The sequence below is a fragment of the Pseudoalteromonas carrageenovora IAM 12662 genome (assembly GCF_900239935.1).
In the GTDB taxonomy this organism is placed as follows: domain Bacteria; phylum Pseudomonadota; class Gammaproteobacteria; order Enterobacterales; family Alteromonadaceae; genus Pseudoalteromonas; species Pseudoalteromonas carrageenovora.
Window position 1 is genome coordinate 469958 of record NZ_LT965928.1, and the last position, 115343, is coordinate 585300.

General features: G+C 38.5%; 108 protein-coding genes, 2 tRNA genes, 2 pseudogenes and 1 riboswitch (2 of these 113 running past the window's edge). Of the genes and pseudogenes, 85 read left to right on the forward strand and 27 right to left on the reverse strand.

The annotated features are described in order from the left end of the window. From ALFOR1_RS02170 to ALFOR1_RS02265, 20 genes are all read left to right on the forward strand, one after another. A protein-coding gene (locus ALFOR1_RS02170; RefSeq protein WP_104641904.1) for an SLBB domain-containing protein crosses the window boundary here: on the forward strand, window positions 1-631 show its final stretch. Its footprint begins 2045 nt before the window's first position; the window shows 631 of its 2676 coding nt (coding positions 2046-2676); the start codon falls outside the window, past its left edge; the stop codon is at window positions 629-631. A gap of 91 nt (window positions 632-722) precedes the next feature. Beyond that, complete coding sequence (locus ALFOR1_RS02175; protein WP_104641905.1) at window positions 723-1682, forward strand: Wzz/FepE/Etk N-terminal domain-containing protein; 960 nt, start codon at window positions 723-725, stop codon at window positions 1680-1682. 233 nt (window positions 1683-1915) lie between these two features. Further along, complete coding sequence (rfbB, locus tag ALFOR1_RS02180) at window positions 1916-2983, forward strand: dTDP-glucose 4,6-dehydratase (RefSeq protein WP_104641906.1); 1068 nt, start codon at window positions 1916-1918, stop codon at window positions 2981-2983. Window positions 2984-2997: 14 nt separating this feature from the next. Continuing rightward, the gene (gene rfbA / locus ALFOR1_RS02185) at window positions 2998-3873 is read left to right on the forward strand and encodes a glucose-1-phosphate thymidylyltransferase RfbA (protein ID WP_104641907.1); all 876 of its coding nucleotides are present in this window, start codon (window positions 2998-3000) and stop codon (window positions 3871-3873) included. Window positions 3874-3949: 76 nt separating this feature from the next. Next, a complete protein-coding gene (locus ALFOR1_RS02190) occupies window positions 3950-5041 on the forward strand; it encodes an ATP-grasp domain-containing protein (RefSeq protein WP_104641908.1) in 1092 nt (363 codons plus the stop codon). A 1-nt stretch (window position 5042) separates the two neighbouring features. Then, window positions 5043-5894: an NAD-dependent epimerase/dehydratase family protein gene (locus ALFOR1_RS02195; RefSeq protein WP_104641909.1), complete on the forward strand. Its 852-nt coding sequence runs from the start codon at window positions 5043-5045 to the stop codon at window positions 5892-5894. Then, window positions 5887-6579 carry a xenobiotic acyltransferase family protein gene (locus ALFOR1_RS20605; RefSeq protein WP_104641910.1) on the forward strand — a complete coding sequence of 231 codons (693 nt, stop codon included), beginning with the start codon at window positions 5887-5889 and terminating at the stop codon, window positions 6577-6579. Before ALFOR1_RS02195 ends, ALFOR1_RS20605 begins: the two co-directional genes overlap by 8 nt. Beyond that, window positions 6572-7702 carry a dTDP-4-amino-4,6-dideoxygalactose transaminase gene (gene rffA / locus ALFOR1_RS02205; protein ID WP_104641911.1) on the forward strand — a complete coding sequence of 377 codons (1131 nt, stop codon included), beginning with the start codon at window positions 6572-6574 and terminating at the stop codon, window positions 7700-7702. The genes ALFOR1_RS20605 and rffA overlap by 8 nt, the downstream gene beginning before the upstream one ends. Then, a complete protein-coding gene (locus ALFOR1_RS02210; protein WP_104641912.1) occupies window positions 7699-9114 on the forward strand; it encodes a lipopolysaccharide biosynthesis protein in 1416 nt (471 codons plus the stop codon). Before rffA ends, ALFOR1_RS02210 begins: the two co-directional genes overlap by 4 nt. Then, window positions 9115-10377: a glycosyltransferase family 4 protein gene (locus ALFOR1_RS02215; RefSeq protein WP_104641913.1), complete on the forward strand. Its 1263-nt coding sequence runs from the start codon at window positions 9115-9117 to the stop codon at window positions 10375-10377. Continuing rightward, the gene (locus tag ALFOR1_RS02220) at window positions 10370-11521 is read left to right on the forward strand and encodes a CapA family protein (protein ID WP_104641914.1); all 1152 of its coding nucleotides are present in this window, start codon (window positions 10370-10372) and stop codon (window positions 11519-11521) included. The genes ALFOR1_RS02215 and ALFOR1_RS02220 overlap by 8 nt, the downstream gene beginning before the upstream one ends. Further along, on the forward strand, window positions 11514-13016 hold the full coding sequence (locus ALFOR1_RS02225) for a hypothetical protein (protein WP_104641915.1): 1503 nt from the start codon (window positions 11514-11516) through the stop codon (window positions 13014-13016). Before ALFOR1_RS02220 ends, ALFOR1_RS02225 begins: the two co-directional genes overlap by 8 nt. Continuing rightward, window positions 13006-14106 carry a glycosyltransferase gene (locus ALFOR1_RS02230; protein ID WP_104641916.1) on the forward strand — a complete coding sequence of 367 codons (1101 nt, stop codon included), beginning with the start codon at window positions 13006-13008 and terminating at the stop codon, window positions 14104-14106. The genes ALFOR1_RS02225 and ALFOR1_RS02230 overlap by 11 nt, the downstream gene beginning before the upstream one ends. A gap of 13 nt (window positions 14107-14119) precedes the next feature. Continuing rightward, window positions 14120-15118: an EpsG family protein gene (locus tag ALFOR1_RS02235; protein WP_104641917.1), complete on the forward strand. Its 999-nt coding sequence runs from the start codon at window positions 14120-14122 to the stop codon at window positions 15116-15118. Further along, window positions 15118-16245 (forward strand): glycosyltransferase family 4 protein, encoded by a 1128-nt coding sequence (locus ALFOR1_RS02240; RefSeq protein ID WP_104641918.1) that lies wholly within the window; start codon window positions 15118-15120, stop codon window positions 16243-16245. Before ALFOR1_RS02235 ends, ALFOR1_RS02240 begins: the two co-directional genes overlap by 1 nt. A 94-nt stretch (window positions 16246-16339) precedes the next feature. After that, the gene (locus ALFOR1_RS02245) at window positions 16340-17479 is read left to right on the forward strand and encodes a glycosyltransferase family 4 protein (RefSeq protein ID WP_104641919.1); all 1140 of its coding nucleotides are present in this window, start codon (window positions 16340-16342) and stop codon (window positions 17477-17479) included. Beyond that, window positions 17476-18390: a UDP-glucose 4-epimerase family protein gene (locus ALFOR1_RS02250; protein WP_104641920.1), complete on the forward strand. Its 915-nt coding sequence runs from the start codon at window positions 17476-17478 to the stop codon at window positions 18388-18390. Before ALFOR1_RS02245 ends, ALFOR1_RS02250 begins: the two co-directional genes overlap by 4 nt. A 12-nt stretch (window positions 18391-18402) precedes the next feature. Beyond that, window positions 18403-18951 carry a sugar transferase gene (locus ALFOR1_RS02255; protein ID WP_104641921.1) on the forward strand — a complete coding sequence of 183 codons (549 nt, stop codon included), beginning with the start codon at window positions 18403-18405 and terminating at the stop codon, window positions 18949-18951. 163 nt (window positions 18952-19114) lie between these two features. Continuing rightward, the gene (locus ALFOR1_RS02260; RefSeq protein ID WP_104641922.1) at window positions 19115-21067 is read left to right on the forward strand and encodes a polysaccharide biosynthesis protein; all 1953 of its coding nucleotides are present in this window, start codon (window positions 19115-19117) and stop codon (window positions 21065-21067) included. A gap of 32 nt (window positions 21068-21099) precedes the next feature. Next, the gene (locus ALFOR1_RS02265; RefSeq protein WP_104641923.1) at window positions 21100-22104 is read left to right on the forward strand and encodes an NAD-dependent epimerase; all 1005 of its coding nucleotides are present in this window, start codon (window positions 21100-21102) and stop codon (window positions 22102-22104) included. Window positions 22105-22323: 219 nt separating this feature from the next. Here ALFOR1_RS02265 and ALFOR1_RS02270 read toward each other — a convergent pair whose 3' ends face one another. Beyond that, entirely contained in the window at window positions 22324-22776 is a 453-nt protein-coding gene (locus tag ALFOR1_RS02270; RefSeq protein WP_104641924.1) for an REP-associated tyrosine transposase, read from the reverse strand. Window positions 22777-23166: 390 nt separating this feature from the next. After that, window positions 23167-24540 carry an MBL fold metallo-hydrolase RNA specificity domain-containing protein gene (locus ALFOR1_RS02275; RefSeq protein ID WP_104641925.1) on the reverse strand — a complete coding sequence of 458 codons (1374 nt, stop codon included), beginning with the start codon at window positions 24538-24540 and terminating at the stop codon, window positions 23167-23169. A gap of 328 nt (window positions 24541-24868) precedes the next feature. Between ALFOR1_RS02275 and rfaH the strand changes: the two genes are divergently transcribed. The 25 genes and pseudogenes from rfaH (at window position 24869) to ALFOR1_RS02400 (ending at window position 55697) form a co-directional block, all read left to right on the forward strand. Continuing rightward, window positions 24869-25351, forward strand: coding sequence for a transcription/translation regulatory transformer protein RfaH (gene rfaH, locus ALFOR1_RS02280; protein WP_058547534.1), 483 nt, complete (start codon window positions 24869-24871; stop codon window positions 25349-25351). Between the two features lie 909 nt (window positions 25352-26260). Beyond that, window positions 26261-27376 (forward strand): polysaccharide export protein, encoded by a 1116-nt coding sequence (locus ALFOR1_RS02285; protein WP_104641926.1) that lies wholly within the window; start codon window positions 26261-26263, stop codon window positions 27374-27376. A gap of 11 nt (window positions 27377-27387) precedes the next feature. Then, on the forward strand, window positions 27388-27822 hold the full coding sequence (locus ALFOR1_RS02290; protein WP_104641927.1) for a low molecular weight protein-tyrosine-phosphatase: 435 nt from the start codon (window positions 27388-27390) through the stop codon (window positions 27820-27822). Window positions 27823-27837: 15 nt separating this feature from the next. Next, entirely contained in the window at window positions 27838-30087 is a 2250-nt protein-coding gene (locus tag ALFOR1_RS02295) for a polysaccharide biosynthesis tyrosine autokinase (RefSeq protein WP_104643603.1), read from the forward strand. 316 nt (window positions 30088-30403) lie between these two features. Further along, complete coding sequence (locus tag ALFOR1_RS02300) at window positions 30404-31390, forward strand: sugar transferase (protein WP_104643604.1); 987 nt, start codon at window positions 30404-30406, stop codon at window positions 31388-31390. 147 nt (window positions 31391-31537) lie between these two features. Further along, window positions 31538-32558 (forward strand): annotated as a pseudogene (gene pseB / locus ALFOR1_RS02305) (UDP-N-acetylglucosamine 4,6-dehydratase (inverting)). A 4-nt stretch (window positions 32559-32562) separates the two neighbouring features. Then, on the forward strand, window positions 32563-33723 hold the full coding sequence (gene pseC / locus ALFOR1_RS02310; RefSeq protein ID WP_104641928.1) for a UDP-4-amino-4,6-dideoxy-N-acetyl-beta-L-altrosamine transaminase: 1161 nt from the start codon (window positions 32563-32565) through the stop codon (window positions 33721-33723). Window positions 33724-33725: 2 nt separating this feature from the next. Beyond that, window positions 33726-34409: a pseudaminic acid cytidylyltransferase gene (pseF, locus tag ALFOR1_RS02315; protein WP_104641929.1), complete on the forward strand. Its 684-nt coding sequence runs from the start codon at window positions 33726-33728 to the stop codon at window positions 34407-34409. Further along, complete coding sequence (pseG, locus tag ALFOR1_RS02320; protein WP_104641930.1) at window positions 34406-35473, forward strand: UDP-2,4-diacetamido-2,4,6-trideoxy-beta-L-altropyranose hydrolase; 1068 nt, start codon at window positions 34406-34408, stop codon at window positions 35471-35473. Before pseF ends, pseG begins: the two co-directional genes overlap by 4 nt. Next, window positions 35467-36108 carry a formyltransferase family protein gene (locus ALFOR1_RS02325; protein ID WP_104641931.1) on the forward strand — a complete coding sequence of 214 codons (642 nt, stop codon included), beginning with the start codon at window positions 35467-35469 and terminating at the stop codon, window positions 36106-36108. The genes pseG and ALFOR1_RS02325 overlap by 7 nt, the downstream gene beginning before the upstream one ends. 1 nt (window position 36109) lies before the next feature. Continuing rightward, window positions 36110-37156 carry a pseudaminic acid synthase gene (gene pseI, locus ALFOR1_RS02330; RefSeq protein WP_104641932.1) on the forward strand — a complete coding sequence of 349 codons (1047 nt, stop codon included), beginning with the start codon at window positions 36110-36112 and terminating at the stop codon, window positions 37154-37156. Window positions 37157-38219: 1063 nt separating this feature from the next. Then, complete coding sequence (locus ALFOR1_RS02335; protein ID WP_104641933.1) at window positions 38220-39395, forward strand: oligosaccharide flippase family protein; 1176 nt, start codon at window positions 38220-38222, stop codon at window positions 39393-39395. A gap of 96 nt (window positions 39396-39491) precedes the next feature. Further along, complete coding sequence (locus ALFOR1_RS02340) at window positions 39492-40733, forward strand: glycosyltransferase family 4 protein (RefSeq protein WP_104641934.1); 1242 nt, start codon at window positions 39492-39494, stop codon at window positions 40731-40733. Beyond that, entirely contained in the window at window positions 40717-41742 is a 1026-nt protein-coding gene (locus tag ALFOR1_RS02345; RefSeq protein WP_104641935.1) for a hypothetical protein, read from the forward strand. The genes ALFOR1_RS02340 and ALFOR1_RS02345 overlap by 17 nt, the downstream gene beginning before the upstream one ends. Continuing rightward, window positions 41729-42766: an EpsG family protein gene (locus tag ALFOR1_RS20665; RefSeq protein WP_104641936.1), complete on the forward strand. Its 1038-nt coding sequence runs from the start codon at window positions 41729-41731 to the stop codon at window positions 42764-42766. Before ALFOR1_RS02345 ends, ALFOR1_RS20665 begins: the two co-directional genes overlap by 14 nt. Before the next feature lie 59 nt (window positions 42767-42825). Then, on the forward strand, window positions 42826-44118 hold the full coding sequence (locus ALFOR1_RS02355; protein ID WP_104641937.1) for a TolB-like translocation protein: 1293 nt from the start codon (window positions 42826-42828) through the stop codon (window positions 44116-44118). A gap of 113 nt (window positions 44119-44231) precedes the next feature. Then, on the forward strand, window positions 44232-45044 hold the full coding sequence (locus tag ALFOR1_RS02360) for a glycosyltransferase (RefSeq protein WP_104641938.1): 813 nt from the start codon (window positions 44232-44234) through the stop codon (window positions 45042-45044). 883 nt (window positions 45045-45927) lie between these two features. Next, the gene (cysD, locus tag ALFOR1_RS02365) at window positions 45928-46836 is read left to right on the forward strand and encodes a sulfate adenylyltransferase subunit CysD (protein ID WP_104643605.1); all 909 of its coding nucleotides are present in this window, start codon (window positions 45928-45930) and stop codon (window positions 46834-46836) included. Window positions 46837-46934: 98 nt separating this feature from the next. Next, window positions 46935-47282, forward strand: coding sequence for a four helix bundle protein (locus ALFOR1_RS02370; protein ID WP_104641939.1), 348 nt, complete (start codon window positions 46935-46937; stop codon window positions 47280-47282). Window positions 47283-47392: 110 nt separating this feature from the next. Then, window positions 47393-48805, forward strand: a complete 1413-nt coding sequence (gene cysN, locus ALFOR1_RS02375; protein WP_104641940.1) for a sulfate adenylyltransferase subunit CysN — start codon at window positions 47393-47395, stop codon at window positions 48803-48805. A gap of 64 nt (window positions 48806-48869) precedes the next feature. Then, complete coding sequence (locus tag ALFOR1_RS02380) at window positions 48870-50597, forward strand: SLC13 family permease (protein WP_104641941.1); 1728 nt, start codon at window positions 48870-48872, stop codon at window positions 50595-50597. Window positions 50598-51074: 477 nt separating this feature from the next. Beyond that, window positions 51075-51686 (forward strand): adenylyl-sulfate kinase, encoded by a 612-nt coding sequence (gene cysC / locus ALFOR1_RS02385; protein ID WP_104641942.1) that lies wholly within the window; start codon window positions 51075-51077, stop codon window positions 51684-51686. A 414-nt stretch (window positions 51687-52100) separates the two neighbouring features. Then, window positions 52101-53057, forward strand: coding sequence for a DHHA1 domain-containing protein (locus tag ALFOR1_RS02390; protein WP_104641943.1), 957 nt, complete (start codon window positions 52101-52103; stop codon window positions 53055-53057). 423 nt (window positions 53058-53480) lie between these two features. Next, window positions 53481-54401 (forward strand): UTP--glucose-1-phosphate uridylyltransferase GalU, encoded by a 921-nt coding sequence (galU, locus tag ALFOR1_RS02395; RefSeq protein WP_104641944.1) that lies wholly within the window; start codon window positions 53481-53483, stop codon window positions 54399-54401. A 129-nt stretch (window positions 54402-54530) separates the two neighbouring features. Beyond that, on the forward strand, window positions 54531-55697 hold the full coding sequence (locus ALFOR1_RS02400; protein WP_104641945.1) for a nucleotide sugar dehydrogenase: 1167 nt from the start codon (window positions 54531-54533) through the stop codon (window positions 55695-55697). 98 nt (window positions 55698-55795) lie between these two features. On the opposite strand, the gene ALFOR1_RS02405 is transcribed toward ALFOR1_RS02400, so the two are convergent. Then, window positions 55796-57238 carry a capsule assembly Wzi family protein gene (locus tag ALFOR1_RS02405; protein WP_104641946.1) on the reverse strand — a complete coding sequence of 481 codons (1443 nt, stop codon included), beginning with the start codon at window positions 57236-57238 and terminating at the stop codon, window positions 55796-55798. Window positions 57239-57710: 472 nt separating this feature from the next. Between ALFOR1_RS02405 and ALFOR1_RS02410 the strand changes: the two genes are divergently transcribed. Next, entirely contained in the window at window positions 57711-58184 is a 474-nt protein-coding gene (locus tag ALFOR1_RS02410) for a peroxiredoxin (RefSeq protein WP_058546917.1), read from the forward strand. Window positions 58185-58432: 248 nt separating this feature from the next. Beyond that, window positions 58433-58786 (forward strand): four helix bundle protein, encoded by a 354-nt coding sequence (locus ALFOR1_RS02415; protein WP_104641947.1) that lies wholly within the window; start codon window positions 58433-58435, stop codon window positions 58784-58786. 58 nt (window positions 58787-58844) lie between these two features. On the opposite strand, the gene ALFOR1_RS02420 is transcribed toward ALFOR1_RS02415, so the two are convergent. The 4 genes from ALFOR1_RS02420 to ALFOR1_RS02435 are packed head-to-tail and all read right to left on the reverse strand — an operon-like array spanning window position 58845 to window position 62434. Beyond that, window positions 58845-59345, reverse strand: coding sequence for a DUF3299 domain-containing protein (locus ALFOR1_RS02420; protein WP_104641948.1), 501 nt, complete (start codon window positions 59343-59345; stop codon window positions 58845-58847). Between the two features lie 15 nt (window positions 59346-59360). Then, window positions 59361-60659 (reverse strand): ABC transporter permease, encoded by a 1299-nt coding sequence (locus ALFOR1_RS02425; RefSeq protein WP_104641949.1) that lies wholly within the window; start codon window positions 60657-60659, stop codon window positions 59361-59363. Beyond that, a complete protein-coding gene (locus tag ALFOR1_RS02430) occupies window positions 60656-61354 on the reverse strand; it encodes an ABC transporter ATP-binding protein (protein ID WP_104641950.1) in 699 nt (232 codons plus the stop codon). The genes ALFOR1_RS02425 and ALFOR1_RS02430 overlap by 4 nt, the downstream gene beginning before the upstream one ends. A 9-nt stretch (window positions 61355-61363) precedes the next feature. Then, the gene (locus ALFOR1_RS02435) at window positions 61364-62434 is read right to left on the reverse strand and encodes a CDP-glycerol glycerophosphotransferase family protein (protein ID WP_104641951.1); all 1071 of its coding nucleotides are present in this window, start codon (window positions 62432-62434) and stop codon (window positions 61364-61366) included. A gap of 375 nt (window positions 62435-62809) precedes the next feature. On the opposite strand from ALFOR1_RS02435, the gene ALFOR1_RS02440 reads away from it, so the two are divergent. From ALFOR1_RS02440 to ALFOR1_RS02475, 8 genes are all read left to right on the forward strand, one after another. Beyond that, window positions 62810-63913: a phosphoribosylaminoimidazolesuccinocarboxamide synthase gene (locus ALFOR1_RS02440; RefSeq protein ID WP_104641952.1), complete on the forward strand. Its 1104-nt coding sequence runs from the start codon at window positions 62810-62812 to the stop codon at window positions 63911-63913. Window positions 63914-64035: 122 nt separating this feature from the next. Next, entirely contained in the window at window positions 64036-64698 is a 663-nt protein-coding gene (locus tag ALFOR1_RS02445) for a methylamine utilization protein (protein ID WP_104641953.1), read from the forward strand. After that, entirely contained in the window at window positions 64691-67006 is a 2316-nt protein-coding gene (locus tag ALFOR1_RS02450; RefSeq protein WP_104641954.1) for a bifunctional diguanylate cyclase/phosphodiesterase, read from the forward strand. Before ALFOR1_RS02445 ends, ALFOR1_RS02450 begins: the two co-directional genes overlap by 8 nt. Beyond that, window positions 66993-67826 (forward strand): DUF3034 family protein, encoded by an 834-nt coding sequence (locus ALFOR1_RS02455; protein WP_104641955.1) that lies wholly within the window; start codon window positions 66993-66995, stop codon window positions 67824-67826. Before ALFOR1_RS02450 ends, ALFOR1_RS02455 begins: the two co-directional genes overlap by 14 nt. Beyond that, window positions 67826-68245, forward strand: a complete 420-nt coding sequence (locus ALFOR1_RS02460; RefSeq protein ID WP_104641956.1) for a group I truncated hemoglobin — start codon at window positions 67826-67828, stop codon at window positions 68243-68245. Before ALFOR1_RS02455 ends, ALFOR1_RS02460 begins: the two co-directional genes overlap by 1 nt. Window positions 68246-68308: 63 nt before the next feature. Then, a complete protein-coding gene (locus ALFOR1_RS02465; RefSeq protein WP_104641957.1) occupies window positions 68309-69373 on the forward strand; it encodes a CDP-glycerol glycerophosphotransferase family protein in 1065 nt (354 codons plus the stop codon). Between the two features lie 76 nt (window positions 69374-69449). Further along, on the forward strand, window positions 69450-69875 hold the full coding sequence (locus ALFOR1_RS02470) for an adenylyltransferase/cytidyltransferase family protein (protein WP_104641958.1): 426 nt from the start codon (window positions 69450-69452) through the stop codon (window positions 69873-69875). Window position 69876: 1 nt separating this feature from the next. Beyond that, window positions 69877-70719, forward strand: a complete 843-nt coding sequence (locus ALFOR1_RS02475; protein ID WP_104643606.1) for a sulfurtransferase — start codon at window positions 69877-69879, stop codon at window positions 70717-70719. A gap of 49 nt (window positions 70720-70768) precedes the next feature. Here the strand turns inward: ALFOR1_RS02475 and ALFOR1_RS02480 are convergent, their stop codons facing one another. Then, a complete protein-coding gene (locus tag ALFOR1_RS02480) occupies window positions 70769-71128 on the reverse strand; it encodes a DUF5522 domain-containing protein (protein ID WP_104641959.1) in 360 nt (119 codons plus the stop codon). Between the two features lie 43 nt (window positions 71129-71171). On the opposite strand from ALFOR1_RS02480, the gene ALFOR1_RS02485 reads away from it, so the two are divergent. After that, window positions 71172-71498 (forward strand): hypothetical protein, encoded by a 327-nt coding sequence (locus ALFOR1_RS02485; RefSeq protein ID WP_058546930.1) that lies wholly within the window; start codon window positions 71172-71174, stop codon window positions 71496-71498. 176 nt (window positions 71499-71674) lie between these two features. Here ALFOR1_RS02485 and ALFOR1_RS02490 read toward each other — a convergent pair whose 3' ends face one another. Continuing rightward, the gene (locus ALFOR1_RS02490) at window positions 71675-72643 is read right to left on the reverse strand and encodes a class 1 fructose-bisphosphatase (protein ID WP_104641960.1); all 969 of its coding nucleotides are present in this window, start codon (window positions 72641-72643) and stop codon (window positions 71675-71677) included. Window positions 72644-72797: 154 nt separating this feature from the next. On the opposite strand from ALFOR1_RS02490, the gene ALFOR1_RS02495 reads away from it, so the two are divergent. Both ALFOR1_RS02495 and ALFOR1_RS02500 read left to right on the forward strand, forming a co-directional pair. Continuing rightward, entirely contained in the window at window positions 72798-75227 is a 2430-nt protein-coding gene (locus tag ALFOR1_RS02495) for a zinc-dependent metalloprotease (protein WP_104641961.1), read from the forward strand. A 196-nt stretch (window positions 75228-75423) separates the two neighbouring features. Next, entirely contained in the window at window positions 75424-76197 is a 774-nt protein-coding gene (locus tag ALFOR1_RS02500; protein WP_058546933.1) for a YggN family protein, read from the forward strand. Window positions 76198-76383: 186 nt separating this feature from the next. On the opposite strand, the gene rsuA is transcribed toward ALFOR1_RS02500, so the two are convergent. Continuing rightward, the gene (gene rsuA / locus ALFOR1_RS02505) at window positions 76384-77082 is read right to left on the reverse strand and encodes a 16S rRNA pseudouridine(516) synthase RsuA (RefSeq protein ID WP_104641962.1); all 699 of its coding nucleotides are present in this window, start codon (window positions 77080-77082) and stop codon (window positions 76384-76386) included. Window positions 77083-77141: 59 nt separating this feature from the next. Between rsuA and zapE the strand changes: the two genes are divergently transcribed. After that, window positions 77142-78251 carry a cell division protein ZapE gene (gene zapE / locus ALFOR1_RS02510; RefSeq protein ID WP_104641963.1) on the forward strand — a complete coding sequence of 370 codons (1110 nt, stop codon included), beginning with the start codon at window positions 77142-77144 and terminating at the stop codon, window positions 78249-78251. A gap of 216 nt (window positions 78252-78467) precedes the next feature. On the opposite strand, the gene ALFOR1_RS02515 is transcribed toward zapE, so the two are convergent. From ALFOR1_RS02515 to ALFOR1_RS02540, 6 genes are read right to left on the reverse strand one after another with little or no spacing between them, the layout of a single operon-like run. Continuing rightward, window positions 78468-79880 (reverse strand): tetratricopeptide repeat protein, encoded by a 1413-nt coding sequence (locus ALFOR1_RS02515; RefSeq protein ID WP_104643607.1) that lies wholly within the window; start codon window positions 79878-79880, stop codon window positions 78468-78470. A 20-nt stretch (window positions 79881-79900) separates the two neighbouring features. Continuing rightward, window positions 79901-80557: an energy transducer TonB gene (locus ALFOR1_RS02520; protein WP_104641964.1), complete on the reverse strand. Its 657-nt coding sequence runs from the start codon at window positions 80555-80557 to the stop codon at window positions 79901-79903. 1 nt (window position 80558) lies between these two features. Then, on the reverse strand, window positions 80559-80963 hold the full coding sequence (locus ALFOR1_RS02525) for an ExbD/TolR family protein (protein ID WP_104641965.1): 405 nt from the start codon (window positions 80961-80963) through the stop codon (window positions 80559-80561). 9 nt (window positions 80964-80972) lie between these two features. Beyond that, window positions 80973-81347: a MotA/TolQ/ExbB proton channel family protein gene (locus tag ALFOR1_RS02530; RefSeq protein ID WP_058546938.1), complete on the reverse strand. Its 375-nt coding sequence runs from the start codon at window positions 81345-81347 to the stop codon at window positions 80973-80975. Continuing rightward, entirely contained in the window at window positions 81340-82665 is a 1326-nt protein-coding gene (locus tag ALFOR1_RS02535; RefSeq protein ID WP_104641966.1) for a MotA/TolQ/ExbB proton channel family protein, read from the reverse strand. The genes ALFOR1_RS02530 and ALFOR1_RS02535 overlap by 8 nt, the downstream gene beginning before the upstream one ends. Continuing rightward, entirely contained in the window at window positions 82665-83438 is a 774-nt protein-coding gene (locus tag ALFOR1_RS02540; RefSeq protein ID WP_104641967.1) for a DUF3450 family protein, read from the reverse strand. The genes ALFOR1_RS02535 and ALFOR1_RS02540 overlap by 1 nt, the downstream gene beginning before the upstream one ends. A 333-nt stretch (window positions 83439-83771) precedes the next feature. Here ALFOR1_RS02540 and ALFOR1_RS02545 point away from each other — a divergent pair, with 333 nt between their 5' ends. Next, the gene (locus ALFOR1_RS02545) at window positions 83772-85952 is read left to right on the forward strand and encodes a TonB-dependent receptor (protein ID WP_104643608.1); all 2181 of its coding nucleotides are present in this window, start codon (window positions 83772-83774) and stop codon (window positions 85950-85952) included. An 89-nt stretch (window positions 85953-86041) separates the two neighbouring features. Next, window positions 86042-86722, forward strand: coding sequence for a Fe2+-dependent dioxygenase (locus ALFOR1_RS02550; protein WP_058546942.1), 681 nt, complete (start codon window positions 86042-86044; stop codon window positions 86720-86722). A 304-nt stretch (window positions 86723-87026) separates the two neighbouring features. Here ALFOR1_RS02550 and galE read toward each other — a convergent pair whose 3' ends face one another. Beyond that, the gene (galE, locus tag ALFOR1_RS02555; protein ID WP_058546943.1) at window positions 87027-88043 is read right to left on the reverse strand and encodes a UDP-glucose 4-epimerase GalE; all 1017 of its coding nucleotides are present in this window, start codon (window positions 88041-88043) and stop codon (window positions 87027-87029) included. 254 nt (window positions 88044-88297) lie between these two features. Between galE and ALFOR1_RS02560 the strand changes: the two genes are divergently transcribed. Next, entirely contained in the window at window positions 88298-88789 is a 492-nt protein-coding gene (locus ALFOR1_RS02560; RefSeq protein ID WP_104641968.1) for a DUF3016 domain-containing protein, read from the forward strand. 37 nt (window positions 88790-88826) lie between these two features. Here the strand turns inward: ALFOR1_RS02560 and ALFOR1_RS02565 are convergent, their stop codons facing one another. Continuing rightward, window positions 88827-89117 (reverse strand): prephenate dehydrogenase, encoded by a 291-nt coding sequence (locus ALFOR1_RS02565; RefSeq protein WP_089346609.1) that lies wholly within the window; start codon window positions 89115-89117, stop codon window positions 88827-88829. Between the two features lie 81 nt (window positions 89118-89198). On the opposite strand from ALFOR1_RS02565, the gene ALFOR1_RS02570 reads away from it, so the two are divergent. After that, on the forward strand, window positions 89199-89408 hold the full coding sequence (locus ALFOR1_RS02570; protein WP_055016948.1) for a hypothetical protein: 210 nt from the start codon (window positions 89199-89201) through the stop codon (window positions 89406-89408). A gap of 345 nt (window positions 89409-89753) precedes the next feature. On the opposite strand, the gene epmB is transcribed toward ALFOR1_RS02570, so the two are convergent. Beyond that, window positions 89754-90779 (reverse strand): EF-P beta-lysylation protein EpmB, encoded by a 1026-nt coding sequence (gene epmB / locus ALFOR1_RS02575; RefSeq protein ID WP_104641969.1) that lies wholly within the window; start codon window positions 90777-90779, stop codon window positions 89754-89756. A 41-nt stretch (window positions 90780-90820) separates the two neighbouring features. Here epmB and efp point away from each other — a divergent pair, with 41 nt between their 5' ends. Together efp and epmA are read left to right on the forward strand one after the other, a co-directional pair. Beyond that, window positions 90821-91387 carry an elongation factor P gene (gene efp / locus ALFOR1_RS02580; protein ID WP_058546947.1) on the forward strand — a complete coding sequence of 189 codons (567 nt, stop codon included), beginning with the start codon at window positions 90821-90823 and terminating at the stop codon, window positions 91385-91387. Window positions 91388-91443: 56 nt separating this feature from the next. Then, window positions 91444-92418 carry an elongation factor P--(R)-beta-lysine ligase gene (gene epmA / locus ALFOR1_RS02585; RefSeq protein WP_104641970.1) on the forward strand — a complete coding sequence of 325 codons (975 nt, stop codon included), beginning with the start codon at window positions 91444-91446 and terminating at the stop codon, window positions 92416-92418. Between the two features lie 145 nt (window positions 92419-92563). Here epmA and ALFOR1_RS02590 read toward each other — a convergent pair whose 3' ends face one another. Further along, window positions 92564-94663 carry a TonB-dependent receptor gene (locus ALFOR1_RS02590; RefSeq protein WP_104643609.1) on the reverse strand — a complete coding sequence of 700 codons (2100 nt, stop codon included), beginning with the start codon at window positions 94661-94663 and terminating at the stop codon, window positions 92564-92566. Window positions 94664-94765: 102 nt separating this feature from the next. Between ALFOR1_RS02590 and ALFOR1_RS02595 the strand changes: the two genes are divergently transcribed. The 8 genes from ALFOR1_RS02595 to ALFOR1_RS02630 all read left to right on the forward strand — a co-directional run bounded on the left by ALFOR1_RS02595 (window position 94766) and on the right by ALFOR1_RS02630 (window position 102380). Then, entirely contained in the window at window positions 94766-95164 is a 399-nt protein-coding gene (locus tag ALFOR1_RS02595; RefSeq protein WP_104641971.1) for an acyl-CoA thioesterase, read from the forward strand. A gap of 125 nt (window positions 95165-95289) precedes the next feature. Then, on the forward strand, window positions 95290-95688 hold the full coding sequence (locus tag ALFOR1_RS02600; RefSeq protein ID WP_303430894.1) for an META domain-containing protein: 399 nt from the start codon (window positions 95290-95292) through the stop codon (window positions 95686-95688). A 107-nt stretch (window positions 95689-95795) separates the two neighbouring features. Continuing rightward, window positions 95796-95902: riboswitch (TPP riboswitch) on the forward strand. 141 nt (window positions 95903-96043) lie between these two features. Continuing rightward, the gene (gene thiC, locus ALFOR1_RS02605) at window positions 96044-97996 is read left to right on the forward strand and encodes a phosphomethylpyrimidine synthase ThiC (RefSeq protein ID WP_104641972.1); all 1953 of its coding nucleotides are present in this window, start codon (window positions 96044-96046) and stop codon (window positions 97994-97996) included. An 89-nt stretch (window positions 97997-98085) separates the two neighbouring features. After that, a complete protein-coding gene (locus tag ALFOR1_RS02610) occupies window positions 98086-99087 on the forward strand; it encodes an FAD-dependent oxidoreductase (protein WP_104641973.1) in 1002 nt (333 codons plus the stop codon). Between the two features lie 7 nt (window positions 99088-99094). Further along, the gene (gene thiS / locus ALFOR1_RS02615) at window positions 99095-99289 is read left to right on the forward strand and encodes a sulfur carrier protein ThiS (RefSeq protein WP_104641974.1); all 195 of its coding nucleotides are present in this window, start codon (window positions 99095-99097) and stop codon (window positions 99287-99289) included. A gap of 5 nt (window positions 99290-99294) precedes the next feature. Continuing rightward, the gene (locus tag ALFOR1_RS02620; protein ID WP_104641975.1) at window positions 99295-100086 is read left to right on the forward strand and encodes a thiazole synthase; all 792 of its coding nucleotides are present in this window, start codon (window positions 99295-99297) and stop codon (window positions 100084-100086) included. A 13-nt stretch (window positions 100087-100099) separates the two neighbouring features. Then, window positions 100100-101638 carry a thiamine phosphate synthase gene (gene thiE, locus ALFOR1_RS02625; RefSeq protein ID WP_104641976.1) on the forward strand — a complete coding sequence of 513 codons (1539 nt, stop codon included), beginning with the start codon at window positions 100100-100102 and terminating at the stop codon, window positions 101636-101638. After that, window positions 101631-102380 (forward strand): HesA/MoeB/ThiF family protein, encoded by a 750-nt coding sequence (locus tag ALFOR1_RS02630; protein ID WP_104641977.1) that lies wholly within the window; start codon window positions 101631-101633, stop codon window positions 102378-102380. Before thiE ends, ALFOR1_RS02630 begins: the two co-directional genes overlap by 8 nt. A 270-nt stretch (window positions 102381-102650) precedes the next feature. Here the strand turns inward: ALFOR1_RS02630 and asd are convergent, their stop codons facing one another. Both asd and rsgA read right to left on the reverse strand, forming a co-directional pair. Continuing rightward, window positions 102651-103529, reverse strand: coding sequence for an archaetidylserine decarboxylase (gene asd / locus ALFOR1_RS02635; protein ID WP_173827034.1), 879 nt, complete (start codon window positions 103527-103529; stop codon window positions 102651-102653). Window positions 103530-103545: 16 nt separating this feature from the next. Next, a complete protein-coding gene (rsgA, locus tag ALFOR1_RS02640; protein ID WP_058546956.1) occupies window positions 103546-104604 on the reverse strand; it encodes a small ribosomal subunit biogenesis GTPase RsgA in 1059 nt (352 codons plus the stop codon). 288 nt (window positions 104605-104892) lie between these two features. Here rsgA and orn point away from each other — a divergent pair, with 288 nt between their 5' ends. The 3 genes from orn to ALFOR1_RS02655 all read left to right on the forward strand — a co-directional run bounded on the left by orn (window position 104893) and on the right by ALFOR1_RS02655 (window position 105737). Next, entirely contained in the window at window positions 104893-105438 is a 546-nt protein-coding gene (gene orn / locus ALFOR1_RS02645; protein WP_104641979.1) for an oligoribonuclease, read from the forward strand. 105 nt (window positions 105439-105543) lie between these two features. Further along, window positions 105544-105619 (forward strand) — tRNA-Gly (locus ALFOR1_RS02650). A gap of 42 nt (window positions 105620-105661) precedes the next feature. After that, window positions 105662-105737: transfer RNA gene (locus tag ALFOR1_RS02655), tRNA-Gly, on the forward strand. 221 nt (window positions 105738-105958) lie between these two features. Here the strand turns inward: ALFOR1_RS02655 and ALFOR1_RS02660 are convergent. The 3 genes from ALFOR1_RS02660 to ALFOR1_RS02670 all read right to left on the reverse strand — a co-directional run bounded on the left by ALFOR1_RS02660 (window position 105959) and on the right by ALFOR1_RS02670 (window position 107363). Beyond that, window positions 105959-106387, reverse strand: coding sequence for a secondary thiamine-phosphate synthase enzyme YjbQ (locus ALFOR1_RS02660; protein WP_104641980.1), 429 nt, complete (start codon window positions 106385-106387; stop codon window positions 105959-105961). After that, complete coding sequence (locus tag ALFOR1_RS02665; protein ID WP_058546959.1) at window positions 106384-106851, reverse strand: chemotaxis protein CheX; 468 nt, start codon at window positions 106849-106851, stop codon at window positions 106384-106386. The genes ALFOR1_RS02660 and ALFOR1_RS02665 overlap by 4 nt, the downstream gene beginning before the upstream one ends. Window positions 106852-106925: 74 nt before the next feature. After that, on the reverse strand, window positions 106926-107363 hold the full coding sequence (locus tag ALFOR1_RS02670; protein WP_104643612.1) for a transcriptional repressor: 438 nt from the start codon (window positions 107361-107363) through the stop codon (window positions 106926-106928). Window positions 107364-107458: 95 nt separating this feature from the next. Here ALFOR1_RS02670 and ALFOR1_RS02675 point away from each other — a divergent pair, with 95 nt between their 5' ends. The 8 genes from ALFOR1_RS02675 to ALFOR1_RS02710 all read left to right on the forward strand — a co-directional run bounded on the left by ALFOR1_RS02675 (window position 107459) and on the right by ALFOR1_RS02710 (window position 112983). After that, window positions 107459-108079, forward strand: a complete 621-nt coding sequence (locus tag ALFOR1_RS02675; RefSeq protein WP_058546960.1) for a MarC family protein — start codon at window positions 107459-107461, stop codon at window positions 108077-108079. 136 nt (window positions 108080-108215) lie between these two features. Further along, window positions 108216-109148: a tRNA dihydrouridine(20/20a) synthase DusA gene (gene dusA / locus ALFOR1_RS02680; protein ID WP_232007042.1), complete on the forward strand. Its 933-nt coding sequence runs from the start codon at window positions 108216-108218 to the stop codon at window positions 109146-109148. Window positions 109149-109389: 241 nt separating this feature from the next. Beyond that, window positions 109390-110070 (forward strand): PspA/IM30 family protein, encoded by a 681-nt coding sequence (locus ALFOR1_RS02685; protein ID WP_104641982.1) that lies wholly within the window; start codon window positions 109390-109392, stop codon window positions 110068-110070. Between the two features lie 10 nt (window positions 110071-110080). After that, window positions 110081-110287: a PspC domain-containing protein gene (locus tag ALFOR1_RS02690; protein WP_104641983.1), complete on the forward strand. Its 207-nt coding sequence runs from the start codon at window positions 110081-110083 to the stop codon at window positions 110285-110287. Between the two features lie 11 nt (window positions 110288-110298). After that, window positions 110299-110625, forward strand: coding sequence for a hypothetical protein (locus ALFOR1_RS02695; RefSeq protein WP_104641984.1), 327 nt, complete (start codon window positions 110299-110301; stop codon window positions 110623-110625). A gap of 79 nt (window positions 110626-110704) precedes the next feature. Beyond that, window positions 110705-111214, forward strand: coding sequence for a copper chaperone PCu(A)C (locus ALFOR1_RS02700; protein ID WP_058546964.1), 510 nt, complete (start codon window positions 110705-110707; stop codon window positions 111212-111214). 8 nt (window positions 111215-111222) lie between these two features. Then, a complete protein-coding gene (locus ALFOR1_RS02705; protein ID WP_058546965.1) occupies window positions 111223-112209 on the forward strand; it encodes a DUF2333 family protein in 987 nt (328 codons plus the stop codon). A 3-nt stretch (window positions 112210-112212) separates the two neighbouring features. Further along, the gene (locus tag ALFOR1_RS02710; RefSeq protein WP_058546966.1) at window positions 112213-112983 is read left to right on the forward strand and encodes a TIGR04219 family outer membrane beta-barrel protein; all 771 of its coding nucleotides are present in this window, start codon (window positions 112213-112215) and stop codon (window positions 112981-112983) included. A 12-nt stretch (window positions 112984-112995) separates the two neighbouring features. On the opposite strand, the pseudogene ALFOR1_RS02715 reads toward ALFOR1_RS02710, so the two are convergent. Further along, a pseudogene (locus ALFOR1_RS02715) lies at window positions 112996-113894 on the reverse strand (TIGR03899 family protein). Then, window positions 113863-114444: an SRPBCC family protein gene (locus ALFOR1_RS02720; RefSeq protein WP_104641986.1), complete on the reverse strand. Its 582-nt coding sequence runs from the start codon at window positions 114442-114444 to the stop codon at window positions 113863-113865. The pseudogene ALFOR1_RS02715 and the gene ALFOR1_RS02720 overlap by 32 nt, the downstream one beginning before the upstream one ends. A 108-nt stretch (window positions 114445-114552) precedes the next feature. On the opposite strand from ALFOR1_RS02720, the gene ALFOR1_RS02725 reads away from it, so the two are divergent. Next, window positions 114553-115343, forward strand: the 5' end (the start) of a protein-coding gene (locus ALFOR1_RS02725) for a bifunctional diguanylate cyclase/phosphodiesterase (RefSeq protein ID WP_104641987.1). 1411 nt of this gene lie beyond the right edge of the window; 791 of the gene's 2202 nt are visible here — the first part of the coding sequence; the start codon lies at window positions 114553-114555; its stop codon lies off the right edge, out of view.

A 115343-nucleotide genomic window follows, 5' to 3' on the forward strand; every position in this document is an offset into this window, starting at 1 on the left:
TGGCTTCTCTGAGTTTGCAGAGCAAAAAGCGGCAGTATTTACTCGCGCCTCTATAAAAGAGCAAGAACAAGAGCAACTAGCCCGATTATCAACCGAGTTACGTCGTGATATCGCATCAAAAAGTTTTCAAAATTCAGTAAGCAGTAATTCACTTTCATATGATGAAATGAATAAGCTGTTAAATGATTTAGCAAGTGTGGAAGCTGTAGGGCGCTTAGTTATCGACTTACCACTTATTGTCGAGAATAAGCAAAACTTAGTCCTTCAAGACGGTGATATTTTATATGTACCAAGCAAGCGTGATTCAATTAGCGTAATCGGTGAAGTTAATTATTCGACCTCCCATTTATATAAATCAGGGGTTACACTTGAAGATTATATTGACCTAAGTGGTGGCCTAAAAGATCGTGCAGATGAAGACAGTATTTATATAATTAAAGCTAATGGCTCAGTTAAAATTCCTGCTAAAGGAGGGTGGTTTGCCGCAAATGATCCTACAGAGTTAGAAGCTGGCGATACAATCGTAATCCCAATGGACGCGAGTCATATGGATAAGCTTACCCTGTGGAGTACCGCAACCCAAATAGTGTACCAATTAGGTGTCGCTGTCGCTGCAATTACCAATATTTAAAGTATAAACTTGCTCTATTGAGTAAATTAAGTATGCGAACAGTAATTATTGCTTTAATAATTAGATTAGAAAGTGGAACTAGATCAACTATATGAAAACAGATTTGAGAACACAAAGCTCTGAGCTAGAGCAAAACAGATATCCGCCTGTTGATGATGAAATAGATTTAGGTGAACTGCTATCTGTTATTTGGAGAGGAAAGTGGATAATAGCAGTGATCACTTTTCTGTTTGTTTTGTTCTCAGTCATTTTTGCCTTAAAGCAGCCAAATTTATACAGATCTGAAGTGTTATTAGCACCTGCGGAGGCAAAAAGTAATGGTGGTTTATCAGCTTTAGCTGGTCAGTTTGGTGGATTAGCAAGCCTAGCAGGAGTAAATATAGGCGGGCAAAGTACCAATAAAACACAATTAGCCCTTGAAGTTTTGAAATCCAGAAAATTCGTAGCGAGTTTTATTGAAAAACATAATATTTTACCAGATCTAATGGCTGTAGAGTCTTGGGATATAGATAAGGGGGTGCTCTATGATCCTGAGGTTTATGATAGTAGTTCAAAAAAATGGTTGAGGGATGTTGAAGCGCCACGTATAGCTAAACCATCGGACCAAGAAGCTTATAAAATTTTTAGTGATTTAATTTTATTAAAAACTAATAAAGAAACGGCAATGATAACTTTATCTATAGTTCACCAGTCCCCTTTGATTGCGAAGCAATGGGTCAACTGGTTAGTAAAAGATATTAATAAAGAAATGAGAGATAGAGACGTAGTGGAGGCTCAAAAAAGTGCTGACTTCCTTTCTAAGCAATTAGAAGATACTAAAATTGCTGATATACGAATCATTCTTTATAAATTAATTGAAGAGCAAGCAAAAACAATCATGTTTGCTAGTGTTCGAGATGAGTATGCCTTTAAAACGATAGATCCAGCACTTGTTCCAGAAGTAAGAGACAGTCCAAAGCGAACTCTAATTGTAATCTTAGGCTTTGCATTAGGGCTAGTTTTTAGTTGTATGATCGTTATCCTCAAGCACTATATTAGGATCAAAGATTAAAATACGTTTACTTCTACACATCAGATAATAAATGCAACTAATTAACTAACTACTTTGAGAGCTGAAGTAATACAGTTTTAATCGGATAAAATTTTTATATCAATTGAATTAAATTACTGTACTTCATTGCAAAGAGTAAAAGACTTTTGCATGTATGACGCGAATTAAGACTACTTAATTCACAAAGATTAGTATCAGCTCAGTAAAAGTGATAATTACTACATAGGATTAATGTGAAAATACTTATAACGGGGGGGGCAGGCTTTATAGGCTCAGCTGTAGTTCGCCATATCATAAAAAACACCAGTGATTCAGTGATTAACCTCGATAAATTAACTTATGCTGGGAATTTAGAGTCATTAAAGTCAGTAGATTGCAATGACAGGTATACATTCGAGCAGGTCGACATTTGTAACCGTGAAGAGCTAGATCGGGTTTTTAAATCGCATAAACCAGACGCAGTAATGCATTTGGCTGCTGAAAGCCATGTCGACCGTTCTATAACTGGGCCTGCCGAATTTATACAAACTAATATAGTAGGCACTTATAATCTATTAGAAGCGGCTCGTGAATACTGGAATACATTAAATGAGGGTGATAAAAAATCGTTTAGGTTTCACCATATCTCAACTGATGAGGTATATGGTGATCTTCCTCACCCAGATGAGCAAGAAGGTGAACTTCCATTATTTACTGAAGAAACATCTTACGCGCCAAGTAGTCCTTATTCTGCAAGTAAAGCGTCAAGTGATCATTTAGTTCGAGCATGGCTGCGCACGTATAGTTTTCCAACAATTGTTACTAATTGTTCAAATAATTATGGGCCTTACCACTTTCCTGAGAAGCTAATTCCTTTAGTGATACTTAATGCCCTAGAAGGAAAAGACTTACCTATTTATGGTAAAGGCGACCAAATACGTGACTGGCTATACGTAGAAGACCATGCGCGCGCTCTATATAAAGTAGTGACCGAAGGTATTGTTGGAGAAACCTATAATATAGGCGGTCATAATGAAAAGCAAAACTTAGAAGTAGTGCAAACTATTTGTGAAATTTTAGATACGTTAGTACCAAAAAAATCTAAGTACGCTGAGCAAATTATATACGTAACAGATCGCCCTGGGCATGACAGACGCTATGCGATTGATTCATCAAAAATGAGTAAAGAGCTTAACTGGATGCCAGTGGAAACATTCGAAACAGGTTTGCGTAAAACTATCGAGTGGTACTTATCGAATCAGCAATGGTGCAAAAATGTTCAAGACGGATCGTATCAGCGCGAACGTCTTGGCGAGTTATAAAAAGGAGCTATGTAATGAAAGGAATAATCTTAGCGGGTGGTTCAGGTACTCGTTTATACCCAATTACCATGGGCGTATCTAAACAGCTGCTTCCTATTTATGATAAACCAATGATTTATTACCCACTTTCGGTGTTAATGTTGGCTGGTATTAGAGAAATTTTAATCATTACAACACTCGAAGATTCAGATTCTTTCAAGCGCTTATTAGGTGATGGCTCACAATTTGGAATTGAGCTTAATTATACAGTTCAACCAGAACCTGAAGGTCTAGCGCAAGCCTTTATTTTAGGTGAACGTTTTATTGGTAATGATGATGTTTGCTTAGTGCTTGGTGATAATATTTTTTACGGTGAAGGTTTTACACCTAAACTTAAAAATGCCGTCGACAATGCAAAGAATGGTTTAGGCGCAACGGTGTTCGGTTATCAAGTGAAGGATCCCGAGCGCTTTGGAGTTGTAGAGTTTAATAAAAATAAAAAAGCTATCTCCATAGAAGAGAAACCGGAAGTACCCAAGTCTAATTTTGCTGTAACAGGTTTATATTTTTATGATAATTCTGTTGTTCAGTTAGCTAAAAAAGTAGAGCCTTCACACCGAGGTGAGCTAGAGATTACTTGCCTCAATGAAATGTATTTGAACCAAAATAAGCTAAATGTTGAACGCTTAGGGCGCGGCTTTGCTTGGTTAGACACTGGTACACATGAAAGCTTACTTGAAGCCGCACAATTCGTAGAAACAATTGAAAAACGCCAAGGCTATAAAATAGCCTGCTTAGAAGAAATCGCATTTAACAATAATTGGATAAATGAGTCTCAATTAGTATTTAGGGCAGATTTATTTAAAAAGAATAGTTATGGTACATACCTTAATAACTTATTAAAACTGTAATCTATTTAGAATATTTAATATGCTGAAGATTCATAAATGTGAGCCTTTAGTTTCAGGTGATATGAAGTAGGATTTTATGAAAAAGTTTTTGGTGCTAGGAATTGGTAATGCTCAGGTAGATCTATATCGAAAACTGCAAGGTAGCTTTGAAGTACATGGGCTTAGTAATACAAATATTGGTCGAGGTTACAAATATTGTGACCATTTTGAATGTATAGATATAACTGATTATAATCAAGTTCTTGAATATTCGAAACAAAACCAAATTGATTACATCTATAGTGTCGGGTCCGATGTCGCTATGCCTACAGTTGCTTATGTTTCAGAAAAGCTTAACCTTCCTCACTTTGTAAACTATGAAGTGGCAAAGGCATGTAATAATAAGGCTTTATTTAGAGATGTGCTCAGAGGTGTGTATGGAGCAGTTCCTTTTCAGGTTGAGAGTGACTTACCTGAATCTCTAGATGTTGATTTTCCAATGATAGTAAAACCTGTTGATAGCCAGGGCCAAAGAGGGGTATCCACAGCTCATAATAAACATGAACTTATTAAATCATTTTCATTTGCAAAAAAACATTCTCGTTGTGGAGATGTCATTTTGGAAAGAAAAGTAAATGGCGAAGAGATTTCGGTTAATGCATATGTAATTGATGGAGAGTTGATTTTCTTCCTACCCTCAGATCGCGAAAGTTGGAATGATTACGATGGGGGAATTATTCGAAAGCATATTTTACCTGTTACAATTAATGAACCAGCAATCAAAAATGTAGAAAGGCTTGTTCGAGAAACAATTCACGCAATTGGAATTACAAATGGACCTGTTTATTTTCAGATAAAAATGGAAAAAGATAATCCATTTTTAATTGAAGTAACCCCAAGATTTGATGGGTGCCATATGTGGAATCTGATTAAGTTTTCAACCGATATAGATTTGTTATCTATTTGTATAGACCATTTATTAAGTAAAAAGTTGAATAAGTTACCAATATATACTGTTAATCCTTCTGCTCTTGAGTTTATTTGTCAAGCTCCCGGGGAAATAGTTTCCAAATATAATGCTGACGCTTGTTCACTTTACCAAGAGCATTATTACTTAGTTGGTGAAGTAGTAAATGAGATGAATGGAATTATGGAAAAATGTGGATATAAGATTAATTTGGTAGATTAACATGAGAATAGCAATAACTGGAGCAACAGGATTAATCGGTAAAGCTTTTATTGAGAAGTATTCAAATAATTTTGAACTAGTAGCAATATCAAGAAAGCCGGAACAAGAAAATTGTATTTACTCTGATTTCTCTTTTAATTCCTTATGCCATATATTTGAAAATGTTGATGCATTAATCCATTTAGCGGGAGAAAGACTTCATAAATTAGAAAGTCTAGAAACAACCTCAGACTTAGATGAAATTGTACTTTTAGCTGCAAAAAACGCTGGGCTTCAAAACATAGTATTAGCTTCTTCCCGAGGGGTGTATGGTAAAAATAAAAGCCCATGGCATGAGTCTACCAACGTTTCTCCAACTAATTTTTACTCATTAAAAAAAGCTCAAACAGAGCTATTATGTAATTATTTAAATAACTCTCATGGATTAAAAATTAAATGTCTTAGAATTGCACAGGTACTTTCAGAGAATGAATATGAAGGTAGTATGATTAGAGTCTTTTTGGATAGCGCTGTGAAAGCTGAGAACTTGCACGTTACAGTCAGCGGTATAACTAGAGAATATATATATATTCTTGATTTAGTTGATGCCATTTATACAGCAGTTAAACATGACTCTGAGTACGGGATATATAATGTTGGCACAGGTGTTGGCGTTAATATTGAAGAGATTGCTACCATTATATCTAAAACCTTTGATAATGGTTGTAAGGTAATTGTTAATGATAATTTAACAGAGGTTTCTGAAAACTCTGTTATGGCAGTTAACTTATTTAGGCAAACTTTTGATTGGTCGCCTGCATTTACATTCGAAACAGCGATTAAAGACATAGAAGGAAAAATTTCAGGTGTTTGATTATAAAAATGATAACTCTGTAATTAGCAAAGACGCTAAGATTTATAAATATTCTAGAGTGAAAGAGTCAGCCGTTCATGATAAATCTAGTGTAGGTGATAACAGCAGAGTTGATTTTTCAACTCTTCACAAAAATGTTCGGATAGATAGAAATAACCATATTTTTCAAAGCTTAATATCTAGGTACACTTATACAGGCATGAACACAGTAATTATGCATGCGTCTATTGGTTCATTTACTTCCATATCTTGGAATGTATCTATTGGCGGTGCAAACCACGATTATAACCGTACTACCCAACACTCGTTCCTTTATAATGATATTGACAATATACGAGCTTCTAGTGAAAGTGCGCCATACGATAGGTTTGAGGCTCCTGTTTCAGTAGGTAATGATGTATGGATTGCTGCAGGTGCTGTTGTTACAAGAGGTGTAGTAATCGGGGACGGTGCTGTAGTAGGTGCGAATGCGGTTGTTACAAAAGACGTGCCGCCTTACTCTATTGTTGCTGGCTCTCCTGCTAAAATTATTAAATATCGTTTTTCTGCAGAGATAATAGAATTGCTACTAAAAATAAAGTGGTGGGAATGGCCAATTGAAAAAATAAAGGCAAATTACTCATTATTAGCTGAGCAACCTAGCGCTAAAGGATTAAAAGAAATTTTAAGGGTAAGTAATGATTGAATTTAATAAAACGCCTTACACCGGTAACGAAGAACAGTATGTTTTAGAAGCAATGAAAAATGGTAGACTCTCTGGGGATAGTCAATTTACTAAGCTGTGCCATAAATGGTTCAACGACCAATTAGGGTGTCAAAAGGCATTATTAACGCCTTCTTGCACTCATGCATTAGAAATGGCTGCAATACTTATAGATACAAAGCCGGGTGACGAAATAATAATGCCTAGCTATACTTTTGTTAGTACGGCAAATGCCTTTTTATTAAGAGGCGCAAAAATAGTCTTTGTAGATATTAGGCCCGATACTATGAATATAGATGAATCACTAATAGAGGCCGCTATTACAGATCAAACAAAAGCTATTGTACCAGTACATTATGCTGGCGTTGCTTGTGAAATGGATGAAATTCTATCTATTGCTAAAAAGTATAACCTATATGTTATAGAGGACGCAGCGCAAGGAGTTAACTCGAGTTATAAAGGAAAAGCACTTGGTACTATTGGTGACATCGGCGCTTTTAGTTTTCATGATACTAAGAATTATACCAGTGGCGGTGAAGGTGGTTTATTAATAGTAAATAACCTTGAATTCTCTGAGCGAGCTGAAATTATCAGAGAAAAGGGGACCAATAGAAGCAACTTTATGCGCGGAGTTGTAGATAAGTATACTTGGGTAGACATTGGTAGCAGCTTTCTCCCAAGCGACTTACAAGCAGCTTATTTATGGGGGCAATTAGAGAAATTTGATGACATAAATGCAGACCGTTTAAATACGTGGAATACATATTTCGAATCTTTTGCAGCTCTTCAAGAGTCAGGTAAGCTTGAGTTACCGAAAATACCTAAAGGTTGCGATCATAATGCCCATATGTTTTATGTAAAGCTCGTTGACGAGGCTACACGGGCAAAATTTATAGATCATTTAAAGTTATCAGACGTTTCTGCTGTATTTCATTATGTACCATTACATAGCTCACCTAATGGTATTCAAGCTAGTTACTTTCATGGTGAAGATAAATACACTACTCAAGAGAGTGGGAGGTTAGTACGTTTACCAATTTATTTTGGTATGAGTGAACAAGAGCAAAACAAAGTAATTAGGGCTGTGTTGGAGTTTTTTGTTTGAACCTACAAAAAGTAGTGCATTTTGCTATTGGGCCTATCGCCGCTGCTGCTCTAGGCTTAATTACATTACCTTTTGTTGCTTGGTTTTTTTCTGTTGAAGATGTCGGTAGATTAACAATGATGCAGGTTGTGTTGAGTTTATCTGTCTCTTTGTTTAGCTTAGCAATGCACCAAGCATATGTACGTGAATACCACGAAGAAGATGATAAAAATGCACTATTAAAGTTGAGCATGTTGCCTGGTCTAATTTTTTTAACGGTAACTACTTTAGTCATTGTATTACTGCCTTATTCCTTATCGGTACTGTTATTTGGAATAGAATCTGAACTTCTTACATTCTTTTTAATACTTGGTGTATATGCAAGTTTTGTTATTAATTTTCTCTCACATATATTACGCATGGAAGAGAGAGGCCTCGCGTTTTCAGCTACTAAGATAGCACCCAAAATATTTTTTATACTATTTATTGCTTTAATAATGCTTCTGGATTTAAATTCAGATTTTAACACCTTAATGCTGATGAATGCTCTTGCAGTTATATTTTCTTTGATTATTTTTTTGTGGATTACAAAAGAAACTTGTATAGCTGCTATAAGAAAAAAAATTGATATAGCCCTCATGAAGAAAATGCTTTTATTTAGCTTACCTTTAGTTGCAGGAGGACTCGCTTATTGGGGATTAACAACGATGGATCGTTTTTTTCTTCGTAGTATGTCTGGTTTTGAGGAGTTAGGTGTTTATGCACTCGCAGCTTCATTAGCAGGGGCTGTATCTGTTATATCGACTGTTTTTTCAAATTTATGGCACCCTACTTTGTATAAGTGGGTTCAGCAAGGAGTTAAGCCTGATAAAATACAAGGTGTCATCGAGAATATGATGCTAGCTGTAGCTGTAATTTGGTCTTTTGTTGGACTGTTTTCCTTCATTTTACCGCTATTATTACCTAAAGAATATGAGTCAATTGAATATTTAATAGTAGCGTGTGTGTCAATGCCATTGTTTTATATGCTTGCTCAAACAACTGGCGTTGGTATTGGTATAACTCGCAAGTCACTATATTCTATGCTTGCATCGATAGTTGCATTTATTGCAAATGCTATTCTTAATTACTTTCTAATACCTAAACATGGCGCAGCAGGTGCAGCATTAGCTACTGTTATTTCATTTTTCATTTTTTTCATTGTTAGAACAGAAGCAAGCTCTAAACTTTGGTATTCACTTCCACGAAAGAAGGTTTATCTAATATTATTTGTTTATACATTGGCTACTACGTGTGAACTATTAGTTAAAAACAAAGTTCCGTTTTTCTCTTTTATTTGGATAGGGACATTATTTTTTGTATATCTTTTATTTTACCAACGAATTTATGCGAATTTTCAACTTATTAAAAAATATATAAAAGGTAGAAGCTAAATGTTATTTATTTATGGCTCTTTGTCTGTTGGGGGAATTGAAACATTTTTTGTACGTATGGCAAAAGAAAGAGCAAGGTTAGGCCTATCAACTTCTATGTTATTACTGTCTAAGCCTGAAAGTGGGAATGACGAATTACTGGCTGAAGCTAAAAAGTATGCACGAGTAATGTTTGCTGAAGAAATTTTCTTATTTAAACCTTCAATAAGCTCTCGATTGTGCTTATTGGCACCTATTAATAAGGATAACTTAACACTGCTTTTTAAGTACGTAGATCAAATTCATACTTTTGATGGAATGCACGCGTTATTTGGATTGCGCCTTTCTAAAATAGTTAACAGGCGAATTCCGATTACTATCGGTTTTTATCACTACATTAAATATTTATGGGGGGGAGACAAGGTTGCTTTACATGAGAAAATTAACCGGCAATTTGTATTTGATTATTTACCATCAGAATCATTGCTTTTCTTTTCTAAAGGTAGTCGAGATCTTTATTCTAAACATCAAAAGAAAAATTTCGATAGATCAAATGTCTTTAGGCTAGGAGTGGTAGATCACAAAGAAGTTCCTATTTCTGGGAGTGTTAATACCCCATTTAAAGTAGTTGCAATTGGACGCTTAGTGGAGTTCAAGACTTATAATTTTTATATGATCGATGTCATGAAAAGCCTTATTGATAAAGGGTTTAATATTCAGTTCGATATTTATGGTGATGGACCGTTATTTAGTAAATTAAAACAAAGAATTGAAAATGAAGGATTAACCGAACATATAAAATTAAATGGGACACTGAATTATTCAAAATTTGATCAGGTAGTTTCTCAAAGTGACATGTTTATCGGAGATGGTACAGCTATAATTCAGGCAAGCGCATTAGGTGTTCCTTCAATAGTCGGAGTACAAAATGTAGTTGAACCTAAAACATACGGCTATTTTTGTAATGTTTTTGAATTTCAATATGGCAGGAAAGGGTTAGATATTCCTCTGATATCCGTTGAGGAACTTATATTGAAATATATCAGAATGGATGCAAGTGAGCGATTGGAAATAAAACAACAGCACTTAAATTGTATTGATCAATTTACGAATGAATCATGTCAAGCGTCTATGGATCGGTTAAAGAATATAGAGATGCCGCTCAAAAATTTTAGGTTTAATAGGTTGACTTATTTATTTTCCTCTATAACAGACAATTTAAATAAAAGATTTAATAAGAAGCACTCATTTAACATGCGACATGAGGAATTAAAAAATGAGTGAAATTAAAGTATTGTTTTGTGGTGACTTTGCTCCATGCCGTCGTTTTGAGCCTTTAGTTTTAAGTAAAAAAAAGCAGGTTCTGGGCGATGCTCTACCAATAATAGAAGATTCAGACCTATCATTTGTAAATTTAGAATGTCCATTAACAGGGTCAACCAAAGCTATTAACAAGTCAGGGCCAACTTTACGTGCTGATATTAAATGTGTAGAAGCTTTGGAACCCTTTAGCATTATTGGCTTGGCAAATAATCATATTTTAGATTATGGGGCGGCAGGCTTGGCGGATACCTTGACTAGTTGCCATGATTTAAACCTGACGACAGTTGGGGCTGGGCTTGATAAGGCGCATACAAAAGAGATTGCAATTAAAGAAGTTAAAGGAGTTAGGTTTGCCGTTATTGCTATTGCTGAACATGAGTTTAACCAATCAGAATGTAATAGCGCTGGGGCTGCCTCAATTGATTTAATTGAAAATTATCAGCAAATCCAGATCGCGAAGAGTCAAGCTGATATAGTTATTGTAACTTTGCATGGAGGCAACGAATTTTTTTGTTACCCGCGCCCCGGGTTACGGAGGGTTTGTCAGCATTTTGTTGATTTAGGTGTTGATGCTGTGATCTGTCATCATCCACATGTGCCGGGAGCATACGAATTTTATCGTGATAAACCGATAGTATATTCACTTGGAAACTTTATTTTTGATGAAAATAACCCTCCAGCTGATTGGAAGTTCGGATATATGGTTCAATTGGGTTTTGATGCTAATTCGAAGCAGCGAGTGAATTTTGAGCTTATACCTTATGAGCAATCGATTGAATTAAAGGGAATAAAAATTTTAAAGGGTAATGAAAGAGAATTACTTTTGAGCAGGCTTGAAGAATACCGAAAAAACCTCGAAAGTATTGAGCGGTGGCTAATTGAATGGGAAAGTTTTGTAGCTAAAAGGCGCCCTAGCGTTTTAGTAAAGCAGTTTTTGCCATTCAGCTTCCCAGGTGCCGGCTTCTTATTCAGAAATACTCCAATAAGTAAGTTTTTTGTTAATGAGCGAAATGGTTTAGCAAAGCTGAATTTAATACGTTGTGAGTCTCACTTAGAATTACTTACTAGCATTCTTAAATCTGAAGGGGCTTCGAGAGATGATTAATCAATATAAGATCAATAGCTCTAGTATCACTTTACAATCTGACTTGGCTGGGGAATACCCTATATACGTCTATTTATCACAAGATAATCGAGAGTTATTATATTCATATTCAATCACGGAATTACTTGATGATAGCAGGGTAGAAAAGCCACTAAAAGTATCAAATAAAGGAGTCTCTTTTTTACTGCAAAGCAGCGTTATTCCTCCACCGTTAACAGCTTACCAAAATGTGTTTATTATAGGTATAGGTGATACAGCTAGAATAGAAACCGTAGATGGTAAAGTAAAAATTAATTTTTCACATGGGTTTCCTTTTGCAGCAGAAAAAAGAGAGTCATTAGCTTCTTACAAAGAGCCAAATTATGATGAAATTTTAAAAATATTAGCTGACGAAACAATAAATAAGCTAGATAAAACTAAAAAGACTTTTTTGTTTCATAGTGCAGGAAAAGACAGTAATAGCGTTGCGTTAGCATTGGCAGAAGCAGGCTTTCAGGAAAATGTAACTCTAGTAACACATAGGTCTAAAGGTAACCTAGACGAAAGTGTTGTTAGTGAGCAGATAGCTGAAAAGTTGGGCTTTTCTCACCAAATATTACACGAAGTAGACACCTTGCAAGATGAGCATTTAGATTTTATTAATGACTACTTTGCTAAAGCGCCACTTCCGTGTGTGGATAACTTATGCTTAGCGTATCCTTTATATGCTAAGCAACTCCCAGAGCTATTCAACGCAAATATAATCTTTGGGGATGGCAACGACAGCCATATGATTAGCCCACCTTCTGCTAAAGATAGCTTAAAAACAAAAGTCAGTAATTTTACCTCACGGTTTTCTTTTTTTAGAAAGTTTATAGATTCAGAAAATAAATATAGTTCATTATTAAGAACACCAGCTGAATGGTTTGGACAATCTGGATTTTCATTAAAAGATAGTCGAAAGGTATTTCCAAATACAGTATCAACTTATTCGTACTGGAGAAAAGAGTCTAATTTGAGAAAGAGTTGGGATTTATTTTATTTTAAATCTGATATTTACTCCACGCGTGTAATTAGCGAAAAAATGATTCGTAAACTATTTAACTTCTCAGATTACCTAGGTGCTCAAATAGTACTTCCCTTTGCAACTAAAAGGGTTGCAGAATACTTTGGAAAGATGCCTGAACAGTATTTATTTGATCGTCAAACTTTTAAAAATAAGCTCATTTTAAGAGATTTACTAAAGGATAAATTAAATCTTGATTCTGATGAAATAGGAAAGATGGGCTGGTCTTATGATACTAAAGCAATCGTCAATAATAATTGGCATATTATTACAGCTGAGATAAGTCAATGTTCTTTGTGGGATCATAGTGAAGTAGACCGTATTATTCTCAGACTAAAAAATTCTATGGATAAAGATACAAAGTACTCCCAACTTTCATGCCGATTGATTTACCGACTCTACTTATTATCTATGTGGAAAAACAAATGCAGATATTTAAATGAAAGATAATAAAATAACACTTTTTGTTAGCTCTTTGGCCGGAGGCGGGGCAGAAGGAGTTTGTGTTAATGTAGCAAATGGACTAGCCAAAAACGGCTGGGATGTAGACTTAATTGTATTACATTTAAAAAATGCAGCTTATTTAGATCGTGTTAACGAAAACGTAAATTTAATATCGTTAAATGCAGGCAATGCAAGGTACGCTATTGTTCCGTTATTAAAATATATTCGCCAAAACAAAATAGAAAAAATCGTTGTATTTAAATATGAACTAGCGGTATTACTTATTCTATTAAAAAGTGTTTTAAGACTTAACATAAAAGTCATAGCACGGAATATTAATACTTTTTCTCAATCTAGTGGCCAAGGTAAAGGGATATGGCGTAGATATATTGCCAACCCATTAATCCAACATTACTTTTGTAAAGCTGATCATGTAATAAATCAATGTGAAGCAATGCAGGAAGATTTATTAACTGCGTTTCCTGAATTAAAAGGAAGAACCAGTGTAATCTTAAATCCTGTAGCAAAGCATGTTGAAGACTATGTGGAAAACCATAATAAAGAAAATAATAACAAGCAGAACTATATACTATGTGTAGGGCGTTTGGAGAAACAAAAGGCCTTTCATTTTGCATTAGAAGCGTTCGCTAAAATAAGTAATAACTCCCCAAACTTACGACTAAAAATTGTAGGGCAAGGTAGCCTTGAAAGTGAGCTTAAAAGCTTAGCGAAGCAGCTTAAAATAAGTCAAAGCGTAGACTTTGAAGGCTTCCAACCTCACATGCTCGATTATTATTTAAATGCTAAAGTTACTTTATTAACTTCTATTTACGAAGGCTTTCCTAACGTACTCGTAGAGTCCATAACCTTAGGCACTCCTGTTGTTTCGTTTGACTGTCCGAGTGGACCAAGTGAAATAATAAACCAAGGGAGCAATGGCTACCTTGTAGAATATCAAAATATTGACGACCTTATATTTTATTTAGACAAAAGCTTAAATACTCAGTTTGACTCTAAAGTTGTAATGGAAACAGCTAAAAAAAATAAAGTGTCAGAAGTTATTAAAAAATATTCAGAACTTTTAAAGAATATTTAACTGGGTTAATAGAATGACTTCAATTGAAAAGCAGCTAATAAAATACAGAAACACCAAGCTTATTTATAGTTTAGCGGTACTGGCCTTAGCATTTTTATATGCTTTGGTTCTATCGAATTACATCCCGATGGATGTAACTATAAAAGATCGTGTAAACTACATCGAATATGCAAGCAGTCCAGAAATAATATTTGTTAGGTATTGGTCTAGCGGTATAATTTCTAGCTTTTTTAACGAACCAGTTTGGTTGGGGTTAAATTTTATATTTAGCCGCTTCTTAACCCCTGAACAAGTTGTAGCAACAATAATATTTTTTTCAGCTTTTAGCTCTGCGTTCGTAGTACTTAAAATAAACCCAAGGTACGTTTTTTTTCTTGTTTTTATTTTGCTTTTCCCACAAGTGATAACTAAATATGTTGTCCACATCAGGCAGGGATTTGCTATTAGCTTATTTTTGTTGGGGTGGTTTTGCCAATCTCGTTCTTGGCGGTGGTTCTTCTTTGCTTTAACTCCTTTAATACATGCTAGCTTCTTTTTTATATTATTTTTATATGCATTTACTCACATTCTTAGAGATGTAAAGCTATCTAGTGACATAAGAACAATAGCGGTTATTTTATTTGGTTTGACGATAGGGGTAGGCCTTGGATTTTTAGCCGGTGCAGTAGGTGCAAGACAAGCAAACGTGTATGAGTTTAGTGCCAGCTCGGTCAGTGGTTTAGGTTTTGTTTTATGGTTATGTGTTTTTACTTTGTATTACTTGCAAGGACGAACATTCGCCAAAAAGAATGCTTTTGCAATGAGCATAATAGCCTTTTATCTATCCACTTACTTTTTGATTGAAGTTACAGGGCGAATTTTCGAAAGCTCTGTCGTAATAGTGTTACTAGCAAGTCTAGGCTTAACTTCGTGGAGAAGGCTTTGCTTTTTTGGATTAATAATATCGTTTACGTTAATTACGTGGATTCTTAGATTTAAAGAACCTTGGTTAGGTTGGGGTACAGGGTTGTAATGAAAAAAATTATTCATATTTCTACAGGTTTAGAAAATGGCGGCGCAGAAGGCGTTTTATATAGACTCTGTAAAGGTGATAAGCATAATACACATATTGTGGTTTCATTAATTGGTAGGGGTAAATATGCTGACCTCTTGGAGGCTGAGGGAGTTAACGTTTATTGCCTCAATATGCCTTCAGGAAGGGTTTCTATTAATGGCTTATTAACCTTGTATAAATTAATTAAGCAGCAAAATGCCGACGTAATACAAACATGGATGTATCATGCCGATTTGATTGGTGGAGTAGTGGCTAAGCTAGCCCGAGCAAAATCAATTTACTGGAATGTACGACACTCTACAATAGAAGTTGAACATTCTAAAAAAGCACTCGTGCTTGTTGCTAAAGCTTGTTCAATACTTTCAAAATGGATTCCAAAAAAAATTATTTATTGTGCTGAGCAAGCTAAAGTCACCCATGAGCTGTTAGGGTACGATACTTCAAAATCAATAGTCATTGGAAATGGCTACGATTTAGAGTTATTTACCGTTAATAATGCAGGAGCACATACCTTCCGTAACAGTATCGGTCTTGAGCAATCTGAATTGCTTATAGGTATGATCGGTCGATATAATCCGCAAAAAGATCATCATAATTTACTACAATCACTTAGCTTAGTAAAACAAGCTGGTTATTCGTTTAAATGCGTTTTAATTGGGCGAGAAATTGAACAAGGTAACCAGGTGTTAACTGGGCAAGTTGATAATTTAAATTTGACAGAAGAAATTATTTTATTAGGTCAAAGAACCGATATACCTCACATAATGAACGCACTCGATATAAATATTTTATCTTCATCTTTTGGGGAGGGGTTTCCAAATGTCTTAGCTGAGGCTATGGCCTGCGGGACACCATGTGTAACTACAAATGTGGGAGATGCAGGGTTAATTGTAAAATCGACAGGTTGGGTTGTTAGCCCCAAAAATCATAATGAACTAGCTGACGCTATTATTGGTGCTATTAAAGAAAAAGAGTTACATAAAGAAAATTGGTTAAATCGCTCAAAGGCATGTAGAAAAAGAGTTGAAGATAATTTTAGTATTAATTCAATGATTAATAACTATCACGCAGCTTGGTCAATATAGTTTAACTATTAATTATCTGCGTCTGTATTTATTAAAATCAAACAAATAGGAAGTATTAAAATTTTTTCAAATTATCAACTTAGGAATAGAGCTAATGCCTAAACTTTTATTTTTAGTTAATGTGGACTGGTTCTTTATTTCACATCGTTTACCAATAGCGCAAGAAGCTCTTAAGCAAGAGTATGATGTTACTATAGCCTGCCATTTTACAGAGCATAAGCAAGAGCTTATAAATATGGGTTTTAATGTTGCAGAACTACCATTTAGTAGAAGTGGTGGCAGCATAGGTAATGAGCTAAAAACACTTAAAGCTATTCGTAACTTAATTAAGCAAGAGCAGCCATCAGTTATTCATGCTGTAACAATAAAGCCTGTTTTATATGCAGGGTTAGTATTAAAAACAATTAAACAAAAAATACCGTTTGTAGCTGCTATATCAGGGTTAGGTTATGTTTTTACAGCAAATACTTTCAGAGCAAAGCTAACTAAGTTCGTAGCATCAATGGTATACAAAGTTGCGCTAGCTCATAAAAACAAAACGGTTATCTTTCAAAATAGATCAGATGAAAAAATACTAACAGATGTAGCTAAACTTAAAGCTAACGATAAAATACTTATTAAAGGTTCTGGTGTCGACTTATCTGTTTATAATCATATTCCTGAAATAAACAGTCCACATATTAAAGTTGCAATGGCATGTCGTTTACTACGTGAAAAAGGTGTTTATCAATATATTGAAGCTGCCAAAATAGTTAAAGCACAGCTACCAAATACACAGTTTTTGCTTATAGGAACACCCGACTTAGAAAACCCAAATACAATAAAACAAGCTGAAATTGACAAGTGGGTTAATGAAGGGGTAATCGATTACTTAGGGCACCGTAATGACATTCCTGCAATTTTCTCAGATGTAAACATTGTAAGCCTACCTTCTTTTTATGGTGAAGGCGTTCCAAAAGTACTTATTGAAGCAGCAGCATGCGGTAGAGCCATTGTGACAACTACAAATCCAGGTTGTAGTGATGCCATAATTAATAACGTAACAGGGCTAGCTGTTCCACCTATGGATGCGAAACCTTTAGCTGATGCTTTTATTAAATTAATAAATAACACAAATGAACGAATGGAAATGGGTATTAAAGCCCGAGCATTTGCCGAAAAAGAGTTTGATGTTAAAGCTGTCGTAGATACTCACATCAAAATATATAAAGCATCGATGGATAAAAAGTTATGATTGCTATAACAGGCTATAGTGGCTTTGTTGGAAAAGAGTTACTAAAAAAAATAGATGTTGAAGAGTGTTTGTTACTTGGTAGGCAACCGATTACTGGTAATTATAAACATCAACATTTTGATCTTAGTGATGCAAAACAAAGCTTAAATTTAAGCGAAGTTAAAGTACTTATACACTGCGCCGCACGAGTCCATATAATGGATGATAATTCTGCAAATCCAATAGATGAATTTAGAGCTGTAAATACAAAAGGGACTTTAAATTTAGCTACGCAAGCTGCCCAAGCTGGTGTTAAGCGATTTATATTTATAAGTACAATTAAGGTAAATGGCGAGAGTACAACCGGTCGTACTCCTTTTAATGAGCAAGAAAATGCCCCAGAAGATCCATACGGAGTTTCTAAAGCAGAAGCAGAGCAAAAACTGCTAGCTTTAGGGCAAAAAACAGGTATGGAAATAGTAATAATCAGGCCCCCGTTAGTATACGGCGAAGGCGTAAAGGCTAACTTTGCATCTTTAATGAGGTTAGTAAATAAGGGTTTTCCTCTGCCTTTTAGAGCAATAAATAAAAATAAGAGAAGCTTAGTATCTGTATATAACTTAGTTGATTTAATTAAGGTATGTGTTGAGCACCCAAATGCGGCTAATCAAGTGTTTTTAGCAAGTGATGATCATGACCTTTCTACTGCTGAAATGGTACAATTAATGGCTCAGGTACAGGGTAAGTCAAACTTGGCGCTCCCGGTACCGCCAGTTTTATTTTCAATAGCTGGCTCAATGCTAGGCAAAAAACAGGTAGTTGATCGTTTAACAGGATCACTACAAGTAGATATCACTCACACAAAAAATACACTTAATTGGACACCACCATATTCAGTTGAAGATGGCTTTAAGTTCTCAGCAAAAAATTAAATAGGTTAATTAATGATTCGTATACTCGACATTTTGTTTTCATTGGTAGGTTTAATATTTGCCATGCCATTTTTAATCATTTTATTCATCATAGGCTTATTTGATACAGGCTCACCACTTTTTATGCAAGAGCGCGTTGGCCGCAATAAAAAGCCATTTACCTTGGTAAAGTTCAGAACAATGACCGTAGATACAGCGTCGGTCGCTAGCCACCTGGCAAGCACTGCATCTATCACTCGCTTTGGTGGTTTTTTACGTAAAACTAAATTAGATGAACTACCGCAGCTTTGGAATGTACTTAAAGGCGAAATGAGTTTAGTTGGGCCTCGCCCAGGCTTATTTAATCAAGAAGAACTTACTCAGGCTCGTGAGGCTAAAAATATATACAATGTGCGCCCTGGTATTACTGGTTTAGCCCAAGTCAATGAGATTGATATGTCTACACCAACGTTACTTGCTGAAACGGATGAAAAAATGATAGCCACTCTTAACCTAAAGCACTACTTCACTTACATACTGCAAACAGTGACAGGAAGTGGCAGTGGGGATAGAGTTAAATAGCTTTACTTTCATACACAAATTTACAAAAAATAACCAAATACATAAAGACTATATAATATTTTGAATATAGTCTTTAACTATTAAGTGCAATAGTTGTTCATCTTGTAGTAAAATTGTAATCAATAGAATAGTAGTCTCACTGCTAGCTTCAGGGAAATGTATTGTGTTTTTAAAATATTTAGTTAATTTACCTCGCCCCCAAAAAAGAGTTGTATCACTTGTTGTAGATAGTATTTTTATTGTTGTAGCTTTTTGGCTCTCTTTTTTACTCAGGTTAGACAGCACCGCAGTTTTAAAAAATACACATACTTGGATATTATTAGCTACTGTTCTTCCGCTTAGCTTATTTAGCTTTGTAAAGCTTGGGCTTTACCGAGCTGTACTTCGTTACATGAACACACAAGCAATGTGGGCTATTATTGCTGGCGTTGTGCTCTCTACTGTATATTTAACCGTTTTGTCATTCTTTTTAAGTGCCCCTGTACCACGTACAGTGCCATTTATTTATGCCAGCTTTTGTATTTTATTTGTTGGCGGAGCAAGGCTTACCGTTCGCGCAGTTGTTGGGCAGATAACTATGCGCCGTAAAGAGGGCGTAATAATATATGGCGCAGGTTCTGCTGGGCGCCAGTTAGCAACTGCGCTTGCTAATGGCCCTGAGTATTCACCAGTCGCTTTTATAGACGACGACCCTAAAAAGCACTTATCGTTAATTCAAGGTGTTTGTGTGCATGCGCCTTCTCAAATTGCAGAAATAGCAAAGCAAAAATGTGCGAAAAAAATCTTACTCGCATTACCTAGTGTCTCAAGAAGCCGCCGAAAAGAAGTACTCAATGCAATAGAAAAGTTTAAATTACAAGTAATGACTATTCCGGGCATGGCCGATATTGTATCGGGTACTACCAACCTCGACGAAGTCAAAGATGTAGAAATTGATGACCTACTAGGGCGAGATTCAGTTCAGCCTCGTCAAGATCTTATGTCAGCAAATATAGCTAATAAAGTGGTAATGGTAACAGGTGCCGGTGGTTCTATAGGCTCAGAGTTATGTAGGCAAATAATTAAAAATAACCCAATTAAAATAGTACTTTTTGAGCTGTCTGAGTTTGCCTTGTATGCAATAGAAAAAGAGCTATCGGAATACTGCACTTCTAATAATTTAAATGTAGAAGTACTGCCTATTTTAGGCTCGATACAAAATAAAAAACTAGTTGAATCTACTTTCTCTACTTTTAGCGTTCAAACCGTTTATCATGCCGCGGCCTACAAGCATGTTCCACTGGTAGAACATAATGTAGTAGAAGGCGTACGTAATAATGTTTATGGTACTTATAACGTTGCCACCGCAGCAATAAACGCTAAGGTAGAAACTTTTGTACTAATTTCAACAGATAAAGCAGTTCGCCCTACAAATATAATGGGCACAACCAAACGCATGGCTGAACTAGTGCTACAAGGTTTGTCTGAAGTTCAAGATACAACGCGTTTTACAATGGTTCGCTTTGGTAATGTACTGGGATCGTCGGGTTCTGTTGTTCCATTATTTAGAAAGCAAATAAAAGCGGGTGGCCCAATTACTTTAACCCACCAAGACATTACTCGTTACTTTATGACAATACCGGAGGCAGCGCAGCTTGTTATTCAAGCTGGTGCAATGGGAGTTGGCAGCGATGTATTTGTACTTGATATGGGTGAACCCGTTAAAATTAAAGATTTAGCGACCAAAATGGTACATTTATCAGGCCTTGAGGTTAAACACGAAAAAAGACCAAATGGCGATATAGAAATAAAATGTACCGGTTTGCGCCCAGGTGAAAAGCTTTTTGAAGAGTTACTTATTGGCGACAATGTTATTGGAACCGACCACCCAAGAATTTTAAGTGCGCAAGAAATCAAAATGCCTTGGAATGAGCTTGAACCATTTTTAGGTAAACTTAAAGCCGCATGTGATGAGTCAAACCATCAAGAAATACGCAACTTGCTTTTAACTGCGCCAACAGCATTTTCACCAACCGATGGTATTTGCGACCTAAACTGGCAAGAAAAGCAAGAAAAGCAAGAAAAGCAAGGTAAGCAGACGAATGTAACTGTATTGCCTAAAGTAAATCGCTTTTGAGTAAAATTAAAGTTTAAAAGATTAGGAATTTCATGAAATATTTAGTAACAGGTGCTGCTGGGTTCATTGGTGCTGCAACATGTCAAAAGTTATTAGCAGCAGGGCATACTGTAGTCGGAATTGACAACTTAAATGACTATTACGACGTAAATTTAAAATTAGCGCGCTTAGACTTATTTAAAGATCACACCAGCTTTAAGTTTATAAAACTTGATATTAGCGAACGTGCGCTTATGAGTGAATTGTTTAAAACTGAGCAATTCGATAAGGTAATTCACTTAGCGGCACAGGCTGGCGTTCGTTACTCAATTGAGAATCCAGACGCGTACGCCGACTCAAACTTAGTTGGACACTTAAACGTGCTAGAAGGGTGCAGAAATAATAAAGTTAAGCACCTTGTTTACGCATCATCTAGTTCTGTATACGGGCTAAACGAAAAAACACCATTTGAAACAACAGACAGTGTTGATCATCCTGTGTCGTTTTATGCCGCCACCAAAAAAGCCAACGAATTAATGGCCCATAGCTATTCACATTTATATAGCTTACCGACTACAGGGTTACGCTTTTTTACAGTTTATGGCCCGTGGGGTCGCCCAGATATGGCTCCATACATATTTACTAAAAAAATCTTAAACAACGAAACTATCGACATTAATAATAATGGCGATATGTGGCGTGACTTTACCTACATAGACGATATTGTAGAGGGAGTAGTACACGCGGCTGATGTTATACCTAAAGCAAACCCAGATTGGAGAGTAGAAACAGGCTCACCAGCTTCAAGCTCTGCTCCGTATGCCGTTTATAATATAGGCCATGGCAGCCCTATTAATCTAATGAAATTCATTGAAGCTATTGAAAGCGAATTAGGTATTGAAGCTAAAAAGAACTTCCGTGAAATGCAAGCTGGCGACGTTTATAAAACCTTTGCAGATACCCAAGACTTGTTTGCGGCTACTGGCTACAAAGCAAAGGTAGGTGTTAAAGAAGGCGTAAGCGAATTAGCCAAATGGTATAAAACCTTCTACTCGTAAAATATCACCGCAAAAGCAAGCCTAAACCCTGCGCTAAATATAAGGTTTAACCTTGGCGTAGGCGTCTTGCTTGCTGGCTCACTAAAAGCGTAGCTTTTACGTATTTACCAAATTGCGCGAGCAAGCTTCACGCCTACAATAAAATCCTAAACCTACCTTTATTTCTAATGTTTACCACCCGTAGGCGTCTTGCTTGCTGGCGCATTAAAAGCAACGCTTTTACAAATACACACAATTCCAATACGGATATTTGCTTATGTTGTTTACTAATCCCGCGCGTAAAGGGTTTGCTACTATATACCTAGCTTGAGCTATCAAATCTTCATCATCTCTTATTTTGTGGTCATAATAATTTGATTGCCATATCTTTCCGTAAGTTCCGTTATATTTATTAAATCTATAAGTTGTAATGTTCTTAAACTTTCTAACTAGGTTTGATAGTTCTGGGCTTCGATTTAATTGCAAAAGCCAATGTATATGATCAGGCATAATTACGTAGCAAATAGTATTAAGTGAATTACTTTTAGAGAACAAAGCAAGCTCTCTGGCTATTAAACGTGCATTTAGATAATTGGCGAATAATGGCTTACGAAAATCACAACATAAAGTTACGGTGTAAAAGGTATTAATGGTTGGGCATCGCCCTTTTAAACGCTTATGTGTGTTAGCCATGTAATTTTATTCCTTTTTGTATCCTTTCGCGTGAGTAAACTTCACGCCTACAGCAAAACCTTAAACCCACCTTTAATGTTAAGGTTTAACTCCACGTAGGCGTCTTGCTTGCTGGCGCATTAAAAGCGTAGCTTTTACGTATTTACCCAATTGCGTGAGTAAACTTCACGCCTACAATAAAATCCTAGACCGCCTCTAATCTCAGGCCTTTCGTCCACGTAGGCGTCTTGCTTGCTGGCGCAATAAAAGCGTAGCTTTTACATATTTGCGAAATTGCGCGAGTAAACTTCACGCCTACAACAAAACCCTAAAACCACCTCTAATATTAAGGTTTAACTCACACGAAGGCGTCTTGCTTGCTGGCGCAATAAAAGCGTAGCTTTTACATATTTACCCCTTACCTATCTCTATTTTAACTTCACTACCTAATACCTCTTTATACTTTGTGGCCAATGCATTTTTTGCCTCGTCATCACCATGCACAATTTTTATATGGCTTGGCTTTTTGCGCATACCGGTTACAAATTTAATTAACCCTTTTTGATCGGCATGAGCACTGTAACCGCTAATAGTATGTATTTTGGCATGTATGTTTATGCGGGTATCATTTATAAAAACATAACCATTACGCGGGCCATATTTTTGTATATCGCGCCCTAAAGTGCCCCTACCTTGGTAGCCAACAAACAATACATCGGTAGTTGCATCACTTAAAAATCGCTCTAGGTAATTTACTATTCTGCCGCCGCTGCACATTCCGCTGGCTGCTAAAATAATGGCCGGCGTTTGTCGAGAGTCTAAATAATTAATAATAGCCATATGTTCTGCGTGTGAATCAACCGTTGTCAGGTTTTTAAAGTCCAGCGGATGTCGGCCTTTGGCTACTTTGCGCTTTGCCTCGCTATCCCACATATGTTTAAAATTTTTATATTGCTCGGTAAAAGTGGCAGCCATGGGGGAGTCGAGTATTATGTGCAAATCACGCCATTTTGAGTTTTTGGCCGATTTATAAATTAATTGCTCAAGTTCATACAGTAACTCTTGTGTACGGCCAATACTAAAAGCAGGCACTAATACTACGCCATTATCTGCAATAGCTCCTTCAATAACCTTTTTTAAAGTGTGTGTGCGTTCTTTACGCCCTTGATGGTTTTTATCACCATAGGTTGATTCAATAACTAAAGTATCGGCTTTATAGGGTGCTTTAGGCGAGGGAAGTAAAGGCGTATAAGGTGCACCTAAATCACCAGAAAAAACAACTCGATGTTTATTTTTACTCTTATTAGTAATATCTATTTCTACATAGGCAGAGCCCAAAATATGCCCTGCTCTTTGAAATTTAGCTTTAGCTGTATTGCTCCCCTTAACAGGCAAGTTAAACCAGGTTTTAAAATCAACAGGTGTAATGCGTTTGTTTAGCAAACTTAAGCACGCGTTTATAATTTTTGGGTTGCGTGTAACACCAACTTTTAAAGCATCCTCTATTACAAGGGGCAATAAACTAGCAGAAGCAAGTGTTGTAAAAATAGGGCCTTTAAAACCTGCCGCCAATAAATAGGGAATTCGGCCTACATGGTCAATATGGCAGTGAGTAACAATAAGTGCAGTAACGCGCGTAATATTAAACTCTATCGACAAATCATCTTTAGAGTCCTCACCCTGAAAAAGCCCGCAATCTATAAGCACGCTTGCTTTATTATTAATTATTAGCTCGTGACAAGAGCCAGTAACACCATTTACAGCTCCGTGATGAAGTATTTGCATTGCACGTCCTTATTGCTACTAATTTGTGACAGTAACAAATTAAGTTAGGAGTAAAGCGGTAAATATTCAAGGATATAACCTATACACTAATGTAAATTAGCATACTTAAAAGCCCAAAATACTATGAGCATTAGTAAACATAATTATGCTGTAAGCTTTTTATAACCCTTTTAGCCAATTTATATAAACACAATAAAAACTATTTAAAAGTGAGCGTGTATTCACCTTAAAGCGTGTTTACAAGTTGGGTTGTTTAAGAGTATAATCGCGCGCTCATTTAGTTTAATGTTGTGTTATTTGCAATGTGAGATAGGCCATAGGGATTGCCATGGAAAGTTGGTATTTAGTTTTATGTAAACCTCGTCAAGAAGAACGAGCGCAAACCAACTTGCATAACCAAGGGATTAAAGCATTTTACCCCAAGTTAACTACCGAAAAATTGATTAAAGGTCGTCGCACCCTTAAACAATCTGCGTTATTCCCAAATTATTTATTTGTATGCCTTGAATCACAAAATGGTAACTTTTCTGCTGTAAAAAATACGCGCGGGATTAATGGGTTTGTATCGTATGGTGCAAATTATCAAATAGTTCCTAATAAACTAATAGAACAACTGCAATGTGAGCGCTCACAAACTTTAGAATCGACACTACCAAAATCGGGCGATGTAGTTAACGTAAGTAGCGCTTCATTTAAAAACATTCAGGCTATATATAAAGAGCCGGATGGCGATGTACGCAGCATTTTATTAATTAACTTACTTAATAAACCAATACAAATGAGCGTAGACAATAAAGATATTGAGTTTTAATTATGCTGGCTAAGGGCTAAGGGCTAAGGGCTAAGGGCTAAGGGCTAAGGGCTAAGGGCTAAGGGCTAAGGGCTAAGAGCGCCTCCCTTGCTGGCGCGGTATTTACTAAAACAAAAATTATAAAAGTAATCAGTACGTAGGAACTGCAACCTAGGGGCGGAAGCGTGCCCGAAGGGCTAGATAAGCAAATAGTTTTGCTTTCAAGCTGGAGCGAGAGGAGCTCTGCGACGAACTGGAACGTGAAGCGTGCCCGGAGGGCTAGATAAGCAAATAGTTTTGCTTTCAAGCTGAAGCGAGAGGAGCTCTGCGACGAACTGGAACGTGAAGCGTGCCCGAAGGGCTTCGTAGGCGTCTTGCTTGCTTGCGCACTAAAAGCGTAGCTTTTACATATTACCTATTTTGCGTGAGCAAGCTTCACGCCTACAAGATGAGAGTTTGAAGCTTTTAGCTACAAGTTACTTGTATTTAACTCCCCGTAGGCGTCTTGCTTGCTGGCGCATTAAAAGCGCAGCTTTTACATATTATCTATTTTGCGTGAGCAAGCTTCACGCCTACAAGGTGACAGTTTGAAGCTTTTAGCTACAGGTTATCCGTAGTTAACTCCATGTAGGCGTCTTGCTTGCTGGCGCACTAAAAGCGCAGCTTTTACATATTACCTAACTTGCACAAACAGGCATTACCACATTTGCGCAAATATTAGGTATTTGTACTAATACCTACGCTACAAAAATAAAAATAAATTATAAAAAATACATGTTAAACATTAAGTAAATTTACAATACATAATGTTTCCAAAGCCTTATTCACGCTTGCGCGTAAACAGCGCTCATGCTTTAATTAGCCAGATAAAAAGTACTCACCAAGGTTGGTGGGCAAAAGCAATAGTTAAAATAATTTTGGGATTCTACAATGGCGTTACGCTGTAAATCATTCACAACGATACTCGCATTATTAACCTTATCAGGTTGTACAATTGTACCAGGTAGCCATTTTGAAGGCATAGACTCAGGCGAACAAACTTATAACCTTGAGCAAGATCTCGAAAAAGTTAACATACAAATTATCGACTCGCAGCTTTTAAACAAGCAAAAGCTAGCGCAAGCAGCTGCAAAGCCAATATCAAGCAGTGCAGGTTTAAACGTAAGCGATTACGAATATAAACTAGGTGTAGGCGATGTACTCACAATTGGCGTATGGGATCACCCAGAGCTAACAATACCAGCAGCAGTACAACGTACCGCAGAGTTTGACGGCTTTAGAGTACAAAAAGACGGCACAATTACCTACGCTTACGCACCAGATATTCCTGCGGCTGGCAGAACAATAGGCCAAGTACGCGATGACCTAGTAAAACGCCTAAGCCGAGTGATAGAAGACCCACAAGTAGACATAAAAGTAGTGGGCTTTAGAAGCCAAAAAGCCTACGTAACCGGTGAGGTTAACCAGCCAGGTGTATACCCAGTAACCGAAATACCACTTACCCTAATTGACGCGCTAAACCAAGCAGGAGGCTTAACAGATGCAGCCGATTGGCGCACTGTTACCTTTACCCGAGGTGATAAAACAGAAGTAATACAGCTAGATGACTTTTATGCCCATGGCGATATTTCGCAAAATCGTTTATTACAACACGGCGATATTGTGCATGTAAGCCGTAATGATGCGCAAAAAGTATTTGTTTTAGGTGATGTTAAAAGAGCGGGTTCAGTAACGCTTAATCGTTATGGATTAAACTTAGCCCAAGCACTAAGTGATACGGGCGGGCTAAACGAAGCAACCGCTGATGCAAACGGCGTATTTGTATTGCGTAAAAGTGACCTAGAAAAAACAGGCATTATTGCAAACGTATACCAATTACACGCTAAAAACATAGCAGCTATGGTACTTGCAGAGCAATTTGAGCTACAACCACACGACATTGTATATGTTACATCAGCACCGCTTGCACGTTGGAACCGCGTAATAAGCTTATTATTACCATCGGTAGCGTCGGTTGATAGCCTCGACGACATTTCGTCAAACTAAGGGTTTTAAATATGTTTGATTCAGTTTTAGTGGTGTGCGCTGGTAATATATGCCGTAGCCCAACCGGTGAGTATGTTTTAAAGCAAAAGCTTGAAGGCAAAAATATAAAAGTATCGTCAGCAGGGTTAACCGCACTTGAGGGTAAACCTGCCGATGCTACCGCTAAGCAAATAGCACTCGCACATGGCGTAAATATGGATGCCCACCAAGGCAGACAGTTATCGTCAAGCCTAGTGGCGCAAAATAGTGTTATTTTAGTAATGGAAGAGCGCCATTTAACCGACGTACATGCCCGCTACCCAGAGGCACGTGGTAAAACATTTTTACTAGGTAAGTGGATTAACAACGCTGAAATACCCGGCCCCTACCGCCAAAGCACCGAGGCGTTTGAACACGTATATACATTAATCGACAGCGCCTGTAGCGCTTGGCAAAAGTATTTATAAGGAATGGCTAATTTAATGAATACCCAGCCGAATAACAGCGCTAGTAACGCTAATAATAAAAGTAATAACAACGCACAGCCCACGCAAGAAATCGATTTAATGGCGCTATTAGGTGCATTGCTCGATCGCAAATATTTTATAGCCGGTATAACTGCACTGTTTATGTTGATAGGTGTGGTTTATGCTGTATTAAGTACGCCTGTATACCAAGCTACCGCCATGATACAAGTTGAAGACGGCAGTGCATCAGTCCCCGGGTTTGACGATATGGCAGGCATGTTCGAAAGTACATCGGCCGCAGTTACCGAAATAGAACTACTTAAATCGCGCAGTATAATAGGTGAGGCAGTAGACACACTAAAGCTTGATGTAATAGCAGATCCTAAATTGTTCCCATTTATTGGTAGCCGTGCTTATCGTAAATTTACCCTAATGAGTGAAGGCGACTTAGCCGAGCCAAGCTTTGGTGCCAATAGTTATGCATGGGGCGGCGAGAGCATAAATGTATTTAGGTTTGATGTACCACGCTCAGCTATTAATGAGGCGTTTACGCTAGTAGCAAAAGCAAATAATAGCCTGGCGTTAATTAATGCCGATGGCGAGCAAGTGTTAACAGGCAAAGTAGGCGAAGAGCTTACAAATGGTAAATTTAATTTAACAGTACGTACGTTAAATGCACGACCTGGTACTGAGTTTTTATTGACCCGCAAAGATCGCCTTAATACTATTTTAGATTTACAAGCAGACATTGGCGCAAGCGAAAAAGGTAAAGATTCAGGCATAATTAACTTAAGCTTACAAAGTACAAAACCTAGCTATGCCGAAAAGGTGCTTGATAAAGTAGCCGCTATTTATGTACGCCGTAATGTAGAGCGTAATAGCGCAGAGGCGCAAAAGTCATTAGAGTTTTTAGAAGTACAATTACCAGAGATTAAAAAACAACTTGAATACGCAGAGCAACGTTTTAACGATTACCAAATTAAACGCCAGTCAATAAACATTACGCTCGAGACGCAAGGCGTGTTAGAACAAGTAGTAAAGCTTGAAACAAAGCTGCAAGAGCTAAACTTAAAACGTTTAGAACTTGGCCGTAAATTTAAAAAAGACCACCCAACATACCAAGGTATGGTTGAGCAAATTCAAGCGGTAGAAAAACAAAAGCAAGATCTAGTAGGTGAGGTAGGTAACCTACCAGAAACTCAACAAGAGCTACTGCGTTTAAAGCGTGATGTTGAGGTAAGTAACCAAATTTACACATTGCTACTTAGTAAAACACAAGAGCTTGATATTGTGCGTGCAGGTACTGTAGGTAACGTACGTATTATTGATTACGCCGAGGTAAACACCAGCAAGCCTGTTAAACCTAAAAAAGCATTAATAGTAATAATGGTTACAATGCTTGGCGGTATGCTAGCAGTTGCAATTGTACTAATACAAAAAGCAATACATAAAGGCGTTGAAGACCCAGCCGAAATTGAGGCGCTAGGCATACCTGTGTATGCAAGCGTACCGCACTCAGACTACCAAGATAAGCTAACAGGCTTTGCCGAGCGCGCACGCAAAAATAAAGTTAATAAACCTAAAAGTATACTAGCACTCGATAACCCAGCCGATTTAGCGGTAGAGGCACTACGTAGCTTGCGTACAAGTTTACACTTTGCGATGATGGAAGCTAAAAACAATATTATTGCTATATCGGGCCCAAGCCCAAGTGTGGGTAAATCGTTTATATCGGTTAATTTAGCCTCTGTACTTGCCCAAAGCGGTAAAAAAGTACTTATTATTGATGCCGATATGCGTAAAGGCTACTTACAAACACAGTTTGGCTTAAAGTGGGACGATGGCTTAAGTGATTACCTATCAGGCCGTTTAAACCTAGAGCAAGTTGTTAAACCTACAAAGGTAGATGGCCTAAGCGTAATTACCCGTGGGCAAATACCACCAAACCCTTCAGAGCTATTAATGCATAGTAACTTTAGTAAGTTGGTTGAAGAAGTAAGCACCGCTTTCGACATAATAATTATAGATACCCCATCCATATTAGCAGTAACCGACCCAGCAATTGTAAGCGCACATACCGGCACTACACTACTTGTGGCACGTTTCGGGCAAAACCATCTACGCGAAATAGAGCTCACACGCAATCGTTTTGAACAAAATGGAATAGATGTAAAAGGGTTAGTATTCAACGGCGTAGTTAAAAAGGCTAGCAATGCTTATGGGTATTATGGTTATTACAACTATGAATACAAAAGCGATAAATAGGGGTCTATTGAGTACCTTTTAATAGAAGTATAAAAACAAGGTTTTACAATGAGATTATCTAATTCGACTGTCTCAATTTAGAAAGAAAGTGTCTCAGTGGCTTACTAAAGACTTGAGGTGCTTCTTGTTTTTACTGACCTCTATCTTTTCTGACTTAATCTAGTATGGATTTTTAGTTTATAAAAAGCTCTTGTGACTGTGTCACATTTACCGCTTTGAGAGAATTAAATAGACTGAAAACGTGGTAATAAAGCGAGAAACACATGATAGCTGCAATTTTTACATTGAATAATACATGCAAATGGGTGGTAAGGTAATGAGCCTCGAAGTGAAAATGGCAGGAAGTGAAAATCACACCCCTGTTAATAAACCTGATGAATTAGAGCCTATTTTTATTACTAATAGTTTTAAGTCTAAATCAGAGGCGCTTAAGCAAAATATAATTTATGTATTTTGCCCTCTTCAGGACGCTGAAGAAATAGGTAATATTCTTGCAGAATATTCATTTGATATCATTATGAATGACTACTCTATTAACGATTTTACTAATAAAGTAGTGTGTCACTATCAAAGCGAACACTTAACAAAAGAACAACGAAATTTTTTAGTAAAAGTAACAGAGGGTGGTGCTTGGGTGGAACCTTTAGTAAGCTACCTAGATGAAAGACTCAAGTATACAGAAGTACGCTTATTACATAGTAGTTACTTTCTACATCAAAAAGCCTTTTCAATTTTATCAAATAAACGAACACAAATTACAAAAAGAATTATTGATATAATAAGTGCGATTTGCCTTTTGATTATTACCTTGCCTTTTTCAGCACTTGCAGCTTTACTTATCAGGCTTGAAAGCCCCGGGGCAGTGTTGTTTAAACAAAAACGTACGGGTCAGTATAATAAAGAGTTCAAAGTTTATAAATTTAGATCTATGCGAAATGACGCAGAGAAAAATGATGCGCGTGTAACAAAAGTTGGCAGATTTATACGTAAGACGCGTATAGACGAAATTCCTCAACTTATAAATGTTATACAAGGGACAATGTCAATTGTAGGTCCAAGGCCTGAGCGCGAAGTTTTTATAAAGGATTTAGAGCAAGAAATTCCTTACTATCGTTTTCGTCATGCAGTAAAGCCCGGAGTAACAGGGCTAGCGCAAGTAAGTTATCCTTATGGTGCTTCGGTTGAGGATGCTGTTTGGAAGCACAAATACGATATACACTACATCAAACATCACTCATCTTTACTAGATATAAAAATATTGTTATTAACAGTTAAAACAGTTTTATTTGGGATGGGGAGATAAAGAAAAATAACTATAATCGATTCTGTAAAAACTTTAATAGCGGCAAATGTTTTTACTTAATTCAAAATTCATATGTTCACTAAATCATGTTAATTAATAGTACTAAGTAAGCTATACCTAGGTACTATTGTATTTAAAGGCAAAGTTATGTTAAATAAAAAAACGGTTCTGATCACTGGTGGTACAGGGTCATTTGGTAAAAAATTTATAGAAACTATTTTGGCGCGCTATCCAGATGTCAAAAAAAATAATCATCTATTCGCGTGATGAATTAAAGCAGTCTGTAATAAAACAAAAATACCCAGCATACGATTACCCGCAATTACGTTTTTTTATTGGTGACGTGCGTGATAAAGAGCGTTTAACGCAAGCGTGTGAAGGTGTTGATGTAATTATTCACGCAGCAGCTATTAAGCAGGTTGATACCGCTGAATACAATCCAACAGAATGTATTCGTACAAACATAGATGGTGCTGAAAACGTTATTCATGCTGCATTAGCGTGTGGTGTACAAGATGTTGTTGCCTTATCGACAGATAAAGCATGCGCACCAATTAACTTATACGGCGCGACTAAACTCGCTTCAGATAAATTATTTGCTGCTGCTAACAATATTCGCGGCTCTAAAGATATTAAATTTAGTGTTGTTCGTTATGGTAATGTAATGGGTTCTCGTGGCTCTGTTATCCCTTTCTTTTTAGAAAAACGAAAAGAAGGTATTTTACCAATAACGCACAATGAAATGACTCGTTTTAATATCTCGCTTCAAGATGGAGTTAACTTAGTGATGTTTGCATTAGGTAATCATTTAGGTGGTGAGATATTTATTCCTAAAATTCCATCATATAAAATTTTAGACATTGCAGAAGCGGTGGCTCCTGATTGTGAAACACGAGATGTGGGTATTCGCCCAGGTGAAAAGCTACACGAAGAAATGATTACAGATACAGACTCTTTAAATACAATTGATTTGGGGCCTTACTACGCGATTTTGCCTTCAGTATCATATACATATGCTGAAGGTGAGTACATTGCACATCACAAAGCCGAAAAAGTACCGTTTGGCTTTAAATATAACTCAGGCACAAATACCGAATGGGAAACAGTCGAAGGGTTGCGCGAGCTTATTATTGAGCATGTTGACCCATCATTTGAAGTGCAAGGCTAGTTAAATGATACCGTATGGAAAGCAAGATATAACTCAAGCAGACATTGATTCTGTTGTAAGCGTTTTAAAGTCAAGCTTTTTGACGCAGGGGCCACAAGTACCAGCTTTTGAAAATGCACTTATAAAAGCAACAGGTGCGGATCACGCACTTGCCGTTAATAGTGCAACCTCAGCTTTGCATATTGCTTGCTTGGCGCTTGAGTTGGGACAAGGTGATATTTTATGGACGACTCCTATCACGTTTGTGGCTTCAGCTAATTGTGGTTTATATTGCGGAGCCTCGGTAGACTTTGTTGATATAGACCCCGCTACTTACAACCTTTGCCCAAAAGCATTGGAGCAAAAATTAGTTCACGCTAAAAAAGAAGGTGTATTACCTAAAGTTGTAGTTGCTGTACATTTATGCGGTCAGCCATGTGATATGAAAGCCATCCATGCGTTATCTATACAGTATGGTTTTAAAATAATTGAAGATGCGTCACATGCAATTGGTGGGCGCTATTTAAAGCAACCAATTGGCTCATGTGTATACAGTGACATCACCGTGTTCAGTTTCCATCCGGTAAAAATTGTTACCACGGCTGAAGGTGGAGCTGCTTTAACAAATAGTAAGGCGCTTGCCGATAAAATGGCGCTTTATCGTAGTCATGGTATAACGCGTGACGAAGCATTAATGGAAAATGCTTCACATGGTGGTTGGTATTACGAGCAAATTGATTTGGGCTTTAACTACCGTATGACAGAGCTTCAAGCTGCACTCGGTGTTACACAAATGAGTCGCTTAAGTGAGTTTGTATCTGCACGACATCAGTTAGCAATACGCTATAATGAAAAGTTAGCTGAGCTTCCTATAACTCTACCTTATCAATTAGCTAATACATATTCAGGCCTACATTTATACGTTATTCGTTTAAACCTAAATGAAATTACTAAAACACATAAAGCAGTGTTTGACGAGCTAAGAGAAAACGGTATTGGTGTTAACCTGCATTATATTCCTGTACACCTACAGCCTTATTACCAAAGAATGGGTTTTAAACATGGTGACTTTCCAAATGCAGAAAGTTATTACAGCAATGCTATTTCATTACCGATGTTTCATAGTATGACCCATGAACAGCAGGACGAAGTTATCAGTAAACTAACTCTAATATTAGACGCCTAATCATGAATATAGCAATTATCCCGGCACGCGGTGGCAGCAAACGTATACCTCGAAAAAATATTAAAGAGTTTCATGGTAAGCCAATGATTGCTTATTCAATACAAGCTGCAGTAAATAGTCAGTGTTTTGATAAAATAATCGTCTCTACAGATGATGCTAAAATAGCCGAGGTTGCTATAAAGCATGGGGCTGAAGTGCCCTTTATGCGACCAGCAGATATTTCAGACGACTATGCAACGACGCTCGATGTAATTAAGCATGCTATTGAATTTACGGAATCACAAGGCTGGGCCGTTAAAAACGTGTGTTGCATTTATGCAACAGCACCATTTTTAATTCCTGAATTCATTCAAAAAGGGTTGGGTGAACTAACATCTGCGGAGATAGATTACGCCTTTGGTGCAACAAGTTTTCCTTTTCCAATTCAAAGAGCTTTAAAGCTTAATGATGAGCAACGTGTTGAAATGTTCCAGCCAGAACATTTAAATACACGCTCGCAAGATCTCGAAGAGGCATATCATGACGCTGGGCAATTCTACTGGGGTACCAAAAGTGCCTTTTTACAACGCAAGCCCTTTTTTTCACATCAATCGAAAGCTGTTTTGCTACCACGCAAACGCGTTCAGGATATTGATACAAATGAAGATTGGGAGCTAGCAGAGGCACTCTATAAGGCGCTTCAATGAGAGTTGTATTCAGGGTTGACGCATCCCAACATATTGGTAGTGGGCATGTAATGCGTTGCTTAGTTTTAGCTGAGGCTCTTAGGGATGATGGATATAGCGTTTTATTTGCTACGCGGGCTCAAGTCGCAGACTTAAATGATTTTATCTTAAGCAAGGGTTTTTCGGTAATAAACTTAATGCAACCTAGCTATTGGCAAACACCTACAAGCTCGGCTGATTATGCTGCATGGCTTCAAGTCAGTGAAATAGAAGACTCTCAGGACTTCATAAATAAAGTGGCAAATGCGGATCTAATAATTGTTGACCATTATGGGGTTAATATAAAATGGCATAATCAAGTTAAGCAGCATTTATCCTGTACTTTAATGGTTATAGATGACCTAGTAAGGGAGCATGATGCAGATATTTTGCTTGACCAAACATTGAATCGAGATGCGTTAGAGTATACAAAGTTTCGTGATTGCTTAGCACTTACCGGTACCGATTATGCCTTATTAAAACCAGGCTTTAGGTGCTCACGGGAGACTTTGCTTCATAATGCACCGTCTGAAAAATATACTATTTTAATAAGCATGGGGGGGATTGACCTACCGAATGCTTCACTAAGTGTATTAGTTGCACTGCAACATTTGGTGAAAAAAATTCCAACTACGGTTCTGCTTAGTATGCGCTCACCAAATTATGAGGAAGTAAAAGCCTTTGTTAACGCAAATAGCGATTGGGTAAATCACGTCGACTTTGTGGATAATATGCCAGAGTTTATGGCTAAGTATAGTGTTATGGTAGGGGCTCCAGGGTCAACCTCATGGGAACGAGCGTGTTTAGGTATACCATCAATAATAGTACCTATCGCCGATAACCAGCAAACTATTGCACTGCAATTAGAATCTGCTAATGCGGTAAAAGTTGTTGAGCTTGAAAATATAAAAAGTGACCTTGTCGTCTCGTTAGAAGAAATACTATCGCAATGGCAAAGCTATCGAGCACACAACTTTGCATTGTGTGATGGCTTGGGCTGCGATAGAGCATTAAAGCAATTAAAAAGGTTTATGGAACAATGCTAAAAGTGACTCTACTTTGCTCAGATACAAAACATCCAGTTTTTAAAGCGTTGAAGCTGTGGGAAGAGGTTAATCAGCAGCATTACGATATAGAAATACTGACATCAGTAAATGATATTAAAAGAAACGGTACGCTGCTTTTTTTAATTTCATGCAGCGAAATAGTCAAAAAGCACCATCGCGATTTTTTTGAGCATACTCTGGTGCTTCATGCGAGCGATCTACCGAAGGACAGAGGGTGGAGCCCACATATTTGGGCTATTGTGAATGGCGCTAACGAGTTAACCTTGTCGCTACTTGAGGCTGAAGACAAAGTGGATACGGGAGCTATATGGAAAAAGCTAAGAATTCCCTTGGATGGTAATGAGCTTTATAACGAAATTAATCAAAAGTTATTTGCTGCAGAACTAAAATTAATTAGTTGGGCATGTGAAAACGTGAATACTGTTGTTCCGCAGCCTCAAAACCAAGAGACTACTAATTACCTACAAAAAAGAACACCCGCGGATAGCGAAATAGATATAAATAAACCGTTAGAAGAACAATTTAACCAGCTTAGAGTATGTGATCCTGAGCGATTTCCAGCTTATTTCTATAGAAATGGCTGTAAGTATAAAATTAAAGTAGAGAAGTACTAAAATGAATAAATTTATTACAATTGAAGATAGAAAAATTGGACCAGACTTTCCTCCCTATATTATTGCTGAGTTATCAGCTAACCATAACGGTGATATAAATCGTGCATTTGAAATATTAGAAATGGCAAAGCGATGTGGTGCAGATGCAATTAAATTACAAACCTATACACAAGATACGCTAACAATAGACTCCGATAAATCTGATTTTAAAATTAATGGTGGGCTATGGGATGGCAGAACTCTGTATGATTTATATACAGAGGCGCATATGCCGTGGGAATGGCACAAGTCACTGTTTATAAAGGCAAAAGAGCTGGATATCACTATTTTTAGCTCCCCTTTTGATTCAACTGCTGTTGATTTATTAGAAGAACTTGGCGCTCCTGCTTATAAAATAGCATCATTTGAAGCTATTGACTTACCATTAATAGAATACGTTGCTAAAACAGGTAAACCAATGATTATATCGACGGGCATGGCTAACGAAGAAGAAATTCGTGAAGCAGTTGAAACAGCAAGAAATGCTGGATGTAAAGAGCTTATTGTTTTGCATTGTGTAAGTGGCTACCCAGCCCCGTCAGAAGATTATAATCTGGCAACAATACCGGATATGGCTGAACGTTTTGATGTATTAACAGGGTTATCAGACCATACAATAGATAATACAACAGCGGTTACTTCAGTTGCATTAGGTGCTTGTTTAATAGAAAAACACGTTACGCTTAATAGAGGTGATGGCGGACCAGATGATAGTTTTTCACTAGAAGAGCCTGAATTAAAACAATTATGTCTTGATAGTAAAGTTGCATGGGCTGCAACGGGTAAAGTCAATTATGAGCGTAAAGAAAGTGAAAAAGGAAATATGATATTTAGACGCTCATTGTATGTAGTAAAAGATATTGCTAACGGTGAGATGATTACACATGAAAATGTAAAAAGTATTCGACCCGGTTATGGCTTAGCCCCTAAGTATTTAGGTGAAGTTATAGGGAAAAGAGTAAAAATTGATCTAAGCCGAGGTACTCCATTATCGCGTGATTATATTTAATTAAATGCGGTTTCTGAAGCATCAAAGCTCCTAATTTGAAAATTAAACTTAGAGTGTTTGTTTTTTATTAAAGTTTCATCAGGTAATTTCATAAGACATATTAGATATCTAATTAAGCCAGTGTTACTTCTTATTGGATAAAAGTGATGTGTCTTATAAGCTACTGTGATTGTATCCCGCGAGCTCAAACTTTGTTATGTTCAGCATGGTGATATCGTTAACTTATACAAAAATAAAAATCGTTGACCTTCAGATATAGTGAGCTGGAATAAGAACATATTTGTCTGCTTTATCGTAATTACGGCACGATCATAAATATTCTTACGGAGGTAAAAGATTAAGTTCTATAAGTTAAAAATGTTAGCTTCTTCTCTTACCGAACGTGATTTTTGTACCGAGAGCGTTCAGTTTATTGCCTAATCACTGCAGCAAAAGGTGACATTATGACTGTTTAAATCGTGAAATTTAGAGATAATCCTATTTTTTACTTAATAAATTAACTTTAAAAATAGATTTTGGATATTTACTGTTTTAAAAAATATTCATTATTAATTACAAAGCAGCTAAACATGAAGTGATTATGCTAAATACTCAGATAAAATCAATGGGTAATATAAAAAATAACCTCAGATCTGACTAGTTCGTAAAGTCACAATTTTAAATCGTTTTTTAGGTACTTAAGGCGGTGTTTTCGAGTAGAAAAAGTGATCATCACGTAATAACAGCACTGGATAATTATGGTGGAAGTAATACTGAGTCACCATATGATAGTCAGCCAATCAAAAATTGTTATATCATTACCTGTATATAAACTAATTCATTGCCGAAATCTTTAGTTAAGCCAGTCATGAGATGTTGTTGGTAGATATAGTATGTTATTTGTAGCTTTTGTTGATTGGGTTTAAACATTTTGTTCATTCTTTCTAGGCTGAAATTACATAGAGCATAGTTTAGCCTTGCAAGTCAGCCAAGCTATTGCCTGTTGCGGGTAAAGAACAATTATATATGCTTATATGGTAATGAAAGATAAAGCTGATCATTAAAAATCATATGTAAGGCTCTAATGCCTAAACAAATAAGAGAATTATTAGTTGTGTGGAAAAAAATTAAAAAAGCAATGATTAGCTTTAGCCTAGTGAAAGTCCTACAACTTTTGCTTCCATTAGTACTCATACCTATAATAACTAGCAAATTTGGTTTAGAAGGATATGGTGAGATAGTTTTTGCTCAGGCCATAATGACATATGCATTAGTATTTGTGAATTTTGGTGCGGATGCTATAGCAGTAAAAAGGTTAGCTGATGGTGATGAACCATCAAAAGTAATTATCACAATGTACACATTTAAAGTCTGTATACTATGTATGATATTGTTACTCTTTTTATGTATAACTCCATTTGTTGATGAGCAACTCAATTTACTTCTTGTTTTTCTGAGCTCATGGGTATGTTTTTACGACATTCTACATCCAACTTGGTATTTTCAACATAAAAACAAATATTATGCTCTAGTGATTTCAAACGTCTTAGGGAAAATATTCCAGTTATGTAGCGTTTGGTTTTTTATAGAGGTGTTTGAGCACTTATACATAGTTCCTTTATGCGCATTAGTGTCTACACTAATCACTGGTATTTATTTATCTAGATTTGTAATAGCCGATATTAACTTAAAAAAAATACCAAATCTTACTTATTTAATTGAATTTATCAAAGAGTCCTCATATGTTTTCCTATCTAAATTAAGTCAACTCTACTTAGTGCTACATAAAGTTATCGTCGGTAGTATATGTTCCTCAGAATTTTTAGCTATATATGACTTGGTTGAGAAATGTTTAAATGTATTAAGGATTCCAGTTACAATATATTTACAGTCAGCTTATGCAACATTTGCTCGAGAAAAAGATAATCTCATTGTTGAAAAAAGTTTGATAATAATGCTGTTGTTTAATTTTTTACTACTCCTATTATTAGTTGTTTTTTTAAACCTTATGGGTCCTATTTTCTTCAAGAATTTGGATTACAATTGGACTTACTTAACTATAGCTATGTGTTGTTCTATTTTACCAATTACAGTAAATAGTTTACTCGGTGTTGGTTTTTTCATTCCGCTAGGGTTGGGTAAGTTTTTTATGATTAGCCAGTTTATAGCTGCGGGTGTTTATATTTTTTATATGGGTTTTTTGTTTTTTTTCAAGGAGTTAACAGGGGGGAGTCTGATCTGGGGGGGGGGCTGTCGGTGAATTTTCTGCAGCTATTATTCTTTCATTTATATATATATATCGAAAGAAATTAGAAATAAGAAGCTTTAAGGTAAACTAAATTAGGGTATAAGTATAATGGTTGTTTTCTCGATTAATGGAAATTGGATTAATAATACAGTAGGGCCAAGTAATATAATTAGAAATGCCTATGATAGGACCAGTAAGTACCTTGAGCATAATGTTGATTTGAAAATTATTACTCTAGATTCATATTACAATGATACTCATGTGAGAGGAAGTGAGGCGCCTTCAATTGCTGTAGGTTCAAAGTTTTCCGATTTTAAGAGGAAAGTAAAAAGTTTTGTATCATATAAATCAAAATCAAGTTTACTCTTTTCTTTAATTACTGTGTTAAAAAAAATGATTTTTCCAGCATTTAAATTAGCGTATAAAATGAAGCGGGATAAGACATTACTGAAAACTCATAATATAGCAGTTGTCCATGATTGTTTTACAGCATATTTCTTAATGAAGCTTCATAGTAAAGAAAATTCAAAATCAAAATTTATTTTTATCTATCATAATGATGGCAATTTATGGTCCATGCTACTTGAGTCATACCCTAAATTATCCATATTTAAAAGATATTTGGATTTAATAGAAAACTCTATTATTGCAAGGTGTGACGCTATCATTTTGCTTTCCAATTCTGCAAAAAGTAGGCTTGAATTTATTAAAGGAGATGCTGTTAATAATAAGTTGAAAGTTATTTATAACGGAATACCAGACTTTACTGATAAAGAATCTACTACAAACTATGATAATGATAGTGTTAATATTGTATGTGTTGGTACTCTTTGTCACAGAAAAGGGCAGGATAGGTGTTTGAATTTATTGTCTCTATTGCCTTTTAAGATGAGGGGGAAGATTAAATTACATTTTGTCGGGGATGGCAGCTTTCGGGAGGATTTGAAGACTCAATCATTGAACCTAAGCTTAAATGAACAAGTTTTTTTTCACGGTGCAAAAGACGATGTTTATCCTTATGTCGCAGAAGCTGATGCCTATATTCTACTTAGTCGAAATGAAGGACTTCCTTTATCTATCATTGAAGCTATGAGTCTAGGGCTACCGATTTTAGCCACTAAGGTTGGTGGAGTTGGTGAATTAGTTATTGATGGCTTCAATGGTTTTATATACGACGATGAAAATAGATCTGACTGTTTGCAAAGATTTTTATCTTTAAGTGAAGATGATCTTAATAAAATGAAATTAAACTCTAGGGCTTACTTCGAGGCTAATTTTACAGTGGATAAAATGATCGATAATGAATGTAGACTATTTAAGGAAGTTTTTAGCTATGATGGCAGAAGTTAAAAAAACTATAAAACGTTCAAAGCTTTTATCTTTTTTATTATTTAAAATTCAGGTGATGTTGAGGGGTTTTAAAAATATAGATACATCAGAAGTTGATTTATTTGATTATAAAAAGTTAGCAATGAATAATCGCTTTTGTCCTTTAGACCGAATTATTGATAATAATTATTTTGGTATAAATTTTTGTTTAAGACGATTCTCAAAAAATAATCGTGAAATTTTATTATATATTGAACACGGCCTTTTTCTCGGTAGTTTAGTTAAAGAAGACTCAATTCATATAGGTAACGCTATAATTACTTTTAGCGATTATAGAGAAAAACAAATATCAGCAAAAACCAATAAAGATGTCCACAAAATTGGCCCCTATATAGCCTATGCTGAAGAACTATATGATAAATCAAGTTTCCAAGTTCAGAAAAAAAAATTAGGAAAAACTTTATTAGTTTTTCCTAGCCACTCAACAAAAGCAGTTAGTATAAGTATTGATACTGTTCAATTTACTGAAGTTATTGAAGATACGAAAAAGAAAGGTGGCTTTCAATCTGTAGTCGTTTGTCTATTTTATATTGATATCCAGAATGGTTACGATAAGCCATATATTGAGAGCGGTTATAAAGTTTTCTGTGCTGGCCATCGTATGGATAAACTTTTTTTAGATAGATTAAAGACGGTTATATCACTTAGTGATTTTGTTTTGAGTAATGATGTTGGAACGCATGTTGGTTATGTCCATTACATGAAAAAACCTCAGGCTATTTATCCACAAAATATAGAAATATGTGCAAAGGATCAAACTGCTTACACTAGAGAAGTCAGTCAAAGAGATGATGTTGCTTGGTCTACATTTGAAGAAATAAAAGCGAGTATAATTTCTGATTATATATTCAATACTGACAGCTTTAATTACGAAGAGATAAAAGAATCTAAATTAACAGAATATATTTGGGGGTTCGAACACGTAAAAAATAAAAGGGAAATTAAGGCTGTAATAGATGATAATATATAATGTAAGCTTAATATTATTTCTCACTATATCTTTTTTGGGTGTTAGTCAATCTAATGTAGCAAAGTATGTTGTGATCTTATACTTACTAATTGTTTTTTTTATTATTTTTGGTTTTAGGTGGTATGTTGGAAATGATTATGAAGGCTATTTAGGTTTACATAATAGTATACAGAATGGTATTCAATTACGGAATGAACCCTTATTTCAACTGTTCTTTTCTTTTTTTTCTGGTCCTAATGGTTCAGTGTATGCAATTGCATTCTTGACCACACTTTCATTCTCCATATATATAATTGCATGTCATAAATATTCATCGGTAGTATGGATTGTATACTTTTACTTTGTATGCACTATGGTGCTTTTCTTTAATGACCAAATACGTCAGGCTACAGCATTATCAATTTTTATCTTTGCTTATAGGTATATTGAAAGTCGAAGTCTTCTTAAATTTTGCCTTTGCATGATTGTTGCTTTCATGTTTCATTATTACTCTTTAGTTTTATTTTTATCATATTTTTTTAAAGGTAGTATAATTAAAAAGAATTTTTATATTTATATACTTTTTGTATTAATTTTACTATATTTTTTAGGTTTTTTTAGAACTATACAAGATAGTCTGTTCTCTATTTTGCCGGTTTTCGTGTCTTCAATTTATGCAGGTAAAGATTATCTATTTGAGGTTCATAGGTCTTCTGGTTTAACAATTGTTGTTTGGGCTGTTCCATTTATGTTGTTGTGTGTACAAGAGCGTAACTCTCGAGATTTAGACCACCTAATTTTGTTATGTTTCATTGGCTTGTGTTCGAAAATAGTTTTTTTTGATTTTCATTTACTAAGTAGATTATCAAATTATTATCTTTACTTATCACCATTATTATATGCAATTGCTTTATCCAGAAATTCTACAGGATATAAATATAAGGTTTTTTATGTTTTTTGGTTCTTTATCTATTTTCAATATCTTATTTACATAGAGGGAGGGTATCATGGAGGATTTCCCTATAAGAATTACCTTCTCCTTTAATAATGTTAAAAAAAGTATATAACTACAATTTTATTTATTCTTACAAACTAGGTGGGTAAATGTCTTCAAATTACAATTTTCTAGAAAAAAAAATAGCGAGGATGTTATCTACATCTCCTTTTATTAAACAAAAAATAAAGAAGTTCTATTCTAATATTCAGTTTTATATTAATAAGAAAAAATATAATGTTAAAACAGTTGACCCTGTTTCTATAATAAATAGTGAGGGAGCAGAAACTTTTTTTGGCTACTACGATAAAACACCTGATAATGGTCTTGGTTTAGTTCTTGTTTATAGTACAAAGGAATCAACAAAACTTAAACCTAAGGAAGTGGAGGAAATATTTTTGGATGTATATTCGCTTGAGAATAAAGAGTATATATTGCCAGAAAAAATAAATGTTAAAGCTTTTAATTGGCAACAAGGAAGCCGAGCGCATTGGCTTGACTCTGATCACTTTATATTTAATGACTATTGTAGTTCAGCTGATGACTATCACTCATATATATATTCTCTTTCCGCTGGGCGGATTGTCAAAGAACTTAGTCATCCTGTCCAAGATTCATTTAAAAGTGACTATATTTTGTCCATTTCTTATAAGACTCTAGCAGTATTAAGACCTGATTACGGATATTTTCGCCATTCTTCAAGTAAAGAAACAAACTTGGAGGATAACGATGGGATTTGGAAGTTAGATTTGGAGAGTAACAAATCTGAATTACTCTTAACCATTAAAGATATTTGCAGTATGGATTTTTTAGGTGACTATCAAGATTATAAGCATAAGATTAACCATGTTATGATCTCACCTGACGGCTCCCAGTTTATCTTTATGCATAGATACTTTAATGCTAATGGAAAAAGAGTTGACCGTTTATTCTTATCTGATTCTAGAGGTAAATCAATTAGACTTATTTCAAATTTTGGAATGGTAAGTCATTGTTATTGGTATGACTCTGATAACATACTCGCATACTTGAGATCTAAGGAAGGAAAGGATGCCTATTGGAAAATTGATATTAATACTCTTACTTTTGTAGAGTTGAATGATGGAGTTTTTAGTCCCTTTGGTGATGGCCATCCTTCTGTTTCTAATAAAATGATAATAACAGACACTTACCCAAATAAATCCAGAATGCAGTTGCTATTACTTACTTTTAAAGGAGTAAATTCGTATACTAAATTAGGCGAGTTTTATCACAGCTCTGATTTTTCAGGCGAAACAAGGTGTGATTTACACCCTCGCTTTTCATCATGTGGAAATTTAATATTTTTTGATACTGTTTACTCTGGCTCTAGAAGACTTTGTTATCTTGATATTTCTAGAGAGCTTACTAAATATGAGTCCTAAGCTATCGGTTCTAACTAACCGAAATTATAGGTTTATCAATATTACGACCTGTATTTTTTATTTTTCGAAAGACTAATTTTTTAATATTTTACTTTTAATTTGAGACTCATATAGTGGCTAACTTTTCTGTTTTACTCAGCGTTTTTTATAAAGAAAAACCAGAACAATTAAAAAAATCATTGGAAAGTATATTTAATGAACAAATATTAAAGCCGAAACAAATTGTTTTAGTTAAAGATGGTCCTCTAGATGATAGTCTTGAGTTGGTTATTGAGGATTTCTCTTTATCAACTATTTGTGAATTTACAATTGTAGAGCTTAAAGAAAATATCGGCTTAGCAAGCGCACTGAATCAAGGCCTAAAATATTGTCGTTATGAAATAGTGGCTAGGATGGATACCGATGATATTAGTTTACCGGAAAGGTTTAAATTGCAAATTGATTTTCTTAATGCTAATCCTGATATTTCAGTTCTGAGTGGTCAAATAGTTGAGTACTGTTCAGGTATGAAAAATATACTTGGAAGGCGCGTTGTTCCTACTAAACATGATGATATTTTTTTGATGTCAAAATATAGGAATCCAATAAGCCACCCCGCTACTGCCTTTCGAAAAAATGATGTGATTCAAGCCGGTGGGTATCCTAACCTTATGAACTCTCAGGATTGGGCGTTATGGTCTTTGATGTTAACAAAAGGCTACAAAATGGCTAATTTACGCTGTGACCTGCTATGGATGAGAACTGATTCAGATTTATTTAAGCGTAGAGGTTTTAAATATTATAAAAACGAACTTAAATTATTCAAATATCAGAAACTTATAGGGCATGTTAATAATAAACAATATTTAACTAATATCCTTTCAAAAGCGGTGCTTAGACTTTCACCAATTTTTGTAAAATCATTTCTTTACCGGAATTTCAGATAGAGACCAAATACTCTTAATTAATAGTAGGATAAATAAACTATTGATAATGATCTTTTAGGGGGAAATAAGTACGATATTGATAAATGTCTCCATACATGTTAAAGGTAAGCAACTCCAGACCGTGAGCATTTGCATCATATCTGCCAACGGTTAGGTTGCTCGCCTACACAAACCCTTATTTTAATATGTTCTATCGCCGCTTTTTTTGCAGGTATTGGTGTAATAGGCGAGGTGTTTTTAATACCTGAGTTTTTAATGTTTTACGGCTTTGTAATTTTGTTTACCGCGTATTTATTAGTACTCATTAATTACTGCACTGTAATGAACTTTTTTAGACGTAAATTAGATTTACCAGAAAAAAAATATTCTACGTTGAGTAAGTAAGGTAGTTTTTGGCTGCGGGCTGCGGGCTGCGGGCTACGGGCTATACGGGCTATACGGGTTACGAGCTACGGATTACGGGCTCTTTGGCGTTATAAAAATGTAAGCTTCGCTTATTGCGTGAGCAAACTTAACGCCTACGTGGGCGTGAAAAGTTTTAATGTATATACAGATTATTTTATTTTTTAAGGCGCGACTTTTTGTCGCGCCTTTTTTTGTTTTTATTTTGAGGCGGTTAAGTTTTAAGCTGAGTAGGGCTTGTAGTTAATTATTTATAAAAACGTAAAACTAGCTTTTTTAACTTAAGTAATAAGTTACTAATTTAAAAGGTTAAACACTTTAATTATTGTTTATAAACATTACTAAACATAATTAAACAGGGTTTACTTGTGTAATATGGCCTAAGGCGTAGAAATTAGTACTTAGTAATGTATAGTACGCTAGTGAGGTCAATGAATATTTGGCTAAAATGGATTTTAACAAATTAGGATATGGCATTATTATGCATGAAGAAAAGCTAACCCACCTAAAGGCTCTTGAGGCCGAATCTATTCATATTATGCGAGAAGTTGCTGCCGAGTTTGATAACCCTGTAATGCTTTACTCTGTAGGTAAAGATTCGTCGGTTTTATTACATTTAGCACGAAAAGCATTTTACCCTGGCAAAATCCCTTTTCCGCTAATGCATGTTGATACTAACTGGAAATTTAAAGAAATGATCCAGTTTAGAGATCAAATGGCCGAAAAATATGGCTTTGACTTAATTGTTCATAAAAATCCTGAAGGTATTGCTATGGGCATGAGCCCATTTGAACACGGCAGTGCAAAACATACCGATGTTATGAAAACTCAAGGTCTTAAGCAGGCGCTTGATATGAATAACTTTGACGCTGCATTTGGCGGTGCTCGCCGCGACGAAGAAAAGTCTCGTGCTAAAGAGCGTGTATATTCATTTCGTGATAAAAACCACCGTTGGGACCCTAAAAACCAACGCCCAGAACTATGGAATGTGTATAACAGCAAGGTAGATAAAGGCGAAAGCATTCGTGTGTTCCCGCTTAGTAACTGGACCGAGTTAGATATTTGGCAATACATTTACCTAGAAGGTATTGAAATTCCATCGCTGTATTTTGCAAAAGAGCGCCCTGTAGTTGAACGTGGCGGCACACTTATTATGGTTGACGACGAGCGCATGAAGCTGAGTGAGGGCGAGCAAGCTCAAAACAAAATGGTTCGCTTTAGAACACTTGGCTGCTACCCACTAACTGGTGCCGTTGAATCTGTTGCTCAAACTCTCCCTGAAATTATTCAAGAAATGCTGCTTTGTACTACCTCTGAGCGCCAAGGCCGAGTGATCGATAACGACTCAGCAGGCTCAATGGAAAAGAAAAAAATGGAAGGGTATTTTTAAAGCGCACAGCGCTTCGGGCCTCTAGCTATGAGCTACGAGCTTATAGATGCAACTATTAGCTCTAAGTAAGTAGTTAAAAGTAATCAATAAGGATACTTATGAGATACGAAAATTTAGAGGTTTGGCAGCGTAGTTTTCGCCTAAGTATAAAAATTTATAAAACATTTGAGCAGCTAAAAGACTTTGGTCTAAAAGATCAAATGTGTAGAGCTAGTGTTTCTGTTCCTAGCAATATTGCAGAAGGCTTTGAAAGAGAGTCCGACAAAGAAAAGGCTCGCTTTTTAGTTATAGCAAAGGGCTCTTTAGGCGAATTAAAAACACAGTTAATGATTGCAACTGAACTAGCTTATATTTCAAAAGAAGATAGCTTATTGATTATTAATGAATGTGAATTAATTGGAAAAATGCTAGGTAGCCTAATTAGAACACTTAAAAGTTGCTCGTAGCCCGAAGCTCGCAACATAAATAAATTTAAGCACGTAGCACGTAGCACGTAGTACGTAGCTCGTAGCTCGTAGCTCGTCGCTCGTCGCTTACAGCTTAAAAAGGACTTAAAATGACTGAACAAGCTCAAACAAACTTACTAGCTACAGATATTGAAGCTTATTTAAAAGTACACGAAAACAAAGATATGCTGCGTATTTTAACGTGCGGCAGTGTTGATGATGGTAAATCTACTTTAATTGGCCGCTTGCTTTACGATAGTAAAATGATTTTTGAAGATCAGATGGCTGCAATTGAAAAAGATTCAAAACGTTTTAATACCACCGATAACGATTTTGACTTAGCGCTTTTAGTAGATGGCCTGCAATCTGAGCGTGAGCAGGGTATTACTATTGATGTTGCGTATCGTTATTTTGCAACTGATCAGCGTAAATTTATTATTGCCGATACACCAGGGCACGAGCAGTACACACGTAATATGGCAACGGGTGCCTCTACGTGTGATTTAGCTATTATTTTAATTGATGCTCGTCACGGTGTGCAGGTGCAAACGCGCCGCCATAGCTTTATTTGTTCTTTATTAGGTATTAAAAACGTTGTGGTAGCTATTAATAAAATGGATGCGGTAGGTTACGAGCAATCGGTTTATCAAAACATTAAAAAAGACTACCGTGAGTTTGCACAAGATCTTAAATTTGATGATGTACGCTTTGTACCAATTTCGGCATTACGTGGCGATAACGTTGTAAACGAAAGCGAAGCAATGAGCTGGTACCCGGGCTCTACACTAATGAAGCTATTAAATACGGTACAAGTAAACCATGCTAAAAATGATGAGTTTAGGTTACAGGTACAATATGTTAACCGCCCTAATTTAAACTTTAGAGGTTTTAGCGGTACCGTAGCTGCCGGTGGTATTAGAGTAGGCGATACCGTAGCGTCTTTGCCTTCGGGTAAAGAGAGTAAAGTTAAATCTATAGTTACGTTTGATGGCGACCTTGAAAAAGCATCTGCGGGTATGGCTATTACATTAACCCTTGAAGATGAAATTGATGTAAGCCGTGGCGATATGTTGGTACGCCCACATCAAAAACCACATTCGGCTGATAGCTTTGTAGCCGACGTTGTATGGATGACCGAACAAGCCTTAAACGTAGATCGCGAATACGAAATTAAAGTAGGTAGTAAGTCGGTGTATGGTTACGCTGAGGCAATTAACTACAAAGTTGATGTTAATACGTTAAAGCAACAAGATGCGTCGCAATTAAACTTAAACGAAATTGGAAATTGCCAATTTGCATTAACAGCGCCTGTGCAATTTGATGCTTACGATATAAATAAGCATACCGGTGCCTTTATTATTATTGACCGTTTAACAAACGTGACTGTGGGTGCTGGCATGATACGTAAACCATTGGATGGTGAAAATAGTAAACCTAAAAGTGAGCATTCTGCATTTGAAATTGAGTTTAATGCACTGGTTCGTAAGCATTACCCGCACTGGGATGCAAAAGTAATACGTTAAATTACTTTATATAACGGGCTTATATTAGCCCGTATTTTATTAACTATGGATGGTTACTTAACTTATGCTATTTGATGCATATATAACATTGGGTATTTTTGCTTTAACGATTTTAGGATTGATCGTTTTGCAAAAACGCCCCGTTGCTGTTTTTGGTGCAACGCTTGTCGCTTTAATTGCATGTGATTTAGTAACTAAAAATCAGTTATTAACAAGTATTGCTAACCCTGGGCTTATAACACTTATTTTATTAATGTTGTGCTCGTTAGCGCTTGAAAAAACACGCCTGTTAAGAGTTATTGCATCTAAAACTATTGTTGATAGTTACTATTCAACATGGTTTAGACTATTTGGTGTAACTACGTTTTTCTCTTCTATATTAAACAACACAGCGGTAGTGGCTACGCTGCTTTCTCCTATTCGTAATAACCCCCATCATTTTGCCAGCAAATTACTATTGCCTTTGTCGTATGCCTCTATTTTAGGCGGTACGCTTACGCTTATTGGTACCTCTACCAATTTAATAGTTAACTCAATGTATATTGAGGCGTCGGGTAAGTCGTTGTCATTTTTTTCGTTTACGGCGGTTGGCGCTATTTTAGTTTTGTGCTGTGGTGTAGCTATGTTTTTTTGTAACCGTATGCTGCCAAGTATTGAACAAAATAAAGCAACCTCAGAGGGTTACTTTATAGACGCTAAGGTATCTGTAGATTCTCAGCTTGTGGGTTACTCTGTTGAAGTTAATGGCCTTAGGCATTTAGAGTCATTATTTTTAGTTGAAATAGTGCGCGAAGGTAGGCTTATTAGCCCTGTTTCACCTTCTGAAATAATACACCCATCAGATAGACTTATTTTTTGTGGTGATATAACTAAATTACTTCAGCTTGGACAGTTTTCAGGGTTAGAAATTTTTGCTGAAAAAACAGGCACAATAAACAGTAACCTTACAGAGGTTGTAATAAGGCAAGAAAGCCTACTTGTTGGTCGTACTTTAAAAACAACAGGCTTTAGGGCGTTGTTTGATGCTGCTGTGGTTGCAATAAGGCGTGACGGTGAGCGAGTGTCGGGTAAGTTGGGCGATGTAGTGATTCGCTCTGGCGACTTTTTAGTGTTAGCTGTTGGCGGTGACTATAAGTCGAGAACAAACATAAATAAAAACTTTTTAACACTGTCGGGTGTTGAGCCCGAAAGCAGAATTAATGGCTGGAAAGCTTGGCTTTCTGTTGGTGGGTTTGTAACGACCATTATACTGGCGGCTGTAGGAGTTTTAGACTTGCTAGAGGGCTTAGTATTATTACTGGGCAGTCTTTTATTTACACGGTGTTTAACTACAAACGAAATAGTAAGGCGTTTTCCTGTTGATATATGGCTGGTGGTGTCGTCTGCTATTTTATTATCGAATGCACTTGTTAACTCGGGAATAGTTGAGTTTATTGGTGGTTTTATAGGTCAGTTTAATGGGCCGCAATATGTTTATACCGCACTTATATTGGTGTACTTAATAACATGGATAATGACCGAGTTTGTAACTAATAACGCCGCTGCCGCATTAATGTTCCCTATAGGTTATACGGTTGCGTTAGGGTTTGGTGTTGACGTATTACCTTTTGTAATGGCGGTAGCGTTTGCAGCAAGCGGCAGCTTTATTAGCCCTTATGGGTATCAAACCAATTTAATGGTTTTTAATGCAGGCAATTACAGATTGAATGATTTTGTAAAAATAGGCCTGCCAATTAGCGTTGTGTATGCACTTGTTGTGATGATATTTGTACCGGTGTTTTTTCCTTTTTAAGGATGTGGTTAGCGTCAAAAGTCGTGGGCAAAGGGCGATGGGCTACGGGCTAAGGGCGATGGGCGACGAGCAACGAGCAACGGGCAAAGGGCGATGGGCAACGAGCAAAGGGCAAAGGGCAACGGGCTACGGGCAAAGGGCAACGGGCTACGGGCGATGGGCTACGGGCTACGGGCGATGGGCAACGAGCTAAACGCTAAGAGCGGCGCGGTGTTAAATTTACTTGTAGGCGTCTTGCTTGCTGGCGCGGTGTTGTAAAAATGTAAGTTTCGCTTATTGCGCGAGCAAGATAGCTTTGGGCAACGGGCAACGGGCTACGGGCTACGGGCTACGGGCTAAGAGCGGCGCGGTGTTAAAATTACTTGTAGGCGTCTTGCTTGCTGGCGCGGTGTTGTAAAAATGGAAGCTTGGCTTATTGCGTGAGCAAGCTTCACGCCTACGAGGGAGTTTGGTGTTTAATAATAAAAAGGTGCTTTAATGAGCCAAGACGAAAACATTGTATGGCACGCTCAAACTGTGTCGAGAGAGCAAAAACAACAACATAAAGGCCATAAGCCGCTACTGCTTTGGTGTACGGGGTTAAGTGGATCGGGTAAATCTACTGTGGCAAATGCAGTAGAGGCAAAGTTATTTTCACTTGGTTGCCATACTTATTTGCTTGATGGCGACAATGTTCGTATGGGCTTAAATAAAGGGCTAACCTTTAGTGACGAAGATCGCATTGAAAATATTCGTCGCATTAGCGAAGTTGCAAAGTTATTTGTTGATGCGGGTTTAATTGTATCAACGGCGTTTATATCACCTTTTGCATCTGACCGCGCTCAAGCTCGTAGTATTGTTAATAAAGGCGAGTTTGTAGAGGTATTTATTGATACACCACTAGCTGTATGCGAAAGCCGCGACCCTAAAGGGTTATACAAAAAAGCACGTGCCGGTGAGATCCCCAATTTTACAGGGATTAGTTCATCATTTGATGTGCCTGAGCACCCAGAAATACACGTAAAAACAGCTGAGCAAACTATCGAACAAAGTGCAGAGCAAATTGTTAGTTATTTAATAAAAAATAAGATTATTGAAGTTAAGAGTTAGGGAAGGTGGCTGCTGAGGGCGGCGGGCGACGGGCGATGGGCTGAGAGCGACGGGCTAAGAGCGACGGGCTAAGAGCGGCGCGGTGTTAAATTACTTGTAGGCGTCTTGCTTGCTGGCGCGTTGGTTTAAAAATGTAAGCTTCGCTTATTGCGCGAGCAAGCTTCACGCCTACGGGTGGTGGCTTTGGGCAATGGGCAGCGGGTGATGGGCGACGAGCGAAAAACTACGAGCGGCGCGGTGTTAAATTACTTGTAGGCGTCTTGCTTGCAGGCTCATTGGTTTAAAAATGTAAGCTTTGCTTATTGCGCGAGCAAGCTTCACGCCTACGGGTGGTAGCTTTGGGCGATGGGCGTAAAGCTGCGGGTAGAGCAGGGTCTATGATAAATTTTTTATATTTGGATATTTGAGAACATTATGAAATACGATATTTTTAACGGTGATGCCGATGGCATTATCGCTCTATTACAGCTTCAACTGGCTAATCCTACGGATACTGTAAAGGTTACCGGTGTGAAAAGAGATATTCAATTAATGAAAAAAATCACTCCGCAAGAGGGTGATTGTATTCGAGTATTAGATATTTCAATGGAAAAAAACATGTCGGAGCTGCATGAAGCGTTGAGTGCGGGAGCTCGTGTAATGTATGTAGATCATCATAAAGCGGGAGACATACCTGCTCATGCTAATTTATTTGCACATATCGATTTAGATGCAAATATGTGCACAAGCCTAATTGTAAGCGATTTAATTGATAAGCAATTTCACTTATGGGCTATTACTGCCGCCTATGGCGATAATTTGTTTGCAAAGGCAGATAGCGAAGCTGACGAACTAAATTTAACAGATTTACAAAAATCACAACTAAAAGCATTTGGTACATACATAAATTATAACGGCTACGGCAGTGAAGTGGCCGATTTGCACTTTGCACCAGAAGAGTTATACGAACTGCTTTTACAGTATAAATCTCCATTTGATGCAATAAACGATAAAAAATCGGTTTATTACACCCTTGAGCTAGCCTACAAAGCCGATATGGAAAAAGCTGCTAATGCACAGGTTGTACATGATTGCGATACAGCCAAGGTTATTTTGTTAGAGGATGCAGCCTGGGCCCGCCGAGTAAGTGGTGTATTAGGTAATGATTTAGCTAACCAATCGCCAAATAAAGCACATGCCGTATTTACCTTTAATAATAAAGGTAGTTACTTAGTAAGTGTAAGAGCGCCGCTTAACAATAAGCAAGGTGCCGTTGATATTTGTAGTAAATTTGCGACAGGCGGAGGCCGTGCCGCTGCTGCAGGCATAAACGAATTACCTAAATCGCAAGTTGAAAGCTTTGTTGAGGAGCTTGTAGGTTATTACAAGTAGAAATGTTAGGTAGTAACGAACAACGAGCAGCGGGTGATGGGCGACGAGCGACGGGCTACGAGCGGCTCGGTGTTAAATTTACTTGTAGGCGTCTTGCTTGCTGGCGCATTGGTTTAAAAATGTAAGCTTCGCTTTTGCGCGAGCAAGCTTCACGCCTACGGGTGATAGCTTTGGGCAAAGGGCGATGGGCTACGAGCGGCTCGGTGTTAAATTTACTTGTAGGCATCTTGCTTGCAGGCTCACTGGTTTAAAAATGTAAGCTTTGTTTATTGCGTGAGCAAGCTTCACGCCTACGGGTGATAGCCTTGGGCTTATTTATTATTTAATAAAACACGTTATTAGTTATATTCAGGTTATATCTACTTTACTGTTGGTAAGTTAAGATCAAACTATAAATTATTATTTTAAAATAAAGGACTAAATATGAAAGCTGTTATCCCTGTTGCGGGCCTTGGAACACGTATGTTACCAATGACTAAAGCTATTCCTAAAGAAATGCTACCAATTGTTGATAAGCCACTTATTCAATACATTGTTAGTGAGTGTGTAGCTGCGGGTATTAAAGACATAGTGCTTGTAACTCATAGCTCTAAAAACGCGATTGAAAACCACTTTGACACAAGCTACGAGCTTGAAGCTACGCTTGAAAAGCGTGTTAAGCGTGCGCTGCTCGAAGAAGTTCGTTCTATTTGCCCGGCTGATGTAACAGTAATGAGCGTTCGTCAAGGCGAAGCTAAAGGCTTAGGGCATGCTATTTTATGTGCAAAACCTATTGTTGGCGATGACAATTTTATTGTATTACTACCAGATGTAATACTTGATGCTTATACGGCTGATCAAAAAACTGAAAACTTAGCCGCTATGATCAAGCGTTTTAACGAAACCAAAGCTAGCCAAATTATGCTTGAGCCAGTAGCACAGGAAGACGTAAGTAAATACGGTATTGCTGATATTAATGGCGTGCAATTAACACCTGGCAACAGTGCTGCAATTAAAACTATGGTTGAAAAACCTGATGCTGACGTAGCGCCTTCAAACCTTGCGGTAGTTGGCTGTTATGTATTAAGTAAAAATATTTGGCCATTATTAGCTAAAACACCAGTTGGTGCTGGTGGCGAAATACAGCTAACGGATTCTATTGATGCGTTAATGACACAAGAAACCGTTGAAGCGTTTCATATGAGTGGTCGCTCACACGACTGTGGCGATAAACTTGGCTACTTAAAGGCCATTGTTGAATACTCAATGCGTGATGAAAAGTTAGGTAAAGACTTTACTGAGTTTATGACCCAAATTGCTCAAAGTGACGAGCAAACCGTTAAAGGTAATGTAGTAAACTTATAACAAAAAAGCCCATACTTTTTTAAGTGTGGGCTTTTTACTTGTAGCTCTTTTAATTAAATTTATTGTTTATTCGTTTTAGCACCTAGCTCTGGTAAAATAATAAAAAACTTTTATACCTAAAGGAATAATATGAAAATCGCCGTAGTTGGTACTGGCTATGTAGGCCTTTCAAACGCTATGCTTTTATCGCAGCACAATGAAGTTGTTGCGCTGGATATTGATGAGCAAAAAATTGCACTTTTAAACGATAAAAAATCACCGATTGTTGATACTGAAATTAGTGAGTTTTTAACGCGCAGTGACCTAAATTTTACAGCAACTACCGATAAAGTAGCGGCTTATAAAAATGCAGATTATGTAATTATAGCGACTCCTACTGATTACGATGTAGAAAATAACTACTTTAATACCAACTCGGTTGAAGCGGTAATTAAAGATGCAATGGCGCATAACCCTAATGCAGTTATGGTAATAAAATCGACTATTCCTGTAGGCTTTACAGCCGATATTAAACAGCAGCTTAATGCTGAAAACTTAATATTTTCGCCAGAATTTTTACGTGAAGGTAAAGCCCTTTACGATAACTTACATCCGTCACGCATTGTGGTTGGTGAGCAAAGTGAGCGCGCTACTGTATTTGCTAATTTACTTAAACAAGGCGCTATTAAGCAAGATGTTGAAGTGCTATTTACCGACTCAACAGAAGCTGAAGCAATTAAGTTATTTTCTAACACTTACTTAGCTATGCGAGTGGCTTACTTTAACGAGCTTGATAGCTACGCAGAGGCGCATGGGTTAAACAGCAAGCAAATTATACAAGGCGTAGGTTTAGACCCTCGCATTGGGAGTCATTATAATAATCCGTCGTTTGGTTACGGAGGCTACTGTTTACCAAAAGATACTAAGCAACTACGTGCAAATTACCAAGATGTGCCAAATAATATTATTGGCGCTATTGTAGATGCAAATACTACTCGTAAAGACTTTATTGCTGACTCAATTATTAAACGCAGCCCTAAAATAGTAGGTGTGTATCGCTTAGTAATGAAAACTGGCTCAGATAACTTTAGAGCGTCTGCTATTCAAGGCATAATGAAACGCATTAAAGCTAAAGGTATTGAGGTTGTTGTTTTTGAACCAGTACTTGAAGAAAACGAGTTTTATCATTCGCGTGTAATAAAAGACCTAAACGAGTTTAAGCAAATATCTGATGTTGTGGTTTCTAACCGTATGGTTGAAGAGCTAAGTGACATTGCAGATAAAGTGTACACACGAGATTTATTTGGTAGCGATTAAAAAGTAAAAGTTTTTGAGTCTTCTAAGTAAACATATACTTAGAAGACTTTTTAATAAATTATAATTTTATTAGCATAGTGCTGTATTGCTTATAAGTTTTAAAAGTTAGCAAAAACACCTAAGCGAGCAAACGTTTCTCCGTATACGTCCTTTCCTTGATAAAGCTCTGCACCCCAACTTTTAGCACCCATTATTGGTTTACTTAATTTACGTGTATACGCTGTTTGCAGCTCGTAACCCGTTTTATAACCAGAGTTTTTATTTTCAAGTGAGCGCACAGTGGTATTAAGTGTTTCTATAGGACTTAATTGCCAATGCCAATTTACGCTCATTGATTTAGCTGCAGTATAGTCGGTATATTCGTGCTCATCGCCACCCCAGTGGCCAATAACATTACCCGAGTTACGGTTTCCGTCTAAGTAAATACCATTTGCGTACCAAAGAAACTGCCAGTTACTGTGCTCAAAGCGTAAGCTGTGGTTGTTAGCAATAAATGGCAAGTATAGGCCAAAGCTATAGGCGTTATTACGCGAGCCGCCTAAGGTATCTTCCAGTGCAACTTCACCATAAAGCTCATAAGGCATTGAATAAATACTGTTATTGTATTCAAAGGTAATAGAGCCTAATTGATCGCCTAGTTCGTAGTTTTCTCCAAGTTCATCAGCATCTTCTCGCCCTATATTGTCTTTACTACCTGGGCTAAAAAAGCCTTCAGCAAAGTCTTTTAACGTTACGCTGCGCGGGCCGCCACCAAATTGCATTAAGCGGCTTAAACCAATAGTTAGGTTATCGGTAGCAGCAAAGCTTGTATGAAAACCAAATAAGTACGGCTTACCAGGTTCGTAAACTCTATCTACACCTGTTTGTTTACCCTCTTTTAATATGCCGCTTTGCTCGGTCATTTGGCTTATAAACATGTCGTATCGAATGTTAAAGCTAGTTATTGGCTCTACGTTACTAAGCGTTATAGAAGGCGTTGTTTTAGCTTGTGTACTTAGTAGCATGGCGCTGTCTTCAAATGGTGAGTACCAATGCTCTCGGTAACCAATATCTAATTGGGCGTATTTATAACCTAGGTAAACAAAGCTTTGTGTTGGCAATATTTCGTCTTCGTTGGCTATGCCTGCCACACTTACACCAAAATGGCGACCAAAGTTGGCGTATGCGCCGCCTTCAACAATTAAGTTGGTTTTAGTGGTTTGTCCGCGTTGGTTTGGCAATGTTTTATTTTTTGTACCTGCGGCAATAGTCACTTTTGCAAATGCACCAGCATCGCTTTGAATATAAGGACTAAGTTGGTACGAAAGTGTTTGATATAGCTCGGGGTAAGTGTGCCTAATAGTTTGTAGCACGTTGTAAATATCGTGCGCTTTATAAGGTTTACTCATTATATGAGTGTTTTTACTTACGGCTAAAAGCCGTTGTACTTGGTGCTCAAGTTCAGGTACTTGGTTTAAAGGTAAGTAAGGTGACACACCTCCTTTAGCAACTGCGTTTGCACTGATTGCCATCCCTATAAACAGTGATATTTTTTTGAGCATAATTATTCCGTTAGCAAATTTTATGATAGTAAAAACGTTAATGCGAGGTTAGCAATAAATACGTTAGTAAGAAAGGAAAAAGCGTTTATAGGCAGTAGTTTTGGGTTGTTAGTTTTTAGCTGTCAGCTGTCAGCTGTCAGCTATCAGCTATCAGTTGTTAGTTATCAGTTATTAGTTATCAGTTATTAGTTATTAGTTATCAGTTGTTAGTTATCAGTTATCAGTTATCCGTTGTCAGTTATTAGTTATTAGTTATTAGTTATTAGTTATTAGTTATTAGTTATTAGTTATTAGTTATTTGATCTGACCCTGATAAAGTAATTTATTCAAAAAGAAATTAGAGGGTGCTGCGCTTTAGATATGCAAAAAATAATAGGCTTTATGTTTTACTGAAAACGGTTTTTATAACATCTGTTTAGTAAATGCTATATGCTGTAACCGTATATTATATCAACACCAATAAGGATTTATCATGATTGAGCAAGGCCAAAAATTACCAGATGTGACACTAACACAGTTAACTAATGACGGTATGCAAACACTTACTAATAAAGATTTGTTTGATGGTAAAAAGGTAGTGCTATTTGCAGTGCCAGGCGCTTTTACACCAACGTGTTCTAATGCGCACTTACCTGAATTTATTACTCTTGCTGATAAAATAAAGGCTAAAGGTGTCGATGCTATTTACTGCGTATCGGTAAATGATGCATTTGTGATGAAAGCGTGGGGTGAATCGCAAAACGCAGAAGAAATTTCATTACTTGCAGATGGTGATGCAAGCTTTACCAAAGCACTAGGCCTTGATAAAGACACTGCCGGTTTTGGTGGCACTCGCTCTAGCCGTTACGCAATGATTATTGATAATGCTGAAGTAACAGGACTATTTGTAGAGCAAGGAAAAGAGTTTGAAGTGAGTCGCGCTGAGTATGTATTAGAGAAAATTTAAGGGCGTTTTTAGGTTTTAGTTGTCAGTTGTCAGTTGTTAGTTGTTAGTTGTTAGCTATCAGCTATCAGCTATCAGCTATCAGCTATCAGTTATAAGCTGTCAGTTATTAGCTATCAGTTATTAGCTATTAGTTTTCAGCTATCTGTCGTAGGGCTTTGTAGGTAAGCTAGTTAGTATATGCTTACAGCCTTTTACTTTTTCGAAATGAGGTCTAGTATAAGCAAAGCTTATAGCTAATGGCTTAAATTATGAACTTCGAAAGTTTGGATGTCTGGAAACGCTCAGCGCGATTAAGTGCGCAAATTTACAAAGAGACTGCCTATATAAAGGATTTTGGATTTAGGGATCAACTAACTCGTTCTGGGTTATCTATACCGAGCAACATTGCAGAGGGTATGACTAGGGAAAGTAATAAAGAAAAAGTAAGGTTTTTAGATATTGCTCGATCATCACTTGCAGAAGCCCGGACCCAAATTTATATTGGAATAGATATAGGTTATATCAAACAGCCTGTAGGTACAGTTTGGTTAGATGAAACTGTGGCGTTATCAAAAATGTTGACGGGCTTAATTGCTAGACTAAAATCGACCGCTAACCGCTAACCGCTAACCGCTAACCGCTAACCGCTAACCGCTAACCGCTAACCGCTAACCGCTGAACTTATAATTCAAACGGCGCTACGCCTACCGCTTTCATTTTATATCCTACTTGGGCTATTTCGCCTGACCAGCTCTGTGTACTTATAATACCAGTTACTACTATTGCGTCGTATAAACTGTCGATAGGTACGCCGCCTTTAATTGTTACATGTACTATTTGGTTTGGCGGTGGTGGTGGTACGTGAATGCACGCGCCAAAGTATGGCACTAATAAAAACTCGGTGATCACTTCGCTATCGCCCTCTAGCGGCACTACAAAACCTGGTAAACTCACAGATTTTCCATCAAGCGCTTTTACTACTGGTGCATCTAAATCGGGTTGCACCCAATTTTGCTCACTGCCTTCATGATTGGCTTGCGCTTGTGTATCTATTTGTACATGGCCTTTAGGAATTAAATCTTCCCAAAAAATCTCTTTTGGCGGGTTGGCATTACTAATAAAGCTTATAAATAATAAGCTAATGCATAAGCTGTAATTAACTACTGTTTTAAAAAACGTCATGGGATACCTAAAAAATTATATTTTTATACTCATGCCATCGCTGAGTGAGTAAAAGTAAGCTCGGGTGGCGGGTATTAAACCAATAATAAAACCGGCAGCCATAATAACGCCTATTAAGGTGAGTTCATAGTAAGAGAGCATAGCTATGTTTACGCTTATGCCTGCGTGGCTTTGTAGATAGCTACTGGCTAAAAGCATAACTAAGTAATAAAGCGCGCTGCCTACAATGCACCCGAGCAAGGTGGTAAAAAGTGACTCAATACTTATTAGCGTGAATAATTGCCAAGGGCGAGCACCTACAGAGCGCAATATAGCAAGTTCGCGTCGTCGTTGGTTTAAATTAGCAAGCAGCGTAGTGAGCATACCTAATAAACTAACCAGCACTACAACACCCGAAAACAACAGTAATACTTTTTCGACTATTGCTAACATTTGCCACAGCTCTTTAAGCGTTACCGTTGGCATAATGCCAAGCAGTGCTTCTTTTTTATATTGATTTATATTTCGCCTAATTTGTAGCGTGTATAAAGGCGAATCGAAGCCCATTAAAAAAGCGGTAATTTGTTTGGGGTGCCCCGTTAAATCATTATGCTTTTCGTGTTCATCGTGTTCATCGTGTTCATCGTGTTCATCGTGTTCATCGTGTTCATCGTGTTCATCGTGTTCGTTATGAGCAGAGCTATCATGTATTAAATCAATTGCGGCCAGTGGTATGTGTAAGGTTTTATCCACTGGCGTGCCAGTGGCATTTAAAATGCCGATAACTTTAAAAGGGTTGTCTTTATGGTGATGAAAGCTGGTATTGCCCATACCATGAGATATAACTATTTGGTCACCTAATTTATAATTTAAGCGGTTTGCTACATCACTTCCTAGTACTACTTCGTTAATGGCTGTAAAGGCATGCCCTTGGTTAAAGGTTAAGTTCTGTTTTTTAGCAAATTGGTAATGCGCAAAGTAATCAAGCGTTGTACCAAGTACCGCTTTGCCTTTATGGCTATCGCCAAGGCTTATAGGAATACTCCATTTAACGCCGCGTTGATGAGTAATGTATTCATAACTTTGCCAGCTTACGCCATTATTTGTATGGCCAATTCTAAATACTGATGAAAGCAATAATTGTATATCGCCGGTTCGCGCTCCCACAATTAAATCGGTGCCTGAAATAGTATTGCTAAAACTACTTTTTGCATCAACTCGTATGCGCTCAATGCTTAAAAGCAGCATTACACTTATAGCGATGGTAAAAAGCGTGAGTAATACGCTTGCACGACGATTTAATAAGCTTTTGTAGGCAAGTTTAGTAAGGATCATAGTGGCTCCTGCAAGCTCATTAGATCAATAGCACGATCAAATAGCGGTTTTAAGCTTTCATCGTGGCTTACAAAAACTAAAGTACTGTTGGAGAGCTTTGCTTGTTCAAACAACAGCTTTATAAAGTTTTGGCGGTTGTTTGCATCAAGTGCTGAAGTGGGCTCATCGGCAATAATAAGCTCTGGGCTGCCTATAAATGCGCGGGCTGCTGCAACACGCTGCTGCTGGCCAATACTTAATGTGGCTACATCTTTATTATGGTACTGCTCATTAAGCCCTAATGCGTTTAGTAAACGTACGGCTTCTTTTTGTAATGAAGGTTTAGGCTCAGAGTGCTGTTTTAAGGCTTTTTGTTGTCGGCTTTTTGAAAACTCACAGCCAAGCGTTACATTTTCGATTGGCGATAGATAAGGGAGCAAATTAAAGTTTTGAAAAATATAACCAATATGATCTGCTCTAAAGGCATCTCGTTTGGTGTTGCTTTGTGTATTTAAATTTTGACTTAATATTAAAACATCACCGCTGGTGGCGGTATTAATACCTGCCAGTAGTGCTAATAATGTTGATTTACCCGAGCCACTAGGGCCATGTAAAAAAACATGCTCACCTTTATTTATTATTAGGGTAGGTATATTGAGCGTGGGGATAGGGTCGTTTTTATGCCATTTAAAGGTAACGTTATTAAGACTAATCATTGTGTAGTTTTACCAACCCCAAAAGTTGAACTCTTTTCGCATTTTTAAATTTCTAAAAAGGTTAAGAGGTTTAGGTTTTAGTTTTTCGTTTTTATGTAAAAACTCATTTGCTGCGTTTAGCACCCTTTGGCTTGATTGGCCGTCGGTGTATGGGTGAAGCTCTTGGCAGTAGCTTTCAATATGTTGCATTAAGTTTTTAGGTTTTGTTAATGCATGCTCTATGGCGGCTTCTACTTCATCGGCTTGTGTTACATCAAGTAAGTGAGGCATCGGTTTTTGATTGCAAAAAGTGACTACTGGTTTTCTAAGGAGTAAAAACATCAGTAGTATTGATGATGTATCACACAGCATTACATCAGCAGCTTTGAGCAAGGGTAACACGTTGTCTGTTTCTATAAAGGTTAAGTTTTCATTACTTAACGCTTTGTATTTTTTAACCCATTCGCTTGGCATTTTTGGATGGAACTGCATTAAAATTCGCCATTTACCTTGCTCACTAAAGCGCTTTATCTGCTCAAATAATTTAGGGGCTAGCGAAAGCTTTCGTGAAAAAGTAGAGCAAATAAGTAGTGTAGGCCGTGGGTCGTTACTGCTATATGGGTTACTTTGTGAGTCGCTAAATAAAGGGTCTAAGGTGGGCCAACCTGTTTCGGTTACTTTAAAAAAACCATGCTGCTGTGCAAGTTCTTTAAAGCGCTCAGTGGTGTTAGGGCCTTGCGTACAATATAAATCGTAGCAGCCTCTAATGGTAAAGTGCCCTCGGTTTCCTTCAGAACTACGCTTTTCTGAATTAAAACCATGAAAAACAGCTACTTTTTTACCTGGAATAAAGCTTGGAACAATATTACCCGGAATATACGTTATATCTGGCTTCCAGCTTCTTACATCACTAATTGTATGCAATCGCTGTTCATCTGAGCTTAAAAAACTAGGGTTTACCTCGCTACCAGCTAAAAACCAACGTACTTCACCTCCGTGCGCTAAAATTTGCGCCTGCAAAGGTCTTAAAATAGCGTATGAGTAATTTTGAGAAATATACATCAAGTACTTTTTATTTTTAGTAGCAGATAAGTAATTCAAGCGGCACCCCTTTGGTTAGCACGCTGAGTTTACCGCATTATTACAGCCATATAAATATTGCGTGGTTATTTAACCTGAGCTCTGGATAATAAACCTATCTCTAGCAGCTATTTTCAGCGCTAACTGCGTTGAATTTACTTGCAATAGGTCAGCTATTGACGCGTAAACTCGCCTTGTTTTCATTGAAAATCTCTGGCTAGAGAAAATAAATTTAAATGTCACCATAATTCAATATGTTAGTGAGTCTCTTAACCAGAGTTCAGGTTATTTAGTTTTCAGTGCTGATTGAGCTTTAGGGTAGGCTGATTTATTATATAGCGCTTATAACCCCATACCATACTTTGCTCATTGAGCATCCCTAACCCCGGAGATAGCATGACTAGCTATAAAGTTTTAGACGTAAACGATGATTTACCCATTCGCACTAAAGGTGAAGTACACAGCGGTAAAGTTCGTTCGGTTTATTGGCTAACAGACGAAGACAGCGCTCGACTCATTAAAGATAAAGGCTACAAGGTGCCTCAAGGTACTGAGTTAGCAATTATGGTTATTTCAGACCGTATTTCTGCTTTTGATTGTATTTGGCAAGGCGAAAATGGTTTAAACGGCGTGCCGGGTAAAGGTATAGCACTTAATTCAGTTGCATCTCATTGGTTTAAGTTATTCGATAAAGCAGGCCTTGCAGGGAATCACATTGTTGATATTCCGCATCCCTATGTATGGATTGTACGCAAAGCAAGTACCGTTAAAGTAGAAGCCATTGCACGCCAATATATTACTGGCAGCATGTGGCGCGACTATGCAAAAGGCACACGTAATTTTTGCGGTATAGATTTACCAGAGGGTTTAAAAGCTAACCAAAAGCTTGATGATGTACTTATTACTCCTTCAACCAAAGGCATTATTGAAGGTGTTGCCGATATTCCACCTGTTGATGATGTGAATATTACCCGTGCTAATATCACTGATAATTTAGATGTATTTAACTTTAAATCAGCTGATGACGTTACTAAATACGAAAAACTATTGGTTGAGGGTTTTAAGTTAATTAGTGATGAGCTGGCAAAGCTTGATCAAATTTTTGTTGATACAAAATTTGAGTTTGGCTATGTAGAGGACTTAAACGGTGCACAACAACTTATTTATATTGACGAAGTAGGTACACCTGACTCTTCGCGCATATGGGATGAAGCGGCTTACCGCGATGGCAAAATAGTTGAAAACTCTAAAGAGGGATTTCGTCAGTTATTAATTTCTAACGTGCCAGAAAGTGACGTGTTATTAAACAAAGATCGTATGGACGAGCGCGAGCAACTCGCTAAAGATTACATTTTACCAGAGGCTGTTATGCTTGAAGTCTCGAATACTTATGTAGGCATAGCAAGTAAAATTGTAGGTAAAGATATTGTAATACCTGAAGATCCTCGCCAAGAAGTGATTGATATTTTAGATGCCGATTACGGACTTATTGTAAAATAACAATACTAAAGTATGTAATAACGAGTTAGCCCAGTTTTTATTTTTAGTTACTGGGCTATAATTCTTGCAATTAGTGCTCGTCTCTAATTAACTTAACCTAACATTAATGTTTGGGTGTTGTTATGTTTAAGCGGGCATTGCAAAAATATGCAAAACATAGTTATTTTTTAGCTATAGGTTTGTTTTACAGTCAGTTTGCCTCAAGTGCGGACATAAATTTAGTATTAGAAGATCAGCACGGCCAAAAACTATCGGGCGCCGTTATTGAGCTAATTAATGCAAGCACTCATTCAGCATCAAAAACATTACCCCTTGCAGTAATGGATCAGGTTCATAAACAGTTTTTACCTGAGTTATTAGTAGTACAACAAGGCCAGCAAGTTAACTTTCCTAACAGCGATAATATTCGCCATCATGTATATTCTTTTTCACAAGCTAAGCCTTTTCAGCTAAGGTTATATTCTGGCCAACCAAAAGAGCCAATTACGTTTGATCAGCAAGGTGTTGTTGTTTTAGGCTGTAATATTCACGACTCTATGGTGGGCTACATTTATGTTGCTAGCAGCGAAAGTGTATATAAAAGCGATAAAAAAGGGCTGATTAGCCTCACGTTAGACACTTTACCTGCGCAAGTGAGTGTATGGCATCCTCTTCAAACAGCACCGCTGGAGAATAAAAAAATTATAACAATTAACTCTCAAAAGCAGTTGCTAGTCACTGTAAATACTTCATCCCCCGCTCCTCGAAATACGTTTGGCAGTAAATTTAAGGCCGGTAATGACTAATAGTTTACGAAACCGTATAACCATTTTATGTGTAGGCTTAGTGTTATTAACCACTTTGGTCAGTTTGCTCAGTTTTTGGTGGTCTACAAGTAAGTTTCAAGAAGAAAAAGTAAATCAAGATATTAATGTTGCACAAAGTGTTTATAAGCAATATCTAAAATCTAAAGAAAGCTTACTGCTGACGGCTGCAAAGGTGCTTACTTCCGACTTTGGCTTTAAGCAAGCGGTTGCTACGCGCGATGCGGGCACTATAAGTAGTGTGTTGTTTAACCATAGCCAGCGTATTGATGCAGAGCTAATGTTACTGCTCGATTTGTCGGGCAAGTTAATTTCGGCTAATACTAACGAAGATGCTTTTGCACATAATTTACAACCACTAATGGAAGAGCTATTAAGTGCACCTGAAGAGTCGAGCTTTGTGGTTCTTAACAATGCGCTTTACCAGGTTATTTTACTGCCTGTTAGAGCACCGCGTACGGTAGCCTATAGTTTGGTGGGTTTTAAAATAGATGACGGTGTGGCTAATGAGCTAAAAAGCTTAACCTCAATGGATGTTAGTTTTATTGGCAGTGCTGATGAGATAGTTATTAGCTCTTTAGCAAAGCGACCAACCCCATTTGAACCTGTTTCTTATTTTAATACTGTTACTACAACACGCTTTTTTGGCGAGTATTTAGTGTATCGAAATTTAGATATAGAGCTGGCCTCGTTAGCGAGCCATCCAATTATTATTTTATTAAGTGCCGATTTAACACAAAGCTATACAGACTTCGAAAACCTGCTTTTTACACTCATTATTTTAGCTATTTTAACGATGTTTGTAGGGGTAATAACCAGTAGTTTATTTGCAAATAATTTAACCACACCGTTATCTCAGCTTTCTGTAATAGCTAAGCAATTTGCGCAAGGTAATTATAGCTTTGAGTTTAAAGGCAAAAAGCAAAGTACAGAAATAGCCACCTTAGTTGCCGCATTCGATAGCGTGGGTAACGATATAAATGAGCGTGAGCAACAAATTAGCTTTCAGGCTCGCCATGATTCTCTTACCGGTTTTTATAATCGCTCGGCTATGCTTGAAGTACTTGATGATGAGCTTGATGCCAAAGCCGAATACACGTTAGTTGCCATTGATATAAAAGGCCTGCGCCATATTAACGATAAACTAGGCCCACGTATTGGTGATGATTGCTTAAAAGCCGTGGCGTGTAGAATAAGCGAATTTTCAGATGAGTTAGGTGGTTTTCATGCCCGTATTGGTGGGGATGAATTTTTAACGGTATTTCCTACTGGTGCAGCTCGGGATCAAAAAAGTGGCATTGTAGGTTTAATGGCTCAATTGCAAGCTTGTTATACCATTCAAAAGCTAAAAATTAGCTTACGTTTTAGCGCAGGAATTGTGCAGTACCCTGCACAAGGGATGGCAAGTGACGATTTAATGCGCCGCGTACTTATTGCAGTAGAAAGCGCTGCTAGCAATCAAGAAAGCATTCACTATTATAAAAATGGCGAAGACGAAGCTCATCTAGAGCGATTAATTATGCTTGATGAGCTAAAACAAGCGATTAGCGATGACGATGGGCAGCTGTTTATGACCTATCAGCCTAAATTACATATGGTTACCCAAAAAATAGATAAAGTAGAGTCACTTATTCGCTGGCAGCGTAAAGATGGCAGCTGGGTAAACCCTGAGTTATTTATTGATTTAGCCGAGCAGTCGGGGCTTATTGTTGAACTAACAGCTTGGGTAGTTAATACCGTGGTTTCTCAAGTTGCTGATTGGCAAAATAAAGGCATTAATTTACAAGCGGCTATTAACGTATCTGCACAAGATATTGCATTTCCGGGTTTTCATTCAGCGCTGGTGCGCACTCTTAAAAAGCATAACGTAGCGCCTAGTTTGATCACAATTGAGCTGACCGAACGCGATATGATCGAAAATGAAGAAAAAGGCATAAAAGCGCTACAAAATTTAAAAGAGGTTGGTGTAAAAATATCGCTTGATGATTATGGTGTGGGGCAAACATCGCTTGGGCGATTAAAAATGTTACCTATTGATGAGCTAAAATTAGATAAGTGCTTTATTTTAAAACTAGATGAATCTCAAAAAGATCAATTTATAGTACAGTCATCAATTACGCTAGGTCATCAACTGGGGTTTTCGGTGGTAGCTGAGGGCGTAGAAACTTTAGACTCATTAAATCTACTTAAAGAAATGAAATGTGATCATGCGCAAGGTTATTACCTAAGTAGACCTTTAAAAGCAGACCTATTAGAAGAGTGGCTAAAGGAATATTATGAAAAGAATTAAGTGTTTATTGGCAGGATTGCTTTTAACGACTAGTTTTTCTAGCCTAGCGAGTAATGGAAAGCTATTAGCCACACCGGGTGTTTCTCAAATTGAAGGCAGTGGTGGCGGTGGTATTGTTCCGTGGGCACAACTAGCCGGTTACGCAAGCGAAGATGAGTTTTCTGTAAATGGTTTTTGTAGCCGTGCAGATGTAACTGATTACACTCTTGATGTGTGCGGTGCACAACTTAATCTATTTAATAGAATAGAGCTTAGCTATGCTCAGCAACGATTTGATGTACCCGCGCTTGATACCGAAATAGAGCAATCTATCACGGGTGCTAAAATTCGTTTATACGGTGATATAGTTTACAGCGATTGGCCACAATTAAGCTTAGGTTTACAGCATAAATCGCTTGATGATGGCGCAGTAGCAACACTTGTAGGTGCACAAGATACTAGCGGAACTGATTATTACTTAGCGGCAAGTAAATTACATTTAGGCGCTATTGCGGGCTATAACTGGTTTTGGAATGTAACCACACGCTATAGCGAAGCTAATCAACTTGGTTTACTTGGTTATGGTGGGTCAAATGGTAGCGGTAAAGTGTTATTTGAAGGCAGCACCGCACTATTTTTTAGCCGTGAAGTGGCTGTAGGTATTGAGTATCGCCAAAAAAATAATAACCTTAATTTAGGCGAGCAAGACTGGAAAGATCTGTTTGTAGCCTGGATGCCCAATAAACATGTGAGTGTGACAGCGGCATACCTTGATTTAGGTAGTATTGCTGGTGCGGACGATCAAACGGGCTGGTATTTATCGGTTACAGGGTATTGGTAATGAAAAGCGTCGCTATTTTTTTTATATGTATAATTTTACTAAACGGGTGTTCAAGCTCTACGCAGCTATCGCTTTATCAAAAGCTAGATGGCAAAGCCGGTTTGGCTCGAATAGTTGACAGCTTTATTTATCAAATAGGTAATGACGAGCAAGTTATACACTACTTTGAGCACAGTAATATAGCGCATTTTAGGCAAGGGTTTATTACGCATATATGTATGTTAGTAGAAGGCCCATGTGAATACGATGGCGACTCTATGGTGGCAATTCATACGGGTATGCATATAACGGAAAAAGACTTTAATCATGTAGTCGATTTACTAATAAATGCTATGAATGAGCAAAATATAAACCATAATTTACAAAATGAGATTCTTTCTCGAATGGCCCCTTTACGCAGTGAAATTATAAAAATATAGGTACTTGGTTTTTGTTATGCCATTTTCGAGGTAGAATATAAATAAAAATAATAGTGATTAAATATGAATGTAATTTTTGACACACAAAGCCTTTATTACCTACCTCAATATGTTCCTGTTTTTAAAAAACTCTCCGAGAAAGGCATCAAAAGTAAATTTGTATTTTATAAAAATAGCCATAAGCATTTAATCCAACGTGTTATAGATGATTATAATCTAGATCATATATGGGTTGATGATCAGCTCCAGGCGATGGATTTTTATGAGCAAGAAAAGGCTGATTGGGTCTTTTTTGCGAATTCCTTTAGTTACTTAGAACGATTACATAAAGTGTCTAAAAGTGCACAGCTTGGGCATGGGATTGGTCCTAAATCAAGTTATTACACTAAATCAAACAAAGCGATGACAGTTAGGTTTGTTGAGGGTGCATACAGACTTGCTCGTTTAGAGTCTATGTACCCTGATGATAAATTTATTGACGTAGGCTTTTGTAAATTAGACCCTATTTTTAACAATGAAAAAATTGATGGCGCTTTAGAACTTAATAACTTTAGTGATGAAAAACAAACACTTCTCTATGCTCCAACCTTTTATCCGAGTAGTTTAGAGTTATTTCCTAAAAATTGGCCGGAACATTTTGGCAATTACAACATCTTAATAAAACCTCACTATTTTTCTATTAGTAAAGAACGTTATAAAAAGCACGTGAAATTGCTCGAGCATTGGGCTACATATCCAAATGTATATTTGGCAAAAGTAGAAGATTATTCTTTAGTGCCCTTTTTAGATAAAGCTGATTTATTAATCAGTGATGCTTCGTCTGCTTTATTTGAATTTGCTTTGTTAAACAAGCCCGTTATTTGGTGTGACTTTTTAAAGTTAAGATGGGGCTACAGAGGAATATTCTCATATCGATTTAAAAAGCGAATGGATCGCGATTATGGTGAATATGCCAATTTGGCCGTACATGCTAAAAAGTATAAAGGTTTGAAAAAAATAGTAGAGCAACAACTCGCTGAACCCGAGAGTTTAGCTAATATCAGGTTGTCTTTATCTGAAAAGCTAGCCGGAAAAGTTGACGGTAAGGCCAGTCAGAGAATCGTACAATACCTGATGGAAAATAATTAATTATTACAATCAAAGTTCGGACGTAATTAAATTTATAAAAGGACTTAAAACTCAGATAATAACTAGGTTTTTATAAATGAAAAAAATTGGATATACCACGGGTGTTTTTGACCTATTTCATATTGGTCATTTAAATATTCTAAAAAGAGCCAAACTAGAGTGTGACTATTTAATTGTAGGTGTAACTACAGATGAATTAAGTATGTCGGCTAAAAATAAAGAGCCAGTTATTCCTTTTCAAGAACGTATGGAAATAGTTGAAGCTATAAAATTTGTAGATGAGGTTGTCCCTCAGGTTAATTACGACAAAGAAGAAGCTTGGAACAATTTAAAGTTTGATAAAATGTTTGTAGGTGATGATTGGAAAGGGACTGAAAAATGGAAAAAAATAGAAGCAGATTTTGCTAAGTTCAATGTTGAAATTTGTTATTTTTCTTACACCTCACATACATCAAGTACTAAGTTGCGTAACGTTTTAGATAAAATTGAACAAAAAAAATAAAATGAAAAACTTAATTACCTGCCAGCAGCTACATGAACAACTTGATGATCCTGCATTAATTATTTTTGATGCAGGCATGTTGCGCCCCGGTGTTTTAGGGACTTATAAAGTAGATAAAGTACTGCCAGGAGCACAGCGTTTTGATATTAAAACCGAGCTTGCAGATACTACCAGCGCTATACCTAACACCCTATGCAGCAGTGAGCAGTTAACTCAAGTAATGCAAAAAGCAGGAGTAAATGACGATTCGTTTATAGTTGTTTATGAACAAGATGATTTATTTAGTGCTGCTAGAGCGTGGTGGATGCTAAAGGCTATGGGCTTTGATAATGTCAAAGTGCTCAGCGGTGGCTTAAAAAAATGGCTTAAATGCGGTTACAGCACCCAAAGCGCTTATCGTATTCCAACAAAGAAAGGTAACTTTGTTGCTAATTTAGCACCGGGTTATTTTATTGATCAGCAGCAAGTGCTTCACAGCATAGATGATACAAGTACGTTAATGTTAGATGCACGTGCCTATAAGCGCTTTACGGGTGAAGACCCCGAGCCTAGAAAGGGAATGCGAAGCGGTCATATTCCTAATAGTTGCTCATTGGCGTTCACCGATTTATTAAATGAAGGTGAGTCTAAACCTATTGATGAACTCAAGGCTAAATTTAATGAAGTAGCCGGAGATACTCAACAACTCCAATTTAGTTGTGGCTCAGGTATTACAGCCTGTGTATTAGCACTGCTTGCTGTAGAATGTGGATATAGCAATTTAAGTGTTTACGACGGTTCGTGGAGCGAATGGGGAGCAAGTGATTCACTGCCAATTGCAACGGGTAGTATTAAATTGCTGTAGATGCAATGCACGCTCTTATAAAAGGGTCGTTTTAATTAATCGGCTCTTTCTATTTTTTATAGCCATATGGGCAGTTTTTACAGCCATTTTTACAGCACGTCCCGCGTTTTAAAAAAAACCACTTACTGAATACCATGTAGCCATTTTGCATGGTGTAATCTAGCCCTTCTATTAAATTGTCATTACCTCTAAACTTTTTAGCAAATTCAATTTGAGCTTTAATTGGTTGGGTATAAATACTTTCCAAATAAACATTAATTTTACTAAGCGTACAGCGAGTGCATAAACAGCTTGTTGCACTGCTATCTAGCGGTAAAATAGCGGGTAACTGGTTACACCAACATGCGGTTATATCACTTACATTACAGTTAAGCGCTGTATTACATTGGCTGCAGTTTATTTGAGTCATTTTAGGTCTTATTAACAGTAGAGCAGCAAGAATAACAAATATTATGAATATACAAAAAGCATTGGCTGAATTTATTACATTTGGCGAGCAAAGAGATAGCGCCATTAGTGTGATTGTTTCAAGCTCTTCGAACAATCAAACCTATCTGTACACACTCACAAAACCTATACTAATTGACGTACTTACGCGTTGTTTAAATAAAGAAATTGATATTGACGATTTGGAGCTGTGGGCAAATGTGATTGAATCGCGAGATGATTTAAATTGCGCCGAGTTTGAAGGCGTGATTTATGCGCTAAGCAATAGCGAGCAAATGGGAGAGCTTAGCCACAAAAAGCTCGAACAATTACTGGCATTATTGAAGGACTAGATATTTAGGCTGACTCTCATTTTTAGATGCGAATCTACTGCGATTATATGTAACGAATAAATAAAAAAGCCGCATTTAAATTAAATGTGGCTTAGTATTTTTTGACAACTGACAACTGACAACTGACAACTGACAACTGACAACTGACAACTGACAACTGACAACTGACAACGTGTTTACTTATGATATCTCAAGCACGTTTCTACTTCGTTTTTAGAACCTAAAATAACCGCTACACGCTGGTGGATGGCATCTGGTTGTATATCCATAATGCGCTCGGTACCTGTTGAGGCTATTCCACCGGCTTGCTCTACAAGCATAGCCATTGGGTTTGCTTCGTAAAGTAAGCGTAATTTATTTGGTTTATTTGGATCTTTAGTATCTGTAGGGTAAGTAAATAAACCACCACGGCTAAGTACACGGTGCACGTCGCCCACCATGGCTGCAATCCAGCGCATATTAAAGTTTTTAGCGCGCGGGCCTGTATCGCCTTCTAACAAATCATTTATGTAGTTTTGCATAGCGCTCTGCCAATGGCGCTGGTTTGACGCATTAATGGCAAATTCGTTGGTATCGGCAGGTATTGTGGCAAAGTCTTCTGTTAGTAAAAAACTACCTTGGGTTTTATCAAGGGTAAACATGCGTGTGCCTTTACCTGTTGTAAGGGCAAGCATAGTTGATGGGCCGTAAAGTACATAGCCTGCTGCAACTTGCTTGTGGCCTGGCTGCATAAATATGCTTTGATCTGCAGCATCTGAGCCTTCAGGCGCTTCCATAATCGAAAATATAGTACCAACCAGCGAGTTTATATCGGTGTTTGATGAGCCATCAAGTGGGTCAAATGCAACAATGTATTTAGCGTCTTGATTACCGGCAACAGTGTAATCTTCTTCTTCAGAGGCAATTGCTTTAACTGTGCCTGATTCCAGTAAAATATCTTTTAATAGCTGATTAGATAGCACATCGAGCTTTTTTTGAGTTTCGCCTTGAATGTTTTCATCAAGGGTTGAGCCTAACACGCCTGAAAGTGCGCCTTGGCCAACACGAAACGAAATTTCTTTACATGCCGCTAAAATGGTTCTAATTAACGACAAAAGTTCTCTTGGGCAACCGTCTTCTAGTAATACTGGAGGGAGTCTTCGCATTATATTTTCCTGATAACGTGTACTAGCTAATCATAATGTGAGAGAGATTAACTTAGTGCGCTGAATTTCGTCTTAAATAACTGTATTGTTTAAATAGCGCCCTATAATGGGACCACCTAATCATACTTAAAACGCCAATAACAAAGATAAGATTATGAAAAAAATACCACTAATAAGTTACATATTCTTTACTGTGCTGTGCTCTATCATAACTCAAGCGCACGCAGCAATTAAGTCAATTGATGAATTTACTACGCAAATGAATCACTTTCCGGGCTACTATTCGTTTTTTTACGATACCCAAAACGGCAAAGTTTATTTAAAAGTAGATAAGTTTGAACAACAATTTTTACTTCAGCAAAGCTTGCCATACGGGATTGGTTCGAACGATATTGGCCTAGATAGAGGCCAACTTGGAAATACTCACCTTGTACAGTTTGAACGTTTTGGCGATAAAGTAATGCTGCGCGCTGTAAATACTTACTACCGTGCTAATACTAGTAATAAAGCTGAGCAGCAAAGTATTAAAGAGGCGTTTGCATCAAGTATACTCGCAGGCTTTAAAGTGGTTGCACAAGATAATTCCACCGCACTGATTGACTACACGCCTTATTTATTAAGTGATGTACACGGTGTAAGCCGAAAGCTTGCTGCGCGTAAACAAGGTAACTTTAGCCTTGATGAGTCACGAAGCGTGGTTTACATGAAGCGTTCAAAAGCGTTTTTAAAAAACACCGAGCTTGAAGCGGTACTCACCTTTAAGGGCACAAAGCCGGGTGAGTTTGTTCGCCAAGTAAGTGCCGACCCATACGCACTTACGGTGCATATGCATCATTCACTAATTAAATTACCAGACGATAACTACACGCCGCGCAAGTTTAACCCGCAATCTGGCTTTTGGAGTATTGAGCATAAAGATTACGCAGCCCCGCTTGGCGAGTCTATGTTTGTGCGCTATATACCGCGCCATCGCCTAGCTAAAAAAGATCCAAGCCTACCTATTAGTGAACCCGTAGAGCCTATTGTTTACTACCTAGATCCAGGGGTTCCTGAGCCAGTTAAAAGCGCTTTATTAGAAGGTGGTAAATGGTGGAATGATGCATTTAGTGCTTCAGGGTACAAAAACGCATTTTTAGTAAAAGTTTTACCAAGTAATGCAGACCCTATGGATATTCGTTATAACGTAATTCAGTGGGTACACCGCGCTACACGTGGTTGGTCATACGGAAGCTCTGTAATAGACCCTCGTACAGGTGAAATATTAAAAGGGCATGTAACACTTGGTTCGCTGCGTGTACGCCAAGATATATTAATAGCCGAAGCACTGGCCGCCCCCTATTTAAAAGGTAATGAGGTCGCTAAAAATTTACAGGCTATGGCGCTTGACCGTATTCGCCAATTAAGTGCACACGAAATTGGCCACACGTTAGGGATTTCTCATAACTTTGCAGCATCAGTAGGTGATAGAGCCTCTGTTATGGACTACCCACACCCACTACTTAGTTTTAATGAACAAGGTAAGCTTGATGTAACGCGCGGCTACGCAAAAGGCATGGGCGCATGGGATACCCAAGTAATTAAATATGGCTACAGCGACTTTACCAATCAAGACGAAAGCGCTGAGCTTGCAGCAATATTAAAAGAGAATAAAGCTAAAGGCCTTGAGTTTATATCAGATAGCGACGCTCGTGCTAAAGGTGGTGCACACCCAACTGCCCATTTATGGGATAACGGTACCAATCCATCACAAGAGCTATTAAGAGTGCTCGACGTTCGTAAAAAAGCGCTTTCGCAGTTTGGAATAAATAACATTAAAACGGGTGATGCACTTTCGCAATTAGAAGAAAAACTAGTGCCGCTTTATTTATTTCACCGCTTTCAAGTAGAGGCTGCAGTTAAGTTAATTTCAGGCGTAAATTATGAGTACGAACTACGAGGTGATGCCCCCGTAAAAGGCGCGCAAGTTGTTTCAAAAGAGCAGCAGCAAGAAGCCGTTAACGCTATTTTAGCCACGCTCAAGCCTGCCAATTTATTACTACCAGAATCGGTACTTTCACTTATTCCACCAAAGGCATATGGCGAGTCTAAATCGCGCGAAAGCATAATAGGGCGTACGGGCTTAACTCTTGATGCTATGGCACTACCTGAAGTTGCCGTAGAGCATAGTTTATCGCTTTTATTAAATCCGCAACGCTTAAACCGGTTAGCGCAGCAACAAGCACGCAGTAACGATTTTTATAGCTTAGATAGCATGCTAGAGCAGTTATATAAGCAAATATTTAATGTTTCATCACCTAATACTATGGCAGGTAAAATTACTCAGCGTACTCAGTACTTAACGGCTAAAGCATTTGCTGATTTAGTTGCAAGTAATAACGTAAGCCCTGAGGTACAAGCACAGGTTCGCTATTATTTAGTTAAGCTTGGCGAAGATTTTAATCAAAACTCAATGCTGAGCCACACAAGTACTGGTGAAAGCGCGTTTAAGCAATTTTTAGCAGAGCAAATTAAATTGTTTTTAATTAAAGGCGAATGGCCAAGCAATTTTGAAGCTTTACCAATTCCACCAGGTTCACCAATTTAATATAAAGTTTAGAAACTCAACTTTTTGAAAATTACAAAGTAAAACACCGAGTATACGCATACTCGGTGTTTTACTACGTCCTGATAGCTGATAACTGATAACTGATAACTGATAACTGATAACTTTACTTTTACTTGCATAAAGTTGGTTTTTTGTTAACCTACCCGCCTTCCATTTTAGTCTTTTTGAGGTGTTTATGGCGTTTCTATCTCGTTCGATATTGGCGTTGTCGATAGCACTTTCAAGCAGCACTGCATTTGCTCAGGCCCAATGTGATGTTGAGCTTCGCCATGGTTTAATCATTACTGACGATGTAATACGTATACTTGATAAAGGCCAAACTCGTGTTCAAATTAACAATAATAATCAGCTGTTTATACGTGGTTATTGGGTTGATTTAAGCGATGACGAAAGTAAAGTACTCGAGCAATTTAGTAATGGTATTCGCCACACAGTTCCCGAATTAGTAAATCTTGCTACAGATGGTGTTAACTTAGGTTTAAGTGCAATTGAGCATGTAGTTGAGGGTATGTCTGATAAAGAGCCAGAGGTACTTAAAACACAACTTCAGTACGTAGAACGCGCATTAATGGATAAATTTAAGCGCGGAGATGACTTCTTTTTTATTGCCCCTCAATCTCTTTCTCAAATAGATGACTTTTTCACTAAAGAGATAAGCCAACAAATTCACTCCGCAGTACATGGATCGCTAGGTGCTATTTTAGTATCACTAGGTGATGCCTTTAAATCGCGCGAAGGTAATATAGAAGATCGTATTAACGATATGGGGCAGCGGATGGATATTATCTCAAAAGAGATTGATAAATCACTACAAAAAAAAGCGCATCAGTTAGAGCTTAAAGCTTCAGAATATTGTGAATGCTTAAATGCACTAGATGTAACCGAGTCACGCCTACAAGCAATTGTCCCTGGCATGGCTGATTACGATTTAGTGCAAATTAAATCGTAAGGGAGATCTATCTTAAGTTGTCAGTTGTCAGCTGTCAGCTGTCAGTTATTAGATATCAGATATCAGATATCAATTGACTGGTTTAATTACTGGACCAAAATTAACCGCTGACCGCTGACCGCTGACCGCTGACCGCTGACCGCTGACCGCTGACCGCTGACCGCTGACCGCTGACCGCTGACCGCTTTAAAGTTTAACTTCTTCGACAGTTAACTGGCGATACTCACCACTGGCTAGGTTTTCATCTAGTTTAATACCGGCAATTTGCTCACGGTGTAGCTCTACTACTTTGTTGTCTACAGCGGCTAACATGCGTTTAACTTGATGGTACTTACCTTCACAAATAGATAAACGTAGCCCAAAGTTAGCGAGCCTCTCTGCTTTTGCTGGGCGTGTTAAGTCTTTTTCGTTATGCAGTTGAACGCCTACTCGCAATTGCTCAAGCGACTCGTCGGTAATCGGTTCTTGGGTTTCTACTAGGTAGGTTTTAAATTTATTATTTTTTGGTGAAGTGATTTTATGAGACCAATCACCATCGTTGGTAATAATAACTAAACCTGTGGTGTCTATATCAAGTCGGCCTGCCACATGAAAGTCGGCCATATTAGGCTCATCAAGTAAGTCAAAAACCGTTCTGTGTAATTCATCACTATTTGCGCATACGTAACCCACGGGCTTATTTAGCATGTAGTAACGTTTACCTAAAAATACGAGTTGTTCACCTTCAAACATTATTTCGTCTTGTTGCTTTACTTGAAAGTCGAATGCAGTAACTACTTCGCCATTTACAGTTGCAGCCTGGCGCTTAATTGCAGCGCGTGCTTTTGAGCGAGGAAGTTCTGCTAAATGGCTAACAAATTTATCTAAGCGGCAAGGGAATTTCATTTTTGTTCACATTTTTAGTCGGCTACAATGGGCGCGATTATAGCTGATAGTGAAATACCATGACAGTACACAGCCCACAAATATTAAGCCTTTATACAGCAAAGATAGAGGCGGAAGAACTGTGTGTTGACAGCGCTCAGCAAAATGCGGTTAACGCGTTAAATAACTTGGCTATACAACTGCAAGTTAATACAACTTGGTGGCAAAAAGCACCTTTAATTAAAGGGGTTTATTTACACGGGCCGGTAGGGCGCGGTAAATCTATGCTAATGGATTTATTTTATAAAAATCTACCGACCACAGAAAAACAAAGGCTGCATTTTCATCATTTTATGGCGCAAGTACATGGTCAACTTGCCCAGCTACAAGGGCAAAAAAATCCGCTTACGCTGATTGCCAAGCAGTGGGCTAAAAATATAAAAGTTTTGTGTTTTGATGAGTTTTTTGTAAGCGACATTGGCGATGCAATGATTATGGCTAGGTTATTTAACGCCTTGTTTGATTATGGTGTCGTGCTGGTGGTAACCTCTAATGTAGGGCCTACGCAGCTTTATTATAACGGCCTGCAACGCGCACGATTTTTACCTACAATCGATTTAATTAACAACCACTGCCACATAATTAGTGTGGCCGGGCAGGAAGATCACCGCTTTAGATACGGTAAAAACAACCGCCATTATTTTATTAATTTACCCAATGATGAGTTTAATAAACTGTTTACTAAGCAGTATCCTCAAGCGACTAAAAATCAAAGCTTACAGGTGCACTCGCGCGCTTTGCCATATTTATTTAAAGCGAATAATGCGCTGATGATTGATTTTATGGCACTGTGCTCTGGCCCTAGAAGCGCTCACGATTATATATTTTTAGCCAAACAGTTTGATGTTTTGTATATAGCAAATGTGCCTAAAATGGGGGTAGGGGCTACGGGTAAGGTAATAGTGCATGGGATTGAAGATAGCTACCAACGAGAAAAACAAACGCTTGATGAGCACTATTTAGATGACGAAGCACGGCGTTTTATTGCATTGGTTGATGAGTTTTACGATTGCCACAAGCTGTTAGTAATTAATGCACAGGCGCAGATAGAAACGCTTTATGAAGGTAAAAAATTAAGTTTTGAATATGCGCGAACACAGTCGCGCATTGTCGAAATGCAAAATTGGTAGCACCTTTTTAATATTACATTGTAGGCGTTGAGCTTGCTCACGCGAGAAGCGCAGCTTCTAATTATTAAGCGATTTAAAAACTGCGTTTTATACGCCAGCAAGCTGTGCGTCTACGAGTTAAACCCAGAGCTACACCTTATGGTAGGCGTTGAGCTTGCTCACGCGAAAAGCGCAGCTTCTAATTATTAAGCGATTTTAAAAACTGCGTTTTTATACTTAACCCTCTTGGCGAACTATGTTTTCCAGCGCGCGAATATTGGTTATTAAATCTTGGCGTTGTGGGTTTGCCTGATACGCCTTTTTAAGGTGCTTAAGCGCCTCTGGGTAATTTTTTGAATCAATCGCTATTTGTGATAAACCAAGCCAAGCCGAAAGCTGATACTTTGGCAGCGCTTGAGCGCGTACGTACATTAGCTTGGCTTGAGTAAGCTGGTTTTTATCGCGATAAATACTGGCAAGGCTTAGTAGAGCATCACCCAAGTTAGGATTTATTTTAAGTGCATTATTTAAACTTTTTACCGCACGTTTACTATTACCTTGCTGCATAGCTAGCTGGGCACTGTATACCGAAAACTGTGCTTGTTCTTCATTTGGTAAGCGCTTTGTTAACCTTTTTGCGCTACGTATTAGCTCTTTTGCTAAATCCCACTGCTGCTGCGATACAAGCCAGCCAAGAGTTTGCATTGTGGTATTAATTACGTCGGTTTGCTGCGCTTTAGTGGCATGCTTTAAACCTTGTTTTAAAAGCGAAACAGCGCGCTTACTGCTGCCTTCACTTAAATGTAATTGTGCAGCTAGTAATTGGTTACTGGTATCTTTTGGGTTAAGTTTTAAAACTACCTCAATGGCCGAAAGCGCCTGTTTATTATGCTCAAGCTGCAGGGCAATTTGCGCACGCTGCAACCAAAGTTCTGCGTTATCAGGTGTTTTATTTAATAACTCTTTTAATAATGCATTTGCTTGGCTTAAATCACCCGACTCAATTAAGGCAAACAATAGCCCTTGTTGATACTGCGCTGTTTCGGGTTCAAGCATAAGTGCTTGGCGGTATGCGGCCACGGCACTCCAAGGTTGACTATGTTGCACATGAATATAAGCAAGTTGCGCATAGCTTTGTGCGTCAGCTTGGCCAAGTTCAATACTATGCACCAAGTGAGTTTGCGCTTTAGTGTAATTTGCCTGCTGCATGTATAAAAGGCTTAAACCTTGGTGAGCCTTTACTAAATCGGGAGTGCTTTTTAAGCACGCTAAGTAGGCCGCCTCTGCGCTATTAAACTCTTTTAAAGTGAGCAAAACCTGCGCGCGTAATAAGTTAAGTGCTGTGCTATCGCTGTTTATATCACGGCTTTTAAAAAGGGCTGCTACCTCTTGGTATTTACCTTCTTGTAGTAATGGCTGTACTTGGCGAGCAAAGCCACGCTCTGTAGGCTCAATTAGCACCTCGGTTGGGCCTAACAGTTTATTATTTATAGCTAACTGCCAAGTAGGATCGCTAGGCGATAGCGTGACTTTAAGCGGTGCACTTACTTGGCTTGCATATGCATTAGTAATACCTAATAAAGGCAAAGAGCACATAACAGTAGTATAAAGGGTGCGAGTAAGTAATTTAGGCAGTTTAATTGCGTTCATATTTTTCATTTTGTTGGTGCTTAAGGTTTAAATTCTATTGGCCAAATAAAGTGAGCTCGTACTGTTTCGCCTTCTTTTTTTGGTGCGCTAAAACGGCTTTGCTTTATAATTTTATCAATGGCGGGTTTAAGCTCAGGGTAAGGGTTTTGTACAACCTCTATTAAGCTTACTCTACCGCTTTCGTCTATAAATACATCAAGCTTTAGTGTAAATACATCGACACCTTGGCGAGTTAAACTTTTTGGTAAAACGGCCTTAACAGGGGTAAGTAGAGTTGGCAGCCCATCGAGCTGGTTTAAGCTAAAGGCATCCCAATTTACACTCATTGATTGCCATTGTGGCGCGTTAACTTTTACGCTTGGCGTATCGGGTTTTACAATGCTTAAATTGCTTTTAATTTTAACGTCTACTGCTTGTATTGATGCGCCTGCACCTTGCACTTTTAAGCTTTGCATTGGCTCGCTACTTTGCTGCTGCGATATTGAAGGCGGTGGTGGTGGAGGTAGGGCAACCATCGCTATTTCGCGCACAACTACTTTGTCTTGCATGTGGTGCTCAGCCATTTGCCCTAACCACAACAATAACAATGCTGCGCTAAGCACTATTAAACTAAGGCCAAACGCAAAAAGCGGATGGCGGTTATTTTTTGTTTTATTAGTTGAGCTAAACGTGTGCATATTATTGCTTGGTCGCTAAATTAACTTGCGAGGCGCCGGCAAGTTTTGCTTCGTCAATTACTTGCACTAATAGCTCTGTAGGTACTGTTTTATCTGCTTGAATAACCACAGGGCGTTGCTGCTGTTTTAGCATTTGCTCTACACTTGTGCATACACCTGCTACGCCAATTTGGCTGCCATCAAAAAATACTTGTTGAGAGTCGGTTATTGCTAAAAATATAACTTGTTGCTCAAGACGACTGGCCGATACAGCTTGAGGTTTATCTACCTCAACGCCGCTTTCACGAACAAATACAGTGGTAACTATAAAAAATATAAGCAATATAAATACAACATCAAGCAGTGGCGACATATCAATATGCTGCTCAGCTTCTTGTTCTAGCTTGTGCTTTAAACGTGACTGCATGGCTTTACCCTAATTGTTTACTAATGCATGTAATTTAGGATTACGTTGCGAGTAGGCTAAATAAGCCTGCATTAACCACGCAGGTATGGCGCACACAAGGCCAAGCTGAGTGGTTAATAGTGCATCGCCTATGGCATCGCTCATTAGTTCGTTATGACCAAGCGCCATGACTTTAAAGGTATCAAGTAAACCAACAATTGTGCCCAGCAAGCCTAATAAAGGAAGCGCTGCGGTTAATATAGAACTAACTTCTTGCCAGTAGCCGTTTCGGTTTGCCTGATACTGCTTAAGGTGCAATAAATCATGAAAAGTCAGTTGGTACACAACTAAAGCTAATAACAAAATACACCAACAAATAGGGTTGCTAACTATTTGCTCAAACATTGTTTTCTCCTTGTTCTAGCTGGCTTAGTTGTAATGCAAAACCTTCGAGCTGGCTGTAATACGCTTTTGCTTTGCGCGATAGCAGTGCATTTAAAACTAGTGCCGGTATAGCAACAACTAAACCTAACTCGGTAGTAATAAGTGCTTGTGCAATACCGCCCGATACAACCTCCGGATCGCCCGATCCAAATAAGGTCATCATTTTAAAGGTTTCGATCATGCCGCTTACAGTACCTAATAAACCTAATAGGGGGGCTACGGCTGCTGTTACAGCTATAGCGCCTATAAAGTTATCAAGCTTGTGTTTATCGTGTATTAGCTGGTTAAACAATTGATCGTCTCGCACTTGGCCTTTTTCGCTTTGCAGCGTTAGGTTAAACAATTGCTGCTGCATGCCTGCAAACTCGCTGCTATTTTTACTTTTAAAGAGCGTTTGTAACTGCATTTGCGAGTGCATTTTAATTTTGCTTAAACGCAATAGTTGAGCCGCTTTAATTAGTGCAATAGTTAACGCAAAACAGGCAAATAAAATAATAGGAATAGCCCATAAACCGCCTTTTTCTAGGTGTTCTAAGGGGCTTTCTTGCTGAGCTTGGCTGGTTACTAAATGCGTTAAGCTCGGATCAAAGCTAAGTAATGTTTCGCCTACACCGTTTTGCTTTAGGGTGTTATCAAGCGGGTTATCGTCACTGCTTGATTGTACCAATGCCACTTTTAATGCATTTGATTCATCGTCTAAATTTAATAAACCCATTAGCTTAGGTGTTTGCGTACTAAACCAGGCAACAGGGCCTACTTGCAGTGTATTAGCTTGAGTAAGCTCGCCATTGTTAAGTACCACCGCTTGTTTTTTAAAGCGAGGGTAAAGTGCTTGCTCTTGGTCATTAATAAAGGAGACTACTTGGCTTAATAATTCGTTTTGATTATTACTTGTTTGCTCGTTATTCAAAGCTTTATTGCTATTTTGGCGAACAAATCGGCTAAGCAAGTTTAATTGGTACTGCTGTTGCTGCTGCCAGGAGTCTAACCGGGTTTGTAACTGGTTAAGGCTTAAAGTGTTTTCGTCAGCTAAACGGCGGTTAACAGCGGCTTGTTCGCGTAATTTACTTAGTGACTGCTGCTTGGTAAATATTTGCTTTGCTAGGCTCGCTTGTTCTTTGGCAATACTTTTTTGCGTACTACTTAAGCTGCGTTGTGCGGTTTTAATATCGTTTAGCACGCTTTGTTTGGCTTGCTCACTCGTTGCTGCTAACGCTAAATTGCAGCTAGTAAGTAAAAGAATGGCGCTAAATGCTTTAATTTTTTGGCAAAAAGTCATTATTTAGCTCCTTGCTGTGCGTTATTTTTATAACTTAGCATTGGAAGCGTTACCCAATCAGCAGCGCGCTTTTTTTGTTGCACTGCAATACCCAGCGCCACTTGCTCTGCGTTAATACTGTTATCAAACTCCCACTGCCAACCTAAGTCACTAGGAAAGCCAATACCTACATAACTTAAATCTTCACTAACAAACCATGCTTGTGCGGCGCCTAAATATAGCTGTTTAACCCATACTTCTTGGCCGTCGGGGTGCTTAATTGCCATTTCGTGAATTGAAATACGTTGCTGAAATTCATTTAGTAAGGTCAGCATCTTTAGCGCTGTTTGTAATTTATCAGTGGTGCTTAGTTGTGGGTCGGCTAAATCGCCTGCATTTTTCCAGCTGTTTAGTAGCGGAGGCGGCAGCTGTACTTGCAACGAAAGTAACTGCTGGCTGATTTGTTTTAACTGGCTGTTTAAATTTTGTTGATCTTTTTCAAGCTCGCCTTGCTGAGTAACGAGCTGTTCGCGCTTTTTGCTAAGATCGCTTGAATTTTTTTCGCGGTTTTTATTAAGAGTACTAAGTTGCTCTTGCTCAGCATTTAAAAGCGTTAGGGTTTGCTCCATACTGCTTTTTTGTTCAAGCCAATGTGTATTTAATTCACTAGTTTGGCTCTCTATTTTTAGCCATTTATCAATGAGTTGTTCTAATTCGCTAACGGTATCGGCTTTTACAGCCATGGTGCTACACAGTGCAACTACCGCAAATATTGGTTTAATTAAGCTTCGCATTACTTAACAACAATCCTGAAAGTTACGACAACAAGCAAATATACCAATTCACAATAAATTTAATCACTTTAAGAGGAGTACCTAGCGCAGCTAGCCTTAGCTAAATGGTTTTTCAGCCTCAGAATAGCTTATTTAATAAAATGTATTGGCATTACTTGTTAAATTTTGAGTATGTATACAATATAGGAATTCACACAACAACACAACTGATAACAATTATCGTTTACATTATTTTATCTTGGTGGTAGGATTTTGCCCGAAATCACACATAGCACCTTTGAGTTAGACACTTTTTACTTACTTAAAGGTAAAAAAAACAACCACGGAGTAAACATGAGTAAGCCATCGAATAAAGGAAATGCCTACGTAAAGCCAATTGCAGCGGTAGTCACTGCCACTCTTTCAACTTGGGCAAGTGCACAAGACGTACAAGAGCTGTCGGTAACTAAAGCAGAGACTAAAACTGAGTCTAGCTATGTTGTAGAAAAATCAACATCGCACAAATACACTCAGCCACTTTTAGATACTGCAAAAACTGTAACGGTAATTAACCAAGCAGTAATGAAAGACAGAAACGTAGATAGCCTACGTGATGCTTTACGTAACGTATCGGGTATTTCTTTAGCCGCTGGTGAAGGCGGCGCACCGACTGGCGATAGCATGTCTATTCGTGGCTTTAGCGCAACTAACGACATTTTTGTAGATGGCATTCGTGATGTAGCAGGCTACACGCGTGATATTTACAACATTGAAGCGGTTGAAGTGGCAAAAGGCCCAGGCTCAGCGGTTTCGGGCCGTGGTGCAACCGGTGGTAGTGTTAACCTAGAAAGCAAAAAAGCAAAGCTTGATAGCTTTAACGACGTATCACTTCGTTTAGGTACAGAAAACGATTACCGTGGTCGTTTCGATACTAATATTCAAGTAAACGAAACCAGCGCTTTACGCATTAATTTACTAACAGATAAAGGTGATGTTGCAGGGCGTGATTACGTTGAAAACGAAACAAATGCAGTCGCTGTAGCCTTTGCAACAGGCTTAGGTACTAATAGCCGCTTTGATTTAAATTTAGAATACCAACGCCAAGATAACTTACCAGATTACGGTATTGCATGGGTATACAGCGACACGCCAGTTGCTGAGCTTGCAGATAGCGCGCGTGGTCCTTCTCCGGTAGATTACGATAACTTTTACGGTAACATTTACCGTGATTACGAAGACATTGAGGCCTACTCAACAACTGCACGTTACGAGTATGATTTTTCTCAAAACACGATGCTACGTGTGCAAGGACGTTTAGGTGAAGTTAAACGTGAGTCAGTAACCACGGCACCGCGTTATTTCTCAATTACTACCGATACAGACATCACTTTTGCTGATGAAAAAACACGTGATACACAAAACTCACTTGCAGCAATACAGGTTGATTTAATTGGTAATTACGAGTTTGCAGGCTTTACTCACGATGTAGTAGTAGGTGTTGAACTAGCTAACGAAACATTTACTCGTCATGCACTTGTAGCAACTACGCCAGATAACCTAATTGAAGACGAAATACGTAACGACTTATACAACCCTAATGCAACAATTGAATTTACAGGTGTATATGGCCGCGATGGTACAAGCATTGAAGCAAAAGCTAAAAACCAAGCAATTTACGCATTTGATACAGTAACACTTAACAAGCAGTGGGAAGTAACCGGTGGGATTCGCTTTGATAGTTTTACAACCGATTACCACAATGACTACGATGACCCAAGTGCGCTAATTTCTACAAGTGATGATTTATTTAGCTGGAACGCAGCGGTAGTGTACAAACCAGCCGATAACGGTAGCATTTACGTAGGTGCAGGCAACTCATTTAACCCATCAGCTGAAGGGCTTACTGTATCTACACGCTCAAATGCAGCAGATTTAGATCCTGAAGAAAGCCGCAGCTACGAGTTAGGTACAAAATGGAGCCTAATGGATGGCCGTTTGCAAACTAATGCAGCGCTTTTCCGCACTGAAAAAACCAATGCACGTACTGATGACCCATTTGCAGATAGCAGCACAGATGAGCTACTTGGCGGTGAGCAACGCGTACAAGGTTTAGAGCTTTCAGCAACAGGTTTAATTACTAAAGAGTGGACTGTAATTGCTTCATACACTTACCAAGATAGCGAAGTAACTAAAGCATTAGGCGACGATGCCTCACAAATTGGTAACGAGCTTGCACGAACGCCTAAAAATAGCGCAAGTGTTTGGACTACTTACGATATGTCGGATAAATTATCGTTTGGTTTAGGCGCACAATATGTAGGTGAGCGTTACAATAGTACATCATCAACGCGCTCACGCGCACCGGGTTACACTATTTTTGATTTAATGGTTGCTTACGACGTATCTAAGGATCTTAGTTTACAACTAAATGGTGAAAACCTTGGCGACAAAGACTATGTTGATCAGCTAGGTGGCGGACACTACGTACCGGGTAACGGTCGTAAGTTTAGCCTAACAGCTAGCTACTCTTTTTAATTTTAAAATAAATTAAAAAGTATAAGTAAATATAAGGGCAGGCCTATTACCTGCCCTTAGTTATTTAATAAAAATGTGAGAGGGCGCGCATGCTAGTTAAAATTCCAGAGCTACTAACTAAAGAAGAAGTGGCTTATTGCCGCGATAAATTATTAGCGGCGCAGTGGGCCGATGGCAGTATTACTGCGGGGCATCAGTCAACCAAAGCAAAAAATAACTTACAACTGCCTGAAAATAGCCCAGAAGCACAAGAGCTGGGTGAAATTATTATGGGGGCATTAGCGCGCAGTAATTTATTTATGTCGGCAGCGCTGCCAGCAAAAATTTTTCCGCCGTTATTTAATTGCTATCAAGGTGGACAATCGTTTGGTGTGCATGTAGATAACGCAATTAGACAAGTACCTGGCACGCCTGTAAAAATTCGTACTGATGTATCTATGACTCTATTTTTTAATGAACCCGAAGATTACGATGGCGGCGAACTCGTTGTTGAAGATACCTACGGCTCTCACAGTGTAAAACTACCCGCAGGTAGCATGGTACTTTATCCATCGACGAGTTTGCACCGCGTTATGCCTGTAACTCGCGGGCGTAGGTTAGCCTCGTTCTTTTGGCTGCAAAGCATGGTAAACAGCGATGAAAAACGCGGATTATTATTTGATTTAGATATGTCGATTCAAAGCTTGCGCAGTAAAGTAGAAGACAGCCCAGAAATTATTCAATTAACAGGTGTGTACCATAACCTGTTAAGGCAATGGGCGCAGACATAAAAATATTTATTGTTAGATGTTAGATAGTAGATAGTAGATAGTAGATAGTAGATAGTAGATAGTAGATAGTAGATAGTAGATAGTAGATAGTAGATGTAAGTAATTAAAATCTTCGCTTTTCGCGTGAGCAAGATCTACGTCTACTGGCAAAGTTTAACATTGTGGTTTGATTAACTCGCAGGCGCACAACTTGTTGGCGCGACGCGCAAGGCGCGTAATGTATTAAAGATTCGAGTTTTGCTTTTTGCACGAAAAAGCCAGGCGCCTACAATACATTCATAAGGTACTGTAGGCGTGAAGGTTACTAGCCTTTATAACCATTTGGGTTATTTGACTGCCAGCGCCATGTATCTTCCATCATGGCATCAATTGCGCGTTCTGCTTCCCAACCAAGCTCATTAAGGGCTTTTTCAGGTGCGGCGTAACATGCAGCAATATCGCCTGGGCGGCGGGGTGATACTTGATAAGGCACTTCTTGGTTGCTTGCTTTAATAAATGCATTAACCATTTGCAGTACAGAGTAGCCATTTCCTGTGCCAAGGTTATATACAAGTGCACCTGTATTACTAGCAATTTTATCAAGGGCTTTTAAATGGCCAATAGCTAAATCTACCACGTGAATGTAGTCGCGCACGCCCGTGCCATCAACTGTGTCGTAGTCATCACCAAATACAGCGAGTTGCTTTAATTTACCTACTGCAACTTGAGCAATAAATGGCAGTAAGTTATTAGGAATACCGTTAGGGTCTTCGCCAATCAAGCCCGATTCATGTGCGCCAACAGGATTAAAGTAACGCAAAATAGCAAACGCAAAGCGCTCATCTGATTTAGCGATATCTTGTAGCATCATTTCAACCATTAGCTTTGACGTACCGTATGGGTTTGTTGTGCCACCCACAGGGAAGTCTTCTTTAATCGGTAAGCTTGCAGGGTCGCCGTAAACGGTAGCTGATGAGCTAAATACTAATTTAAACACGCCAGCATCACGCATTGCATCTACAAGCGTTAGCGTACCTTGTACGTTGTTTTGGTAGTATTCAACAGGTTTAGCTACCGACTCGCCAACTGACTTTAAACCGGCAAAATGAATAACGCTATCTATAGTGTGCTTGGCAAATATTGAGTCTAAAAACGCTTTATCAAGAATATCACCTTGATAAAAGGTTGCCTCTTTACCTGTAATTGTTTTAACGCGCTGTAGTGACTCTTTTGATGAGTTACTTAAATTATCAACAACAATTACGTCGCTGCCTTGCTCTAAAAGTTCTAAAACGGTGTGAGAGCCAATGTAGCCTGCGCCGCCTGTTACTAAAATTGTCATGAATGCTCCGTGGATACCTTTATCAATTAAGTTAATTTCACCATAAATTATGATGATTTACATGCTTTATCTGTAACTTTTATTATTCAAAGGGGGTCATATAGTTAGAGTGAATTACTTTAATTACATATAAAATAGCTTTAGTAACATGCTAAATATCGCATTAAGTTATAGTTAATCAATCACTGCTAAAATTAATAGTTATATTACTAGGCTTTGTCTAAATAATTAGTACAGCCTCTTGGGAGAATGTTATGAATTCAGTTAAAACAATCGTTATGGCAATGTGTATCGCATTACCTGCATTTGCGCATGCTGGAGAATCTGTTGTTAAATGGCAAGATTTTAAAGATTACCGCGATGTGCGCGCATCTAATCAAGCAAAATCGTCTTACCATAAACAAATTGCTACACAGTTTGAAAAGCATCTTTCTAAATTGGCCGAGCAACTTCCAAAAGAATATAAGCTAAGCGTAGAAATAACCGATATCGACTTAGCTGGCGATGTACGCTACGGCGGTATGGATGAAATACGTGTAGTAAAACCAATTTACTTTCCGCGCTTAAAACTCAATTACTCGCTAACCGATAAAGAGGGTAGCGTAATAAGCGAAGCAAACGATGTAGAGCTTAAAGATATGGGCTTTATGGATAAAATAAAAATGGGCCGCGATGAGTCATTTTATTATGAGAAACGCTTAATTACAGAGTGGTTTGGCGAGCAAATATTACCAAATTTAGATTAAACAAAATACCGCTAAATTGCGGCATTTGTTTTACGCTTTACTTAAACGTTGCTAACAGCGTAAGTAACTGCTGTAATTTAAGTACTGTTGTTTTAAGCTTTTCTTCATCAAAACCGTCAGTGCTTAAACTTTCTACATCGGCTGCTACATCAAGTACGTATGGCTTGAAGCGTTTAGCTTCAAAACTAAACCCGGCATCAGCTGGGAACAAGGCTTTAAATTTACCATGACCTTGTTGCTGTAGCTCATCTAGTTTTTTGTCGGCATCAAGTGCTTGGCGATAAACAATTTTTAAGTTAGCGTTGAGTTGTTCAATTATAGAATCCATGGATTTCCTAAAGCTTTGTACTGCATTGCCGATATAGTACTTGGATTACATTTAAATGTCAGGTTGATTAAGGCTTATAACATGAATATATCAGGTGGAAATCTACCCGCTATGTCTAGCTCTGGCCAAGGTGGTGAAGTATATACCGCTGCTTTGTCTAAAAAGCAGCAATTAGCAGATGGCGCAGCGGCACTTGCACTTATTGAAGGTGCTGCACAAGCAACAAGTGCGCAATCACCGGCTCAGTCGGTCACTGCAACGCTTGGCAATAATATAAACGTGTACGTTTAAACTAGGGCGTGTTGAACTTTGCGGATTGAAATTTGTTCAATCTAGGGGCGATTAAATCGCGGCGCGAGGTTTGAAACCTAGTGGGCTCGGTAACTGCTCCTGCGTTACCCTACTGGCTTACATCCATGTAAGAATAAGTAAAAACCGAGTAAAGCTTCCGCGTCCTGCTCACGCCCCTTACCTACATCCATGTAGGCAACAAAGAGTTCATCGCCCCTAGGAAGAACCCGAAGGGCAGCGCATGTTTGGCATTTATGCTGCGTTATCGCCTATTTATGGGGAATAACCACACTACACAGGCTCAGCCTTGCCTAAAAGCCAAACATACTGCTGCAAATTCAACCATCAAAGGTTAACACGCCCTAACTTAAGGTCGATAGGTGTTTTGCTTTTTTGACCACCTATTTCTCTTACTAATTTTGGCACTAAAAATCCGGGCAGGGCTTTTAATAGCTCTGCCATTATTTTTATTGCTTGCTCTTCGTTAATATCAAAGTGGCTTGCGCCTTCAACTTTATCTAGCAAATACAAATAATAGGGTAATACGTCGGCATCAAATAACGCCTCGCTTAAATTTATCTGCGCATCAACGGTATCGTTCACATCTTTTAAAATAACCGCTTGGTTTAATAACATAACACCTGCTTGCTTAAGCTTTTGCATGGCTGCTTTAAACTCGTCGTCTATTTCGTTGGCGTGATTTATATGGTTAATAAATACAATTTTTAGCGGTGATTGCTTTAGCCTCGCGCATAGCTCATCGGTAATACGCGCAGGTATAACGACAGGTAAACGGCTATGTATTCGCATACGCTTAATTTGGGGTAATTGCTCAAGCTCATCTAAAAACCAGCTAATGGCATCGTCTTTGGCCATAAGTGGGTCGCCACCACTTAAAATCACTTCGTTTATGTTGGTATCTGATTTTATATAACTCAGTGCATCAAGGAGGCTTCTTTTATTGAGTTGGTTCTCTTGATACGGAAAGTGGCGCCTAAAGCAGTAGCGGCAATTTACCGCACAGCCAGTTTTAAACATAATTAAAACACGCGATTTATACTTATGTAAAAGCCCTGGTTGGGAGTTGTCTTGCTCAAGTAGTGGGTCTTTATTAAAACCGGATTTAGTCAAAAATTCTTGGTGGCGCGGCATAACTTGTAGCAATAAGGGATCGTTTGCATCACCTTTGCGTATTTTTTTTATAAAAGGGACTGGCACGCGCACCGCGAATAAACTGCGAGCTTTTAGGTCGTTTTCATGGGCTTGGCTCGATAAACCGACCATTTCAAGCAAGGTTTTTGGGCAGGTAACTACATTTGCTAATTCTTTTTGCCAGTTTTTATGCAAATTTGCTTCATTTCTTTGTATCATTGGCACGTAGATTACTCGAAAAAATATAAATAGAGGAAACGATGGCGAATTATAGCACCAACGAGTTCAAGGGCGGCCTAAAAATTATGATGGACGGCGAACCTTGCAGTATCTTAGAAAATGAAATGGTAAAACCTGGTAAAGGCCAAGCGTTTAACCGTGTTCGTATCCGTAAACTTATCTCTGGTAAGGTGCTTGAAAAAACCTTTAAATCGGGTGAATCAGTTGAAGGCGCCGATGTAATGGATACCGACTTAGCGTACCTATACACAGACGGTGAGTTTTGGCATTTCATGAACAACGAAACATTTGAGCAAATTGCTGCTGACGAAAAAGCACTAGGCGATGCTGTTAAATGGTTAGTTGAAAACGATGTATGTACAATTACATTATGGAACGGCAGCCCAATTGCGGTTACTCCACCTAACTTTGTTGAGCTTGAGATCACTGAAACTGATCCAGGGCTTAAAGGTGATACAGCGGGCACAGGTGGTAAACCTGCAACGCTTACAACAGGTGCAGTAGTACGTGTTCCATTATTCGTACAAATTGGCGAAGTTATTAAAGTAGACACTCGTAGCGGTGAATACGTAGGCCGTGTTAAGTAAGCTTTAACATTGTTTATAAAATCCCAGCTTAAGCTGGGATTTTTTTTGGAGAAAATATGTCAGCAACACTTTGGGCCCCAAGCGCAAGCATAGAAACACTTAAACGGCGCGCGGCAATATTACGTACTATTCGTGAGTTTTTTTATACGCGTAATGTAATGGAAGTAGAAACACCTAGCTTAAGCGGTGCAAGCGTAACCGATGTGCATTTAGCAAGTTTTAGTACTACTTTTGTAGGCCCAGGCCACGCGGGTGGCTTGCCGCTTTATTTGCAAACATCGCCTGAATTTGCAATGAAACGTTTATTAGCAGCAGGCTCAGGGCCAATATTTCAGCTTTGTAAGGCCTTTAGAAACGAGGAAGCCGGTAGCCACCATAATCCTGAGTTTACTATGCTTGAATGGTACCGCCCTGGGTTTGATGAGTTTGCACTTATGGATGAAATGGATGAGCTAATGCAGCTTATTTTACATGTAACGCCTGCTGAGCGATTGACTTACCAACAAGCGTTTGAGCAAGTGTTAGCGCTTGACCCATTAACTGCTACGCTTACGCAATTACAAGCACTTGCCAGCGAACACGGCTTTGCTGATATAGCCAATAACGAAACAAATAAAGACACCTTATTGCAGCTGTTATTTTGTATGAAAGTAGAGCCAACCATTGGGCAAACTAAACCGTGTTTTGTATATCACTTTCCGGCAACCCAAGCGGCATTGGCGCAAATTTGTGAACACGATAACCGAGTAGCAGGGCGCTTTGAGCTTTATTATAAAAATATGGAATTAGCGAACGGCTTTAATGAGTTAACTAATGCTAAAGAGCAGGCAAAACGCTTTGATGAAGATAACGCTTATCGCGCAGAGAATGGCTTAAATCACGTGCCTATGGATAAGCGTTTAATAGCCGCACTTGAGCACGGACTGCCAAAATGTGCAGGCGTTGCAATGGGAATAGATAGGCTAGTAATGCTTGCAACGGATAAAGATAAAATTAAAGACGTAATCGCGTTTGATGTAGATAGGGCTTAGAAAAGTTATTAGTTTTCAGATAAAAAAACACCGCGCTTTAATTAAACGCGGTGTTTTCTAATCTTTACCTGACAACTGACAACTGACAACTGACAACTGACAACTGACAACTGACAACTGACAACTGACAACTGACAACTTAATTTTACAGCTCTAGCGTAAACGTTACGCCCGCTACTCTTGGCTCACCTAATTGAACGTAGGTGTGTGTAGCGTAACCATCAAGTGGGTCGTTACCAAACTCAAAGCCGCGGGTTGGTACTGTTTCGTCAAATACGTTACGAGCCCATGCGCGTACTGCCCACATATCGGCTTCGTAGCCAAAGCTAAGGTTAACTAAATTGCTGCTCGGCGCTTGTGAGTTATGACTATCTGAGAAGTAATAATCGTCCTTACCTTCAACACCAATCATGCCGTATAGTTCATTCGTAAAGTTATAACGTGCGCTAAATGCGTATTGGTATTTAGGTGATTGCGCTTGCTCGCGGCCGTCTTGGTTTAAGCCCGATTGCGTTACAAAGTCGTCAATTTCTGTATTTAAGTAACCCGCACTACCGGTTAAGAATAAATCTTCAGTAAGTTGGTAACTGCCTTCAATTTCTAAGCCGTAGTTACTGCCAGAGCTTGCGTTATCAACATAACCTGTAAACTGCTGATTTTCTACTTGCCATGCTTTTAACTGAATGTTGTCGCGGTGCATATAAAACGCCGCTAAACGCAGGGTAAATTTATCATCAAGTGATGAGCCCTTAACGCCAAACTCGCCACTCCAAAGGTATTCAGGATCAAAGCTTGTATGCTGCTGGAAAAAGTCAGCACTTAAGTTTAAGCCTTCATCTTTTGCTTTAGCCAGTGCTTCAGAGTTAATGCCGCCAGCTTTATAGCCGCGTGTAATGCTTGCGTAGATCATGGTGCGATCAATCACTTGGTACTCAAGTGCTACTTTACCGCCAACCATTACGTCGTCGGTATCTTCAATAAAGCCGTTGCTGTCGGTGTAATCACCTTGGTATTGTTCTACGCGTAAACCCGTAATTAATGTGGTTTTAGGGCCAATAGGTGTGGCTAATTGGCCGTATACAGCTACGTTACTGGTTTCGTAGGTTGATGCAAATGGACTTGCGAGCCATGTGTATTCGCGCTCTAAATCTACATCGCGGTTTTGGTAATAAACACCTGCAACCCAGTTACCTGTTTTAGAGTTAAATTGTAAGTTAACCGATTGATCGTCGCGATCACGCGTGTATATATCAGTAGAGCTATAGCCCCAAGGATGTAAGCCTGCAGCACATAATTGTGGCTCGCTCGGATCGTTACATACCCAGTCTTCATCAAAGCTGTAAAGTAGCTCTGTATCAATGGCTGATAGGTTTAAATTTACGTCAAAGGCGTCAAAACCTGTGTAGGTATTATTACTCCCAATGGCGTAGCTTTGTTGATTATCTTGGCCTGGCTCGTCGGCTACACTATTACGGCTGTTATCGAGCGTGAACGCATCGTAACCGTTGTTTATATCAATGTAATGTAGGTTTAACTCAGTGTTTAAATGCTCAGTAAGTTGGCTGTTTAATTTAAAGCGGGCTACTTGCTCATCTTGTTGTTGAGTTTCGTCGTTTAAATATAGGTTATCTACATAGCCGTCTGATTTTCTACGAAAGTAGCTTACGCGTGCGCTTGTATCATCAGTTAAGCCTGTACTTGCTGCAAGACCTGCTTCGCGTGAGTTGTATGTGCCCATACCCACTTGTAATTTTAAACTAGGATCGGCGGTGGCTTGTGCTGATTCCATTTGGATCATGCCGGCCATACCATCTGCACCAAAACGAGTGCCTTGCGGGCCGCGGTAAATTTCTACTTGGTCAATATCAAATAATAATGAGCTACCACCAAGGCCTGAGTAGTTAATGCCGTCAATAACTAAACCCACAGATGGGTTAATTGGGTCTACAAATTGTGAGCGAAGTCCCACACCACGAATTTGAATATAACGACCGCGAGAAGCACCTGAAGTAAAGTTTACGTTTGCAGTGCTACCTAACATTTCGTCTAAGTAACTTGCGCCACGCTGGTTAATTTCAGACTCGCTGAATAGGCTTGCACTGGCGCTTAGCGTTTGAATGCTTTCACGTTGAAAGTCGCCCGTTACAACGATTCTTTCAAGGTCGCTGTCATCAGCGTGAGCTACAAGTGGTGCACTGATTAGCGGTAAAAGTGCGGCAGTAATTAAAGACAAACGTAAGTTCATTGGGTTACTTAACTCCATTTTAGGGACTTCTATGGTAGCAATTATTTCAACACATGTGCTATAAACGCGGCAATTATACGTTAAATAATTAGGATTACTAATATGACCTTTAAAGTTGACTTTAAAGTGCGTGATTATGAATGTGACTTACAGGGTATTGTAAATAACAGTGTTTACTTTAATTATTTAGAGCACGCGCGCCACGAGTTTTTATACGCTAAAGGTGTTGATTTTGCTCAATTGGCAAAAGATAAAATTAACCTTGTAGTGATACGTAGCGAAATGGATTACAAACACTCTTTAATACCGGGTGATGAGTTTTACGTGGCTGTAGAGCCTGTACGTATTAGTCGTTTAAAATTTGCGTTTAAGCAAATAGTGGTGCGCAAGCGTGATGAAAAAGTAATGCTTAACGCGCTTGTAACTGGTACTTCGGTTAACGAAAAAGGCCGACCATTTTTACCGCCTGAAATAGATAACCTATTTAAAACCGAGATCTAAATTAAGCTGTTTAACTTTTAAACTATCATAGAACAAAAATTTACATTTAAAACATGCATTTTTAACGGATAAATAGCATAAAAATTGTTACTATGACACTAATTAGACAATTAGTTAGTAGTAACATGAAATTAGCAGCAATACCGATGCTTGTAATCGGTTTATGTGTTGGTTGCGCATCAACAGGGACAGTTACCACTGAGCAGCTAAAATACACACAATGGCAATTATCAAAGGTTGATGGTTTAGCTATTCCGGCGTCTTATAACGCCTCCATGAGTTTTATAGAAGCGCTTCAAGTGAACGGTTTTGCTGGCTGTAATAAGTTTTTTGGCGAAGGCGAACTTGAAAACAGTAGCTTAACTGTAAGCAAATTAGGTATGACGCGAAAGTCGTGCGGTGAAGAGCTTGACGAGTTTGAGCAGCAGCTACTAGAGGCTTTAAAACAAGGCGCAGAGCTTAAAATGCAAAACCAACAATTGGTGATGCAAGGCGAGCAAACGTTTGTGTTTATTCCAAAATAATTTTTGATTTTTTAAAAACGAGCCCCTTGCAGGCAATTTTTAACTGGCGTACACTCAGCGCAGATTAGACAAATTATTTGTCAAATCAACGAACAAATTTTATATATCAATACTTGTCGGAGTGCCTAAGCTTAACTTAGGCTGAGATCGCGAAAGCGGGATCCGTGAACCTGATCAGGTTAATACCTGCGTAGGGAACAAGCTGCCTAAAATGGGACGCTTGTGCGTCTTTTTTTATGCGCACAACAAAATGTCATCTTATTAGGCCGCAAAGTAGCATTACAGCTGCTTTACGATCTTTCTCTATTCCTTATGGAATATCTGACAAGACAATCCTTTAGCAATGAGGTAAGTCATGTCAAACACTACAAATAAATCAACACGTCGAGAAACGCGCGCAGCCGCGTCTGAATATATTTATAACTTAACGGGCCAGCCGTTTCCAAGTTCGCACAAAGTATATGTACAAGGCAGCCAGCCGGGCGTGCGTGTAGGTATGCGCGAAATAACACTAAGCGACACCTTTATCGGCGGCACCGACGAAAACCCTGTGTATGAGCCTAATGAGCCACTGCGAGTTTACGATACATCGGGCCCGTATACCGATCCTAATTTTGAATTAGATGTACGCAAAGGCTTGCCTAAATTTCGTGAGCAATGGATACAAAACCGAGATGACACCGAAATGCTCGACTCGGTCACTTCGCAATTTGCTCAGCAACGTATGGCCGATGACGGCCTTGATCATATTCGTTTTGATCATTTACCAAAAATTCGCCGTGGTAAAGCGGGTAAAAACGTAACGCAAATGCATTATGCTCGCCAAGGCATTATCACCCCTGAAATGGAATACGTGGCAGTACGTGAAAATATGGGGCGTGCACAAATTAGAGAAGAACTACTTGCTGCGCAGCACAAAGGCGAGTCGTTTGGTGCAAGTATTCCTGAATTTATTACGCCAGAATTTGTACGCGATGAAATAGCCCGAGGCCGCGCTATTTTACCTAATAATATAAATCACCCAGAAACCGAGCCGATGATAGTGGGGCGTAACTTTTTAGTGAAAGTTAACGCTAATATTGGTAATTCATCGGTAAGTTCATCAATCGAAGAAGAAGTAGAAAAAATGGTGTGGTCTACCCGCTGGGGCGCCGACACCGTAATGGATTTATCGACCGGGCGTTATATCCATGAAACGCGCGAGTGGGTAGTGCGCAACTCGCCTGTGCCCATTGGCACAGTACCCATTTATCAGGCGCTTGAAAAAGTAAATGGCGTGGCCGAGGACCTAACGTGGGAAATTTTCCGCGATACGCTTATAGAGCAGGCAGAGCAGGGCGTTGATTACTTTACTATTCATGCCGGTGTACTGCTTCGCTATGTGCCAATGACGGCAAAACGCGTAACCGGTATTGTATCGCGCGGTGGCTCAATTATGGCTAAGTGGTGTTTAGCACACCACAAAGAAAACTTTTTATACACCCACTTTGAAGACATTTGCGAAATTTTAAAGCAGTACGATGTGTGTTTTTCACTCGGTGATGGCCTTCGCCCAGGCTCTATTGCCGATGCTAACGATGAGGCGCAATTTAGTGAGTTACGCACCTTAGGTGAGCTGACTAAAATTGCATGGAAGCACGACGTACAAGTATTTATAGAAGGCCCAGGGCATGTGCCAATGCATATGATTAAAGCCAATATGGATGAGCAATTAAAACATTGCTATGAAGCACCATTTTATACATTAGGCCCATTAACGACCGATATAGCACCAGGGTACGACCATATAACATCGGGTATAGGCGCTGCTCAAATAGCGTGGTACGGCTGTGCAATGCTTTGTTATGTAACACCAAAAGAGCATTTAGGCTTGCCTAACAAAGAAGATGTTAAAGAAGGCTTAATTACCTACAAAATTGCAGCGCATGCCGCCGATTTAGCGAAAGGGCACCCGGGCGCGCAAGAGCGCGATAATGCCTTATCAAAAGCACGTTTTGAATTTAGGTGGCACGACCAATTTAACATTGGTTTAGACCCAGAGCGTGCCCGCGAATACCATGATGAAACCCTTCCGCAAGAGTCAGGTAAAGTTGCGCATTTTTGCTCTATGTGTGGCCCTAAGTTTTGTTCAATGAAAATTAGCCAAGAAGTGCGTGATTACGCTAAAGACTTAGAAGTGCGTGGCATTGACCCTAATAATGCAGGTGAAACCATAGAGATCAAAATGGTTGATGTAGAAGCGCAAATGAAAGCTAAATCAGAGGAGTTTAAACAAACAGGCTCTGAAATTTACCACAAAGCGATATAAGCCATATAGGGCTTGGGCTACGAGCAATAAAGTAAGTGCCTTATTGCTCGTAGCCAGTTATTTGCAGAGCGCGGCTAATAGGAGATTTTATGTTTTATAACATTGCTGTGGTGGGTTTTGGTTTAGCAGGGCGCTTAGCTGCTCTTGAGCTAAGTAAGTCGCACCATGTAACGGTGTTTGAAGCAAGTGATGAACACACCCAAAATAGCGCCGGTAAAGTGGCTGCGGCAATGCTTGCCCCGCTTGCTGAGTCGGTATTGTGTGAAGCTGATTTAGCCATTATGGGGCTTAACTCACTAAAGCGCTGGCCAGAAATAATAAGCGAACTTGAAGGTGACGTATTTTTTCAGCAGCAAGGCACGCTAGTTGTTGCGCATCAGCAAGATAAAGGCGACCTTCAAAGCTTTACTCAGCGAATAAAGCCAATAGCAGGGTACTGTGCTCAGGTATTAAACGCTCAGCAAATAGCGAAGTTAGAGCCAGAGCTTGCAAACCGGTTTAACCAAGGTGTGTTTTTACCTTGCGAAGGGCAAATTGATAACCAAGCCTTTTACAAAACAAGTTTTAGCATGCTCAATAAACGTAAAGTTAAGTTTGTGTTTAATCAGCGAGTAAGTATTAAAAACGGTGAAATTAATAACCGCGCCTTTGACTATATTATTGATTGCCGAGGGCTTGGTGCTAAAACCGATAAACCACTCAGAGGGGTGCGCGGAGAAGTCGCAAGGTTACAGGCACCAGAGGTTAATTTAACTAGACCGGTGCGTTTAATGCACCCGCGATACCCAATTTACATAGCGCCGAAGCCTAATAATGAATATGTAATTGGTGCAACCGAAATAGAATCTGGTGACGGCGGCCCAGCAACTGTGCGCTCAACGCTTGAATTACTCTCGGCTGCTTACACTGTGCACAGTGGGTTTGCTGAGGCTCGATTACTTAATATTCAAACCGGCTTACGCCCGGCATTTAGCGATAACCGCCCTGTGGTTTTAAAAAAGGGAAATGTAATTAGCATTAATGGCTTGTACCGCCACGGTTATATGTTAGCGCCGGCTTTGGTGGCCGATGCAGTTTCAAAAATAGGGTGAGTAATAAATGAATATAACAATTAATGGCGAGCTACTTAATGTTGATCGCAAAGCGCTCGTTGAGGTACTTCAAAGTTTTGGTGCAGTTGCGCCTTTTGCTGTGGCTGTTAATAGTGAATTTATTCCACAAAGTCAGCACGGTAACTATGTACTTAATGAAGGCGACAGTGTTGAGTTGCTGTCACCAATTCAAGGCGGATAAAGCTCATGCAAACTAAAGACTGTTTAACTATTTATGGAGAGCAAATAAATAGTCGTTTATTAATCGGCTCAGCGCTGTATCCGTCGCCCGATACTATGACCCAATCGATAGTTGCCTCTGGGGCTGAAATTGTAACCGTGTCACTCAGGCGGCAGCAAAGCGCGGCAGCAGGGGATGATTTTTGGCAATTAATTAAAAATACCGGCCTTAAAATACTGCCTAATACAGCAGGGTGCCACAGTGTAAAAGAAGCCGTTACGCTTGCTAAAATGTGCCGTGAAGTATTTGCTACCGATTGGATTAAGCTTGAACTCATAGGTGATGACTACAACTTACAGCCCGATCCATTTACGCTGTTAGAGGCAACAAAAATATTAATTGATGATGGCTTTAAAGTATTGCCCTATTGCACTGATGATTTAGTTCTTTGCCAGCGTTTAAATGAGCTAGGCTGTGAAGTACTTATGCCATGGGGGGCGCCTATTGGCACCGGTAAAGGGCTTTTAAATAGCTATAATTTAAAAACAATTCGCGAGCGCTTACCAAACACAACTTTAATTGTAGATGCTGGCCTTGGTTTACCTTCGCATGCCTGCCAAGCGCTTGAATTAGGGTATGATGCGGTATTATTAAATTCAGCGATTGCTGGGGCAGGTTGCCCAATTACGATGAGTCGTGCATTTAAAGCTGCGGTAGAAGCAGGGCGCTTTGCTTATAAGGCAAAAGCAATGCCCGAAAAAGACTTAGCCGCCCCATCAACCCCCACAATGGGCATGCCGTTTTGGCATCAGCAGTAAGGAAATAAAGAGTATGAATAATTTAGTGTGGACAATTGCCGGATCTGACTCAGGCGGTGGTGCAGGTATTCAGGCCGATATAAAAGCAATGCAAAGTTTTGGCGTGCATGGTTGTACTGCAATTACCGCGCTTACGGCGCAAAATAGCTTAGGTGTAGAGGCCATCAACGCGGTATCTACCGATATTATTGAATCGCAATTACTGGCGCTCGAAAGCGATATGAAAGCCAAAGTAATTAAAATTGGCATGTTAGCTAATGTGCAGCAAATTCAATTAATAAGTGAGCATATAGCGCATTACAAGGCAAAATGGCCTGTACCGCCTGTCATTGTTTACGACCCTGTTGCTATTGCCTCAAGTGGTGACGTATTAACTGAAGAAGATACCGTAAGTGCTATTAAAGAATGCTTAATGCCGCTGGTGGATGTAATAACGCCTAACACGCACGAAACTCAATTATTAACAGGCGTGTATTTAATTGGCCCAAGCGCCGTTAAAGACGCAGCAAATAAGTTATTAAGTTGGGGTGCAAAAGCGGTTGTTATTAAAGGTGGGCATTGGGATTACCCAAGCGGCTACTGTATTGATTATTGTGTGAATAATTTTACGCAAAAGGGTGAAGAGTATTGGCTTGGTAATAAAAAAATTCAAAGCCCTCATAGCCATGGCACAGGTTGCAGTATGGCCTCGGTTATTGCCGCGTGTTTAGCAAAAGACTATCCGCTAAAAGATGCCTTTATTTTAGCTAAAGCTTATATAAACCAAGGCTTAAAGCAGTCAGTTAGATACGGTGAAGGGATAGGCCCTGTTGCGCATACTGCTTTTCCTGTAAATTTAGATGATTTTCCACAAGTGATTGAACCAGGCAGTTGGCTTGGCGATGAACTTGATTTTGATGTGCCGCTTGAATTTAATATGGCTGCGGATTTTGCGCCCTGTGAAAGTAAAATACTCGGCTTATATGCTGTGGTTAGTAGTATTGAGTGGTTAACTAAATGCTTAGAGCAAGGCATTAAAACAGTGCAGCTACGCGTTAAAAATAAAACTGATATTGAGCTTGATGAACTCATAAAACAGGCAGTTGAACTGGGTAAAAAGTACAGCGCTCACGTATTTATAAATGACTACTGGCAGTTAGCTATAAAGCACGCTGCTTACGGTGTGCATTTAGGCCAAGAAGATTTAGAAATTGCTAATTTAGCCGCCATTAAAGACGCGGGTTTAAGGCTTGGGCTTTCGACTCATGGCTTTTACGAAATGCTCCGTGCGCACAACTACCGACCAAGTTATATGGCATTTGGCGCTATTTACCCAACCACGACCAAAGATATGACAGGGCAAATACAAGGGCTCGATAAACTTAAAAAGTTTGTGCCATTAATGCAAAGCTATCCAACGGTTGCTATTGGCGGAATAGATTTAACCCGCGCAAGCGAGGTTGCCGATACAGGAGTAGGGAGTGTTGCGGTAGTAAGAGCCATTAGTGAATCGGATGATTATATTGCTGCGATTAGTGCGCTACAAAGTGTTATAAACCAGCCCAATGGATAAGCTCAGCGATAAAGAAACCCTGCGTTATAGTCGTCATTTATTATTAAAAGAAGTGGGGCTAGAAGGGCAGTTGGTATTAAAAGCTACAACCGTTGCTGTAGTCGGTGCGGGCGGGTTAGGTAGCCCTGCACTTTTGTATTTAGCGGCAGCGGGTATTGGTACGCTTATATTAATAGATGATGATGCTGTTGAGCTTTCTAACTTGCAGCGCCAAGTGCTTTATAAAGTCAATCACTTAGGGCAAAGCAAAGTAACAGCTGCAGGCAAAGTATTAACAAGCCTAAATAATCAAATACACATAGTGACGCACAATAAGAAGCTTGATGATAACAACGCAGCTGAGCTTTTAAACAATATCGATGTAGTACTTGATTGCTCAGATAATTTTGCCACGCGTTATAGTGTTAACCGCTATTGTATTGCCAATAAAACATCGTTAATTGCAGGTGCAGCACTGGCAACGAAAGGGCAGTTAATGGGGTTTGATTTTAGGAAAAATAATAGCCCGTGTTATGGCTGCGTTTTTACAAAAAGTGACTCTGCGCCTGTGGTAAATTGTAGTAATGCGGGTGTAATAAGCCCTTTATTGGGTGTTATTGGTTCTATGCAGGCACAACTTACGCTTAATATATTATTAGGGCACGTCGAGGGAAGTGTGTTTATTACCTTCGATGCGCTGAGTTTAAAGCAGCAACATTTTAAAGTAGTTAAAGATTTAAACTGTAAAGAGTGCGGTAAATAAAGTAAGAGGTAATTCGCGGGGCTAAACTCGGGGTTAAGCCATGGTAAGCTGCGCTTTTAACGTGAGCAAGCCCTATGTCTACAGCTAAAATTAGCATCGTGGTTAAATTCATTTATAGGCGCCTCGCTTACTGGCGCGTTGATATAAAATCTATTTACGCTTTTCCTTTTTTGCGTGAGCAAGCTTCACGCCTACCAATAAAAAAGCACCGCGTTTTTGGTAAACGCGGTGCTTAATATTTATTTTTGCTTACAGCTTACAGCTTACAGCTTACAGCTTTTCACTTTCTTTAATTGTTGCAAATGCGGTGTTTAAACGCGTTACTGTCTCAGGTAGCTGATCGTCTAAAATATCTGCTTTATCGGCGCCCCAAGCGAGTACTACGGTTGAGCCTAATTTAAAGCGACCCATTTCTTCACCTTTTTTAAGGGTAATCGCGTTTTCGCCTTTAGTTGGGTAGTTCCAGCTAAATACATCGCTACCTGCTGGTGGAGTAACGGTACCTGCCCAAATGGTTTCAATACTGGCAACAATTGTTGCGCCTACAAGTACCATAGCCAGTGGACCAATTTCGGTTTCAAAAATAGCAACAACCCGTTCGTTACGCGCAAATAAATTAGGCACGTTTTGCGCAGTCAGCGGATTTACCGAAAATAAATCGCCAGGTACGTAAATCATTTTGCTTAATGTGCCATCAATAGGCATATGAATGCGATGGTAGTCTTTTGGCGCTAGATAAATAGTTGCAAACTTACCGCCTAAAAATGGCGTGGTATCGTCCTCAGAGCCACCTAACAGCGCTTGTAAGCTATAGTCGTGGCCTTTTGCTTGTATTAGCTGTCCGTCAACAATATCACCTAACTGGCTAATTGCTCCATCTACAGGGTGAGTAATAACATTGTCGCCCTGTGCCATTGGGCGTACGCCCTCTTTTAATGGGCGAGTAAAAAACTCATTAAATGTTTTGTAATGCGCAGGGTCTGAATATTCAGCCTCGCTCATATCAATTTTATATTGCTTAATAAAAAGCTTTATTAATGTTGTAGTGAGAGCGCCAGCTTTAGCTGCTGCTAATTTACCTACTACGCGTGAAATAAAATGTTTTGGCATTGCGTATTGCATTGCGATTTTAAATTTATCTAAATTCACAGGTTGTTTCCTAATTTTATACGCGAGGCGCACGGGCCCCAGCACGGCCATCGGCCATTGTTTCTAAAATTCTGTGGTAACTATCAAAGCGTAATTGCGAAATATCGCCATCGGCTACCGCTTGTTTAATAATACAGCCCGGATCGTTCAAATGTTTACAATCTCTAAAACGACACCCGCCTATAAACTCTCTAAATTCTTTAAAGCACCAGGTTACACGTTCAACATCTAAGTGCCATAAACCAAATTCACGAATACCCGGTGAGTCAATCAAATTACCACCGCTAGGTAAGTGATGTAAGCGCGAAACTGTCGTTGTATGCTGGCCAAGGCCACTGTTTTCAGATACTTCTTTAGTTAATATTTCAGCATTGGGCAATACTGTATTAACGAGGGTTGATTTACCAACACCACTTTGGCCAACAAAAATATTATTTTTACCAACGAGTACGTCTTTTAATTGCTCAATACCTTCGCCGGTAATATTACTTACAAGTAAAACTTGATAGCCAAGACTACGATAAATATCGAGTATCTTTTGTATTTCGCTTAGACCTGCTTCGTCGATTAAATCGATTTTATTCAGCACTAAAATGGGTTCAATACCCATGTCTTCACAGGCTATTAAATAACGGTCAATAATACTTGGTGTAAACTCAGGCAATACTGCCGACACCATTAATATTTGATCTATATTTGCTGCAATTACTTTTACGCCATCGTAAAAATCGGGGCGAGTAAGCTGTGAGCGACGCTCTTGCGTTGCTTCTATAACACCAGCTAAATCGCCTTCGCTTACTTTTGCACGGCGAAATAAAACTTCATCGCCACACACTAAATTAGAAACCGTACGACGAATATTACAGCGCAATACGTCGCCATTTTGTGTTTCTACATCGGCGTGTTGACCAAAGCGACTGATCACAATTGCGCTCTCTACTTGGCCTAAATTATCGGTTTGCCATTCTTGGGCACCTTTTTTAGCCGGTTTTGAGCCTGCGCTGTTAATGCGCTTTTGATGATTGGCCTTGATCTGACGCGATTGGCCTTTACTTAATTTTTTCTGTTTTGCCACTTTTGGCCTATAACCTTGTTTAAATGTCGGCTTTGAGCATAATTCCAATTCGTAATAATACTTAATCATTTTGAGTGGCTAAACCTGACGTTAGCTACGTCAAAAATTTCTTATTTAGAACAACTAAATAACGACGTTTTTGCCTTGCTATCGACAATGTTTTACTACTTCAAAATAGATTACTTAATTAACCGAATTGGTATAAAAAAAGCTTTAGCTCGACGGTTGATGCTAATATGATATATCGAAATGCGTTGGATCTAAAGAAAAGCACCGTTTAAGGTAATTATGACTATTAATAAATCAAATTTAATTTGGCTCGATCTGGAAATGACCGGACTTGAACCTGCGAACGACAAAATACTTGAAATTGCGACTGTTGTCACTGACGCCGACTTGAATATATTAGCCGAAGGGCCAACTATTGCAATTCATCAAAGCGATGAATTACTTAATGGTATGGATGAGTGGTGTACTACACAACATGGTAAATCAGGATTAACAGCGCGCTGTAAAGCGAGTACTTTTGATGAAGCGTACGCTGTAGAGCAAACACTAGACTTTTTAAAGCAGTGGGTGCCAGCGGGGGCATCGCCAATGTGCGGTAACTCGATAGGCCAAGACAGACGCTTTATGAATAAGTACATGCGTGAGCTTGAGGACTTTTTTCATTACCGTAACTTAGATGTAAGTACTATTAAAGAATTAGCCCGTCGTTGGAAGCCTGAAGTTTTAGCTCAGGTGAATAAAAAAGGGTCACACCTTGCACTTGATGACATTAAAGATTCTATTATGGAATTAAAGGTCTATAGAGAAAAATTCTTTAATTTGTAAAAAACACTTGCAAACACCCCGTATTATTGTAGAATCCTGCCCCGCTTAAGACGATAACCCACGCGGGGTTGGTGTGTTTAAGTGATTAAATTACCATCAGAAAGTGCGGTACTAGCTCAGTTGGTAGAGCGCGACCTTGCCAAGGTCGAGGTCACGAGTTCGAGCCTCGTGTACCGCTCCAATTTCTAACCAAAAGAAATTGCAGTGATAGTAATTAAGTAATGCGGTACTAGCTCAGTTGGTAGAGCGCGACCTTGCCAAGGTCGAGGTCACGAGTTCGAGCCTCGTGTACCGCTCCAATATTTTTATATCCTTTCAAAGTTTTTCTATATTAAAAATCATAAATAAAAAATAATTTAAAATCTCTCTTATCAACTCATTCTAAATGTAATTCGGTATTGAAGTTTTGGTTGTTAGAAGCTACCGCTTCTCGCGCGAGCATGCTCTGCGCCTACAAAAAAGGGATTAACTTTGAGATTGCATAGTTGAAGTGTAGTAGGGGATACGTTAAAAATGTTTGCTAAAAAAGCTCACCCTGAATGGTTGCTATAATTCGCCTTGCGCCGCCAGCATCGCGGTGCTCGCCTAAATAAATACCTTGCCAAGTGCCTAATGCTAAGTATCCATTGGAAATAGGAATACTTAACTCACAGCCTAGTGTGCTGGTTTTTATGTGAGCAGGCATATCGTCGTCGCCTTCGTAATCGTGGCGGTAGTATGGCTGACGCTCAGGTACAAACTCATTGAAATGACTTTCCATATCCATACGTACAGTAGGATCGGCGTTTTCGTTTATGGTAAGGCTAGCTGAGGTATGCTGAATAAATAAATGCAGCAAACCTACTTTATAATTAGCAAGCTCATTTAATTGAGCGCGTATCTCATCGTCAATTAAATGAAAACCTCTAGAGCGAGGTTTTAATGTGATTTGCTTTTGTTGCCAACTCATAGTTTGTCGAAGCTAACTTCAATATTGGCGTTACCAGCATCACTGCTAAATGGCATAATAATTTTTTTACCTTGGCTTTTATGAGTAATAGTATGACCTTTACCAGATACAACAATAGGGGTTGCCATATCAAAGTCGAAGCCTTTTTCGCCTAATAAGTTTTTAGCGCCACCGGTTACCATATTGGTTATTTCACCCACCATATCGGTAACTTCTTCGTCTATAGAATCTGGACGCTCACCTAGCATGCGTTCCATAATAGTTAATGCAAGCTCTTCATCGAACGTAATTGAAAATGACCCACGAGTTTGTGGACCAACCATGCCTATTAGGCCTGATACATCGCCACACGCTATCTCATCGGTCTTAATACGAGGTTTACCAGGTTTTAATTGAGTTTGCGCCATTGTGCTTAACACATTGATCAAAGAAGATAAAAAGGGATTGATGAACTCTACATTCATAGTGGTTACTCTTAAATTGGTGCTTTGAAGTGGCTATATAGTATGAGTATAGCCACTAAGGATAACTTTGGGGGTTACGATGCTCTGCAAGACTCACATTTACCATGTGCTTCTATAGTTTGGCCTGATACAACAAAGCCGCTTTCGGCAGCTAAGTTGTTTAGCTCATGCGAGATAATACTAGAGTGCAGCTCTTTAACAAAGCCGCAAGTATCGCAAATTAATAACTGTACAGGGTGAATATGATCAAAATGATGACACAGCATAAATGCATTTGTGCTTTCAATTTTATGAATAAAGCCAAGCTCAGCTAAAAAGTCTAGAGCACGGTAAATTGTTGCAGGCTTAGCGCCTGTTTCTGTTACTTTTAATTGCTCTAGTAAATCGTAAGCACCTACGCCGCCTTGAGCGCTGGCTAACAGGCGAAATACTTTTTCGCGGATTGGCGTAAAACGCGCACCACGGTTATCACAAACTTGTTTTGCTTTACTTACAAGTGATTCTATATTCATCATTACTCTTATCCTTACGCTACCATGATATACTAACATACTGTGTTGTACTTGCAGTGTTTTTATTAAACGCTTTTTATCTAGGAAACCCAGTAATGCATGAATTATTAGCGATATTTATTTTCTTTTTTGCTGTAATAGACCCTATAGGCACTGTACCCGTATTTATCGCAGTCACCCGCGGAGAAGACGATAAGTTTAAGCGAAAAGTAATATTTAAAGCGGTAGGTGTATCGGCATTAGTATTAATGTTTTTTGTATTAGCTGGAGAGCAGCTGTTAAACGCAATTGAAATTCCGCTTTCTGCTTTTCAAATAGCAGGAGGTATTGTATTACTTATTTTTGCCCTGTCGATGATATTTGGCGAAAGTAAGCCTGAAACCGAAATAAAAAGTGTGCGCGATAGTATGGAAACAGCTATTTTTCCGCTTGCGATCCCCTCTATAGCAAGCCCAGGAGCCATGTTAGGCGCCGTTTTAATGACTCGTAATGAAGAATATACGTGGGTTGAACAATTATTAACATCTTCGATGATGCTCGCTGTATTAGCTGTTGTGCTGGTTTTATTACTCCTTGCAACGCAAGTGCATAAATTAATAGGCGATAGTGGCGCAAGTATTATAAGTAGAATAATGGGGCTTATTTTAAGCTCTGTTGCTGTAACTAATATTTTAAATGGTATAGCGCACTACTTTGGCTTACAGGTATTTTCTTAGCATTGATGCTTATTAGGCTTTTGTGTAGAATGCTGCGCCTTTACTGAACCTCGCTTTTTACGCCCGTTAGGGTTTTACTTTGGATGAATATACTTTGGATAAACGAACTTTGAACAGACGCTTTTCTGTAGCCCCAATGTTGGATTGGACTGATCGCCATTGTCGTACTTTTCATCGTAAAATGACTAAGCACACGGTTTTGTATACAGAAATGATTACCACAGGGGCTATTTTGTTTGGCCGTGGTGATTACCTGCATTTTAATAAGCACGAAGGCCCTGTTGCACTGCAGTTAGGAGGCTCTGATCCTAAAGCACTTGCTCAATGTGCAAAGCTTGCTGGTGAGCGTGGTTATGACGAAATAAACTTAAATGTGGGTTGTCCATCAGACAGAGTACAAAACGGTCGGTTTGGTGCATGTTTAATGGCAGAGCCTGAACTTGTTGCAGAGTGTGTTGCTGCTATGAAAAGCGAAGTAAATATTCCTGTGACTGTAAAAACACGTATTGGTATTGATGAGCAAGACTCGTATGAGTTTTTATGTGCGTTAATTGAAGCATCTCATAAAGTAGGTTGTGATGATTTTATTATTCACGCTCGTAAAGCATGGCTCAATGGCTTAAGCCCTAAAGAAAACCGTGAAGTTCCACCTCTTGATTACCCGCGTGTTTATCAATTGAAAAAAGATTACCCACAGCTTGATTTAAGCATTAATGGCGGTGTAAAAACAATTGAGCAAAGCCTTGAGCATTTACAGCATATAGATGGCGTAATGATTGGTCGCGAAGCGTATAGCAATCCATTTATGCTAAATGAAGTCGATGAAAAAATTTATGGCGAGGTTGCCAATACGCAATCACGTCATGATGTAGTTCGCTCTATGTATGACTACATTGAAGGGGAAATGTCTGAAGGTGCTAACTTTTGGCATGTTGCACGCCATATGTTGGGGATTTTTCAGGGGCAACCAGGCGCGCGAGGTTTTAGACGTCACCTATCTGAGAATGGTCACGGCAAACAAGCTGATTTATCGGTAATGGATAAAGCGCTGAGTTTTGTGCCAGAGTAAACCTAAGCCATACCTTACATATTAAGCCACTTTCGAGTGGCTTTTTTGATCCTAAATATTAGTCAAAACACTAATTTATTGGCTAATTACACTTTAAGTTGTTCAGCTTGAAGTCACTAAATAATTTAAACTTTAATATTTAACCAATTGAAATTTAATGGTTTATATGAGTTTTGGTGAAGTTGGCACAACTATTGGAATCCTCTTGCTGTAATTAATTAAAAATCAACAGGAGAATACAATGAGCATATTTAACCGCGTAAACGATGTAATTCAATCAAATATTGTTGCCATGCTTGATAAAGCACAAGACCCAGAAAAACTATTAAACCTAATGCTTACAGAGATGCAAGATGCGCTTAATGAGTGCCGAAGCACGGCAGCTTCTTTACTTTGTGAGGAAAAAGTACTTAAACGTCAAATCGAAAATAAAAATACTGAACTTAAAAATTGGCAAACCAAAGCAGAGTTAGCTATTGAGAAGGGCCGTGACGATCTTGCAAAGTCGGCTCTCATCGAAAAACAGCGTGTAATAGATGTTATTGCCAGTAAGCAAGCTGCGCTTGAAACGTTAAAAGAGTCGATTATAAAAATTACAGCTGATTGCGAACGACTTCAACAAAAAATGGCTCAGGCTAAAACTAAGCAAGCGCAATTAATTAAGCGCCACGATGTTGCCATTGCTAGAGAAAAAATAAGCACTACTTTGCAAAGCGAAAAAGTAGCAAACGCACTCTCTAGGTTTGAGCAAGTAGAGCAAAGAGTAGAAAGCATTGAAGCACAAGTTGAAGCATATGAGTTAACCGATACAGCAAATACAACAGCCACGCAAATAGAAGCACTTGTTAAAAACGAAAAAATTGACGCTGAACTAGCTCAGCTTAAAGCTAGCTTAAAAACTGATTTAAAACACACGGCTTAAGGGGAATATAATGAATAGTTTTAATCGCCAACGTGGTTGGTATAAAGATACGTTAAACAAAAAACTATCTGGTGTGTGTAGCGGCTTAGCGCATAGGTTGGATTTTCCGGTATGGGCAACTCGTTTAGTTACTATTTTATTATTTTTGAGCTTTCCGTTTGCAGTAGCCTTGGGTTACTTTATTGCGCATTGTTGCCTTGAAGATAAAGCATATTAAGGGGGAAGACCATGAAAGCCATAGCGATATGTGTACTTATCTATTTATTATTGTTTACCGATTTTATAGCGTTTATACATGTTGATTCTTGGCAATTGCCGTTATGGATTGCTGATATTAGTTGGGCTGGGCTTGAGTTAGTGGGCGCTTTAGCTGCAATAGTTGCTGTTGTAGCTGTGGTTGCCTTAGTAACAATGGGCTTAGTGGGTGCGGGGGTAGTGGCATTAGTAGGTACCGTTTTAGCACTTTTATTTGGATCATTAATGATTGCATGGCCGTTATTATTTGTTGCCGTGCTGTGTTGGCTTGTTGCTGATAACAAAAAAGTGGCTTCTTAATCCTTAATTTAACTGACTATTACAAGTTAACTATGTTAAATTTAGCGTGTAATTTAATGTTTTCACAAGGATTAGAATGATGACGAAACTGTGTTTTTCGATGGCTTCTGCATTAGTATTTAGTTTTTTTTCGTCATCATTGGCGGCGCACGCAGGGCATGAACATGACGCTGATGTGGCCGAACTTGAAGTCACCAACGTACAGGTTAGAGAGTTTTTACCAGCAAGCAGCTCAAGCGTTGGTTACTTAACAATAATTAATCACAGTGGAACGCCGGCAACATTAACCAAGGCAACACTTGAAGGTTTAGAGCGAGTAGAAATACACGAACATTCACATGTTAATGGCATGATGAAAATGCAACAGGTTGAATCGGTGACAATTAAAGCCCATGAGAGCGTAAGCTTTCAGCCTGGTGGCTATCATTTAATGGTATTTGATCCACAAGAGCCATTAAAAGTAGGGCAAGAACGTAAACTCACGCTATATTTTAATGACGGTAACCGCTTGTTTACTAATGCTCAAGTGGTATCTCTTGAGGCGCAAGCTGCGCAGTCAAAGCCATCTAAACATCACGCTCATCACTAGGAGGATAAATGTCGCAACATAAAGGAAAAATAGTAGGTGCACTTGTTGTACTGCTTATCATATTTTACGCCATTGCAGTTTATTGGAGTACCGAGCCTGCACGTTTTAATGTAGTTAGCAATGCTAAAGAGCAAGCAGCCCTTAAAAGTGAAACTATGGTGACTGGCTACACAACCACATCTACATTAATAACAGTAGCGAGCACTTTACTTGAAAAACCAGGTGGTTATTTATCAAATGATGTGATGCCGCCAAGTGTAATTATGGATGATATGCCAGCGTGGGAATATGGCGCACTTGAAATGGTGCGAGATTTAGCGCTTTCTATGCGTAAAGACTTTAGCCGTTCTCAGTCGCAATCAACCGAGCATGAAGCACTTAAAAAGGCGCAGCCACAATTTAATATTAGTTCTGAAGCATGGGCGTGGCCGAGTGCTGAAGGTGAATACCAAAAAGGAATTGATTACCTACTTGTATATCGTGCGCAGATTGCGAATCAACATGAGCGTGATAGCCAGTTTTATGCGCGCGCAGATAACCTACGTAGTTGGCTTAAAGAAGCTGAAAAGCGTTTAGGTAGTTTAAGCCAACGTTTGAGTGCAAGCGTAGGGCAAGACAAAGTAAATACCGATTTAGCCGGTAACTCTTCAAATAAGCAGGCGACTTACACTCCACTTCAGCAACAAGTAAGAACATCGTGGTGGGAAATTGATGATGTATTTTACGAGTCACGTGGTGCTACATGGGCACTTTTACACTTTTTACAGGCGGTAGAGTATGACTTTGCTGATGTACTTGAAAAGAAAAATGCACGTGTTAGCTTACAACAAATTATACGTGAGCTTGAGGCAACTCAAGAAACCGTGTGGAGCCCAATAATTTTAAACGGGAATGGTTTTGGCTACGTAGCTAACCACTCTTTAGTTATGGCAAATTATATTTCTAGAGCCAATGCGGCTTTAATCGAACTTAGCGAACTACTAGCTCAAGGATAAAAAATGAAAAAGTATTGTTTAGCAGCTGCCCTTTCAATGGCATGTTTAGCACCTGCAGCCCAAGCAGACACTCTATTAGGTTTATATGTAGGTGTTGATGGTTGGAAAACTGATAATGACGGACAGTTTTCTTACAAAAATAATGCATCTCAAGATTTTGATTTTGAAGATGAAACATTTGTAAGTTACTACGCAGCTCTTGAGCACCCAGTGCCACTAGTTCCAAATATTAAGCTAAAGTATACAGAACTTGAACTTAATGGTTCAGCTGTGCTTTCAGATACCTTTAGCTTTAATGGTTCTGATTATGTCGTTGGTACTACGGTAAATACCGTTAGTGATTTAACACATATCGATTACATTTTTTACTACGAAATTTTTGACAACGATTTAGTATCAATCGACTTAGGTTTAAATGCTAAGCAGTTTGATGGTGATATTGTGGTAAATGGTACAACTCAAGAAGGCGGTACTAACTTTACTGAAACTAAAGATTTTTCGGGCTTTGTTCCACTTGCTTATGGTCGTGCTGAAGCTGGCTTACCATTTACGGGTTTAAGTGTATTTTTTGAAGGTAGCTTTTTGGCTATCGACGATAGTAAAGTACAAGATTACCAAGTAGGCGTTGCGTGGGAGTTAATTGATAACCTGGCGGTAGATGTAGCTATTAAAGCCGGTTACCGTTCTATGATATTAGAACTTGATGATGTTGATGATATTACAACTGATATTGATGCCTCAGGCCCATTTGCTGGTATTCAAGTTCACTTTTAATTAGTGAGCTTACTACGTGGCATGTGATTTATTAACATGCCACGTTAAATCAAACTCCCCATCTAGTGCTTTATTTATCAATTGCTTATACACATTGTTGATAGGGTAATTAATCAACTTTGATAGCTCATCGCCTGTTTGAGTAAATTTGTAATAGCTCAATACCAAGTCACTACTTTTAGCTTTTAATGTCACTTTTTGCGATAAAAATGAGAACGTTAGTTCTTGTCCTGACTTTAAAACAGCCGATTCAATCTCTTTTCTGTAGAGCAAATTAAGATCCATAAGCGTTAAAATTTCAGGAAAGCTAATGCCGGTTTTTCCTAAATTTAGCGACACTTTATTCCCTTTACGCAGTAAATCGAACAGCGATGGTTTTTATAGAACCCAAGTAAAATAAAGTGGCTGTCGTCTTTTTCATTGTATGCACAAAGTGATACACACTTTTGTAGTGCGTCTGCCTCTCGTTGGGTCATGTGCTTTAAGGTTTGTAAGCTTTTTATTGAAAATGTGCCGGGATTTAAGGTTTCGCCCGTTAAAATTTTAGCCCAAAGCGTTTGCATTGATTCGTTAGAGGTGTCTTCGCAAAGCGCTATAAAGTGCTCGATCCAATCGGCATCTGGCTGCTTATTACTTGCCACATCAGGGCAAAACCCCATTGCTTTAGCTAAAATTGTTTCTATATTTTGCTGCTGCTTTATAAGTAGTAAATCTTTACGTTTTTGTGCCCGCGCTAAAATCGAGTTATCGCTGTTTATATGATAAAGCGGTTTTACATCCCCTTTAGGGCCATAATTATCATCACTTGAAGAAAGCACACCATTGGAGCCTACCTTAGTTATGGGATAACCAAGTAAGGACTCTATGATGTTGGCAAGATTAATTCTCGCTTGGGCTGTTTTGACTGTCATGGCTTTGTTCTACCCTTTGTGGATCACTAAGCTGAGCAATGGTTTGAAGGTTGTTTAACCCCAAAGAAACTGTATTGCTAAGTACATATTCGCTTAAAATTGCAGTGTAGCCAGATATTAAAGGGGCTGTGGTTTGGCCCTGAATGGCGCAGGTTAAAGTAACAATATTATTTTGTTCTATAAACGTAAAAGTACCTGTAATTATGTGCTCAGCGTTTAATAAAATATTAAAATTTACTTTGTTATGACTTACAGAGGTAATGGTCATTTCGCCATAGCCCCATTGACCTTGCCATGACTGATGGGCACCAACACCAGAGGATGGTTCGCCTACATTAAACTCAATACTCGAGTCTACTTTCTCCCAAGGAGACCATTTATACCATTGGCTAAAATCGGTAATCAGTGGTTTTACTATTTCCTGAGCTGCATTTATCTCTACTGTTTTGATCACGCTATAGTGCTGTGGAAGTGTAAGGCCAATAAGTATCAATACTAATGACAACAATAGCACACCTTGTATAAGCATTTTTAATGGTTTAATAAGCACACCTTAATGAGTTTTTTGAGTTGAAATACAACAACTTTTTATTAATCGACTATAGTATGAATTAGGATATAAACCAAAATAATTTTTTGTTGTTACGTAGGAGTGCTGATGTCGTCAGAGCAAAATGATTTTTTATTTTTAGAACAAGACTATGAAGATGAAGAAGTAGTTGAGCAGTCTAAGTTTTGGGACATTTTAATTGTTGATGACGAACCAGAAATTCACTCAGTAACAAAACTTGCTCTATCAGGATTAGAATACAATGGTGCAGGCCTGAGGTTTCATGATGCTTACTCAGGGGCTGAAGCTATAGAAGTATTGGCAAATAACGAGAGTATTTGTGTAATATTTTTAGACGTTATAATGGAAACCGACGATGCAGGCTTACAAGTTGTAAAAAAAGTACGTGAGGAGCTTAATAATCACCACGTCAGGATTATTTTAAGAACAGGGCAAGCGGGTAATACTCCTGAAGAAAAAGTGATACGTGAGTACGATATAAATGACTACAAAACTAAAACAGAACTCACGCGCTCAAAGCTAGTCACTTCTTTAATCACTGCTATTCGTTCGTACGAGCAAGTGTGCAAGCTTGAGTATCAGAGCTATGCAATGAATACGATTGTTTCTGCGTCTAAATCTATTTTGGGGCTGACGGATATAAAGCAGCTATGTAAAGAAATTGTTCAGCACATGAGCATTATTTTACAGTGTGAAGCGCAAGGGTTAGTGTGTAGCAAGCTAGATGGTGATGATTTTATTCAAGTCTTAGGTGGTAATGGCGCATACCATAGCTGCTTTGGTGAAAAGCTCTCGACAATCAATCATAAAATTTTTTCTCAAGTCGAGCAGTGTTTTAATTTATCTGAGCATCATTATACTGACTCCACAGCGACTTT

Coding starts and splice junctions, on each gene's coding strand:
- ALFOR1_RS02445 (WP_104641953.1), top strand. CDS start 64,036: ATGTTTAAGCGGGCATTGCAAAAATATGCAAAACATAGTTATTTTTTA.
- ALFOR1_RS02545 (WP_104643608.1), top strand. CDS start 83,772: ATGAGTAAGCCATCGAATAAAGGAAATGCCTACGTAAAGCCAATTGCA.
- ALFOR1_RS02325 (WP_104641931.1), top strand. CDS start 35,467: ATGCTAAAAGTGACTCTACTTTGCTCAGATACAAAACATCCAGTTTTT.
- ALFOR1_RS02480 (WP_104641959.1), bottom strand. CDS start 71,128: ATGACTCAAATAAACTGCAGCCAATGTAATACAGCGCTTAACTGTAAT.
- ALFOR1_RS02465 (WP_104641957.1), top strand. CDS start 68,309: ATGAATGTAATTTTTGACACACAAAGCCTTTATTACCTACCTCAATAT.
- zapE (WP_104641963.1), top strand. CDS start 77,142: ATGACAGTACACAGCCCACAAATATTAAGCCTTTATACAGCAAAGATA.
- ALFOR1_RS02550 (WP_058546942.1), top strand. CDS start 86,042: ATGCTAGTTAAAATTCCAGAGCTACTAACTAAAGAAGAAGTGGCTTAT.
- ALFOR1_RS02265 (WP_104641923.1), top strand. CDS start 21,100: ATGAAATATTTAGTAACAGGTGCTGCTGGGTTCATTGGTGCTGCAACA.
- ALFOR1_RS02300 (WP_104643604.1), top strand. CDS start 30,404: ATGAGCCTCGAAGTGAAAATGGCAGGAAGTGAAAATCACACCCCTGTT.
- ALFOR1_RS02475 (WP_104643606.1), top strand. CDS start 69,877: ATGAAAAACTTAATTACCTGCCAGCAGCTACATGAACAACTTGATGAT.
- ALFOR1_RS02290 (WP_104641927.1), top strand. CDS start 27,388: ATGTTTGATTCAGTTTTAGTGGTGTGCGCTGGTAATATATGCCGTAGC.
- pseC (WP_104641928.1), top strand. CDS start 32,563: ATGATACCGTATGGAAAGCAAGATATAACTCAAGCAGACATTGATTCT.
- ALFOR1_RS02335 (WP_104641933.1), top strand. CDS start 38,220: ATGCCTAAACAAATAAGAGAATTATTAGTTGTGTGGAAAAAAATTAAA.
- thiS (WP_104641974.1), top strand. CDS start 99,095: ATGAATATAACAATTAATGGCGAGCTACTTAATGTTGATCGCAAAGCG.
- ALFOR1_RS02220 (WP_104641914.1), top strand. CDS start 10,370: ATGAGTGAAATTAAAGTATTGTTTTGTGGTGACTTTGCTCCATGCCGT.
- ALFOR1_RS02570 (WP_055016948.1), top strand. CDS start 89,199: ATGAATATATCAGGTGGAAATCTACCCGCTATGTCTAGCTCTGGCCAA.
- ALFOR1_RS02390 (WP_104641943.1), top strand. CDS start 52,101: ATGAAATACGATATTTTTAACGGTGATGCCGATGGCATTATCGCTCTA.
- ALFOR1_RS02695 (WP_104641984.1), top strand. CDS start 110,299: ATGAAAGCCATAGCGATATGTGTACTTATCTATTTATTATTGTTTACC.
- ALFOR1_RS02355 (WP_104641937.1), top strand. CDS start 42,826: ATGTCTTCAAATTACAATTTTCTAGAAAAAAAAATAGCGAGGATGTTA.
- ALFOR1_RS02430 (WP_104641950.1), bottom strand. CDS start 61,354: ATGATTAGTCTTAATAACGTTACCTTTAAATGGCATAAAAACGACCCT.
- rffA (WP_104641911.1), top strand. CDS start 6,572: ATGATTGAATTTAATAAAACGCCTTACACCGGTAACGAAGAACAGTAT.
- ALFOR1_RS02620 (WP_104641975.1), top strand. CDS start 99,295: ATGCAAACTAAAGACTGTTTAACTATTTATGGAGAGCAAATAAATAGT.
- orn (WP_104641979.1), top strand. CDS start 104,893: ATGACTATTAATAAATCAAATTTAATTTGGCTCGATCTGGAAATGACC.
- ALFOR1_RS02705 (WP_058546965.1), top strand. CDS start 111,223: ATGTCGCAACATAAAGGAAAAATAGTAGGTGCACTTGTTGTACTGCTT.
- dusA (WP_232007042.1), top strand. CDS start 108,216: ATGTTGGATTGGACTGATCGCCATTGTCGTACTTTTCATCGTAAAATG.
- ALFOR1_RS02410 (WP_058546917.1), top strand. CDS start 57,711: ATGATTGAGCAAGGCCAAAAATTACCAGATGTGACACTAACACAGTTA.
- ALFOR1_RS02455 (WP_104641955.1), top strand. CDS start 66,993: ATGAAAAGAATTAAGTGTTTATTGGCAGGATTGCTTTTAACGACTAGT.
- ALFOR1_RS02195 (WP_104641909.1), top strand. CDS start 5,043: ATGAGAATAGCAATAACTGGAGCAACAGGATTAATCGGTAAAGCTTTT.
- ALFOR1_RS02240 (WP_104641918.1), top strand. CDS start 15,118: ATGAAAAAAATTATTCATATTTCTACAGGTTTAGAAAATGGCGGCGCA.
- pseF (WP_104641929.1), top strand. CDS start 33,726: ATGAATATAGCAATTATCCCGGCACGCGGTGGCAGCAAACGTATACCT.
- ALFOR1_RS02690 (WP_104641983.1), top strand. CDS start 110,081: ATGAATAGTTTTAATCGCCAACGTGGTTGGTATAAAGATACGTTAAAC.
- ALFOR1_RS02520 (WP_104641964.1), bottom strand. CDS start 80,557: ATGCACACGTTTAGCTCAACTAATAAAACAAAAAATAACCGCCATCCG.
- ALFOR1_RS02450 (WP_104641954.1), top strand. CDS start 64,691: ATGACTAATAGTTTACGAAACCGTATAACCATTTTATGTGTAGGCTTA.
- ALFOR1_RS02345 (WP_104641935.1), top strand. CDS start 40,717: ATGATGGCAGAAGTTAAAAAAACTATAAAACGTTCAAAGCTTTTATCT.
- ALFOR1_RS02560 (WP_104641968.1), top strand. CDS start 88,298: ATGAATTCAGTTAAAACAATCGTTATGGCAATGTGTATCGCATTACCT.
- pseG (WP_104641930.1), top strand. CDS start 34,406: ATGAGAGTTGTATTCAGGGTTGACGCATCCCAACATATTGGTAGTGGG.
- ALFOR1_RS02255 (WP_104641921.1), top strand. CDS start 18,403: ATGATTCGTATACTCGACATTTTGTTTTCATTGGTAGGTTTAATATTT.
- ALFOR1_RS02590 (WP_104643609.1), bottom strand. CDS start 94,663: ATGAACTTACGTTTGTCTTTAATTACTGCCGCACTTTTACCGCTAATC.
- ALFOR1_RS02225 (WP_104641915.1), top strand. CDS start 11,514: ATGATTAATCAATATAAGATCAATAGCTCTAGTATCACTTTACAATCT.
- rfaH (WP_058547534.1), top strand. CDS start 24,869: ATGGAAAGTTGGTATTTAGTTTTATGTAAACCTCGTCAAGAAGAACGA.
- thiC (WP_104641972.1), top strand. CDS start 96,044: ATGTCAAACACTACAAATAAATCAACACGTCGAGAAACGCGCGCAGCC.
- ALFOR1_RS02675 (WP_058546960.1), top strand. CDS start 107,459: ATGCATGAATTATTAGCGATATTTATTTTCTTTTTTGCTGTAATAGAC.
- ALFOR1_RS02370 (WP_104641939.1), top strand. CDS start 46,935: ATGAGATACGAAAATTTAGAGGTTTGGCAGCGTAGTTTTCGCCTAAGT.
- ALFOR1_RS02600 (WP_303430894.1), top strand. CDS start 95,290: ATGAAATTAGCAGCAATACCGATGCTTGTAATCGGTTTATGTGTTGGT.
- ALFOR1_RS02630 (WP_104641977.1), top strand. CDS start 101,631: ATGGATAAGCTCAGCGATAAAGAAACCCTGCGTTATAGTCGTCATTTA.
- ALFOR1_RS02525 (WP_104641965.1), bottom strand. CDS start 80,963: ATGCAGTCACGTTTAAAGCACAAGCTAGAACAAGAAGCTGAGCAGCAT.
- ALFOR1_RS02535 (WP_104641966.1), bottom strand. CDS start 82,665: ATGACTTTTTGCCAAAAAATTAAAGCATTTAGCGCCATTCTTTTACTT.
- ALFOR1_RS02565 (WP_089346609.1), bottom strand. CDS start 89,117: ATGGATTCTATAATTGAACAACTCAACGCTAACTTAAAAATTGTTTAT.
- thiE (WP_104641976.1), top strand. CDS start 100,100: ATGAATAATTTAGTGTGGACAATTGCCGGATCTGACTCAGGCGGTGGT.
- ALFOR1_RS02235 (WP_104641917.1), top strand. CDS start 14,120: ATGACTTCAATTGAAAAGCAGCTAATAAAATACAGAAACACCAAGCTT.
- ALFOR1_RS02490 (WP_104641960.1), bottom strand. CDS start 72,643: ATGCGAAGACTCCCTCCAGTATTACTAGAAGACGGTTGCCCAAGAGAA.
- galE (WP_058546943.1), bottom strand. CDS start 88,043: ATGACAATTTTAGTAACAGGCGGCGCAGGCTACATTGGCTCTCACACC.
- ALFOR1_RS02270 (WP_104641924.1), bottom strand. CDS start 22,776: ATGGCTAACACACATAAGCGTTTAAAAGGGCGATGCCCAACCATTAAT.
- ALFOR1_RS02515 (WP_104643607.1), bottom strand. CDS start 79,880: ATGAACGCAATTAAACTGCCTAAATTACTTACTCGCACCCTTTATACT.
- ALFOR1_RS02175 (WP_104641905.1), top strand. CDS start 723: ATGAAAACAGATTTGAGAACACAAAGCTCTGAGCTAGAGCAAAACAGA.
- cysD (WP_104643605.1), top strand. CDS start 45,928: ATGCATGAAGAAAAGCTAACCCACCTAAAGGCTCTTGAGGCCGAATCT.
- rfbA (WP_104641907.1), top strand. CDS start 2,998: ATGAAAGGAATAATCTTAGCGGGTGGTTCAGGTACTCGTTTATACCCA.
- efp (WP_058546947.1), top strand. CDS start 90,821: ATGGCGAATTATAGCACCAACGAGTTCAAGGGCGGCCTAAAAATTATG.
- pseI (WP_104641932.1), top strand. CDS start 36,110: ATGAATAAATTTATTACAATTGAAGATAGAAAAATTGGACCAGACTTT.
- ALFOR1_RS02660 (WP_104641980.1), bottom strand. CDS start 106,387: ATGAGTTGGCAACAAAAGCAAATCACATTAAAACCTCGCTCTAGAGGT.
- galU (WP_104641944.1), top strand. CDS start 53,481: ATGAAAGCTGTTATCCCTGTTGCGGGCCTTGGAACACGTATGTTACCA.
- cysN (WP_104641940.1), top strand. CDS start 47,393: ATGACTGAACAAGCTCAAACAAACTTACTAGCTACAGATATTGAAGCT.
- ALFOR1_RS02405 (WP_104641946.1), bottom strand. CDS start 57,238: ATGCTCAAAAAAATATCACTGTTTATAGGGATGGCAATCAGTGCAAAC.
- ALFOR1_RS02285 (WP_104641926.1), top strand. CDS start 26,261: ATGGCGTTACGCTGTAAATCATTCACAACGATACTCGCATTATTAACC.
- ALFOR1_RS02380 (WP_104641941.1), top strand. CDS start 48,870: ATGCTATTTGATGCATATATAACATTGGGTATTTTTGCTTTAACGATT.
- ALFOR1_RS02685 (WP_104641982.1), top strand. CDS start 109,390: ATGAGCATATTTAACCGCGTAAACGATGTAATTCAATCAAATATTGTT.
- ALFOR1_RS02595 (WP_104641971.1), top strand. CDS start 94,766: ATGACCTTTAAAGTTGACTTTAAAGTGCGTGATTATGAATGTGACTTA.
- ALFOR1_RS02500 (WP_058546933.1), top strand. CDS start 75,424: ATGGCGTTTCTATCTCGTTCGATATTGGCGTTGTCGATAGCACTTTCA.
- epmA (WP_104641970.1), top strand. CDS start 91,444: ATGTCAGCAACACTTTGGGCCCCAAGCGCAAGCATAGAAACACTTAAA.
- cysC (WP_104641942.1), top strand. CDS start 51,075: ATGAGCCAAGACGAAAACATTGTATGGCACGCTCAAACTGTGTCGAGA.
- ALFOR1_RS02400 (WP_104641945.1), top strand. CDS start 54,531: ATGAAAATCGCCGTAGTTGGTACTGGCTATGTAGGCCTTTCAAACGCT.
- ALFOR1_RS02470 (WP_104641958.1), top strand. CDS start 69,450: ATGAAAAAAATTGGATATACCACGGGTGTTTTTGACCTATTTCATATT.
- ALFOR1_RS02245 (WP_104641919.1), top strand. CDS start 16,340: ATGCCTAAACTTTTATTTTTAGTTAATGTGGACTGGTTCTTTATTTCA.
- ALFOR1_RS20665 (WP_104641936.1), top strand. CDS start 41,729: ATGATAATATATAATGTAAGCTTAATATTATTTCTCACTATATCTTTT.
- ALFOR1_RS02710 (WP_058546966.1), top strand. CDS start 112,213: ATGAAAAAGTATTGTTTAGCAGCTGCCCTTTCAATGGCATGTTTAGCA.
- ALFOR1_RS02415 (WP_104641947.1), top strand. CDS start 58,433: ATGAACTTCGAAAGTTTGGATGTCTGGAAACGCTCAGCGCGATTAAGT.
- ALFOR1_RS02275 (WP_104641925.1), bottom strand. CDS start 24,540: ATGCAAATACTTCATCACGGAGCTGTAAATGGTGTTACTGGCTCTTGT.
- ALFOR1_RS02340 (WP_104641934.1), top strand. CDS start 39,492: ATGGTTGTTTTCTCGATTAATGGAAATTGGATTAATAATACAGTAGGG.
- ALFOR1_RS02250 (WP_104641920.1), top strand. CDS start 17,476: ATGATTGCTATAACAGGCTATAGTGGCTTTGTTGGAAAAGAGTTACTA.
- ALFOR1_RS02295 (WP_104643603.1), top strand. CDS start 27,838: ATGAATACCCAGCCGAATAACAGCGCTAGTAACGCTAATAATAAAAGT.
- ALFOR1_RS02215 (WP_104641913.1), top strand. CDS start 9,115: ATGTTATTTATTTATGGCTCTTTGTCTGTTGGGGGAATTGAAACATTT.
- ALFOR1_RS02420 (WP_104641948.1), bottom strand. CDS start 59,345: ATGACGTTTTTTAAAACAGTAGTTAATTACAGCTTATGCATTAGCTTA.
- ALFOR1_RS02230 (WP_104641916.1), top strand. CDS start 13,006: ATGAAAGATAATAAAATAACACTTTTTGTTAGCTCTTTGGCCGGAGGC.
- ALFOR1_RS02440 (WP_104641952.1), top strand. CDS start 62,810: ATGACTAGCTATAAAGTTTTAGACGTAAACGATGATTTACCCATTCGC.
- ALFOR1_RS02495 (WP_104641961.1), top strand. CDS start 72,798: ATGAAAAAAATACCACTAATAAGTTACATATTCTTTACTGTGCTGTGC.
- ALFOR1_RS02425 (WP_104641949.1), bottom strand. CDS start 60,659: ATGATCCTTACTAAACTTGCCTACAAAAGCTTATTAAATCGTCGTGCA.
- rsuA (WP_104641962.1), bottom strand. CDS start 77,082: ATGAAATTCCCTTGCCGCTTAGATAAATTTGTTAGCCATTTAGCAGAA.
- ALFOR1_RS02665 (WP_058546959.1), bottom strand. CDS start 106,851: ATGAATGTAGAGTTCATCAATCCCTTTTTATCTTCTTTGATCAATGTG.
- ALFOR1_RS02670 (WP_104643612.1), bottom strand. CDS start 107,363: ATGAATATAGAATCACTTGTAAGTAAAGCAAAACAAGTTTGTGATAAC.
- epmB (WP_104641969.1), bottom strand. CDS start 90,779: ATGATACAAAGAAATGAAGCAAATTTGCATAAAAACTGGCAAAAAGAA.
- ALFOR1_RS02530 (WP_058546938.1), bottom strand. CDS start 81,347: ATGTTTGAGCAAATAGTTAGCAACCCTATTTGTTGGTGTATTTTGTTA.
- ALFOR1_RS02485 (WP_058546930.1), top strand. CDS start 71,172: ATGAATATACAAAAAGCATTGGCTGAATTTATTACATTTGGCGAGCAA.
- ALFOR1_RS02610 (WP_104641973.1), top strand. CDS start 98,086: ATGTTTTATAACATTGCTGTGGTGGGTTTTGGTTTAGCAGGGCGCTTA.
- ALFOR1_RS02190 (WP_104641908.1), top strand. CDS start 3,950: ATGAAAAAGTTTTTGGTGCTAGGAATTGGTAATGCTCAGGTAGATCTA.
- ALFOR1_RS02700 (WP_058546964.1), top strand. CDS start 110,705: ATGACGAAACTGTGTTTTTCGATGGCTTCTGCATTAGTATTTAGTTTT.
- ALFOR1_RS02540 (WP_104641967.1), bottom strand. CDS start 83,438: ATGCGAAGCTTAATTAAACCAATATTTGCGGTAGTTGCACTGTGTAGC.
- ALFOR1_RS02460 (WP_104641956.1), top strand. CDS start 67,826: ATGAAAAGCGTCGCTATTTTTTTTATATGTATAATTTTACTAAACGGG.